This is a genomic window from Mycobacterium sp. NGS62 (assembly GCF_059812285.1).
Genome location: NZ_JCALCK010000001.1, coordinates 508162 through 623504, shown reverse-complemented (window position 1 = coordinate 623504; position 115343 = coordinate 508162). Strand labels below are relative to the sequence as shown.

Here is a 115343-nt window from a genome sequence, read left to right as displayed (position 1 = left end):
GCACTGGCTACTGCTCCGACGTGAAGTGCGGTGATGCGTGGATCTCGGGTTTGCGACGGGTTAGCAATCGTCGCCATGGTTTCTCCTGCTCACTCGACAACGTGACTCTGACCTGTCAAATACCCAGCATGTAATTTGCTCAAACTGTTACCCCGACGTTTCGCTGCCGAGACGGGGCGAACCAGGGCCAGGGCTTCAGCGATTCGGGGTCTCGGTAAATTTGGGCTTTATGTCGTCGAGGGGAATGTCATGAGCACACACGTCGAGCAGTTGGAATTTCAGGCCGAAGCACGCCAGCTGCTGGATTTGATGGTCCACTCCGTCTACTCCAACAAGGATGCGTTCCTGCGGGAGTTGATCTCGAACGCCTCCGATGCGTTGGACAAGCTGCGTCTGGAAGCGTTCCGGAACAAGGACCTCAACGTCGATACCTCCGATCTGCACATCGAGATCGACGCGAACAAACATGCCCGCACCCTGACTGTTCGCGACAACGGCATCGGGATGACGCGCGCGGAGGTCGTGGATCTGATCGGCACGCTGGCCAAATCGGGGACCGCGGAGCTACGTCAGCAGCTGCGGGAGGCCAAAAATGCGGATGCCTCCGAGGAGCTGATCGGCCAGTTCGGCATCGGGTTCTATTCGGTATTCATGGTCGCCGACAAGGTCGAGTTGCTGACACGCAAGGCCGGCGAGAGTGAGGCCACCAAATGGGAGTCGAGTGGCGAGGGCACCTACACCATCGAATCGGTCGACGATGCGCCGCAGGGCACGTCGGTGACCATGCACCTCAAGCCGGAAGATGCCGAGGACGAGCTGCACGACTACACCGCGGAATACACGATCAGAAGCCTGGTCAAGAAGTACTCCGACTTCATCGCCTGGCCCATCCGGATGCAGGTCGAGCGGACTACCCCGGCCACCGAGGAAGGTGGCGACGAGACCGTCACCATCGAAACGCAGACCCTCAACTCGATGAAGGCGCTGTGGGCCCGGCCGAAAGACGAGGTTTCCGAAGAGGAGTACAAGGAGTTCTACAAGCACATCGCGCACGCCTGGGATGACCCGCTCGAGGTCATCGCGATGCGGGCCGAAGGCACTTTCGAGTACCAAGCCTTGCTCTTCATCCCGTCGCACGCGCCGTTCGACCTTTTCAACCGCGACGCCAGTGTCGGTATCCAGCTGTACGTCAAGCGGGTGTTCATCATGGGCGATTGCGATCAGCTCATGCCGATGTATTTGCGCTTCGTCAAGGGTGTCGTCGACGCACAGGACATGTCGCTCAACGTTTCCCGCGAGATCCTGCAACAGGACCGCCAGATCAACGCGATCCGGCGTCGCCTGACCAAAAAGGTTCTCTCGACAATCAAAGAACTACAGGCTGAGCGGCCGGAGGACTACCGCACCTTCTGGACGCAGTTCGGCAGAGTCCTCAAAGAAGGCCTGATGTCGGACTTCGACAACCAGGACGCGCTGCTGCGCATCTGCTCGTTCGCCTCGACGCACAGCGACGAGGAACCCACCACGCTGGTCGAGTACATCGAGCGCATGAAAGATGGCCAGGAGCAGATCTTTTACGCCACCGGTGAGAACCGTGAGCAGCTGCTGAAGTCACCGCATCTCGAGGCATTCAGGGCCAAGGGCTACGAGGTGCTGTTGCTGACCGACCCGGTTGACGAGGTCTGGGTGGGGTCGGTGACCGAGTTCGACGGCAAAGCGCTGCAGTCGGTGGCCAAGGGCGAGGTGGACCTTGACTCCGAGGAGGACAAGGAGGCGCACAAGGCCGAGCGCGAGGAGCAGGAAAAGGATTTCGCCGACCTGCTGACGTGGTTGCAGGAGACTCTGGCCGATCATGTCAAGGAAGTGCGGCTCTCCAGCCGGCTGACCGAGTCGCCGGCCTGCCTGATCACCGACGCCTTTGGGATGACACCGGCGCTCGCGCGGATCTATCAGGCGTCCGGACAGGCGGTTCCGGTCGGGAAGCGAATTCTCGAACTGAACCCGGAGCATCCGCTCGTCACTGGCCTGCAGCAGGCCCACAAGGACCGCGCCGACGATCCCTCGGTGGCCGAGACCGCGGAATTGCTCTACGGCACCGCGCTTCTCGCTGAAGGCGGTGCACTCGAAGATCCCGCAAGATTCGCCGAGCTGCTTGCCCACCGGCTGGCCCGCACGGTGTGACGTCAGCCGGTGTCGGCGTGCCGGGCAAGGAAGCCCAGCACCGCGTCGGCGAAAACGTCGTTGCGGTCACCGGCGACCATGTGGCCGGCTCCGCGGACGTCGACGAACTCGACTTGCGGGAAGCGCGAAAGGAATTCGTCAGCGCGCTCCTGACTGACGAGGTCGCTCATCTGGCCGCGCACCAAAAGTGTCGGCACGCCGTCGCGCAGGATCGCGGCGACCGCGGTGTGCAGGCGATCGACGTCGGTGACTTCAATCGGGGGACGCGACGCGGTGCCGCTGATGAACTGCGGGTCCCAGTGCCAATACCAGCGATCGCCGCGGCGGCGCAGGTTGGTGGTCAGGCCCTCCAGGTCGGAGGGGCGCGGCCGATGGGGGTTGTATTCGGCGATCGCGTCGGCGACCTCGTCTAAGGAGTCGAAGCCCGATTCCATCCGGTCGGCCATGAAGTTGTGTATCCGCGTCGCCCCGGACGGATCCATGTGCGGCACGATGTCGACCAGAACGACGGCGCTGGCGATGCCGGGTGCGAGTTCGCCGGCCAGAAGCATTGTGGTGAGCCCGCCCAGGGAGGCGCCCACCAATACCGGTCGCGGGGGCAGCTGGCGCAGCACTTCTTGGACGTCGCCGGCGAAGCTGACGACGCGGTAGTCACCGTCGTCCGACCAGTCCGATTCGCCGTGGCCGCGAAGGTCGACAGTGACTGCCTGCCACCCTCGCTCCGCTACCGCGGCAGCGGCGCGGCCCCAGGAGCGGCGGGTCTGCCCGCCGCCGTGCAGGAACACCACGGCACGCGCCCGGGGATCGCCCTGGCGATCGGCAACGATGCGCACGCCACCGGGTCCGTGGGTCACGAAGGTTTCAGGTGCCACGGCATCCGGGGTCATCCTCGGATCGTAGGGCGCTGTTCAGGTCAAGCCGTATCGGCTACCCGGCTCCAGGGGCAATAATTCTCCGGTGGACGTTCGTGACGAGCTAGCGCGGTTGGTGGCGATTTCCGGCGATCGGATCGACGCTCTGGTCCGGGCCGTGTGTGCTCAGACGCTTGGTCTGCCGCCGCTGCCGGCCGAGGTTGTGGTGGACGGGCCGGAGTCGGAGACCGAGGTCGTGGTCGCGGAGTTCGCCGAGCAATTCAGCATCGACGTCTCGATGATTGACGCCGAGCAGCGCTCGCGGCTGTGGTCTGCGTTGGGAGACAAGGCGTTTAGCGTCGTGGTGCAGATGTATATCGCCGATTTCGTGCCTCGGGTGCGGGCCGGGTTGGAAGCGCTTGGTGTCGGCCAGGACTATCTGGGCTGGGTTGTGGGGCCGATGTCGTGGGATCACGCCAGCGATCCGTCCCATGCGGTGTTCGACGGCTTTTTGCCCGCAGTGGCGCGGCTGCGTGGGCTGGATGCGCTGACGTCAGAAATGGTCCGGCTGCGCGGGGCCGCGCAACATAACTGCCGGCTGTGCAAGTCGCTGCGCGAAACGACGGCGCTTGACGCCGGCGGATCCGAATCGCTGTACGACGACATCGAACACTTCGAAGCTTCCAGGTTGCTCACCGACCGGCAGAAGGCGGCGCTGCGGTATGCCGACGCGCTGATCTGGTCGCCGGGGCGCATCGACCGCAGTGTTGCCACCGCGGTTCGCCAGCACTTCTCCGACGCCGAGGCCGTCGAGATGACCTTCGACGTGATGCGCAATGCCAGCAATAAGGTCGCCGTATCCTTGGGGGCCGACGCACCACGAGTCGAGCAAGGCACCGAGCAGTATCTGATCGGCGCCGACGGTCAGACAGTGTTCAGCTGACGGCTCTTGCCCATGGCAACATGGTGCCGACGCGCCAGGGGGCGGTAGCTCAGTTGGTTAGAGCCGCGGACTCATAATCCGTTGGTCGCGGGTTCGAGCCCCGCCCGCCCCACCGTATTTTGCCTGGTCAGAGAGCTTTGTGCGCGCGTGGGAGGCGCGGTTAAGGCGCTCACCCCGGCGTCACCCCGGCGACTGGGCGGAGTGCTTACCATACGCGGCAGCGCTAGCTAACCTCGCGGCACGCGGACCGGGTGAGCGGGCATAGCGGTCGACCCGCTCGACGGACGGAGGCGTGCTGATCGCCATCGAAATGTCCAACGACCGTTGCACCTTGCGCCGCCTTGCTGCGCGACTACCTCGCCGAACACCCGCACCGGGACGAACCTGACGCCCCGCTGTGGCCCGCGATGGTGCTCATCCGGCCCCGGCCTACCGGAGTGCGGGCGACGCCCGGCGAGCCAGGAGCGGCCACGACGGGTGTGGAAGAGATTGCGCCGAGCACCACCGCGAAGTCCCGCGCCCCGCGGCAGGCCAACGCCCTGGCCGACCTATCGGTGGAAGACGCCGAGAAGCGATTGGTGCTCGACTGGGACCAGCCGCTCCGCCACACGACGTTCTACATTGCCGTCTACCGACCGGCGGTGCTGCGGGCCAATAGGCTTACGCCGACCACGAACGTAGACCCTGACCAGTCGTTCCATTCCTTACGCCACACCTACGCGAGCCTGTGCCTCGCGGCCGGCATCCGGCCCATCGACATCGCGGAGCTGATGGGGCACCGCGACGTCGAGACGACGCTGACCGTCTACGCCACCTGATCAACACCGACGACCACACCGGCAACATGGCGGCGCTGGGCGCGCTGGCGGCGCCGAAGCCGTTGCACGCGGGAAATGTTGTAGCGCTTCATGGTTAAGCGTTATCAGAACCATCCGAATCGCTCGGCAGTTGCAAGGACCTCGTAGGCGAACTGCCGGAGCAGCGCCAGGTGAGCATTCTTCGGGTACTGGGTGACGCCCTGTTCGAATGGCGGCGGGCCGTCATATGTGAGGTTGCCAGTGATTCCTAAAGACCAGTTGGCGTGCATCAGTTCCTCGTAGAACCGTTCTAGCTTGCGGTCGACGTGGGCCCCGCCGTCTTTGTTGGCGGCGTTCGTTATGAGCCGCCGACGTGAGACCGATGCCTTGGCTCTAACCGAATCTGAATCCCACCAAGTCGTAAACGGGATTTCGATCAGTTGGAGGTCCAGTCTCGGCACGAGCGAGCTCGGCGTTGCTGAATTTAGGTCGATCTTCACGGCTAGAAAATCCCTCCAGTCCGCGAGCTGAGTGGGGGGTGTGGTGAGCATGGTGCAGCTTTCCCGCATCCCGAGGTGGGTCAACAGGGAGATGCTGTTTGGCTTTCCAGTCTTCGGATGAAAGGTGTCGTGGAAAAGCACCCGCATCACGGCGGCCAGGCGAACGCCCTCATCCTCGTGCCCCTCGTCAAACAGCTTCGCGGTTCTTCCAAGGAACCCGAGTTGCTTACGTAGCTCGGCGCGAAAACGGGCGTTGGTCGCTTCATCCACGTCACCTGTCATGCGCCATATCGTCCACTGCCTGGCCGACATCTCCGGCCCCATGCGTCCGAACTGAGCTGTTAGGAGTTTGCGATCACCCAGTCGGTCCACTTCGCGATGAGATCGTTGATGAAGGCTCGGCCCTCATCGATCGTCATCGTTCGCGTCGGTGGTGTTGGACTCGTCGGGATCGCGTGGCGCGCGTCGTCCCCGCTGACGTCGGGGTTGTTCGCTGATTCCCTGAAGGCTTTCTTGTCACCCTCGGTTATCCACTGGAGCTGATTCACGAGAGCATTTGTGCCGCCGACCGCCTTGCGGATCGTCTCGTACACCTTCCAGAGGTCATCCCAGTTCCGGTCGCCGGCCATTAGCGTCAGCACCTTGGCGACTTGATCGTTCGACGCGGCGAGGGCGACGCGAGTTACAGCGGGTGGCTGCGGTGATGGCTTCACTGCGCCGTCCGGGCCGCGCACCTCCGCGCTAGCGGTCACACCCACTCGGAGCCGCAGAACTGCTGCGGCGGGTTGAATCACTTGGTCGCCGTTAGCCGTGGTGTAACGCCCGGCGTACGTCACGTCGTGAAAGTCCGGAATCTCCACCTTCGCCGCGCCGTTGATCCATCCGAGCAGAAGTTGAACTGTGGGGTAGACGCGGTTCACCTCGTGTGCCTGGTCGAGGCCCACCGCTGTCAGGTAGTAACGACCGTCCTCGTCATTGTCTGGGACGACCCGCACATCGCCATCTGAGAAAAGAGCAGCAAGGCGCTGGAGGTCGAGTTGCTCACCGGCGAGCCAGACCTTCAGTGGCATGCCTGGGATAGTAGAGCCGAGTACGGGACCGCTAGGGGACCGCTGCCGCGCGTCGGGCGTTCCGGGTGCATAGCCCTGCTCAAACGTAAAGCCGATGTCGGGAATCAAACCGCGTATTTCAGCTTGGGAACAACCCGTCAAGTTTCTGCTGGGCCGCGGAGATCGACGGGCACGGGTGCCGGTGCTCAAAGTGCTTCTGTAGGCGCTGTTCGAGCCCCGCGAGAGCTCCTCTCGTCATGACGTCCCCTGTCCCTAGCGCCATAGTCCGCGGATTGCCGAACACACCGTGCCGATGCTCCCGCCGCGGGAATCGGCGATCGCAAGCATTGTTTGGCCCGAACCGGGCCACCGGCAGCGCGCATGCTTCCTTAGATTCTCTATATGTATAGACGTTCGTGGCCCGGTCTGACCCAAAATTCCGTCGAATTGTATTGCCTTGCGGTCGAATCCGAAACGATGTACATTGACGTTGCCGAGCCCAGAGTGGGATTTGGCTCCAAACTTCAGATCGCTCACAGAGTCCAAAGAGGCCAGAGGCTAACCCTAATGAGGGTGAGCTCCTGGTCTCTTTTTTGTTGGGCGGGGCGAGGTTTGGGCTACCTGCAACACAGTAGAGGAGGTGAAATAGCATGACAGCACTAAACGAGCGGCGTACCTACCGACTCGGGCCGGGTGAAAGGTTTGAGTGGGCCCACCACAACGAACCGCCGCGGAGCCTGAGCGCCAACAAGGTAAACGGTTTATGGCTCGTTACAAAGATGGGTGCGTACGCAGACACCCCTGCGCTCACGGACAAATTAGTCGAGATGTTGCAGTACCACGATAGCGACGCCGGTCTGATCAATGTCCGGCTGAGTTTGTGGGCGCCCTGGTGACGGCCCAAAAAAGTTCCGGCGCAGTCGAAACCAAAAGGAGGTGGTCGCACAACTCATAAGGTGACCCGTTTCCGCCGTCGCCGCGTTCGCCCGACAAACGGGCGCGGCGGCGCGCGGTTCGGGTAAAGTCTAAGTACCGGCCCTTCCGGGGTCGGGTGACAGTAGACCGCTCGTGTTGCGCGCCCCTGCGCTCTTGCAGGTTGTGCGCTGCGCCTCCCGAGTCACGTTGTCCCGTCAGCGTTTATCGCAGGCGAGACCGAATGTTTGGAGGCGTCCGTGGATGACATGGATAAGCCCGTGCTCACCGAAAATGAGCTCTGGGAGTACCTGCATTGTGAGCAGGGCCTGCCGGTAACCCGTCGAAGCATAAAGCACGCGGTGCTCCGCAGGGAGATCGTTCCGACGCGGTTGGGAAACTGCAATTTCTTCTCGAGGCGCGATGGCCTGGATTGGATCGTGTCGCGGAAGCAAACCGGAACGTATCGAGCGAAGTCTGGTGCTGTCCAATAAAATCGCCGCCCCCGGATTTGGCGGGCCGGGGGCGACTACCCGAATCAGATGGCAAGAAACAGGCGACCCAATGAAGGGCATTACCGATGATACCTGAGCCGACCAACCGCCGAAAGGCGAAGCGGGACAGCTCAGACACGAACGGCCACAGATCCATTAACTACCGCGACCTAGCGCCCGTGTATCTGCGGCAAGGCTATCCGGCACCAATTCCGTTGCCGCAAGGGCGGAAATCGCCGCCGCCGAATGGCTTTACCGGGCATCACAACACACGGCCGCCGTCCGACGAGCAGATCGAAGAATGGCGGCGGGCGCGCGGCGACGATGGCATCGCATTCGTTTTGCAGGACGGACAGATCGTTATCGACGTTGACAACTACGCGAAGGGCGAGTGGCCGGCTGGCACTGGTGCGGCGACGATTGCCGAGCTTGCACAGCGGGCGGGGTGCGAACTGCCAATTGGACCGAAGCTGCGGAACAGGACAGACGGTAGCGAGAAGCGACCCTTTCGCGTGCCCCAGCGGCTGAAGTTCCGGAAGGGCCTGGGGCCGTGTGTAGATGTGGTTACGCCAACTCACCGTTACGTAAACGCTGGTATCAATCCCGACACCGGCAACCCCGAGCGGTGGTTCGACGCCGACGACAGGCCTTTGGACGAACCGCCTCCACCTGATACATGGCCAGATTTGCCGGAAGCGTGGCTGCCGTTGTGTATTCAGGGCTACCGCGACGGACCCACGTCGCTAGCGACCGAGGAACAGGCGCAAGCCTGGCTGGACGGGATGCCCGAAGGGCCGGTCGGGCCTCTGGTGCAGGAACAGCTCGATTACGCGCTGGCTGGTCTTCGCGGCTGCTGTCGCAATCCCAATCACGTTGCGCGGCACGACTGCTCGCAAGAACACATCCGCTGGCTGGTGGAGATGGGTGCAGCGGGGTTGACGGGAGTGCCTGGGGTTCTGGTGTTCCTGCGCGACCAGTTCATTGGTGCCGTAGGGCCAGATCGAAATGGCGGCGCAGATGAGGCCGCGGCTGAGTTCGACGGCATGGTGGCATGGGCCGCTAGGGTGTGCCGACCCGACGTGTTCTACGCGACGCGCGCAATGGATCGGAATATGGCCGCCCACGGTGAGCCGATCAGGCTGAACGACACGACCCCCGACGACGTACCTGAGCCGGCCAACGACAGCGGCGGACGTTACCGGTTGGTGTCAGCCCGCGAGCTGGCCGAGCCGGTGGAGCCGATGCGGTGGCTGGTGCGGGGAATCTGGCCCGAGCGGTCGGCGGGGGTGCTTGCGGGAGACAAGAAGTCGATGAAGACGTGGACCCTACAGACAATTGCGGTCGCGGTCGCGGCGGGCAGGTCGCTGTTCGAGAAGTACCACGTCACCTCGCCCGGGCCGGTGTTGTATCTGGCGGGTGAGGGCGGCCGCAGCACCTTTGCGAACCGACACCAGGTAATCGCGGCGCGCTACTACATCGACCCGGAAACGCTGCGCGATTTGCCGTTCGGCGCGGAGTTCGGAGTCGGTGCGCTCGACAATAGCGAGTTCACCGAAGCGGTCAAGCGACACCTGGACACGTTGCAACCGAAGCTAGTCATCCTGGATCCGCTGTACGCTTACCATCCCAGCGACGTGGAGGTCTCGAACCTGTACGCGCGCGGGCCGATGCTCGCAAACCTACGGGCGTTGATTGGTGACGAAGCGGCGCTGATTGTCGGCGACCACTTCAACAAGACCGCACCGGAGCGACTGGACCTAGACAACGTCGCTCAAGCCGGTATGGCGCAGTGGGCCGACTCGTGGATCCTGCAGAAGCACCGCGACGCACCGAATCTCGACGACGACAAGTACTGGCTGCAGGTCGAGACCGGGACGCGCCGAGGCGGTGGGAAACGCCTTGAGGTGGATTGGACATTAGATCGCGATAAGAGCGACCCGGACGTGATCGCGTGGACTGGCGTTGACTGGGAATGTCGACCGATGGACGTGAAGTCGCCAGGAGCGCGGGCCGACGACACGATGACCGCGATTCTGCAAGTCGTCGCGGACCACCCATTCGAGCTGACCGAAACGAGCGTGTTGAAACTGGTAGGCGGCAACCATGCGAAGAGGCGTGAAGCGTTCCAGAGCTTGAAGATAAACGGTGGCGTCGTGATCAAGAATTGCACCGCCGACGAAGGTGGCCGGTCAGTCAATCGTGACCGAGTAGGCCTGGGTCCGAACGCCGAGAGTCTGCGTCGGAAGCGTTTCCGGCGAGAAGACCTTCAAGACGGCTCGGAGGCGGCGAAGCCAACAGATACCGACGACGGTACGGGTTCGGAACGGGTTGCCGAATGATCGGTGAAAACTATCTGCTAGAAGCAAACTTTCAACCCGTACCGGTAGGGGTACGGGTTGTCCCTCGCGGCGGCCTAGGCCGGGCGGGGTACGGAATCGAACCCGTACCCGCCCCACGCCTATAGGTACGGGTTCGGTTGCCCCCCCTGGCGGAAGATCGAAGAAAAAAACCTATTAGTAGAGGACTTTTGTGACCTATGAGTAAAGGTTTGGGGTATGAAGGTCGCCTGCGCTACACGAATCGCTGTAGGGCGCATCGGCAGCGCGACGGAAAGCCCTGCGGGGCTTGGGCAATGCGGGGCACGACGGTTTGTCGTGTGCACGGCGGCATGGCGCCGCAAGTACGGGCTAAAGCAGCCGAAAGGCAGGCCGCCATGACTAACTACATCGCGAATGCGCTGATTGATGCCATGGACCGTGCAGGCGCCTTGCGCGACGGCCGTGGCCTACCCGCGCCGTGGGGTGAACGACTCCTCGTGGCTTTGGGAATTATTGACGGCCACTACCTGGAGCCTGAGCCGCCAGCAGCCACACCGCCGCGGGAGGCGCACGCGTACCGGCCTAGCGGCCCCGTAGACGCTGCCGAACATACCGACCGGCCAGAACCACCCGTCGACGAATCGGCAACACCTACGGCCCCGGTACGACCTCTACCGAGGTCGCTTAACCAAGACGAAGCGGCCGCGCTAATGCGGGCGTCTTGGCTGCGAAACAGCAAGGTCCGTCGAAGGCGCCGGGGGAGCCGCCTGCGGTAGGAGTCAGGCGCACACCCGCAAATCGGGGTCCAACTCCGAGGAGAATTTGCTATGGAAGATAAAGCCACAGATAGACCGATTATCAAGATGTGCTATCTGGCGTAGGCTCCGGTAAGGGCGCCGCGCAACCTAAAGGTTCAGCGGCCTACCTGGTCGCGAACCTGCGGCCGACACGCGGACGAGAGGAACGATGTGGAAAACGTCCAATACCCAGCCGATTGGCTCGCTCACGGCGGCCCACCCTTCGAGTCACTGGGCCTTCGCCGACTTCCCGCGCCGCTAAGCGACTATGCCGCGATAACGCTCATCCGCGACAACGGCATGTGGAAAGTCGTTGCAGGCGAGGAAAACACGGTGCTGGCCGAAGCCGACTACGAGAACATCATGGAGTACCTCGCGACTTACGCCTGGCACGTCGAACACGCCGAGCAACAGGCGGCGCGGTCATGAAACTGGTTGCCTATCTGCGAGTCTCGACCATCGAGCAAGCTGACAAGGGATATGGGCTCGATGTCCAGCGCGAGGCTATCCGCAAGGCCGCCAAGTCGCTGGACGCGAAGATTGTCACCTGGAGCGTCGACGAGGGCAAGAGCGGTGCCCTCGACGCTGCCAAGCGCCCCGGCCTACTCGACGCCCTGACGATCGTCCGCGACGGCAAAGCCAATGGGCTGATCGTGCGCGACCTCGACAGGCTTGCCCGCGCGGTGAGCGTGCAAGAGGCCGTGCTGGCGGAGGTCTGGGGCAAAGAGTCGTGCGCGGTGTTTACGTCCGTGCCGCCGCAGGAGGTCCCCCGCGATGATCCGGACGATCCCATGCGGACGGCCATGCGCCAAATGCGAGGAGTTTTCCACGAATTGGATCGCCGACTCATCGCTAAGCGGCTCCGTGACGGCCGAAATGCCAAGGCTGCGAAGGGCGGGCACGCCACAGGCTCGCCCCCATACGGTTGGCGGGTCGACAAGCCGAACCCCGAGAACCCGCACGGCGCACTGGTGGCCGAATCCGCCGAGCAAGCGGCCCTGGCTCGGATGAGAGCCCTGGCAGAGCAGGGCGCGTCAACGCGTGAGATCGCGCGCGTGCTCGCCGCTGAAGGTCACCCGACCAAGCGTGGCGGAGGGTGGACCAGTCCCGTGGTCGCGCGCATCTTGGCCCGCACGAGCAGACAGAACACCGCCGCATGAGGCGCCCGATAGGCAACATTCTGCGCGGCATCGTCTGCAGCTTCGTGCAGCCCAACTCCCCGTAAAGGAAGTCGTGACATGGCGTACATCCGCAGCTACGACACGACGCAGAAGCGTAAAGGCAAGACGGTAAAGCGCTATGAGGTGGTTTGGCGCGAGCCGGTGCGCGACCAGTTCGGCCTACCGGTGCCGGCGAACCCAGACCATCCGGACGGTCCAAAGCGGACGCGCTCGCGGCAGGAAAGCTACCTAACCCGCGAAGCCGCTGAGGCGCGCCGGGACGAGCTCAACGCCGCCAAACACACCAGCGGTACCGGTGTTCTGGCTGACGCAAAGAGAGCGGGGGAGTTGCCATTCGGGCACTACGCCCGTGCCTGGGTCGAGTCACAGAGAGTCAAGGCCGCCAGCGGCAAGGTGAAGGCGGATACAGTCGACGGCTATCAAGGCCGCCTAGCGGTGTATGCGCTGCCGGAGTTCGGCGGCAAGGCAATCGCGTCGATCACCCCGGCTCACTGCGAGCAGTTCTTGGCGGCGCTCGTAGCGCGGGGTATGTCGCCGGCCACGCTCAAGCACCATTGGTCGACGCTTCGCGCCGTTTTCGTCTATGCACAACGGCACAAAGCCATTACGTCGAACCCCGTTGACGGGGTGGACTACTCGGGTAACAGCGCCAAACGCCGCAACAAGCGGCACCACCCACTAAAAGCCGTCGAAGTCGCGGCCGTGTCAGCGAGCGTCGGCGAGCGGTACCCGGTGTACGAGTTGATGACGTTGTTCGTGGCGTACACCGGCCCGCGCGCCGAGGAGATTGCCGGGTTGGAGGTTGGCGATCTCGTCTTCACGCCGGGGCCGGACGGCGTGCGGGCGCGCATTGAGATCGACCGCGCCAAGAAGCGCAAAGGCGGCGTGTGGGTTTCGGACACCCTCAAGAGCGAGAATTCCCGGCGCACGGTCCCGTTACCGGGGTGGCTGGCCGCGCGGATGGAGAAGTACCTGCTCACCGAACACCCATCCGGCAACCCAAACTCGCCCGACTACGACCGCTACGCGCCTTTGTGGCCGAACCGTGCGCTCGGTGGTGCGCGACGGCGGGGGTGTCGGGCGGTTGCGCCGTTGGACTACTCGGAGCCGGTGGACCCCGGCGCGTTCTACAAGAACCTGCTGCGACCTGCCTTGGAGGCGGTGGGGCTACCGGCGAGCCGACCCGCCGCGAAAGATGCACCCGCCGTGCAGGGTGTGCGGCTCCACGACCTCCGGCATACGGCGGCAACGTTGTGGCTGTCCTCGGGCGTTCATTTCATGCAGGTGTCGAAGTGGTTGGGGCACAGCACTTACACGCTCACGCTCGATGTGTACGGCGACTGGATTCCGGAAGAGGATGGCGGTGCGGGGAACCCGCTGCCAGAACCAGCCACCGCCAAGGCCAAGGTTGCTGAGACGCCAAGCAACGTTGTGAGCCTGTTCGAGCGGACAGCCACCTAACATTGGTCGATAGCGTCGACTCGCGGCACACGAAATCCACGATTGTCACCTTGCACTGGGCCGGGCGCAGCAGTCAGAGCGGTGTCGTCGGGCAAGGATTGTGCGCCCTTCGATGCCTTCGTCGGCACTAGCGGGGATCGTCAGCCAGAGGTAGCCCCAGACGATCGCGCTCGGAATCGAGATCGCGGAGTAGATGCAGGCGGTAACGACATTGAGTAACAGCACATGTCGTTCGTTCAGGGCGGCGCCGGAGGGAAGTGCCCAGAACATCATTGCGGCAATCAACGCGGACGCCAGGATCGTCGGGATAATGGCGCCCGACACCAGCAGCGCCCGGGCGGCCCGGCCCGCCGGATGCTGCCTGCGGCGCACGCCCCGCCCCAGCTTCATGACGACGCGATTCCGAGCCGAATTCCGTGGGAAGCCACTCCTTTTGGGGCGTCCATCAGGAATCCATCGGTCGTCATTCGATCGCCAGCTCCAAGCTTTCCCGTCGACGCACCAGGATGCTGGGCAGCCACGGTCCGACATTGACCGCTTCGATCCAGGTGGTGCGCCGCAGCAGCATCCGGAACACGATTTGAGCCTCAAGACGTGCCAACGCGGCTCCTACACAGAAATGAACGCCTTTACCGAATGTCACATGGGTTTTGCCGCTACTGCGGTCAAGGCGGATTTCGTTTGGCGCCTCGAACTGCACCGGATCGCGGTTGGCTGCTCCCCACATCAGCAGGAGATGCGCGTTCGCCGGCACCTGGACTCCGCCGAGTGTGGTGTCGCGCCATACGTGGCGGTAGTGGCCTCGAAACGGTGGTTCATACCGCAGCGCCTCTTCGATGAAAACACCCAGCAATTCGGGATTCTCACGAACCTGCTGTTGAATCTCGGGGCGATCAGTGAGAATCCATGCCGCGCTGCCCAATAGCGAGGCAGTCGATTCGCCGGCTGCGCTGAACAGCGTGAGCATCATCCCGAGCGCCGCGGTCTGCGCCAGTTCGCCGGAGGCAAAGCGCGCGGCCAAGTCGCTGATGAGACCGGGTTGCGGGTTCTCGGTCGCTTTATCGAAATGTTCCATGACGTAACTGGACAATTCGAACGCCGCAGCCCCGGCCGCCTCGAGCTGGGCCGGAGTTACGATCCCGTCGAGCAGCGTGGTGGTGGCGTAGCCAAGCCGAATGAGATTGTCGACATCGTCATCGGGCAAACCCAGCAGCCTGGCGACCACCATCATGGGAAGCCGGTTCGCCATGGCACTCATCCACTCGATGTGTCCGTCGCGCAGATTTTCATCCCATAAGCGGTCGGCGGTCTGGGCGGCGAACCCTTCGATGATGCGAACGCGCTTGGCGGACAAGTGCGGTAGCAAAATTTTGCGGTGCATGGCATGCACTGGATCGTCGGCAGTGGCCAGCGCGTGCATTTCGGCCCCGGGCTCGCCCATGCAGAACGCGGCAACCGAACCGTCATCGTGATACACCATGGTCGCAGTGAGGTTGGAAGAAAAATCCTCCACCCGATTGACAGCGTCGATCACCGCATCCCAGCCGCAGACGGCATAGAACTCCGAATCACCGATGCGGTGCACCGGCGCCTCAGCACGCATGCGGTCATAAACCGGATAGGGATCCTGAAGAGTATCGGAACCGAAGAACTCGGCCGGATCTACGCGGGCCGCAGCGTTGTCTGATTGACCCGCACGAGCGGCCGTCGGCTTTCCGGTCACAGGAACGAGTTCTCCGCGCTCAAACCACGCTCAGGAACGGCGCCCAGCGCGAAGGTCTCGGCGTTGCCCAGCCCGATACCCCCGCCGACGGAATCCTCCACCCGCACAAGCAGATCCCTGAGCTGGTGTAACTCGCGAGCGTTCTTTGGGTGATCGCAGTCGGTCACGTGGCTGCCTTCCACTTTGAGGTCGCCCACCCATTGGCCGAGCACCCAGTCATTCCAGCCGTAGTATCCGGCGGTTCCGAGGTGAAAGCCGGTGGGGCCAGCGGCGGTGATAGTCAACGGTCGCTTGGTACCGTCGGTGTCGATCAGGGTGATCGTTCCGTGGGTGAAACGACGATTGTCGTCTTGAAAGTGCAGGTCCTGCTCAACGGACGCAAACCGCTGACAGGTGCCATCCTCGTTCTGCTGCTCTGCCTGGCAACGTATCTCGGTGAATCCGTCCCCGCGCTCCTCTTGATAAAAGACGAACAGGGAGTAAGCCGAACCATCGGAGCGCGTTAGTGTCATGGGCAGCCAGGTCATAAACATCTGCTTGATTTTCCGGCCGCCACGCGGCAAGCCCGGTATCGGCTTGCCAACGCCCGGCCGGAGTCCCCATGAGTGGTCCCGGATCGAGACCCATTTGTTGGCGTCGATCTCGGTTCTGACGCCTTCGACCTCCACCCAGCCGGACGCAACGCCGATCTGGTGGTAGCGCAACACATTGTGGGTGACGCGATACCCGTCCGGGCTCCGATCCGGCCATGGATCTTCCAGCGCCGCATCGAAACTGCCTCGCATCACCACGTCGAACGCGATGGGGGCGTGCTCGGTGCTATCGAGGCTTACTCGCACTGAGCGCAGGGGCTCCTCGACGCGGTAGTGAATCGGCCCCACGTGGGTGCCTGCCGGGTCCGACGACAACCGCCGCCCTGCCCGAACGGTCCACTGCTCCGTGCCACGGCACACGCCGGCAGCCCCATCGAACACGCCGCGATTGGTGTACTTGCCGATCCCGAGCACTACCTGCAGAGAGTTGTCTCGCGCATGCGCGATCGTCCAGATCTTTTCGGTCCACGACGGATCCGACTGGCTAACCGTGGCAAACGTGTCCACGATCTGATGGGTGAGGAGTTCGTCCTCGGGGACCAAACCGCCGTAGTTCGTTGACAGCAACGCGGTCACCTTTCTTCGATGTCTGAGGGCGCGGCGCCGAAGAACGATGTCATGTCAGTGCCCCGTTCGTATTCACGTATCCAGGTATCGACCCATCCTGGAAGTGGCTGATCGGCCGGATCATGGTTGGGCGTCTGCGACAGCACCAGCCGCCATACCATGTTTGTCAACTGACGTGTTGGCACGGCATGGAACAACGAGGACGGCCCGCTGCGCCGCGCACGCCGACGGTTGCCGCCCGGGATGCGGTATTTAAACTCACTGAGCAGCGGCGAGTTTGACATCAATTCCTGTGCCGAGGCACCGCGGTCCTCGAACGGAATGGTTTCGTCAAAGGTCCTGGCCACACGCGCGGACAGCGCGCCGATGTGGCGGAAGGTGCGGCGGACCTGCTTGACGCGATACCACGGATCAGGGTTGATGTGCCGGCACAAGGTGAGCCCAGAACTGCGGTGCTCGATCTCCTCGACGAAGTGCCACATCATCAGTGAGGCGACGCGCCGGTCTCCACCACCGAACAATGAATCACGGTTGTCGAGAATGACTTTGAAGAGCGGCGTGAATGTCGCCTCGAGATTGGCGATGTAGGCCGCGTGGAATTCTACGGGCTGCTCATCGATGAGTTCGTCATAGGCGTTGCAAGCATCCTCGTACACGCGTTCCAGGTCGGGGTAACGTGCCACGAGAGCCAGCATGTGCTTGCGATGCGCCGCCGCGTGTTGTGCCTCCTGCCGCAGGAACGCCTCGGCTTCGGCGGCGACATCGGGGTCCTCGTTCAGGCGGTCATGTGCTTTTCGGACCGCAGCGACGATGTAGCGCTCGAAGGGCACGGCAATGAATGTGAAGGCATTGCAGAACAGGCCGAAGTTCGGGTTGGCAGGCTGCCACATGAACGGCACGGTCGCGTCGAATTCCCACGGAATCTTGCGAACCACGAGTTTCGTCAGTGGTCGCCACCTCCCGATCGACGCGCCCATGCGCCCGCCGCTGGATGTCGCGATCGCGGCGTCCCGGGCCTTAACATTGGCATGCGCGATGTCTCATAAGCAATTTGCACAGCGAGGATAAACCGATAGTGCTAGTGTGACATTCGACTGCTGATATGTAAAGGAATCGATAGTGGTTTCTCGTCCGGTCACAGATGTCGAGCCGTCGACGAGACGACGGATCCTTGCGGCGACGTTCGTCGTGCTGGCCCGCGACGGACGCCGCAAGTTGCAGCTGTCAGACGTCGCCGCCGAAGCCAAGGTCTCGCGCCCGACGCTGTACCGGTACTTCGGCTCGAAGGAAGGGCTCCTCGAGGCGTTCGGCCTCTATGAGCAGGACAATTTCGACGCGGGTATTGCCGCCGCGGTGGCGGGCTTGAGCGGCGCCGACCGACTGGATGCCGCCCTGCAGTTCATCGTGGATTTCCAAAGCTCGTATTCACTGGGCTCGCTGGCCGACACGGAACCCGACCACGTGCTGTACCAGATGAAGCGCGTGCTGCCCATCATGCACGAGCGCATTACCCGCCTCATCCCCGGCGACAAAGGAGACGTCGCGGCTGCGGCAGTCGTGCGAATCGCAGTCTGCCACTACATGATTGGCGGCGGCAGTCCAGATCAGTTCCTGGCTGAGCTGCGTCATGCTGCTGGCCTCGACCCGACTCGAAGGCGGCTGCCACGGTCCGCCGTGGCAGCAGGCTAACCCTCGAGCCAGCCGGCGACCCTGGCCGCGACCAGCTCGGGCTGCTCAAGATGTAGGAAATGACCCACACCGTCGAAGATTTCGAATGCCGATCCGGAGGCGGGTAAATGGGCGGCGAGATCACCGAGAAGATCAGAACCGATCGCGCCGTCGTTGGCGCCGTGCAGGTACAGAGTCGGCACGGGTGGCGGCCGCATCGACGCTGACGCTTCGGTGTGCGCCTCCGGATCCGCGAATCGTGTGTTGAAGGACGCACGGTAGGGACAGATCACGCTGGCAATGTTGTCCTCCGTCACGTATCGACGCAGCTCAGCCACGTCGCCGCGCGAGTCGTACCCCGGCGACCAGTCCGCCCACAGCCCTTCCCAAAAGCCGGGCGCGATTAGCGCGGCCTCGGCGAGTCCGACTTGCTGGATAAGCCAGATGTAGAACGACCGCTTGATCTGGGCATAGGTGAACATGCCCGTCCCAAGAGCGGCGATCGGGGGAACCGCCAGCGCGACGAAGCGGCTGAACGCCGCAGGGGCGGTGGCGATGACTCCGTATCCGGCGTTCGCACCCCAGTCGTGACCGATGAGTACCGCCCGCTCATTTGCCCGGTACATCCGACGGACCTCGAGGAGATGGCGTACGTACGTCCCTACGCTGACGGGTTTCGACACCGGGGCGTCGTATCCGGGCAGCCATGGCGCCACCACCCGGTATCCGCGCGCGGCGAGAAAGGGGCCAAGGTGTCGCCAGGTGCTTGGCGTGTCCGGGAAGCCGTGAACAAGCATCGCAAGGGGTAAGCTCGCGTCCTCGATATCGCCGAACGTGAGTGGTTGGGGTCGGGTCACCTGCGGGAGCATATTACACTGACACCCACAGACGTAAACTTGCCTTCTTTTACATTCGGGGTGCTGTGTGTAATTCTAGTTGGCATGGCTGGCATCGCCCTTGCTCAACGCGACCTAGCCGAGACCCGCAGGCAACTCGAGTTGTGGTTCGAGCACAGGTTCGGTATCGAAACCGCAGTGTCGGAACTGCGCGCGGCAAATAGAGCCGCGGGATGGTCAAGCGAGAGCCTGTTGTTTGATGCGAAAGTAGGCGAACGCATAAGTGAGTACGTGGTGCGGATTCCGCCCACAGGCGGCGGCATCTTCCCCAACTACGACCTGGGTGCACAAACCCTTACCCAGAACTTGCTTCACGAGCATGGGATCGCGACGCCGTCGCCGATCCTTTATGAACCTGACAACTCATGGATCGGCTCCAAGTTTCTGGTGATGCCGCGGATCGTCGGTCACACGCCGTCAGATACCTCGTATGCGACGAGAGGGTGGCTGCACGACGCCGGCCCCGACGTGCAGCGGCGGGTTCACGACTCGTTCCTTACGACAATTGCGGATCTGCAGCAAGTTCCGATCACCGACGCAACCTGGCTGGAACGCCCCAGCGGTGTCGGCACCACCGCGGAACTTACCTGGTGGCGTGAGTACGTGAAATGGGGAACCGAGAACCAGGTTCCCGATATCATGGCCGAGGCGTTCGAGTGGCTCATGCACTACCAACCTGAGGAACCAGCCGAGCTGACGGTGTGCTGGGGCGACGCCCGGCTATCCAATGCGATCTTTGACGACACCGGCCAGATCGTCGGGGCCTTGGACTGGGAGCAGGCCTGCATATGCCCCGCCGAGACCGACTTCGCGTGGTGGCTAGCGACCCGTCGGCAAATGTTAGAGGTCAATGGCCTCGACATCGACCCTGAATTGCCAGGATTCGACACCCGCGCGGAGGTCATTCGACGGTTTGAGGTGATGATCGGCCGACCACTCGTCGATCTCGGCTGGTACGAGATCTTCGCCATGGTGCGGATGGGAAGTTGCATCCTGCGAACGCAAGTTCTGCTAAGGCAGATCGGCCAGGGAGACCACTTTCTCACCCGGGCGCCGATCCTTCCAGCGTGGACGATAGCGACCATCCGCAAATAGCTGGGTCGCCTGCTGCCGAAAATCCGAGCGGTCACATTGGTTCGGGCGTTCGAATCAGAACAGCAGCCCCGGGCGGACGCTGTCACGGTCCGGGCCACCGACTTGCCGCGGCTAGCTAACATCGCCTTGCACCCCTCGCCCCGGCTTTACCCCGGCGCCCAGGGGCGATGCTGGGCGTCTCCCGCGCCACGGTGTATCGCCATCTCGCCCAAAACGTCGCCTGACGCGGACTCGCTTGAGACACTGTCAATTACGACTCGCCGACCAATTCGCCTCGCATGCCGGCCAGTTCGACCCCACGGTCCCGAGATCAGGGGATCGCCAACGCGCGCTGCCATTGCGGAGGCCGAGCCAATCTAGAATCTGCCATCCGCGGGGTCGATTTCCGAAGTGCTGGTGGTCATTCGACGTTGACTCGAGATTCGGGGGCGTCGGGAACGGCCGCTGACCGGGTGCCCCCCGCATATGCGGCCACCGTGAATGCGATTGCGACCAGAAACGCCGCCCCGCCGAACGCGAGATTGCCGATTCGAAGGCCCGTGTCGGTGAAACCGTTCTGAGCGGCAAGGTAATCGGGCAGTGCCGCGGCCCAGAAAATCACACCGAATACGAGGTATACCCCGACACAAACAGCACCGAAGTGGTCGTGATCAACGCCTGCCGGTGCGAGCTCAGGGTTAGATCGGCGCGCCTGGTAGGCCCCGCGAAATGCATACGCGGTGATGGCCAAGCATCCGACGATCAGCGTCCAGAGCCACACCGAGCGCGCGGTCTCCAGGGACAGGCCGACGAGATCGAGCAGTGTGGGCACCATCGAGGATGCCATCATGACGGGCCACACCAGAACACTGACTACGACGATATCCCGGGCGATCTTCCTACCGGTGCGTGGTTGTTTGCGACTCACGAGCAGGGTGACGAATGCGATAGCAAATGGTACGGCGATCGAAAAAAGCTCGATGCTGGTGAACGGGATTGGGCCCATCGACGGATGCGACTGTGGCACTTGGTCGTTCCAGATCCACCAGCCCCACTGGGGCCCGACGGTGTCCACCACCTCGAACAGCACGAGGAAGCCGGTCGCTACGGAAGTGGCACCGATGAACGCGTTGTACTTCTTGAGCACTCCCGTTCGCTGTACGAGGATGAACGCCACATACCCGTAGACCGGGTACATCGCCACGATGTAGAGGGGCAGTCTGTTGTACAGGAACTGCACCGTGAACTGTCCGTGGGCGAAGGTCAGGCCCATGTACGCTTCAAGACCGAACCATTGCGGGAAGTACGTGATCGGTTCGATCAGCAGGAGCGCGAGCACCAGCGAACCCCACACCACAAGATTCATCGAGTCGCGTCGCTGGCGGTACCAGCGGATGGCGTGGACCAGGCAGGCGATCGCACCGGCCGTCAGCAGGAGTTCGACGATTGGCAGGGTCCAATTCTGCAAGTCAAATGGATTCGTCAGTGTCAAGAATGGGTTGCCGTCGCACTGCAGGTGCTTGAGCGGAGCCGTCAACCGCGCAAACGAATCGGTACAGGTTTCCATGGCGATGCCTCCTCGATCTGATAAGGCAAGCTACACCCGGGGCCAAACCATTGACCATACGCATAAGGGGGACTGTATGGTGAAGCGGTGAGTCAGCCCATGGTAGATAGTGCCAATATGGTCGGTCCGTCGGACGTCAACCGTCTGATCGGACTGCCATTCGATGCCTCGGATGACGCGATCCGCGCCGCGATCGACGAGGCGAGCGTGCCCGCGTTGCTGATGTCGATGGTGCACATGACCGGCGATATGAGCCTGCTCGACGAACTCCCGAGACCTTTCATGCTCATTGCGATGGACCTGCAGGGCGGTATGAGCGAGGCCGATAAGGAAACGGTGCGTGCACGGGCCTTCGATGTGGTGCGCGACTACCGCGACCGCGGCTGCCCGCCGCCGTTCGTCCCGGACGCTCGCCAGCTGCAGGCGATGCTTGACGTGGTGTCGGTCGGACAGGTCACCGGTGAATTCGTCGACTACGTGGCCGCGGATCTGCGCTTCAGCGATGCCGATCAGTCGGGTCCGAGGCTGGCATCCACACCGGCACAGCGCAGCGCCTTCCCCGTCGTCGTGATCGGCTGCGGGGAGGGCGGACTGCTCGCCGGAATCAAGCTCCAAGACGCGGGCATTCCCTTCACCATCATCGAGAAGCAGTCCGGCGTCGGTGGGACGTGGCTAGCCAATCGATACCCGGGGTGCCGGGTCGACATCGCCAACCAGTACTACTCGTACTCATTCGAACCCACCGACCACTGGACTCACCATTACTCCGAACAGCCCGAGATCCTCGAGTACCTCAACGACGTCGCCGATCGTTACGACATCCGCGCGAACACGCGGTTCGACACCGAAGTCGTGGCGGCGACCTGGGATGACGCCTCGGCGACCTGGCGAGTCGAGACGCGTGCGTCCGACGGCAGCCGCGACATGCTAGAAGCGCGCGGACTGATATGCGCAGTGGGCCAGTTCAGCAACTCTGTCATTCCAAACATAAAGGGCGCCAATACCTTCGGCGGACCCACCTTCCATACCGCGAACTGGCATGGCGATGTTGAGCTAACGGGTAAGCGAGTGGCCGTCATCGGCGCGGGCGCCAGTGGATTCCAACTCGTCCCCGCGATCGCGGAGCGCACCGAACACGTGAACGTTTACCAGCGCACTCCGCAATGGATGGCGCCCAACGTCAACTACCACGCCCCGGTCAGCGACGCCGCACGCTGGTCGATCCGTCATCTGCCCTACTACGGACGGTGGCTGCGGTTCGTGTCCTGGTGGCCGATCGCCGATGGCGCCGCGGACCGCGTGATCATGGACCCGGAATGGGATAACGGCGGGCTGTCCTGCAGTGCAGCCAATCACGAAGTGCGCGAACTGTTTATCGCGTGGATGCGTGCCTTTACTGATGACGAGGAGCTACTGGCGAAGATCACGCCGGACTATCCGCCCATGGGCAAGCGCACTTTGCAGGACAACGGTACGTGGCTCAAAACGCTGCAGCGTGACGACGTCGAATTGATCACCGACCCGATCGCAGAAGTGACAGCCGACGGTGTGAGAACGGCCGACGGTGTGCATCGGCCGGCGGACGTTTTGATCTGGGCCACCGGGTTCGACGTCAACCATCAACTCGGGCCGATCAATGTGTGCGGATTGGACGGTCTGGCGCTCAATGATGCGTGGGGCGAATCCGCGTATGCCTATCTCGGAGTGACGGTTCCGGGGTTTCCCAACTTCTACTGCATATATGGTCCTGGCACGAACGCGGTCAACGGCGCCAGCATCATCTACAACTCCGAGTGCCAGATGCGTTACATCATGGGGTGTATCGACATGGTGTTGGCCAGCGGCGCGAGGTCGGCGGTGCCGAGAAGCGACGTCTGTGACAACTACAACCGGCGTAACCAGGAACGGCTGAGGACGATGGTCTACACGCATCCGGCGATAAAGAGCAGCTACTACAAGAACTCCTCAGGCATGGTGCCGACATTGTTCGGTGGGCGCATTTTCGACATGTGGACGTGGACGAGGCAGACGAACCCCGACGATTACGAGCTGCGGCCCTAGGGGCTCGCGCGAAACCCTGCAAGAAAGGTGAGAACAGGTGACGGGACGTTTGGCAGGCAAAGTCGCCCTGGTCAGCGGCGGAGCACGGGGGATGGGAGCCTCGCACGCGCGGGCGCTGTCGGCCGAGGGCGCGAAGGTCGTGCTCGGCGACATCCTCGACCATGAAGGCGAATTGGTGGCGAAGGAGCTGGGGGAGGTCGCCCGGTATGTGCACCTCGACGTCACCCAAGAGATCGACTGGGAGTCAGCGGTCGTTACGGCGATCCGCGAGTTCGGTGGTGTCGACATCTTGGTGAACAACGCCGGAATTCTCAACGTCGGGACCATCGAAGAATACGACCTTGCCGAGTGGCAGCGGATCCTCGACATCAACCTGACCGGCGTCTTCCTCGGCATCCGCGCTGTCGTCAAGCCGATGAGGGAGGCCGGCCGCGGGTCCATCATCAACATCTCGTCCATCGAGGGCATGGCGGGCACGATCGCTTGCCACGGCTACACCGCCTCCAAGTTCGCCGTGCGCGGGCTGACCAAGTCCACAGCTTTGGAGCTCGGGCCCAGCGGAATTCGGGTGAACTCGATCCACCCGGGATTGATCAAGACGCCGATGACGGACTGGATTCCCGACGACATCTTCCAAACCGCCTTGGGCCGTGCCGCCGACCCGAAGGAAGTTTCGAACCTCGTCGTGTATCTGGCCAGCGACGAATCAAGCTACTCGACCGGTTCGGAGTTCGTCGTTGATGGCGGATGCACAGCGGGACTGGGCCACAAGGATTTTTCCGCAGTCGAGGTAGAGCAGCAGCCCGAGTGGGTCACGTAGTCATGTCCCTCCGGTGAACCGGCCAATGATTCGGTGACCATACAATATTGTGTAAGTGTATTGTGCAGGGAGCATCCGACAGTCAGGGGAGCCGACTCGATGAGTTATGACCTTGTCATCAAGAACGGCCGATTCTTCGACGGTTCGGGCGGCCCGTCCCTCATCGGGAATGTCGGCATCCAAGACGGTCACGTCGCGGCGGTCACCGACGAGGAGATCACCGGGATCGAGGAGATCGACGCGACCGGACAGTGGGTGATGCCGGGGCTGATCGACATTCACACCCACTACGACGTCGAGGTCCTCGACGGGCCCGGGCTGCCGGAATCGCTGCGCCACGGTGTCACCACCATCATGGTCGGCTCCTGTTCGATTTCGACGGTTCATGTCGGCGGCGTCGACGCCGGGGACCTCTTCGGCAGGGTGGAGGCCATCCCGCGCGAGTACGTCATCGGGGCGATCGACCAGCACAAGAACTGGTCGAACGCCGAGGAGTACATCGCGGCGATCGAGAACCGGCCACTCGGGCCTAACGTGACCGCGTTCATCGGGCACTCCGATATGCGGACTGCGATCATGGGCCTCGATCGCGCCACCAGCAAGGATGACCGGCCGACCAAGGCGGAGCAGGCGCAGATGGAACGCTGGCTCAGCGAGGCACTCGATGCAGGATTCGTCGGAATGTCGTCCCAGCAGCTGCTCTTCGACCGGCTCGACGGCGATGTCTGCCGATCGCGCACATTGCCGTCGACATACGTGAAGCGGCGGGAGATGCGTCGCCTGACTCGTTTGGTGCGCAAGCGTGGGCGAGTGTTGCAGAGCGGGCCGGACATCACGCATCCGCTCAAGATGGGTTCGCAGCTGCTGCGGTCGATCGGCGGCCTGAGGCGTCCGCTCAAAATCAGCTTCCTGGCCGCAGCCGATGCGAAATCCAACCCCCTCGGCTACCGGATCCTCAGTGTGGCGGCCCGCGTGATCAATGCTTTCGACGGCAACTTTCGCTGGCAACACCTCCCGGTGCCATTCGAGGTGTATGGCGATGGCATCGACCTGGTCATTTTCGAAGAGTTGGGCGCCGGTGCGGCAGCACTCCATCTGCGTGACGAAGTCGAGCGGAACGAACTGATGCGCGATGAAGCGTACCGGAGGCAGTTCCGCAAGGAGTATGACGACAAGTTCGCCCTCGGAGCCTGGCACCGCGACTTCTTCGACGCCGACGTCGTCGACTGTCCCGATCCGTCGCTCGTCGGGAAGACCTTCGGCCAGATCGGACTCGACCGCGGTATCCACCCCGTCGACGCCTTCCTGGATCTGGTCATCGAACACGGCCGCGCGCTGCGGTGGCGCACGGTCATCTCCAACCACCGGCCCCAGGTATTGAAGAAGCTTGCCGTCGATCCGGGAATTCAGGTCGGCTTTTCGGACGCCGGCGCGCATCTGCGCAACATGGCCTTCTACAACAGCGGGCTGTGCCTGTTGCGCCATGTCCATCAGGGCATCGAGGCGGGCGCGCCATTTATGACCTTGGAGCATGCGGTACATCGGCTCACCGGTGAACTCGCCGACTGGTATGGCCTGGATGCCGGACATCTCAACGTGGGCGACCGCGCGGATGTGGCCGTGATCGACCCCACGCACCTTGACGAATCCCTCGACACGTATGCCGAGGAGCGCGTCGACCAGTACGGCGGGCTGAGCCGAATGGTCAACCGCAACGACGAAACGGTGACCGCCGTCCTCGTCGGCGGTCGTACGGTGTTCCGGAAAGGCGTGGCGACCGATCTGGTCGGCAAGGTGCGTACGGGCAGCTTCTTGCGGGCGGGCTTTACGAAGGGAACGCCGGCCTCACGGATCGCGGTGGCTGCCGGTGGGTGACATCGACTACGGTGCGTTCGACCCCGAACTGAGGAAACTGGCCCGACTTCTGCCGAAGGGCTACGCGCTGCACAGGGGGCTGAAAGTTCCGCGGGCACTGATGAACGTTGCGGGCGCCGCAGGCAAGATTCGCGGGCTCAAACCAATACCCGTCAATCCGAACGTGTCGGTTCGCATCCACCGTCCCAGACGTACGACCGAAGCGGGCCCGGCAATGCTGTGGATCCATGGCGGCGGAACGCTGATGGGAACCGCTGCCCAGGAGGACCGGTTCTGCCGCAAGGTCTCCAACTTCACCGATATAACGGTGGTCGCCGTCGAGCACCGACTCGCACCTGAGCATCCCTATCCCACGCCGCTCGAGGATTGTTATGCGGCGCTGGTATGGCTTGCGCGTCAAGAGTGGGTCGATCCGAACCGGATCGCGGTCGGAGGCGTCAGCGCAGGTGGCGGGTTCACCGCCCGTGTCGCACAGCTTGCTTATGACCGCGGCGACGTGACGCTTGCCCTGCAGATGATGGTCTACCCGATGCTCGACGACCGCACCGGTGCCGTGTACCCCCAGGAGAAGCGCGTGATGTGGTCAGCCCAAGACAACCAGCTCGCGTGGCAGTGGTACCTGGGAGGCGCGGATCCGAACAAGGCCGCACCTGCTCGACGCGAGGATCTGTCGGGGCTTGCCCCGGCCTGGATTGGAGTGGGCACCCAGGACCTGTTTTACGCAGAATGCCGCGAGTACGCGCAGCGGCTCCGAGAAGCCGGGGTGCCGGTGCACGAGGAGATCGCCGAAGGAGCCTTCCACACGTTCGATCTCGTCGGCGCGAACGCCTCAGTGTCACAACACTTCTTTGCGAGCCAATGTCGCGCGCTTCGGACGGCGCTGGTCGATGTGACCAGCCGGAGATAGGAGACATCGTGCCGCGACAGGAATCGCTGGAGCTCACGCGACGGGTACTCAAACATTTCGAGAACGACACCCTCGACATCGTCGGCGATGTCTGGCGCGAGCCTCGGGAGGCCTTCGTATCTCCCGAACGCCACGACGCCGACGTGAAAATGATGCGCAACGTGCCCCACGTCATCGGATGGGCCGGCGAGGTTGCGGTGCCGGGTGCCTACACGACAAAGGACGTCGCGGGCGTTCCCGTGTTGGTGGTTCGCGGAAAGGACGGCATCCTGCGGGCTTTCATCAACGGCTGCGCACACCGCGGCGCGCAAGTCGCCAGCGACTGTGGTAAGACGCGGTTCTTCACGTGCCCGTACCACGGATGGTCCTACCGACTGGACGGGCGCCTCGCGGGAGTTCCGGCACGGGAGATGTTCTCCGGGGCCGACTTGGATGACCGCCGCCTGACGCCGCTGCCCGTGTCTGAAGAGGCCGGGTTGATCGTCGTCGGTTTGTCCGACGGGGTAAACGTCGGCAATTTCTTCGGAGAAGCCGCAGAACCGTTGGCGCAGTACGACTTCGCCACCAGGCACCACGCCGAGACGCGACGCTTGGTAGTGGCTACCAATTGGAAGCTGTCGATCGACGTCAACTTCGAGGGCTACCACTTCCCCTACGTCCACACCGACACCCTCGATCCGATCGCGTCGAACAACTCGGTGTGCGACGTCTACGGTCGCCACAACCGGTGGGCATTCCCGTTCCGCGACATCGTCAATTTCCGCGACATGCCCGAGATCGACTGGCCCGACCAGTTCTTCGGCACCGTGGTCTACGGTCTGTTCCCCAGCTGTGTGCTGATCGAAGCCCCGGCGTCCTATCAGATGCTGCGAAGCTATCCGGGCCGCCACCCCGGCGAAAGCGTCGTCATCGTGACCTACGGTTCACCGGACCCCGTCACCACCGACGAGCAGCGGGAGTGGTATCGCATGTCGATGGACGCGGTCTGTAATGTCTTGTTCAATCAGGACTTTCCGATGGCCGAAGCCTGCCAGCGCGGGTTGGACAGCGGAGTTGACCACGTCGTCTTCGGGCGCAATGAGCCGATGCTGCACCACCTGGCTTCCGAATGGCAGAAGGCAGTGACCGAGTCACCGGCCGTCGAGGCCGTCAAGTGACGGCGGTGCAGGCGATGACGCCGTACACCATTGCCGTACCGGAGGCCGAACTCGACGACCTGCAGCGCCGACTCGACGCCGCACGGTTTCCTGCCGAACTGCCGGGTAGCGGTTGGGATTACGGAACCGAGCAGGCGTTTCTGCGATCGGTCATCATGCGTTGGCGAGACGGATACGACTGGCGGGCGACCGAAGCAGAGCTCGACGGTTGGGGCTCATACGTCACCACAGCCTCCGGACAGCGTGTGCACCTGCTGCACGTCCCATCGAGCGATTCTGATGCGATTCCGTTGGCTCTGATCCACGGTTGGCCGGGGTCGATCGTGGAGTTCCTGGACGCGATTCCGTTGCTACGGGAGCGGTTTCACGTGGTGGTCGTCTCCATGCCAGGCTACGGCTTCTCCGGGCCGACCACTGAACGGGGGATAGACACGGCACGGGTTGGCGCCGCCGTCGCCGACGTGATGGCACAACTCGGGTATTCACGGTTCCTGGCGCAGGGCGGCGATTGGGGCGCACTTGTCGTGCGCCACTTGGGCGAGCACCACCCGCAGCGGGCCGTAGCGATCCACACCAACATGTTGTTCGCTCCGTTTGAAGGCGACCCTTTGGAAGCCACTGCGGGAGTCACCGAAGACGAACTGGCTGCGATGGTCGCGTCCGCCGAACGAATCGCCGACGGCACCGCGTATCTGGAGCTGCAGTCGACACGACCGCACTCGCTCGGATACGGCCTTGACGACTCACCACTGGGTCTTGCCGGATGGATCCTGGAGAAGTTTCACGCGTGGTGCGACACCTGCGGCGGAATGCCAATCCGCACCGACCGCCTGATCGACAACCTCATGCTGTATTGGCTCACCGGCACCGCGACCTCGGCGGCACGGCTGTACTGCGAGGCAAGACGCGCGGGTACCGGTGCGTTGAACGAATGGGAAGGCCGAGTCGACGTTCCGACGGGCTACGCGGTGTATCCGTACGAGCTGTTGCGGACGCCACGAGTGTGGGCGGAACGACGCTACAACCTGGTGCACTACAGCGTGCAGGACCACGGCGGTCACTTCGCCGCGTTCGAGCAGCCTGAACTATTCGCCGCCGACCTGAACGTTTACGGCGGAACGCTGCGGGAACTGGGCGTCTTTTGAGAAAGCAAAGCTCAGCTGTGGTCTGTGGCCATACGCTATTGACATAGCGTATGGTGTCAGCTACGTGATATCTCGGCCGAAGATTCGGAGCGCCGGATGAATCTGCTCATCTTCAATGACCCGTTTGATTTGTCATGGCAGGCGAACCTCTACGACGTGTTGATGCTGTCGATCTTCGTCACGGTTGTCGTCCATGCGATCGTCCAATGGCGACGTGGAACGCGGACGTGGATGTTCCTGCTGATCGCCTCGTTCGTCTACGGGCAAGTCATCGAATTGGGCGGTATGGCGACGCTGAACATGTATCAACAGGGCGACTTCGCGGTGATGCTCAACTACCCAGCGATACCGTTATTCGAAGGCACGACGGCGATGCCGTTCTACGTGACCATCTTCTACCCGGTGATCTTCGCGATCGGCTTCAAGGTCGTCGACGCGCTCGGAATCGCGTCACGAATCAAAGCCGCGATTACCGGCGGACTTTTCATGGTTCTGCTCGATGCCCCATACTCAATCGAGGGCGGCCTCCGTCACGTGGTGTGGTGGACATATGACCCCGATTTCAAACTGTTCGAGTTCTGGTTGGGTTGGCCGCTACTGGAGCTGACGTGGCAGGCGATATGGGGAGCGGCCTTCTACTACTTCATGTTGCGTCACATCCCACGCGTGGACGGGCCGGTCGAGGAACGTGTGGGGAATGGCCGGTTGCTGGCAGTGCAGGCACCGCTGGCCGCACTGTCGGCGATCGCGGTGGGCCTGGTTGCCATGTCCCCGATCACCATTACCAGCCTCCTCGGCATCCCGCAGTGGATCGTCGTGTCGCTCCTGATGATCGGCTATGTTGCGGTCGTCGTCCCCGCGATGCGCGGTGCAACCCCACCGCGGGGCTCCGTCGACCCATGGTTGATGGGGTGGGCGGTATGGTTTGCCGTCGCGTTCGGGGCGATGGTCATCGGCAATCTGGTCTACGAGAACGGGATGACCCTCTATCTCACCGTTCAGACCCTCGGCATCGTGGGGGTGCTGGCGCTCGCGACGTTCCCGCTCTGGGCGCCGGGACGCGCGACCGCAGATGCCAGACGAGAAACAGCCGCGGCGAGTCGAAGCTGACGGCGAAGCCCGCGGGTCGGCCAAGAAAGTCGACCTCGTAGATCGCCACACGTATTGATTAGTCTGTCTGCGCGACGTCGAACACCTACTACATCAACCGCGGAGCAATCGCGGTTCCCGCTCAGCGATTACCGCTTTGCGTAAGGAACTGATGATCATGCGCTTTGTGCTCGCCACCATGCGTCCGGCAGGCGCCCGTGCGCCATGATGACCGATCGGCCTTGGACGTGAACGGCGGCGTCGGAGACAGTCACAACGACGTCGTCCTCCGGCGTCCGAACGGTGGTCGTGCCGGTGTCGGCGGCCCCGTGATTCAGCGTGGCCAATCCGACAGCCATTGCGCCCGAAGCACTCACACACTGGGCCGGCTCGCCACCGCGAAAGGCCCACATGCGCACGGCGCCCTCGGTCGGTGTAGTGACGAGATCGACGGTCACGTCTTGCGCGGTCCCATAAAGTTCAACGTCAACTTTCGGATGGTCGTTGTCCACGTCGATCCAACCGGCCTCCGCAAGGTCCGGATCCACACAGACCAGGTGTGGCTCGCCGACATCGATGAGCAGCCCTCCTAGACGCCGATCCGCGACGATCGCTCTTCCTGTTCCGCGCACGGTCGCCCTGCGCATTTCAACGATTACATCGGCTGCCGTGCCGTCGACGGCCTGCGCTTCGACGATGTGAGCCCCGGTTGCGGTACCGATGACGAAGCGTCGTCTGCGTTCGAGCCCAAGTACCCAAAGATAGTGCGTGACCAAGCGCAGGCCGTCTCCGCAGGTCTTGGCGATCGAACCGTCGGGATGACGGTGGTCCATGAACCAGTCGTCAGTTGTCACACCACTGGGCAACTCGTCGAATACTCCCGCCTCGCGGGCGGATCCTGCGACAGTTACCCGCAGCACGCCGTCGGCGCCGAGGCCCCGGTGCCGATCGCACACCGCCGACAACGCTGCGCCATCCAACGGTATGGCGGCGGGAAGGTCGCGCAGCAGGATGAAGTCGTTCTGTGCCTCATGGCCTTTGGCGAAGTCCATCGGCTCGCGTCCGCCGCTGCAGAAGTCCCGGCTCGAGTCGCGTCAGGCGCCCACGCCGACGGTGTACCAATGTGCCGCGCTTTTCGGCTCTTCGTCGAACCGCTTGAACCAGCGCCCGGCAAGATCGGGTAGAACTTCTAACTCAGGGTCGTGGTTGGGGCCCTGAGCGATCACCAGACCCTTGAGCATCGCTAACATCTCGCGCTTGGGCACGCCTGCATACGTCGCCTGATCAGGTCGCTGTAGTTCCTTGGCTGCTTTCATGGAGTCGCGTAATGCCTTCACGGAGAATCCCTTCGGAAAGAGTCGCGCAAGCTCCCCGCCGTCTTCGGCGGGTACGTGCTTGCGGAACCCCTCGTGGGCGATGGCAAGGATGGTTCCAAGATGCTTGATGACCGATGGAATTGTCTTGGCCCGGAACCGGAAGTCGTTGCGAATCGCGTTGTACACGACCAGCGCCGAACTGCGGTGCTCGATCTCTTCGACGAAGTGCCACATGAATAATGACGCCACCCGCTCGTCGGCTGGCTCGAACAGTTTGTCGTCGTGGTCGAGGAACACCTTGAAGTACGGCGTGAAGGTCGCTTCGACCACCGCGGTGTAGGCCAGGCGCCAATCCAGCGGTTTTGTGGCCGTCAGCTCGTCATAGGACGCGATGATGTCATCGGCCACCTGCTGCAGACCTGGCCAGCGTCGGCACAGGGCGTTGATATGACGCACGTGGGCCGAGGAATGCTGCGCCTCCTGGCGCAGGTACAGATTGGCTTCCTCGATCGCGGCAGGATCGGTCATCAGCGGGATGGCCTCACGGGTGGCGTCGACCACGAACTTCTCGAACCCGGGTGCGAAAAATGAGATCAGATTGCATTGCATGGCGAACGCGGGACGCTCGGGCTGCCAGTTGAACGGGATGTCATCGCCGCCGAGGTCGAAACGAACGCGGCGGACTTTCAGGTTGGTCATCGAGAAGCCGTCCTCCCTGATCGCAACGTCGCCGGCGATCTTCTGATGACAATACACTATAAAAAATACGTATGCTCTGATTAGCCACCCAGATTTGCCAGGACATCCTCGCCGATCAGCCGTGATGCGCAGGCGCCGGCCTCGGCGAGACATCCGCGTCGGTCGGAGAATTGTCGCGGTTCTGCGTGCGCATGAGGTCGACGAAGCGGTAGCCGACGAATGCGGCAAAGAATCCCATTGTCCACAGGACGACGTTGGCGACCGTGGCGTTGTTGACGGGGTTGAAGTAGTTCTGCAGCGCCAGCACTCCCCAGAACACAATCGGGGCACCGTCGGACCACGCAAGTCGGCGTCGCGCGGCTTTCGCGAGCGAGTCCCGCCCGACCAGGGGAATCATCACGAAGGTGAACACGAGCATGGCCGCGACCACGTAGATCAGCCATCCGCCCGGTGCCGATGGGTCACCGAGGAACATGTCTGCGGCGGGTCGTTCCGCTGAGTGCCCGACCCAGCGGTACACGCCCCACTTCACGCAGAGTTCGTTGCACATCAGCATCATCCACGAGTGGACGAATCCGTACAGGACGCAACGCCATACGTTCTGCCACCACGTCATGGCGCGAGGCTCGACGACCACCCGCCCGTCCAAGGCGAGGTTGACCACGGCGTAGGTGGGCCACAGGATCACTGCCATCAAGATCGGCACCACGAGGGGCACGCTGCCCAGATGCACACTGAACACGGTGATATCGCCGTAGCGAAGGTCGCCCCAGATGAAGCCGCCGTTGCGAATGTTCGTCTCTTCGAATATCCACTCAACCGCCGATGCAACCGCGAAGAACGCGACGATGAGCCTCCAACCGAGGTGCTTCCACATGTGGCCCAGCAGCAGCACGCTCATTGTCAGCACCATCACGAGCATTGCGACGGGTGGCAGTAAATCTCCGCGGGTGGTGACCGACCAGGCGCTCAGTGCGACATAAACCGCGCATGAGGCGGCAATGATCTTGTCCAGCATGCTGTGGCATCCCCTTCCGTAGGCGACAGACCAGAGTTTGTCTCCTTGACGCGGCCGTCCCTGGAACGCGTCGCCGTCGAGCATACGTCTGTCTAGAAATGTATGGCCAGGGTCTTGACTCGGCGGCATGGGCCAGATAAAACAAACAAGTCTGTTGGTTTACTGGCTGAGGAGTGGCGAGTGTGGCAAGTACAGATCACGCGGTGGTGATCGGGGCCAGCGTCGGGGGTTTGTGCGCCGCGCGGGCGCTCCAGGGTCGATTCGGCAAGGTGACGATTCTGGAAGCCGACGTGCTACCCATCGAGCCGGCCGGTCGGCGGGGGACGCCACAGGCGTGGCACAACCACTTCTTGCTCGCTGCCGGTCGGCTAGCGATCGAGAGCCTCTTCCCCGGCTTCACCGACCGCTTGTTGGCGAACGGCGGTTGTGAAATCGATCCGGGTATGCAGGCGGCGAACTGTCTCATCAATGGGTGGGCCCCACGATCCCGAACCGCCATGCGGATGTACTTCGCTTCGCGGCCGATGATTGAACTGACAATCCGCGAGTTCGTCGCGGTTGACACGGACATCACGCTGATCCAGGGATCCCGCGTCACTGGTCTGCTGTCGGCCTCGGATACCGACGGCCCGGTGATCACCGGGGTCTCCTATCGCGACGCGGATGGGAGGGAGCGGGAACTCCTCGCCGATTTTGTTGTGGACGCTGCAGGGCGCGGAAGCAAGGCTGCCAGCTGGATGGCACAGTTCGGCCAGGACGTCGAGGAGATGACACTCGATGCAAAGGTCAGTTACTCGTCGCGCTGGTACCGATGGCCAAAGAATGATCTGCCCTGGTATCGGTTCTTGACCACGTTTCCGAACCCGGACCCTCGTGCGCCAGAGCAACACCAGTACTTGTGTTCGATCTTCCCGATAGAGAACAACTCCTTCATCGCGGTGATGGGATCGTGGGGACTGGATATGCCCAAAGACGTCGAGTCTTACGAAGCGGCGGCCGGCCAGACCCGAACGCGCGAATTCCCTCGGATTCTGCAGGCGTCAGAGCCGCTGTCCGACGTTCACCACACCCGATCAACGCGCAACGTATGGCGCCGGTTCGATCGCCTACGGCGGCCACCCCGTGGATTCATCGCGCTCGGAGACGCGGTGTGCGCGTTCAATCCTATTTATGCTCAAGGTATGTCGTGCGCCTCCACCGCCGCGGTCTATGTGCGCGACCTGTCCGAAACGCTCGATCCATGCTCTGCTGAGTTTCCGACGACGTTCTATGCGGAGCAGGCAAAGTTCCTCAAAGGTGCCTGGACGTTGGCACTGTCACGAGACGGCGGTTACGAGCAAGCGACAGGCACAGAGGCGCTACCCGACGGCATGCGCAAGCGGTTGCTGCGCAGGACTACTTGGCCGTTGTTCCACTTCGTTTCGCAGGCGTGCTGGGAGGACGACGCTGTGCAGTATCACTTCGATCGCGTCTACAACTTGCAGGAGACGGTGTTCGATCTGTTGAAGAATCCGAAGGTTCTGACCGGCCTGGTTCGCTATGCGGCGAAAGCGTCGCTCGGCCTCAGTAAGATTCCGTCCGCAGTCTCGCCCGAACTTCCGCCGCCCGATACCGACTACACGGAGCTTCGCGACAAAGTGATGGGTAAAACACCGGTACTGCAATGAAATACAGCAAGCCAGCATCGTGCAACCCGTATGAGTAGGAATTGACATGGCGCAGGCAGCGCAACAGCGCAGGGCACGCGATCGACACGTTCCGAGGGTTGGTCGCCCGCCGGGACGCAATGGCGAGGAGACCATCTGCCGACTGGTCGAGGCGGCAGTGGTCAACTTCGGCGACCGCGGGTACGCGGGTGCGCGCATGACGGAAATCGCGGCTGCGGCGGGTATCACCCATTCCTCGATCTACCAGTACTTCACCTCCAAGAAGGAGCTCTACCGGGCGGCGTTCGAAGCCGCGCATGCGGAATTGCTGCCCGAGTATGTCGCGGCGATTCAAAAAGCAGACACCCTCAAGGGGCAGATCGGGGCCATCTTCAAGGCGTCGACACTGGTACACGAACGGCATCCGGCGATCACACCTTTTCTCGCGTCAATTCCCGTCGAGCTACGCAGGCATCCCGAACTGCTGGCGTCGCTCCAGGCGGAGAGCAGCCCGATGATGACCGTTGTCCAGGAGATCTTCGACGGCGGCCGCAGACGCGGCGAAATCCCCTCGGGCGCAAGAGATGAGGATATGGTCGTCGCCTTCGTAGGCGCCGCGATGGGCCTCGGCCTCCTCAGCCACGGGATGCCGAACGGCCGCATGGGCGCGGCAGTAGAGATCCTGCTCGAAGCGTTCGACGGGCGCTTCTTTACGGCCTGACCGACGCCGTGCGCTGGAACCAGGAAGCGGACTTGCGTCGTGTGCGACTGGTCGGCGCGGGCGACAAACCGCTCATCGCGCTGGCGAGGCGCGGGTAGACGATGGCGGGGCCGATCCAGCGCGTCAGGAACTGACGCAGGGGTTCACCCTCACGCGGTGGGTGGCCCGGGTCGATCAGCATTGAGTGCAGGATGCGCATGCAGAACTCGGACAGTTGGTTGAGGTCTTCGTCATGGAATCCGTGCTGTTCCCAATTCACGTCGAACCTGTGCAGCATGGCCCGTCCGAAGGTCAGCGCCGTGTCAGAGGTGATCGACACGATGCCACCGCCGCGCTTAGGCCTGCTGAGAAGGAGTCCGATCTGGCTGTCGTGGCCGAGGGTTTCGATGGTGTATGAAATGCCCTCGACCATTGCCCTCACGGGATCGACTTCCCCTCGGAGGTGCTCGGCCAGACGGTCGAGAAAACCGTCGGCCGACCGCATCGCCGTGGCCACGATGAGAGCCTCGGTTCCGGGAAAGTAGCGGTAGACCGTCTGCCGTGTAACGCCCAGAGTGCGCGCGACATCGGCGAGTCTCATCGACGTGCCACGTTCCGCGATGATGTCCTCAGCCGCGTCGAGAATACGGTTGATCGCTTCCTCATCTGACGACGGCGTGTTACCGGACCATCCGTGACTGCGCACCGTTACCCGCCGCTCACGTGCAAGCCCCCGACCGCATGCGGTAATCATATCGGCCAGCGTGTCGTTGGTCGGGCGTCACACGCATGCCGTGGTTCCGGAATGGCCGATGGCGACGGGCCGGGATCGTCGCGTCCAACGTCCACGTCTCCTAGGCCAGCGCCACGCCGAGTTCTTCGGCGAACACCCTAATCATGTGTTGTACGGCAATCTCGTTGCGGCCGATGATCATGTGATCGTGCTGGCCCCTGCGCACGCCCTCGCCGCATTGGGGAAGCATGGCGAAGTCTTCGTCGCGCACCGCGGCGTGCACGGCGTCGTAAATCGTGTCGTAGACGCTGCGCATATCGTCGCTGGTCGCAGGTATGCGCGCCATCCAGGTGTGGCGTACCGTGCAGCGCGTCGGTGAACCGGCGGGCAGCATGTCGATGATCTCAACGCCGACATTGCTATTCGCGAGAATCAAGTTGGGATATATCCAGTAGATGACGCCCATGTTGTCCCGGACGTCCCACGACGCATTCGGGTCGTCCGCGAGGTTGGTTATCCAGGTAAAGGGAAATCCGATCCGATGGTGCTTGCCGTACTCGTCGTAGATAGCGGTGTTGGCCATGGCGTTCATCCCGATGAGTGATTCACCGTGCACGAACGGGAAGTGGTAGCCCTCGGCGAAAGCCTCGAGCGCGCCCTTCCACGAAACCTCCGATTCGAACTCCCGATGATCGTGATAGCCGAACGAGGGGTAGTCGATTTCGGCCAGTTGTGGGGCGAGCTCGCCCAGGTGTGCATCGACGTCGATCGTATCGCCCGCCGTCAACACTGCCCACACGAAGCCGTACCGTTCGTCTGAGGGAAGCTCAAGTAGTCCATAGTCAGCGAAGTCCATGCCGGTGAACCCGGATTTACCTGGCACGCTGGCCAGCTCGCCGTTGTTCTTGTACGTCCACGCGTGGTACGGGCACGTGAATCGGCTCGCGTTACCCGTGCCGCATGCTGGCATTGCGCCACGATGTCGACAGTAGTTGAGAAGGACGTGAGCACGACCGTGCCTGTCGCGCGTCACCAGCAATGAGTCACCGAGAATCGAACGGACCGCGTAGTCGTTCACCTCGGCGATCTGGGCACTGGGCAGAATCGCCAGCGGGGTGCGACGAAGGATCTGCGACTCTTCGATCTCGGTGAGCTTCGCGTCGTTGTAGTAGTGAAGCGGTACTCGCAAGACGTCATCGGCCATGACGGTGGTCTTGGCCACTGCCACCGCCAGTGCCCGCCGGGTGAGATCGTCGGTCAAGAACCGGGTACGGCGTTCAGGGTTGGTCACGTGGGCTGCCTCCAATCGACCATACAGCCATGATTAAATGTATGGTCAGGGAGACTGCGACGTCAAGCCGAAGCGACCGCGCCATTTAGATATTGCTGATTCAAGCTGACACAAACCGCATACCGACGTCGGATTGAGACGGTGTGCAGTAGAGCGGCCAGTCGCACGCCGCGTGTAATCGGGAGCTCTTGCGAGCGCAGTTGCGCTGTCAACCGCGGGGTTGGCTGGGCACAATATGGGCACACTCGGTGTCCATACAGGTCAATTCTGGTGAATCACAATCGATGTCATTCCGCAGCTCAGTGCCGGTTCGACTCACAGACCAGCACCCCGAAACGGGTTCGATTCCCGGCAGATCCACTTCCTCGACTTGAGAGGTTTTATTCGAATCTTTGTCGGCGGGCTCGGAGGCGACGACGGGTGCGGTCGTCACGGGAACGTGCGCTGGCCCAGCTAGCCCTCGTTCCACCGGAGTAGCAACGGCATTGCGGCGTGCCCGGCTAGCTGTACTGACCCGAGGGGTTAGGTACCCGCGTGGCGGGTGGTTGGCCGCCGAGTGCGGTGTGGCCGCGGTGGTGATTATAGGTGTGCAGCCAGAGGCTGAATTTGTTGCAAACGTTCGGCGTCGCTGCGGTAGAGCCGCGCGTAGGCCCATTCGTCGGCCAGGGTGCGGTGGAATCTCTCCAATTTGCCGTTGGTCTGGGACCGATAGGGCCGAGTCCGGCGATGCGTGACGTCCCCGAGCGCATCGCGAAGTGCGTGCGAACGATGGCATGAACCATTGTCGGTCAACACATTTCGGACCGTTATGCCACATTCGGAGAACCAGGAATTTGCCCGGACCCAGAACGCGGCGGCAGTCTCCTTGCGCTCGTCGCTAAGCAGCTCGCTGTAAGCCAAGCGCGAGTAGCCATCAATAGCGGTATGGAGAAAATGATGACCACCCAGCGGGTAGCCGCGCTTGCTGCGCCGGCCAGAACTTTGTCAGCCCACGAGTTGTGATTACCGGCAGTGCGCCCGAGCATGCGCCAGCCGCCACCAGCGGGGATCTTGCCCAGTTTCTTGACATCGATGTGCACGATGTCCCCGCACGCAGCCGGCTCCATCCGACGGACCACATGCCCGGTCGAGCCGTCCAACCAGCGCAGTTTGGCCAACCGATACCGCGTCAGCAACCGATGCACCGTGGACGGATGCAACCCCCACAGATAGGCGATGCGATGCGGTCCCCAGCGGCGCAGCACCCGAACCTTGATGATCCTGCGCTCGGTTCGCGTCGGCGTCTGATTGGGGCTCTGATGCGGGCGCGAGCTGCGATCAGCCATCCCACCGACTCCCTCGCGGCGGTAGCCACCCGCCCACCGACTCGCCGTTGTCGCCGACACCTGAAACCGTTCGGCGGCCCGGCGCAGCGGCCAACCTTCCTCGACGACACAACGGGCCAGCCTCAGGCGACCAGTTTCGGACAGCGGAGCATTATGGTGGACCACGAAGACCTCCTGGTGAGAAATGCGTTCCTAGACAGCTCGCACTTCAATCGGAGGTCTTCGTCATGTCACCACGCCACGCCGTCACCAACGTCCGTGGTCAGTACAGCTAGCTAACATGCCACGTCTGCCTCGCACCCCGGCGTCGCCCCGGCGCCCGGGGGCGATTCGCAGCCGTACTCAAGACGGACCGGAACCGTACTGAGAACGCGCAGATTCGTTGCTTTGCAGGCGATTTGATGCGCCAAAGCGAACTATTTCGCCTGGTCGCGCGAGCGCTGAAAAGGGACTCATAATCCGTTGGTCGCGGGTTCGAGCCCCGCCCGCCCCACTCTGAACATGTATTACCTCGGGTGATGCTTGACGTTTCGTCTTCGGCTGATGCCTGACAGTGTTTCGGCTGATTGTTGACAGTTACTTCGGCTGATCCTTGACACTCCCTGGATGAGGGAGTGAAGCGTGGCTGAGCAGAGGTATCAGGCCGTGATTGGTGATGATGGTCTGTCGATTTCGCAGGTCGCCGAGAAGGTTGTCGCGCCAGACGCTGCATGCGTGGCTGGCGCGCTATGAGGTCGAGGGATTAGAAGGGCTCAAGGATCGGTCGCATCGGCCGGCGCGGTGTCCGCCTTGTTTCACCGAGTTGCTGGCCCTCCTCAGCCAGTCCTCAAGGAGGTTTCCGTACCAAGGGGGGTCGATAATAGCTGCGTCACATGTCGGCAGCACTTCCAATTCCTCAACGCGCCGATTAACCACACGGGTGGATCCGAGCTTGAATCTTTGAGAGATCCATGGGCTTGGATCGATCAGCGTTGCACCAACAGCGATTTCTGCAATGCTGGGGGCGCCGATCAGCAGTGGTGAAGGACCGAGTCGTCTGGCCAACATCTCGGCAGTCTCTCGACTGGAATACCATTCAGCGTGAGCAGGCGATGGGTAAGGCTCCCGAAGGTGTTAGTAGCTATTCGAATCGGCAACGCGCGCTTTGGAAAATTGAGCAAGAAGCGTAGGAAACGCTCCCCGGGAACGACGACACGTTTCCACGAAGCTACTAGGGCCGTCGCGCTCAATAGGTTCCACGACGCTGTGAATGGAGTGCAGGTAGTCGATCGAATTCCAAAAGTCGTGCCGGAGCGGCAGTTCGTCGGTGAGCGGTCTGGTCAATATACTGAAATCCTTGTCCTAAGTTGCTGGTTGTGTAGCTGCTCCTGACTGGGTGATTGAACAACTGATGAAAGACCAAACAACACCGACGACGGCACCGCTAGAGCCAGACGACGTTTGTTGATCATATCGCGAGAGACTGCGCCGTCGAGCCCTGCCGGGCGCCAGCGCCGACGCTGCCAGTAGCGCGCCGCGCTGCGCCGAGATTCACGTTGATCCTTTGGGCTCGATCCGGTCGCCAAGGTCATCTTCGAACGCGGTGAACATGTCCGTGTTTAGCTCCTCTCCTGACTTTCCGTATACCTGGGGTGCTGGGCTCTTTCGATCTAACTTGACGCCCCGCTCGCGGTCCTTGGCGATTACGTTCATGTGATACACGACGCGCTCGAGGGCCGCGCTAGCGCGACGAGCTCCGAGTAGCCACAGCATGCTGTGCAGCGCTCGTACTCTCTGGGTCTGCTCATTGAACGCCTTTCGATCGGCATCGCTCCATTTGTCAAGCGGCGCACGGGTGTTGGCTCCGAGAAAGTCTTGTAATGAGCGCGTCAACGCGATCGCCTCAGCCATGCGCTCGACGAGCTGCGCCTCACGAGCTAAACGCGCATCGGAACCCCGGTCGTTCCTGGCTTCTCTCGCCGCGGCGCGAATCTGCCACCAGACGCCCGCGAGAGCCGCCAATGCGGCAATCGCGGCGATACACGCCGCGATGATCGTTGCCCATGACTGCGGAAGCCCCGTTTCGTGTGGTGACAACTTGTTGACGAGATCGGGTGGCACGTTCACTAAAACGGTCTGGGTCGGCGTAGGAGTGGGGAGCGGTCCTGGAGGAGTGGAAATCGGCAACGGTAAGAGAGTGGGTGTGGGAACTGGCACTGGCGTCGGCGTGATAGATGGCGACGGCGGCATGCAGCGGATGCTATCGGGCTGAGCCGGCGCCTGTGCCAAGGCCGCCGCGCCGCGGGGTAAATGGATGGACGCGGCGGCCGCCACCCCGAGCAGCGAGCAGCGACCACTGGGATGTGACCACGGTGCTTGCCCAAGTGCGAGCGGATACGCTCTACACCGACATCTTGCAGCCGAGGCGATCCCGGCGCTCTCACGGCTGACCTCCATCTCTGGACCGCCTCGAGGCCCACGTGGAGGGGTGGGGCGCGTGCGGAAGCCACTGCGCGTTTCGCCGTCTCGAGTAGGTTACCGCTGAGTCAGCCGCACGTGGCTGTCTGTCGGCGTCGATAAGCTCCCGGCATGTCTCAGTTGCCGATCGGGGCCACCGTTCTGACTTCCGGTGCCGCTGGTGCGTTCGTGACCGTGCTGGTGAACCGATTCCTCGTCGGTCCTCGCCCGGATCTGCGGCTGACGTCATCGACAGCACTGGTCGAGGACATGGAACGTGTGACGCGCAAAAACGAGGGGAACTTCACCGGGTTGGATTGGATGCCGCTGGGGTGGGTGCGCCTCACTAACCATGGTGACGGCACAGCGCACGACGTGCGACTGACCGGTGAACGGTGCCGGCCGCGCGTATGGATCGGGGACTCCGGCGTGAAGCCGTACGCCGGGCGGCCCGTCGAGGCCGAGTACCCGCTGTGGAGCAACATCGTCGCGGCGATCGAACCCGGCGAGTCGGTGAACGTGTGTGTCGTTGCGCGTCATGATCCATCGCAGGCAAAGCCAACTGTCACGGCGACGTGGCCGCGGCTGGCTGGCCGCCGATGGGCCGGAAGCCGTACCGTCAACTTCGACTTCGCCACCGCACGACAGGTGGAGCACGGCATGCCTGGACAGACGGGACTCGGCGAGGCGTGAGATGACCGACCCGAACAGCGCCGACACCGACCGCGACATACGCAGCGAACTGGAACGGGTGCTCGAGATCGGCTCACTTGTGCGCCAGCAGCCCGATCACCATGCCGAGCCCAACAGTGACCTTGCCGACGACGAAGCCCGCTTCCCTGACATCTGGGCTGCGACCGTAGCCCGCCGCGGGCTGCTTTACGCCGTCGAGAACGTCGAGGCCGCGTGCACCCTAGTACTCAATTCGCAGTGGACAACCCCGCAGTTCGCACTCCTGCGGGCAGCGTACGAGTCGGCCGGTGCCGCGGCCTGGCTGCTCGGGCCGCAGGACGTCAACACCCGGCTCGCCCGGCTCATCTGGCAGCACCGCGAGTCGTGGCGGTACTCGGAGAAGGCGTACAGCGGCACACCGATCGATGACGACGGCGAGCACCAGGAACGACAGCTGTGGGCCACCGACGCCGCGCACAAGCTAGGCATCAACCTGGCGACCGGGAAGGCGGGTGGATTCGAGAAGCTGATCGAGTCGATCGACGACCTGCCCGGGTACCCTGAGTCTCTACTCACCGCGTGGCGGATCTGCTCCGGTGTCAGTCACGCGAAGACATGGGCGCTGAGCACGGTGACCACCGAGGTGGACAGCAAGCCGCTGTACAAGCACGGACGGATGAGCGCGCGGGGACCCAACCCCGGTCTATTTCTTACAGACCTCGGCGTTGCGCGGCGGGTGGTGCAGCAAGCCTGGTGCCTGTACCGGATACGCACCACGGCGCGGCCTCACGAAATGACATTGAAGCTGGAGCTGAGGGACCGCGACGGGAACGTGGTGCCGGACGACCGGCGCTGAAGCCCAGGCTCGGTCTGGTTTATCAACTACAGCAAGGTGCGTTCCTGCAACCACTCATCGCGCCAGCGGTGAAACTCAACGGCGAACGTCGAGCAGCGTTCCAGCTCTGCGTGAACCTTCGCACGCTGCTTCTTCGAGGCGTGCTTCTCGACCGACGACCGCCCGCACAGCACCGCCAGCGTCTTCGGGTAGGTCTTCCACTTCAGCACCAGGCGCTTGCTCACGAACGTGAGCAACCCGGACGCAACCGCGCCTGAGTGCTCCGACTCCGGTTCCGACGGGGTGCGCCCGGAATGGATGACGCTGTTGCGGACATCGACGATGTGCTCGCGCCAGCGACCGACCGGACCATCCCCATCAACGTGCCAACTTCCGCCGAGACGGCCTGCATACAGCGACTTGACTCGGTGGGTGATCGAGCTCGCGTCGGCCCACACCTGCGCGGCTTGGGCTGGCGTTTGGCCTTCCTCCCAGAGCATCGCGGCCAAGGTGCTGTCGAGCATCAGCTCGCACGTGATGGCGAGGCTTAGGACCGACGCTCGGCGGTCACCCGCGGAGTGCTCGGCGTACGCGCGAGCGAAGTGATCGCGGATCAATGCGCTGATGCTGCCGCGAGTGAGTTGCCCGAAGATTCTGCCGGCCACGACCGGGTCGATTGACGGCCTTGACGCCAGCCGTGCGGGCAGGTGATCCAGCAGGATGGCGGTCTGCCCCGCATCGAAGCTGACCTGCCCGCCGTCACCGACCGCTCCGAACGCGGCAGGCACGATCGGGTTCAGCGACCGGTAGTGCAGCTCCGGAATTGGAGCCATGGAGACTATCCGCGACGAGCGCACCGCGTCGGCGATCAGCCAGTGCGCGAGCGTAAGCGGATCTACCTTGCCGTCGTGCGGCGGAGTGAGGGCCGCGGCGCGGCTCTTGACCGGGATCAGGACGACTACAGCCGAGCGCTTACGGCCGTGGGAGTCGCTGGGCGGTGGAGCAGGCTGCGGCTCTCCACCGGTGATGCGGGCCAGCGCAGCGGATGCAACCGTCGCATCTTCGATGACAGGATCAGTCCCGTCGGCGGCCACCGACCAAATCGTCAAGCAGCTGAACGGCAGCTGCATCCATTCGTCGTCGAAGTCGGCTGGTGCAGCCCCGCGGATTCGCAGGTAATCGGCGTCGACGCCGATCGGTATCGCCTGCGGTTCCAGCGGAAGTAAGTTTGGCAGCACGAACGAGAAGGCGACCACCCCCTCGAACCGCTGCGGGTTATCCCAGTCCGCATTAACCGGTGGTTCCGGTGCAGCGGCGCCGTCGGTCACGGTCGCAATCGTCGCATGGGTCGAGGAAACCACCAGCCACCCCAGTGGATACGTGAATAACATCGCGCGCAGCTACAGCGCGCCCGGTTTGGCCGTTCGTTGTCTTCGCGTTTGGTTGCCGTTTATTCGGCGAGAATGAGCGGGATTCGAGTGGAGTCGGTCGGTCGTCACAGGGCATCAGCGACAACGATATCGCCTGTGTTGCAAGAAGTTTCGAGACCGCATCGGGGTTTGCGCGGCCTGCAATTTGGTAATCCGTTGATCGCGGGTTCGAGCCCCGCCCGCCCACCTTAGTTCGCCTGGTCGATCGGTTAGCCGAGGACTTCGTCCGCCACCCCCCGGCTATTCACCGGCAGCTATTCGCGGTGCGCAGGCTCAATCCGGGTGTTCTGCCGGATCAGCGATCGCGTCTGATGCCGCCCGCTTGCGATACGCTCGTCGAGCCCAGGACATCGGTTGCTGCGAACGCTCTGTACGCCGCACCAGCTCGAGTTCGACATGGTCGGGTTCCTCCGTCCCGATTTCGATTCGGTCGCGGCTGCGGATGAACTCCAACACCAGTGCATCCGGATCGAGTAATTCGCGCTCCCACGCCTCGTAGTCATCCGGGTCCGCGACGCCCATCCTGTCGGCGGCATTGCTAAGCACCTCGCCCAGTTCGCCGTTCAGCAATTGGCGAAACGCGTCGGCGCCCTGCCGCGGATTGGCGATCATCCACGAGTGGTATGCGTCCGGCACCTTGTACAGGCTGGCGTCAGACTCGTTGGCGATGTCGCGCGCGTGTGGGAACGGCACAATCATGTCTTTTTCGGCGTGCACCACCATCGTGGGCATCCCCTCGTCGCGCATGGTGTGCAGCATCGCCGTGTAGTCACCGGACTCGATGATGGCTCTGATCGTCCGGACGGCCACGATTGGATAACGCAGGTTCGGCACCGCCGACGCCGCCAGCACGCGGACGTATCCGAGCTGCTCCCCGGGTGTGAGCTGCGTCGGGTCGCCCAGGGTGTCGCGGACCGCGGTGTATGCCGCTCCCAGCGCCTTGGTGGGGGACTTCACCAATTTTGGGATGTTCGTGTCGAACCGAGTTCCGGCCGCCGGGTCGAACAGCACCGCGGCGAGTACCCGCTCGGGCGCTCGTGCGGCCAGCTGGATCGTCATTCGCCCACCCATTGAATGGCCGACGAACAATGCTTGCCCAACGCCGAGGGCGTCCAACGCGCGCAACACCGAATCGGCGCGATCGGTGAAGCCGCAGGCGTCGCCGGGCAGTCGCCCAGTGTCGCCGTGACCGGCGGCATCGATGGCGACGACCAGAAATCCCATACCGGCGATCCGGCTGAGCATCCGTAGATATGCCTTATGGCTCAGCAGGAGCGCGTGCATGAATACCAACGGCACCCCGCTGCCACCGACTGAAAGTCCGATCCGGCGGCCGTCGTCGAGTTCCACGATGTGATGAGTCAGGCGGATGCGGCATGGTGAGATCTCCGTCATGGCCACGGCGGAATTCCCGGCTGGCCGGGAATTAAAACGGGATTGCAGAACAAAACACGCTGGTCGCTGCTAGGGGCGCACGCGATCGCCGAGTTTGAGAACCACCACCCGCGACCGAGCTGTCGAATTATTACAGTTGAACTCTGATTGACAGGAACACTGCACGCTAATCTCGCGTCCGGGGCGGGGTGCCGCATCTGCTTGGAGGGATTCACCACATGCGCTTCTTCAGCGTGCCCGTGCTCGTCACGGCAATCACCATCTTCGGCTCTTCCGGCATTGCCGCGGCTGCGCCGAAGGACTACTGCGCGGACCTCAAGGGCGCCAATACTGGCAGCACGTGCGAGATCCAGCTCTCCGACCCCGGGTACAGCGTCAACATCAGCATCCCGCTGGACTACCCCGACCAGCAGCCGATCGCCGACTACATCTCGAAGACGCGCGACGGATTCCTCAACGCGGCCAAGTCGGGTGCGCCCCGCGATACACCGTCTGAGCTGACCATCAAGCCGACGGAATACAGCTCGGCGCTCCCCCCGCGCGGCACGCAGACCGTCGTGTTCAAGGTCTACCAAAACGTCGGCGGCGCGCAGCCGCAGACGAAGTACAAGGCGTTCAACTGGGATCGGGGCTATCGCAAGGAGATCACCTGGACGGCCGCACCGGACGACAAACAAAATACGCCGTTGTGGCGGGTGGACGATCCGCTGAAGACCGTCGCGCCGATCGTCCAGGCTGAACTGCAGAAGCAGCTGGCACCACCGCCTGCCGCGCCGCCGGCGCAACCGGGACAGCCGGCGGCGGCCGAGCCGCCGGCACCGCCGCCGTTGCCGATCGCACCGGGCGCGCTGTACAACCCGGATAACTACCAGAATTTCGCGGTGGTCAACGACGGGGTGTACTTCTTCTTCGACCAGGGCGCGCTGCTGCCCGACTCAGCCGGGCCGTTGCAGGTGCTGGTGCCGCGATCGGCGATCGACCCGATGATCGCCTAAAGCGCAGCTGGCGCGTCGCCGAAGCAATCCGAGGAGTGAGGGCGGCCGCAGCACGGGTATTCGTCTGAGCACCATGACAGCAAGCACGGACGACATCGACCCTTGTGTGCGCGTTTACGGGACGCGCGTCCACAATCTGCGGGGTGTCGACGTCGCGGCGCCACGTGACGCGCTGGTCGCGTTCACCGGGATCTCCGGGTCCGGCAAATCGTCGCTGGCCTTCGGAACCATCTACGCCGAGGCCCAGCGCCGCTACTTCGAATCCGTCGCTCCCTACGCTCGTCGCTTGCTATTGCCAACCGGCGCACCAAAGGTGGATGACATCACCGGTCTGCCGCCTGCCGTCGCACTGCAGCAGCGCCGGGGGTCGGCGACGTCGCGGTCGACGGTCGGCACCGTCACGACCTTGTCGAACTTGCTGAGGATGCTGTTCTCCCGGGCCGGGACCTACCCGCGGGGGGCCACCGAACGACTGGACTCCGATGCGTTCTCCCCGAACACCGCGGTTGGGGCGTGCCCAGAATGCCACGGGCTAGGCCGAATCCATCGGGTGACCGAAGACACACTGGTACCAGACCCCTCGCTGACCATCCGCGAAGGTGCGGTTGCCGCATGGCCGGGCGCGTGGCAAGGCCAAAACCTCCGCGACATCCTCGTCACGCTGGGATACGACATCGACAAGCCGTGGCGGAAACTCCCTAAACGTCAACGCAATTGGATCCTGTTTACCGATGAGCAGCCGACAGTCGAAATCGATCCCGGCCAGCACCCGGTACAGGCCGATTATTACTACAACGGCACGTTCTCCAGCGCCGAACGCCACGTCCGCCACACGTTGGCCAACTCCCATAGCGCGATGATGCGTCGCCGCGTCCTGCAATTCGTCGACAGCGTCGAGTGCCCCGTATGCGACGGTTCCGGGCTGCGGCCGGAGGCGCTGAAGGTGACATTCGCCGGGCGCACCATCGCCGACTACACGGCGATGCCGCTGTCCGACCTTGCTGACACGTTGCGCCCGACGGCTTCTCGGACTGATGCCGCCGCCGCTTACGAGTCAACGAAATCCGGTGAGCTGACGGAAGTGGCGACCATGATCGCCGCCGACCTCGTCGCGCGCCTACAGGTACTCATCGATCTCGGCCTCGGCTACCTCACGCTAAGTCGCCGCACTCCGACGGTGTCACCCGGCGAACTGCAGCGGTTGCGGCTGGCCACTCAACTGCGCGCCGGCTTGTTCGGCGTGCTCTATGTGCTCGACGAGCCGTCGGCTGGCCTGCACCCCGCCGACGCCGAGCCGCTCCTCGAAGTGCTCGATCGCCTGCGGCGCGCGGGCAACTCGTTATTCGTGGTCGAGCACGACATGGACGTGGTACGCCGTGCCGACTGGATCGTCGACGTCGGACCTGGAGCCGGGGAGCTCGGCGGGGACGTGCTCTACAGCGGACCGGTGCCGGGTCTCGCCGACATCGAGGGGTCGGTCACTCGTCGGTACCTTTTCGACGAGGCCGGGCCGCCGTCTCGTCAACCGCGCACGCCGTCCGGGCAGCTACGGCTGCGCGGGATCTGCTTCCACAATTTGAGAGACCTCGACGTGGATCTGCCACTTGGGGTGTACACCGCGGTCACCGGAGTGTCCGGTTCAGGCAAGTCGACGCTCGTCGTCAAAGTCCTCGGCGATGTCGTGCACAGCCATCTCGGCACGGGACGAGCAGCCGAGCCGGCCGACTCCGATGACGACGAAACCGACACCGGGATAGTCGATCTCGATCACGACGCGAGCGCCGGTGTGACGGCAGCGGGGGTCGAGGAGATCAACCGGCTGGTATCAGTCGACCAGCGCCCAATCGGACGCACACCGCGCTCGACGCTGGCGACCTACACCGGCTTGTTCGACGCCGTCCGGCGCGAATTCGCCGCGACCCCAAAGGCGCGTCGCCGCGGTTGGACAGCGGGCAGGTTTTCGTTCAACGTGGCCGAAGGTCGCTGCCCCACCTGTCAGGGGGAGGGGTTCGTGTCAGTCGAATTGTTGTTTCTGCCAGGCACATACGCCACCTGCCCGGCGTGTCACGGAGCGCGTTACTCCGACGAGACACTCGAGGTGCGCTATCACGACCGTACGATCGCCGACGTGCTCGCGATGACCGTCGATGAGGCCTCGGAGTTTTTCGCCGACGTCGCCAGTGCAGCGCGGAGCCTGACCACGCTGCAAGAGGTAGGGCTGGGATATCTCCGTCTCGGACAGCCCGCGACCGAGCTGTCCGGCGGCGAGGCGCAGCGGATCAAGCTCGCCTCCGAACTGCAAAGACCCCGGCGAGGGCATACCCTCTACGTCCTCGACGAGCCGACTACCGGGCTTCACCCCGCTGATGTGGATCTGCTCGATCGGCAACTGCACCGATTAGTCGACGGGGGCAACACAGTGGTGGTGGCCGAACACGACATGCGGATGGTCGCAGGTGCGGACTGGGTGATCGACCTGGGACCGGGCGCCGGCAGCGACGGCGGTCGGATTGTTGCGGCGGGCCCACCTAAGAAGGTGGCACGTGCGAAACAGAGCCGCACGGCGCCGTATCTGGCAAAGCGGTTGACGCCGTCGATCGACCGCGGTTAGTTGACCTCGGGGCGCCGGTTGGTCTTGGCTTCCGCCTCAAGCCGTAGCTGGATAGCCCGCACCCTCGCCTCGTCGGCCAGAGCTTGTGCTTCGGCAGCTTCTGCCTCTGCCCACACCTCGGCAGCCCGAGCTTCGGCTTCCGCGGATTCGGCCTGCGCTCGCGCCTGGGCGGCCAAGGCTTCGGCTTCGGCGGCTTCTGCCCGCGCCCGCGCCCGCGCCCGCGCCTCGGCGACAAGGGCTTGGGCTTCAGCAGCTTCTGCTCGCGCCCGGGCCTCGGCGGCCAGCGCTTGTGCTTCGGCGGCTTCTGCCTGCTTTCGTGCGTGGGCGGCGAGAGACTGTGCTTCGGCGGCTTCTGCCTGTGCCCGCGCTTGGGCCGCCAAAGCCGCTGCTTCGGCGGTTTCTGCTTGCGCTCGCGCCTGGGCGGCTTGGGCTTCGGCTTCGGCGGCTTCTGCTCGCGCCTGCGCTCGCGCCCGTGCCTCCTCGGCCAGGGCTTGGGCCTCGGCCGCTTCGGCTTGCGCCCGGGCCTCGGCGGCCAGCGCCTCGGGTTCGGCCGCCAGGGCTTGGGCCTCGGCGGCTTCGGCTTGCGCCCGCGCCTGGGCGGCCAGGGCCTCGGCTTCGGCGGCCAGCGCTTCAGCAGCAGCGGCCAGGGCCTGGGCTTTGGCGGTTTCCGCGCGCGCCTGCGCCTCGGCGGCCACCGCTTCGGCTTGGGCGGCTTGTGCTTGGGCGGTGGCGGCCTCTGCCAGCGCGCGGGTCTCAGCGTCCAAATCCGGACGCGGCGGCTTTAACTCCGGCCGTGGCGGCATTGGCTGGACCTGCACCTTCGCTCGGTCAGCGCTCCATTGACGGTTGGCCTTCTGGGCACCGGCCGCGAGCGGCGCCGTTTGCGCAGCGACTCTCTGCTGGTCCACGAAGTAATAAACCACGACTAACCCGACGCCGGCCAGCAACAGCAGCGGCACGAACAGGGACGGGTGGGTGGCCACCCCGCCCAGGCCGACCATCGCCAGCGGTACCCCGAACACCACCCCGGCCCACTGATACCGATCAGCCTGGCCTATGACCATTCTCGAAGACCGCACGATCGCCTTCCTTCGCGGAGACGTTGGCATACAAAGCGTACTGTGACCGACGTCACGACGGTCAACCAAAACGTGTGTTTTTCAGCACAAAGTCGCGGGGCACAATCGTCGGGCGCCTGGCTCTGGGCTGTCAGGCGCCGGTTGACCCTCGATCAGCGGCAGCTCACGCTCGTGCGACGAGCCGCGAGACGATCGGCTCACCCGGTGTCAGGCGTGTCGACTGGAACTGCGCTTTGATGCCCTCGACCCAGCGCCGGCAGCGCTCGGTGAGCTTGTAGTCCTTGGTCTGCAGGTGTCCGCGGGTGACAAGCACGCCGAGCTCGGCGCCCTTGCAGCGCACGTCGCCCGGTGCCGCGATTCGCATGTAGAAGGCCTCGGACTCGTCAGTCAGCGAAGCCCAGTCGTTGGCGCTGCGTGCAAAGGAGACACGTCCGTCGTCGTGGAGGCGCCACACGCCGGTGCGTGGGGTCGCCGTCAACAGCTCGACATGCGGCGAGGTCTCCCAAATCATCAGCTGACCCCAGACATCGTCCCCGCCGTAGCCCCGTTCCCACCGCGCGTTGATCTCGTCGACGTCGACTTCATAGTCGACGTCCATGTACTCAAGCAGGTGGAAGAGGAACAGCGGCATGTCGGCGTACGCCTCGGTGGTCAAGTTCGTCATCGGGCTGACCCCGCTCAGCCGCGGGTTCACCTCGCCGAGGTACAACTCGTTCGAGTCGAGGTCGCGCAACAGATCCACCTCGAAGTAGCCGCGGTAACCCTCGCGATGCAGGCGGTTGCCCAACTTTCGCACCATGTCTCGGGCGGTGTGCGTCTGTTCCGGCGTCAGCGCCCCTCGCCAGACGTCGTTGCCGCACCAGCCGCCCTTGTACGGGGTCAGCTCCGAGTAACCGACGAGGCTCGTCATCGCGGGGCCGACCACGGTGCCGTGGCGAGTCACGGCGCCCTCGAGGCACACCTCGACATTGCGGATGCGCTTCATCACTTTGAGTTCCTGCCCGACCAGGACAGCGGCGTGACGGTCCCAGTCGCGCTGACTGCGCAGAAAGAACGTGGTGGTGCCGGCGTCGCCGTACGCGGCTTGGACGACGAGGTTGTCGCCCAACCCCGCACCCTGCGCGAGCGCCAGCAGTTCGTCGTAGGAGCCTGCCCGTCCGATGACATTAGGCACGCTCGCCACGCCCGCCTTCTGGGCTAGCCGTGTCATGACGATCTTGGAGCCCAGCCGATGGCGCAATTCCGCCGACGGCTGCATGACGTCGAGTCCCACCTCGTGTGCGAGGGCGTGGGTGCCCTCGTCAAGCATCACAAAGCAGGCTTTGCCGCCGGGTCCTCGGTGCGCGATGAAGTCGAGTGTCTCGGGGTCACGCAGCAGGTAGTTGCAGACGTCCTCCATGGAATCGAAATCCATGCGGTTGCGCCGCCGCGGCACGAACACGCGGGGATGTTCGCCCTCGAACGAGTCAAAGTACGTGAGGTAGAAGAAGTTTCGTATCCAGCGGTCGATACCGAGCAGGTTGAACGGGGTTGGCGAGATGAAATACAGCGGGACGGTGTTGGTGTGAAAGAACGCACGGACGTCGGAGATGCCGTGCAGTTGGCGGCGCGGCTCATGTACCTCCATTCCGCAAGTGTGCCCCTGCTCATCGTTCAGGGCGAGGGTGTTTCACGGACCTCGCTAGTTCTTGCTGAAGCCGACTGTGCACGCTCGATTGCGCTGCGAAATGGCGTGCCCGTAATAGGGAGGTGGGTGGCCGGCTCCGCCGTCACGTGCACAGGCACGACCGATGCGGCGGCCGGGCCGGCGCCAGTCCTCCGGCGCGGGCCCTCGAATTGATACCCGAAGTCGTATTCCGGCGGGCTCAGCACCTGGGGCGCTTCCGGTCCGCGGTCGAAGGGGCCGGAGGCGGCCTCCGGTAAGTCGATGCTCACGATTTGGCTCCCAAGTTCGCTGCCGGGGCCTAGATCCAACAGCGGCGGCGGCCATGTCGGGTTCGGCCGCTTGCGGGCGGTGCCGGTTGGGCCGCCCTTGCTGCCGGTGTCGTCGGCGGGGGGAATCGGCACGTTCGGTGGGCGCACGTTCTGGGCCGTGCCACCGCCGTCGGCGGACTCGGCGGTCGGCTGCGTTTCTGGCGCCTGCGGCGATACCGGTGTCGCCCCCGTCATCTGTTCGAGGTACTGCCGCCACGCTGCGAGATAGCTGAACAGTTGCTGCGCGTAGTCGGCCGGTGCGGGTGGCGTCGGTGCGACGGGGGCGGCGGTTGGTGGCGGCATGAACGGCATCGCGGACGGCATGAACTGTCCGCCCGGCGGCATGAACGGCACCATGGGCATCAGGAACGGCGCTGCCGGGAATGGCGGTGCGGCCGTCATGCCCGTCGTCCACTGCTCCAGCAGCTGCCGCCACGCCTGCAGATAGGCGAACAACTGCTGGGTGTAATCGCTTGTCGGCGTGAACATTTTTAACCTCCAGCGAGCGGGGGGACAGGGGACACGGGGGCACCCCATCCGGCCAGTACGTCCAGCGGATGGGGCAGCCCCTGTTGGCAAAATTTTGAGTCCAGCGTGCGCAGGGCGCGGGTGTCGGCGGGCTCGCGGTTTTCGATGTCGAAGATGTAGCAATAGTCACCGGCCGGTGTCGGCAGCCGAATCGGGCTCGACAGACCCTGATCGAGGAAGCCGAAGGGAAACTCCCAGCGCAGCGTGGTCTTCTCCCGGCGATCGACACCGGCCGACTCGACCCAGACGTAGTGGTCGAGGATGGCGTTGACGGCATGCCGTCCCGACTCGCACGCCGCCTCCATCGAAGTCAGCCGGGTGAACGTCTTGTTCCACGTGCCGGCGAAGACAACCGAATTGTTGTGCACCTGATAGCCGCCATGGCGGGCCTGCCAGACGTTGCGCTGCTGGAGGTCTTCGAGCCACCAGTCCTCGGGCGGCGCGCTGCTCCACGACGTTCCGTGCGGGTTCCACGGGTCGCTGCTGGGCCGGTTAGTCCAGTCCCCGACGATCGGAACGAGATACGGCGTCTCGTTCTGAACGGCGGGGCCCTGGCCCTGACCCTCACCGACCGCCATCACCAGGCCGCGGTCGAGCGCGTACCACGCGGGCCACGGCATGACCTCTTCGCCGAGAGCCTCGACGTTGCCCGTCAGCGCGGCAACGATTTGGCGCCACACCTCCGCGGCGATCTCATCGGGCGTGCAGTCGCGGGCCGTCTTGCCCAGGTGGCGGGACGGGGCGTTGAAATTCCCGATGTCGACCGACAGCACCGAGACGTGGCCGTCGCGGTCCAGAATCGGTTGTTTTTCCCATAAACCTTGCTGGTTGATCGATGACAGCGCCCAGTCGGTGTCGGCGTACAGCATGTGTCCGCGCAGCAGTTGGAATTCCGTGTCGAAGTAGTACTGGATGCCGCACAGCGTTTGGAACCGATCCCAGGGCACCCGGCCCAATTCGTCCATGGCGTAGGGATTGCGGCGTTGTCGCGGCCGCGTCGACGCGGGCTGCAGCGGTCCGTGGGGTGGGGGAGCGAAGGTGGTGAAGCCGTCCAGCCCCGCGGCGGTGCCGCCGGTTCCGCCCGCGCGCAACGCGGTGGTGATGTATTCGGCCGCCGGGGCGTCGACGGCGACGATCGTGTAGTCCGGCGTCGCGTGCGTACCGTCGGCGAACGTGATCTGCACGCGCGGCCTGAGGTGGGGCGGCTGAGTCGCGTCGAAGGCGGGCGGGTCGAGGCGGGTCGCGGCGTTGTGGACGAAGCGGACGCCGAGCGCGACGAGGTGGCGGTACCAGTGGTCGAACCACGCCTCGGTGGTGGGACCGTTGAGCACTCCGTCGGCCTTGTTGTCGGTGCGGTCCATGTTCAGGTACAGCTGCAGGTAGGTGCTGAGGTTGGTGCGCGCGTCGCCCCAGCGCGAGTCGAATGCGGCCAGAACCCTTGGCATTTGGCGCAGCAGCGCGTCGCACGGTGGCGTGTAAGAAAATTGGTTGGTTCCGGTCTTGCTGTCGTGTCCGACGAAGAAGTCGTAGGCGGACACGTTTTGCAGTTCCCGCGCCCGCCGCAGCGGACTGGTGACGAGGTAACGCAGCATCCTGCGCTGGAAGGTTGCGACGTCGCCGGCGGTCAGGCCCACCGTCGCGAGTTGACCCAGGATTCCGAGGAATTCGGCGCCGCTGCGGGGCAATTCGCGGGGAAAGACGAGGGACGGCTTGCCGTCGACCGTGACCCCCTGGGTGATCACGCGCCGGACGTTGTCATAGATGGTGCGCGAGGTCGGCGCCCAGTCGCCCGCGTGCGTGAGCTCGTAGACCGGGATGCGCTGGAACATGTCCCAAATGTGTAGGTAGTACGCGGGAAAGAAGCGGAAGCCGTGCTCGCCGGCAACGGCTCGCCCGGGGAGACGTGGCTGGCCCCGCCGGCCCGGGAATGGACGCAGCTCAGCGCGGCTGCCGTCTTGCGTGCCCACCGTCGAATATTGCGACGCCGCAAGGCCGCCGAGCTTGACGGGTGGGTACGTCCCGGCCGGCCCGGATCCCAGGCCGTTGCGCTCATCGCGTCGCGGCTCGTACACCGTGACGACGAAGCCGCGCTCCGCCAGTTCGTGGGCGGCGGTGAGGCCGGCGATCCCGGCGCCGAGGACCGCCACCGTGGGACGCCGTCCGCAGGACGCCGGTGTGCATACGCACTCGCTCATGGCGGCCCCGCCCGCAGCTCGGACAACAAGCCGGGCTGTGAGGGCGCCCGGACCGCGGCGTGGACGTACGCCAGCAACGAGGCGTGCGCACGCTGGACGTCGTCGAGCGCACCCAGCACGCTCACCGTGCCCGCCTCCACCGCCTCGCCAAGCCCCACCCCCGCATCGAGCAGGTCGAGGATTGTGCCCCGCGAGGTGACGATCCGGACGCCGGGCATGCCTGCGGCGCCGTCCGACACCCGAAGCCGGTCCCCGCCGCGCAGCGAAAAGACCTCGCCGTCGACATTCAGCTCAACCACCATCGGGCCGAGCTCGGCAACCAACAAGCGGTAACTGTCGGGCACCTCGCTCTCGAGATGCTCGACCGAGCGCCGCAACAACGACGAAACCCGGTCAGCCATGGAGGAACTCGAATACGCCCGTGCCGACGAAGTCGAGATGTTCGCCGTTGATCGTCCCGCTCGCCCGAGCGGTCCCATTGGTTTCGCACAGCACCGTCGATCGGTCGAGACTCACCTCACTCGGCTGCGCCAGCCGGGCATAGGACTGCGAACGGAACTCGGCCTGCACCCGGTCTGCCGCCCGCGTCGCGGTGATCTCGATCCGCTGCGGCACCCCGGGAACCTCGCCGTCCAGCAGCAGGCGCATCGGGGGCGGCAATGTGCAGTCGGCCGCGCGGCCGAGCGGGCCGTTTGACTGTGTCGTGACCGCGGCGTGCCGGAAGATGGCGGCGGGTTCGTCGTGATGCCACACGTAGAGCGACTGGGATAGGCAGCGCAGCCGGCTCCGGTCGGTTATCTGCACGAAAACCATCGACCACGGGTCCCGCTGTCCGCTGGGCAAAATGGTGCCCCACGTCCAGCCGAAATCCTCGCCCCACCAGAACCGGCCCCAGTTGTGGTCGTGATAGGCGAGGTCGTTTTCCATGCGGTGCTCGCGGCCGCCGATGCGTAGCCATCCGTCGGCCCGCAGCCTCGGTACGAAGAGCCAGCTGATCCGGCCGTCGCCCGCCGGTTCGTTGCGAACCACGAACGGCCGGCTCGCCGAGGTGAAGTGCAACTCGCCCCGAATACCCTTGTCGGGCAGGTCGACTACCACGCGGTAGCCCTCGGGCAAGACGATCATCCGGTTGTCGCCGACGGCCAGGTCGCCCAGATCGGCCGAGACGTTGAGGGCGCGGTCGTCGAACCGCTCGACGGCCCCGGTCCACTTGCCGTCGTGCGCGATCACAATGACCCGCGGCACCAGCCGGGCCGGGCCGGCGCCGCACGCCTCGTTGGTCAGGTTGAAGTTGATCAGGAGTCGCATGCCCCGCCCGTGGACCACGAAGTGGTGCCACTCCTTGAAACCCGTGGGGCGGGCGGTGGCCAGCACCGGGGCGCGGAGGAAGTCGCTGCGTGCGAGCACGGCGCTCATCGCAGCCACCGCAGCGTAGTCGTGGCCACGGGCGGCGGGCTAAGTTGTGCCGCAGCGGTATTGGCGAGTCGTTCGATCGCCGCGCCGACGCTGGCAAGCCCGAGCAGGGCGTGCACGAAGTCGTCCGGGTCGCGGGGACTCCCGGCGCGGCGGTCACCGTCGGCGGCCAGAGTGTGAACCACCTGGGCCAGCCCGGCCAGGCCAAGCAGGTAGCCGATGAAATCGGCGTTGTCGGCGAGCGCTTCGCGGGGATCGGTCAGCGTCATACGAACCCCTCGGGCCGCAGGCGATCCAGGACGGCATCATCGAGGCCGCCGCCGACGACGACATCGGCCAACAGTTCGGCCCAGGCGTCGGGGCCGGCGTTGGGCGCGGCGGGACCGTCGAGAACGTTGAGGCTCACCATCTCCCACACGCGCCGGAGGTTCTCCACCGCTTCCGCGGCGACCAACCCGTCGCGCAGCCGCGCCCCGCGGGGAGTTTTCGCGTAACGACGGCCCTCGGCGACGAGCAGGTCGTGCAGCCTCCGAGCGGCCGCGGGGTTGCCCAGGACCGCACGGCGCGTGCCAAGCAGTAGGTCGAACACGCTGCGCTCCGCGTCGCCGGCCTCGTCGGGCGGGTCCGGGTGCAATCCCGGCGTCTGCCGCTCGATCAGGTCGAGAGTGAGCTCGCGGATCCGCTCGAACTCGGCCAGCATGCCGAGCAGGGCTTCGGGGTTCATCGGGTCCGCCCGTGCACGTAGTCCACCAGATCGCAAAGCACGTCCCGGTGCCTGCTGCGCGGGAACCAGTCCAGACCTGCGAGCACTTTGGCCGCCTCCCGGGCATGCCGGGCGGCGACGTCACGGGCGTGCTGAAGCGACCCGACGCGGTGCATCAGTTCGTAGAGCCAGCGAATGTCGTTGAGGCTCTTGGGCTCCGAGGGGTGGTGGCCCTGCAGCCGAGCTTCGATCTCGGTCCGCCCGGACTGCGACAACTCGCCGCGCGCGGTCAGTCGATCCAGCAACTCGGTCAGGCCCAACTCACCGTCGGCGCTTGGGCGGCGCCGGGACAGAATCTGCACTGCGCGGTCACGCTCCGCCCCCTCGGCACACCGCAAGGCGTGCAACAGCATCAGCGTCCGCTTGCCCTCCCACAGGTCGCCGCCGATCTCCTTGCCGTACTCCTCGGGATCTGCGCGCAGGTTCAGCAGGTCGTCGGTGATCTGGAATGCCGCTCCGAGGTGCCGCCCGAGGGATTCCCACGGCGCCAACCGCTCTGGCTCGGCGCCGGCCGCGATCGCGCCCGCCTGCAGCGGCGTGATGAACGAATACCAGCTGGTCTTGAGCTCCACCATCTTCAGGTAATCGGCGTCGTCGAGCCGCCAGGCGTTGGACCGCACCCACTCGAGCTCGAGCGCTTGGCCGTCGACGGTCAAGCGGGTCATCTTGGCGACGGCCCGCAGGATGCGCAGCGCGGGCCCAAGCCCCACGCGCTCGACGTTGTCGAGCAGCGGCTGCAGCGACAGCGACAGCATGGCGTCGCCGACATTGACGGCGATCGGCACACCATGGTCGACATGCAGCGTGGGTTTGCCGCGCCGCCACCACGATTCGTCCTCGATGTCATCGTGGATGAGAAACGCGTTGTGGTAGAGCTCGAGCGTCGCGGCGGTCGGCAGTATCGCCTCGAGGTGGCCGCCGAGCCCGAGGCACGTCGCGATGCTCAGTGCCGGCCGCAGCGCCTTCCCGCCGCGCATCGGGTAGTCGAGGATCAGCTCGTAAAGGCCGTTCGACTCCCGCTCACCCGGCCCGTACAGCCGGTCGATCTCGCCGTCGCACGCGTCCTTGCACAGGGCGAGATACTCCTCGAGAGCGCCCGGCGCCACCGGGAGTGCGCGCGACTGAGGCAAGGTCGATGTCATTACGGGTTGAGGACGACGACGTATCCGCTCGGATCCTTGACCCTTAACACATAGCTGAGGCGGACTCTGAGTTGAATCATGTTGTTGGCGGCGTCGCCGACGACCTCCAGGCTGGGCGGGACGCTGACGGCGAGGTCCAATGCCTCCTCACCCGCGGAGGCCTCCGCCGCGCCTGCGGGCGCGATCCGCTGCCGCCGGCCGAGCAGATACGCCAAGGCCTTGGCCTTGGGCTTCTCCAGCGCCCCGACGCGTTGCAGCGAGCTGATATTCGCCGGACGCAACACGACATCGGTGCCGGGGTAGCCGTTGGTCGTGAGTTTAGTGAGTTTCTTGAGGCCGTCCGTGTTCGTGATGAGACACGACGGCGCACGGTACCCACCATTTTCGACGTCCGCCCGGGCCGCGATGAGCGCGTCGAGGATGTCCTGAGTCGAGTTGCCGCCGAGGGTCTCCGTCTTCGCGCCGGTACGAAGCGCCGGAAACACCGCGTCGTCGACCGCCGCCGCGAGCTTGACGGTGTTGGCGATCACGTTCGCGAGCAGGATGTCGGGCTTGGGCGCGATCACGTCGGCCAGCATCACCTGGAAGTCGATAGGTACCGACGTGAGGGTGAGGAATGCGGGCGCCGTCACGTTGTCGTTGGGCACCTGTGTCTGGCTGGGGTCGCCCGTGTCCCAGTGCGGGATCGCCTGCCAGGCAATGCTGGACTGCTCGAACGTCTCTTTGACGGTCTGGTTGGCAAGGGCCAACCGCTCACCGCTTAGGTACATGGCTGTGACCCTCCTGACTGTCGTGCAAATCATGGCAGACGAAATCGGTAATCGAATAGCACTTTGCCGCAGTTTTTGAAAGTGGAGTATTGGACTACTTGTTCAGGAGCGCTATCTCCTGACCAGGGGTCATCTCGCCGCGAGCCACCGCGTCGCAGTGCGCCAGGTGCAGTGTTGCTACGGGGTCGTCGGGCAACAACTCGCGGCATCGTTCGAAGGCGGCGCGCGCCCGGTCGACATCGCCGCCGTCGAATAGCGCGAAGGCCTCGTCGAAAGCGGGCTGCGCCGCACGCTTGGCGGTCCGCATAGAAGCCGAATCTTCGTTGTATACCTCGTAAATCGTCACCGGACGGCGCCGGTTGACCACCATGACGCGTTCCATGCGACGGATATCGAACTGTTCCGAACGATCGAGCCGACTATAGGTACGGTCGGAAATCAGCAGAGCGGAGCCGTAGCGTTTGTTGGTGCTTTCGATGCGGGCGGCCAAGTTCACCGCATCGCCGATAATGGTGAGCACCATGCGGTTAACCCCGCCTACCAGCCCGACGCCTACCGCGCCGGTGTTGATGCCGATGCCCGCCCGCAGCTCCTCGGAGCCCAGTGCCGTCCGCTCCCGGTTGTGCTCGCGCAGGGAACGCAGCATGGCCAACCCCGCCCGCACCGCGTCGGGCTCCGAGTCGAAGACGGCGACGATCTCGTCGCCACGCACGTCTTGGATCATGCCGTTGTAACTGATGATCGGAAGCTCGACTGCCCGCAGAAAACCCATCGCCAGGTTGCTCGCCTCCGCCACGTCCATGTCCTCGAGCATGGTCGTGTAGCCGCGGATATCGCTGATGAGCACCGTCATCTCGCGTTCGACCCGGTAGCCGGCGCGGACGCGACGAAGGTCGTCGATGTCGAGGATGCGCAGCAGTTCGTTGGGCACGAATTTCGATTGCACGTCCATGAGCGACTGCCGGTGCTCGTCGGCCGCCCGTAGCCGTTCCTCGAGCTGGAAGTTCCACAGGGGCGCGGCGGCCTGTTCGCAGAGGAAGGTGACTGCCTCCTCGTGGGCGGTGCCGAAGTTGGCGCCGGACTTATCTTGCTCGGCATAGATCACACCGATCGTGCTGTCGTGCAGGGTTATTGGGACGGCCAGGGTCGCCAGCCTGCGACGGTCGGCGGCGACGACTACGGGGGAGCCACCGTCGATCACGCGGCGCACGATGTCACTGTCATAGGCGACCTCGGTCCACGGCCCGTCCACGATCGAGATGTCGCCATGGTCACTGACGGCCCGGACCGTGGGGTTCTCCGCGGTACCGGTGATGAACAAGACGCGGGCTGCGCCAGTCGTGTCCGCGACGGAGCCCAGGATGATGTTGGCCAATCCGTCCCGGGTCCGCGCGCCCGACAACGCGCGCAGAAGCTGATGCGCGCCGACCGGGTCGATCCCAGCCGAACCCGTCTTGAGATCGCGTCGCAGTAGCCAGGAGTGTTCCCGCGCTAGCCAGTCCGCGCGCACCGCGAAACCCAGACTTAGCCAACGCTGATACGCCGACCGCAGCATGTGTTCGCGGAGCGTTTTTCGCCCGGTCTCGGCGTAAAGGGCGGCGGCCTCCTCATGGGCGCGCGCGCTAATCGTTGGGAGCCGGTTTTCCTCGGCAAGCTCAATCGCTTGGTGAAGGTAGCGATCTGCGTGGGCGTGTTGGCCGCGTGCTCGCGCCCAGGCTCCTCGGATCAGGGCATACGGTGCCGCGTAGTTTTCCGGAGCGCCCGTCGCCCACTTGCGGTGCAACACCAGCGTCTGGCGCACGAAGCGGGCAGTCGAGCGGTCCCGCGGCGCGCACTGGATCATGCTGAGGGCGCCAATCATGTAGACGAGTTGTGATGCCGCAATGCCGGCCAGACCGCCGAGATGCTCGATTGCCTCTGACGTGGCGGCGACCGCACCGGCGTGGTCGCCAGACCAGAAGTGCAGGCCCTGTTTCATGGCCGCGGCTACACCCATGGCCACCTCGTCGCCCTCACTGCGGGCCGCCGGCAGCACCTTTCGCTCGTCGTAACCGCTCTCGCCGGCAAGGAGAAAGGGGTCGGCGCTCCGGCCCATGAGGTTGAGGCAAAGCTGCTGCATGGCCTGGCACAGAGCGCTGTGCACGGGCTGGGAACGGATGTGGGGGATAAGGGAACTGGCGAGGGCATCGATCTCCGGGAGCGGGCGACCGGCCCAAAATGACTGGGAGAGCAGGGTCGCGACGAGGAGGCCGGCGTTTTCCTGGTCGCCCTGGTCGAGTGCGTCCTCGACGGCGTCGCGAAGTTCGCCCAAGCCGTCTTGAATGGGGTGGCGCCAGTGGTGGATGTAGTCCAGGTACATGAACACCGTCTGCGGCCTCGCCTGGCGGAATTCCGGGCGCTCTGCGAGCAGCATGCCGACCTCGCCGAAGCGCTGACTGCCCGCGTGGTCACCGAGCAGCACGAGCACAATCCCGTAGCCGGCAATGACCAGCGGTGAGGACGGCGTATGGCCGTGGGCCAACGTGAGATCGAATTGCTTTCGCACGAGCAAGGGCAAGAGGTTAGGCCGCACCAGAACCGCCATGTTGCACAGCTCGGCAAGAATCCGGTGCAGTGCAATGACGCACTCGTCGTCGCAGTGCCGCAGCCGAAGCAGCCGATCGTTGCTCCAGCGGCGCGTCGTCAGCCTCATCCGTACCAGCGCATTGCCCATCCGCGGCTTGCCGGCATTGGCGGGCACCTGTTCGCCGAGCTCGTCGAGCGCACGCAGCCCAATGTCGAGTGCCTCCTGGAGACGATTCTGTGCGACCCGCCCCTTCAGTCGGAGGTAGGCCAGGCGGGCGCGGTCTGCGGGCTCGTGCAGCACCTGCTCCGCCTCGTCGAGCAACACATAGAGCGCCGCCACGTCACCGACCAGCAGTGCGGCTTCCGCGGCATCGAGCTGCAGCTCGCGGGACAGGGCAAAGTGAGTGGCCCAACGCTGTTCGTCGAGCAGGTCCATGGCGTTGCGGCAGTATGCGAGCGCCAATGGGAACGAGGTCTGCGCCTTCGCTTTTAGCGCCGCGCGCCGCAGCACATCGACGAACTGAACGCGCTCGGCATCGTCGGGCAGCCCACGGCCGCCGATGCCGACGTGGCGCGCGGCCTCGAACAGCCGATCGTCGCCTCGCTCGACCAGCCGTCGACCAATCCGCAGGTGTGTTTCGCGTTGAGCGGCACCGGATAATCCGACGCGCGCTGCCTCCGCCACGCGATCGTGGCTGAAGCGGTACCAGGCGTCGCGACTGATCGCGTTGGCGATCCGCCTGCCGCCGCTGTCGACGGCCTCGAGCAGACGAAGCTCGAGGCACGCCCAGAGTGCCTGGGCCACCACGTCGGGCGGCTCCGCGGCCGCCGCCGTGGCGTCGTTGAGGTCGAACTCGCCGCCAATGCAGGCCAGCGAACTCAGCACAGCGCGATCGTTCGGACGCAGCTGGTCGAGGTAGCGGCCGAGGAATTCGGCTGCCGTGGCGGTGACCTCGATCGACGCAAGGACGCGCAGGTCCCAACTGGGACGGCCACCCGCGCCGACTGGAGTGAGCGCACCTTCGCGTTGTGCGCGGTACAGGAGCTGTCGAACCTGCAGCGGATTCCCGCCGGTCCGATGCTGGAACTCGGCGGCCACATCGCCGAGCTCCACGCCCCGGCCGGACACCGCGGCAAGTAGCTCCTCGACGTCCTCAGTGGAGAGTGGCCCGAGTTCAATGCTGCGCAGTGCCGCGGAACTGAGACCCGCTGCGCCCGCATCGAATTCACCCGCGCGGTGCGCACCCAGCACCAGCACATTGCGCAGCGACACCGTCAAGAGTTCGGATAGCAGCAGCAGCGTGTCGCGATCGGCCCACTGCAAATCGTCGATCGCCAGCACCACGGGTCGATAGGCTGCGGTATCGGACAACAATCGATTGACGGCACGGTGCAGCCGTCGGCGAGCGTCGGCCGCGTCGAGGTCTGTCGCCACCTGCGGGACCTCACCGAGCACCCGCGCCAGGTCGGGCACGAGCTCACCGAGGACGCCGGCGATCGAGGACATCCCGCCGACGATGTCCGCACGCCAACGGTCGCGTTCGGCCGGCCCGGTAGCTTCCATCGTGCGGACCAGCGAGCCGAACGCATCTCCCACCGCCGAGTATGGGGCCGGCGCCCCGTCCCGGCACCGCCCGTACGCAAACACGCAGTCGCGCCCGGACACCTCCGCGCCGAAGGCTTGAACGAGCGTCGACTTGCCGACCCCCGGCGCCCCGCTGAGCAGGACGCATTCCCCGCCGGCACGACCCGCCGCTTCCACTGCGGCTCGGAGTTCGCTGAACTCCTGTTGTCGGTCGACCACACGGCCGTCGAGGTCAAGCACCGGTGCCGTCATGTTGCCGAGCACACCAAGGCGGGCGCCGTCCGCCGGACGGCGCCGGAAGGGGATCGCAAGGTGAAGCGCATCTGCATCCTCGGTGTCCCGCTACCGGAATTGTCGAATCATCGTATGACCGGTACTCCGGCTGCGGGCAAAACAATGCAGATCCGGCCGACGCCCGTCATACAGTGGCACTAATGAGCGATGCCACCGGCACGACGCCGAACGACGGGTTCGAGTTCGTTGTCGCGGAAACCGGCGTCGAACTCGCGGTGCAACGGTCCGGCCAGGGCCCGACCGTTCTTCTGGTCGGTGGCCTGGGTATGCCGAGCATTACCTGGGAGCTTTGCGGGCTTCCCCAGTCCCTAATCGACGCGGGATTCCAGGTCATCGCATACAACGCCCGCGGAATGTCACCGTCCTCGGCGCCGGCCGCGCCGTATTCAGTGGCCGACCTGGCCGGCGACGCCGCCGCAGTACTCGACCATTTCCAGGTGCGGCAAGCCACTGTCGTCGGCTATTCGATGGGTTGTTATACGGCGCAGATGCTGCTGCGCAGCCGACCCGAGTTGGTGGGTGCGCTGGTCTTGTTCGCCGGACTTCAGCCGTCACCAATCGGCGCGATGGTGGGGGAGATGGAACTCGGCCTGATCGAGCGCTATGGCGAGGTGCCGCGTGAGGTATTGGTCTTCGAACAATTGTTGACCACCCTCCACTCGCCGATGCTGCAAGATCCGGCGACGGTTCAGGGCTGGAAGCAGGTGTTGTCGGCCGGCTACGACAGTGGGTGGGCCGGACCTGAAGGGTTCAAGGGTCAGCTGATGGCGTCGCAGCAATGGATCACCGGCGGCGAACCGGCCGCCGAACATCTCCGCGCGATCGACGTGCCCACGCTTGTCTTGGCGTTCGAACACGACCTGTTCTTTCCGCCGGCCCTGTGCGAGGCGACCGCTCGCCTGATCCCCGCCGCCGAATTCGCACAGATCGACGGCGCAGGCCACGGCGGCATCTTCACCGGGCCTGGCGACAGCGCCGCCCGGATCACCAAATTCTGCTGCGCGCACCGCGGTAGCTGATCACCCCGGCCCGCCGTCCCACTCGTGGTCGTGCATGAACGCCTCCGGGATGTTCACTCGATACCGGGCGGCCTCGGCAAGAATATTTCCCATCGCGAGCGGCAGCGCGAGGCTCGGCCCAGGATCGCGGCGCGCGAAGATGACCCCATCAGTACGTCGGTAGTCGCGCAGGAATCCGCGGAAAGTGTTGTCTTTCAGTGCTGATTTGCGCCAACCGTACATCAGCATCCCCGGACCCAGCATCTTGCTTGCGCCGGGCTCGGGCGCGATGATGTCTTCGTTGACGCCGAAAAATGCCCTGTCGACCCGTGTTTCGGGATCGAACAACAGAATGCCGCTGGTGGCTCGTGGATTACATTCGATGGCGAAGAGCTGTCCGCCTGGCGCCTCGATGAAATCCAAACCCATCTGGCCGGTGAAGTTGAACGCCTTGACGCATTCGCGCACCCACGCGGCGATGCCGTCGTGCTGGACAGACTCAAACGTCAGGCACGACGTGCCGTCGATCGCGTAGCGCACCGGATATGTAGCGTGCGCTTTGATCTGACCGTTGTGGCAGACCGAATACGAGCAATAGTTCGTGCCGTCGGCCCACGCCTGCGCGATCCATGTATTGCCCGCTTCGAAGTCCAGGCCGCGCGGCAGCTCCCCGGGGCGCACCTTGTAGATCTCCTGCGAGCCACGCGAGTAGACGGGTTTGAGCGCGAACGGCTGGTCGAAATCCAGCGCCTCTAGCTCTTCTTGGCTGCGGACTTGGGCAAAGTCGAGGGTGGGGATGCCCAGCGTTTTCAGTGCGGCCTGGAACTCGTATTTGTCCTCCAGTCGAGTCTCGAGTTCGAATTCGGAGAAGAACAACGTGCAGCCGTCCGGGAACAGGTCGGGGTGTCGCTTGATGGTGTTCGCCAGGATTTCGGTTCCCTCGTGGATCGGCACCACCAGGTCTACGCCCTGTTCGCGGACGATTTGGGCGATGGCTCGCGTCCACTCGACCGGTTCATAGGTCGGCCGTGGCGTGCGAAACGTCTGCTTGACCGACGAGGAGAATCTGGTGATCGGGAACGGCACCGAGTCCGAAATCAGCACATGGTGTCCGGCGGCTCCCATCACGCGGGCCAGGTGGAGTGCCAGAAACGACCGACCGAAAGTGATCAGCACCGTCTTTCCACCCGATGTGGACATAGAACCTCCCTTGGAACACCCGCGACACGGTAGCTCCACTCAACCTACGGGCGGGGATGCGACTTTGTCTGAGGGATCGAGGTCCGCGAACCGAGTGAGGGCGGCGTCAACGTCTGAATCGTCGAACATCTCGCAACGGTTGACCAGGTCACCGTCGACGGTAAGAATTGCGGTCTCTCGCCACTCGGCGCCGAAACCCTCGTGGGACGTCCCATATGCCGCGTGCGTGAACACGGTTCCGAGATCGCTCAGCCGGTGTATGGCCTCGATGTAAATCTTGATGTCCGGCGCGACGTCGAAAGTGGCACGGAGGTATTGAGGAAATTCGCCGGGTGCAAAAGCTCTACCGCGCCGATGGTCGATGTTCACCCAATCCGGCGTTGTCGTCGGTACCTCATGTCGGTTGATCGCCGCGTAGTCCCTAGTCACGACCGACCAGGTGCGCGAGTGGGGCGCCGCTTCGCCGGCGAGGTACCGACGATCGAGTTCTTCGAAGGCGGCGTCGATGTCGTCGGGTTCGAAGAAGACGTAGCCCGCGATCCGCTCGGCGGCGTCGATCTCGATGATGCCGAGCAGCTCGACGCCGAAGTCCCCATCGCGCGGGTCACTGTTCAACGAACAGATGCGAGTCAGGGCGAGGCGCGCTCCGCGGGTCGCAATGACGCTCAGGGTTACGTTCGCAAGGCCGTCGGCCAGGGCTCGCATGTTTGCCATCACGTCATCGCGGCCGTCCCAGAACCCGACATTCACCACGCGACGGCGATCGTCGACGAAACTGTCGTCGGCCAAGATTTTCGCTATCGCCGCCCAATTGTGGGCCGCAGAATTGGCAAACATGCGGTGATTTGCCCGGCTTGCCGCATTCTCCAAATGCCGCGCCTGTGTACGCAGTTCGTCGAAGCGGACGAGCGCGGCGTCGAGATCGGACTCATCGAAGGCTTCCACGCGGCTGTAGAGGTCGCCTTCGAGTACGCCAACAACTATTGCCCGCCACTCGGCGTCAAAGCCCTCCCGCGACGTCCCTCGCGTAGCCTGGGTGACGACCGCTCCCCGGTTGCTCAGCCGGTGCACCGACTCGATGTAGACATTGATGTCCGGCATGAGGTCCCACAGGCTATGAAGATATCCGGCCAGATGTTCTTGCTCGGTCGTTAAGACCGCTCGATGGTCGATGAAAACCGAATCCGGTGTCATGCCGGGAAGTTCACGCCGATTGGTCTCGTAATAGGACCGCGCAATGACCGACCATGTGTGTGAGTGGGCGGCTGCTTCGCCGGCAATGTACCGAGTGTCGAGTTCGTGGAATGCGCTATCGATGTCGTCGAGATCGAACATCAGGCACGCGGCGATCTGGTTTTCGGCGTTGATCTCGACGACGCCCAGCACATCGGTACGGAACGCCTCAGTCCGCGGGTCTCGGCCGGCGAAGCGGAACCGTCCAAGTGCCAGGTCATCTCCACGTGTCGCAATCACTGTCAACGTCACGTTCTTCGTCCCGACGTCAGCGACAGCGCGCCAATCGGCGATGATGACTTCCCGGCCGCGTCGTATTCCGACCCCCACGACCGGGCGACGGTCGTCCGTGAAACTGTCCTCGGCCAGCAGCTGGGGCATGGCGTCCCAGTCGCGGGCGGCGAAGCATCGCTGGAAACGTTCAACGACTTGGCTTGCCGCGTTTTCCAAACGCGGCGCCTGTGGGTGCAGCTCCTCGAAGTGGGCAAGGGCGGCGTCGAGGTCGGCCTCGTCGAAGACTTCGACGCGGCTGATCAGGTCACCTTCGACTGTAAGGAGTTCGATCATCCGCAACTCGGCGTCAAAGCCCTCTTGCGTAGTCATTTTCAGCACCAGGGTGAACACGGCGCCGAGTTCGCTCAGTCGATGCACTGCCTCGAAGTAGCCGCTGCAGGCCGAAGTGATGTCCCACACTGCACGCATAGATGCGGCCACATCGAGCCCCTCGCTCGATACGAGCGGTCGATGGTCGATGTAAACGTGATCCGGAGTCGTCGCGAAAAGCTCATGCCGGATGAATGCGGCAGGGATCCCTGCAATTACCGACCACGTGTGCGCGTGGGCGGCTGCTTCGCCCGCGAGGTACCGACGATCGAGTTCCGCGAAAGCGGCGTCGACGTCATCGAGGTCGAACGCGAGCTGCGCCGTGATCCGCTCGTCGGTGTCGATCTCGGCGATGATCAGCATGTCACTGCTGAACTCCCCCTGCCGTAGGTCGCGGGTCGGGGAACTGATACGAGTGAGGGCGAGGCGCGCCCCGCGGGTCGCGATAGCGGTCGGCGGCATGGGTGCCGCATCGGCCAGGGCTCGCAGATTTGCGATCACGACATCGCGACCGTCCCAGAACCCGGCGCCCGTCATGCGACGGCGGTCGTCGACGAAACTGTCGTCGGTCAGGATTTCGGTTATCGCTGCCCAGTTGCGGGCCCGGAAGTACGCAAAGTACCGGTCATTTGCTTGGCTTGCCGCGTTTTGTAGCTGCGGTGCCCGCGGCGTTAATTCATCGAAGCGCGCGAGCGCCGCCTCGAGATCCGCCTCGTCGAAGAGCTCACAGCGATTGATCAGTTCGCCGTCGACCCCGAAGAGATTGATCGTCCGCCACTCGGCCTCGAAGCCCTCCTGCGTGGTCCCTTTCAGCACCTGTGTCAAGACGGCGCCAAGCTTGCTCAGCCGGTGCACAGCCTCGATGTGGACACACAGATCCTGTTCGAGGTCTGCCCAAGCGGCAGAGATGTATGCGGTCATCTCGCCGGGCGCGAAAGTTGCCCCCCGCCGGTGGTCGATGTTGACCCATTCTGGCGTCGTTGCTAGGAGCCCCCGCGCGTTAAGGACGGCGTAAGCCCGTGTCAGGACGGCCCACGTCCGCGCGTTTGCCGCGGCCTCGCCGGCCGCGTATCTGGCATCGAGCTCGTCGAAAGCGGCGTCGAGGTCGTCGAGTTCGAGGAAGACGCCTGCCGTGATCCGATGGTCGGCGTCGATCTCGCTGAGGTAGAGCGCCTCGCTGCCGAACTCCCTGTCGCGCAGATCACGGTTCAAGTGGGTAAGAGCAAGACGCTCTCCACGCGTCGCGATGACGGTAGACGTCATGTTGGCTTCGAGCTCAGCGAGAGCACGCATGCTTTGGACGTGGACATCTCGGCCGCTTAGGACCCCGGCGTTGACGACCCGACGACGATCGTTGGTGGAGACATCGTCGGCTAGCAACTCGGCTATGGCGTCCCAGTCGCGGGCGGCGTAGGAGGTCCAGAAGCGTTGGTCCACTTGGCTTGCCGCGTTTTCCAGCCGTGGCTTCGACTGACGCAGCTCGTCGAGCCTCGCGTGCGCGGTGTCGAGGTCTGTCTCGTCGAAGACTTCAAGGCGGCTGAGCAAGTCGCCCTCGGCTGTAAGCAGGTTCAGCCCCCGCCACTCGGCATCGAAGCCGCTTTCCGAGGTCCCGTGCGCCGCCCAGGTGACGATCGCCCCGACATTGGTCAACCGGTGCACAGACTCGATATAGATCTTGAAGTCAGGCGCGACGTCCCACGCAGCGCGGAGGTACGGAATGGTTTCTCCTGGAGCATAAGCAATTCCGCGGCGGTGGTCGATGTTCACCCAGTCCGGTGTTGTCGGCGGCATCTCCTGGCGGTTGACCGCAGCGTAACCCCGCGTGATCGCCGACCACCTGTGCGCGTGCGGTGCCGCTTCGCCAGCGAGGTATCGAGCATCGAGTTCCTCGAAGGCGGCGTCAATGTCGTCAAGGTCGAACACGACGGCCGCAGCTATGCGTTCGTCGGCGTCGACCTCGACGATGCTAAGTGCATCGTTTTGGATCGCCTCTGGGTCGCGGCCCGACACGCGAACTCGTGTCAGGGCGAGACGCCCGCCGCGGGTTGCCAAGGCGCCCACCATCGTCATCGTGAAACCGACACCGACGGTCGCCTGCGCATCTTTGATGTTGGCATCTCGACCATGCAGGACCCCGGCGTTGACCACCCGCCGGCGATCGTCGACGAAGACGTTCTCGGTCGATATTGAAGCCACGGCCTGCCAGTCGTCGTTCGCAACGTACGAAAAAAGGCGCTCCCACACCCGCGTTGCGATGTTTTCCAGCCGCGGTGTCGGCCGGCTGAGTTGGTCGAATCTCGCGTGGGCGGCGTCGACGTCCACTTCGTCGAAGACCTCACAGCGGTTGAACAGGTCGCCGTCGATTGTGAATAGGATGACTTCCCGCCATTCGGCGTCGAAGCCCTCTCGCGAAGTTCCACGCACCACATGGGTGACGACAGCACCGAGGTTGCTCAGCCGATGCACGGTCTCGACGTAAACCCTGACATTGGGCGCGAGATTCCATGTGGCGTCCATGTATGCGGTCAATTCACCGGGTGCGAAAGCTCGCGCGCGCCGATGATCGATGTTCTCCCAGTCGGGCGCGGTGAATTCGTGTCGGTTGAACGCGGCGTAACCTCTCGTTACGACCGACCATGCGTGCGCATGAGCAGCGGCTTCGCCGGAGAGGTACCGGGCGTCGAGCTCGGCGAAGGCGGCGTCGATGTCGTCGGGGTCGAACACGATGCGTGCCAGTAACCGGCCGTCGGCATCTACCTCTACCACGTCGAGTAGATCGCTGCGGAATGCCTCGTAACCCTCAGCTCGACCACGACATGCGACGAGGCGCTCGCCACGGGTCGCAATGGGTTCTGTCGACACGGCCTTGATGACCTCGACGAGGCCAGAAACTTCGGCGATTAGGGCCTCTCGGCCCCGCCGGGGACCGGCATTCACGACATGACGACGGTCTTCGGTGGATACGTCGTTGGTCACGATCTCGGCTAAGGCATCCCAATCGCGGGCCGCAAAGCACACCTTGACGCGCTCGTATGTTTGGCTAGCCGTGTTTTCCAACCGCGATGCCGGCCGGTGCAGCTGTTCGAACTTCGCGAGCGCGGCGTCGAGGTCAGCTTCGCCGTATACCTCAGTGCGGTTGATCAATTCGCCATCGACCGTGAAAACCGCGATGCCGCGCCACTCGGCCTTCAAGCCCTCGTGCGAGGTTTCATGCGCTGCGTAAGTGACGACTGCTCCGATGTTGCTCAGCCGATGCACTTGTTCGACGTAGATATTGATGTCTTGCTCGACGTCCCACCCGGCTTGGATGTATGCGGTCACGTCGCCGGGCCCGAACGCTGTCTCCCGTCGGTGGTCGATGGTCACCCAGTCAGGCGTCGTCGCGGGGAGCTCGTGACGGTTGAGCGCGGCGTAGCTGTCCGCGACGAGCGACCAGGTGTGCGCATGGGCGGCAGTCTCACCAGCGAGGTAGCGCGCCTCGAGTTCAGCGAAGGCGGCGTTGATGTCGTCGCCGTCGAACGAGACGTTCGCCACGACTCGCCCATCTGAGTTGATTTCCCCGATGTCGAGTTGCTCGGCGCAGAAGGCCTCAGGATCTTGATCCCTGAATGAAAAGATACTGCGGGTGAGGACAAGACGCTCCCCGCGGGTCGCAATGACAGTCACGATGACGTTCGCGATCCCGAGGTCGGCGACAGCGCGCATGTTTGCAATAGCCGCGTCTCGACCGTGTCGGATCCCGGCGTTCACGACACTTCGGTGATCGTCGAGGTAATAGTCGTGGGCCAATAGCTCGGCCATGGCGTCCCACTCGTGGGCCGCGAAGTGCGCCAGAAAGCGCTCGCTCACTTGGCTTGCCGCATTTTCCAATCGTGGCGCAGGTCGACACAGTTCGTCAAAGCGGGCGAGCGCGGCGTCTAAGTCCGATTCGTCGAACATTTCGAAGCGGTCGATCAGGTCGCCTTTGACCGTTTCAACGCTGATCACTCGCCATTCGGCACGGAATCCGTCTTGCGAAGTCTCATGCGCTATGTGGGTGACAACAGCTCCGAGGCTCTGCAAGTGATGCACCGATTCGATGAAGACGGTCAGATTAGACGGAATATTCCACGCGGCGCTCAGCCATGCAGGTACTTCACCGGGCGCAATTGACGTCCCCCGCCGGTGGTCGATGTTCACCCAATCTGGGGTTGTCGGAGGCGATTCGCGTCGATTGAGCGATGCGGTGCTCCGCGCAATGGCCGACCATGTTCGCGAATGGGCGGATCCTTCGCCGGCGAGGTACCGGGCGTCGAGTTCTTCGAAGGCGGCGTCGATGTCATCGACGTCGAACACCACGACCGCTGCCATCCGTTCGTCGGCGTCGATCTCAACGACTGCCAGCATCTCGATACTGAAGGCGTCCTGCCGTTGGTCGAGTCCCGAGAACCGGTAATGACTTAGGACGAGACGCTGTCCGCGTGTCGCAGTGACCGTTGCTGTCACATTCTGGGATCCGACAGCGGCGTATGCATGCACGGTGAGTTCGGCATCTCGACCATGTAGGTTCCCTGCGTTCACGACTCGACGTCGATCTTCGATGGAAGTGCCGTCGGACAGCATCTCGGCCATTGCTTCCCAGTCGCGGGTGGCGAAGCATGCCTGAAAGCGCTTATCCACTCGGCTTGCCGCGTTTTCCAGCCGCTGTACCGGCCGGCTCAATTGCTCGAACCGTGCCAGCGCGGCATCGAGGTCAGCCTCGTCGAAGAGCTCACAGCGGCTGAGTGAGTCGCCTTCAACAATGAAGATGCATATCATCGGCCACTCGGCGTAAAGGCCCTCTTGTGAGATCCCATGTGCCGCATGGCAGACGACCGCACCGAAACTGTTCAACCGATGCACAGTCTCGATGTAGATCCTGCTGTCAGCCAAGTCGTCCCATGCGGCCTGGATATACGCGATGATGCCACCTGGTGGGACCGCTGCTCCGCGGCGGTGGTCGACGCTCGCCAAATCCTGTGTCACCGCGGGAACTTCGCGTTCGTTGACTGCCGCGTACGCGGCCGTGATCGCAGACCATGTCTGTGCATGGGCCGCCGCCTCACCGGCGAGGTAGCGGGCGTCGAGCTCCGTGATGGCGGCGTCGAAGTCGTCGAGGTCGAACGCGACGAGCGCCGTGATCCGCTCGTCGGTGTCGATCTCGACTATCTGTAAAAAATCGACGCGGAATGCCTCTGCTTCTTGGCCGCTTCGTGAGTAGCGGGCACGAGTGAGTGCGAGGCACGCTCCACGGGTTGCAACAGCGACTGACCTTGCATCCGTGACGTCGATGTCGGCAGCTGACCGGTAGTCTTCGATCGCAGCGTCCCGGCCGAGTCGGATCCCGACGCCCACCACCGAACGACGATCGTCGCCGCAATAGTCATCGTGAAGGAGCGCGGTTATCGCATCCCAGTCACGGTCCGCGAAGTACGCGTGGAGGCGCTCGTATATCCGCGTCGCGGCGTTCGCTAGCGGCGCTCGAGGACGTACCTCATCGGAACGAGCATGGATGGCGTCGAGCTCAGCGAGGGCGGCATCCATGTCTTCGAGGTCGAACCACACTTGCAGCGCGATTCGCCCCTGATCGTCGATGCCGTACAGCTGGAGAAATTCATCCCGTGGTGCCCCACGGCTCACGTCATCGGTGGTTAGCGCGACTCGATGGAGGGCCAGGCGCTCGCCGCGCACGGCGATAACGACACCGCTGAGCCGCAGAGTCCCCGTCTCAAGTTCGACCCTGGTCTGATGCATCACCTCTGCCGCCGCGAATTCGGTCTGCTTAAAGCCGACGATCTTACGGCGACTTTCGACAGAACCGTCGGGTGCGAACAGCTGCTCGAATTCGTCCCAGTCCCGACGGTCGATAGCCGCCTTCAGGCGTTCGCCTGTTCGGACTGCTGCGTTGTCGAACTCGACACTCGACGGTTCGGATGGTGCCGGCGCAGTAGGCGGCACGCGCTCTCCGAGAAGTAGCCGCGCCCTTTCAGCAAGTGCTGCAGCGCCTTTGCGCTCATACAGATCGACCGCACGGTCCGCGGCGGCTCGCACACCTGCAGCGTCGCCAGCAGCTCCCAAAACTGTTGCCAGCGTGAGGCAGGCGTCGCCGTGATCGACCAAGGCGTCGGTACGCTCTGCCAGGGCGACGGCAGCCTCAGCGACCCGTCGAGCCTCGTCATGATCACCCCGACGTGACAGTAACTGCGCTCGAAGCGTGCGCCAGGAGATCGACGCCTTCAGGGCGTGCCCGGCGAGACGCTCACTTTGCGAACACAATTCGTCGGCCTCGACATCTTGCCCGAGCGCGAGACACGCACGACCCAAAAGGGCCGCAGTCTCAGCCGTATCGGCATCGAGTCCCATGCGACGAAATCCGTTGTAGGCCTTGCGCAGGTACGGCTCGGCGGCAGCAGGATCGTCGACAACCAGCTCGACAATGCCAGCAAACTGCTCGACTTCGAGCAGGGCATGGCGCAGACCCAGCTCGGTGACCGTGCGCCGGGCGGAGTCGATCATTCGTCGAGCTGCTTCGGCGCGGCCGCGGAAGGCCTCCAGCACGGATTGGCATCGCGTCGACGTCGCCTCGACCGCAGGCGAGTCGGTGGTGATTCGCAGCAGCCGTACCACGTCCAGACACCGCCCGCCCGCACGCGGAACTGGGTTGGGGCCCCACAGTGCCGCGAGCGGCGCACCTGCCAGCACAGCGTTCACCCGGCGGTGTTCACGCGCACGCCGGGCCGCGGTAAGCGCTTTGTCCAGCGCGATTTCGCAGTCGCCGACTCTCCCCAGGCGGGCGAGGCACCCGGCGCGGACGGTGTGCGCCTGGGCTTCTCCGGCCGCGTCGCCCAACTCGGCCAATTTCTCGGCGGCCGCACCTACCGCGGTCGCTACCTCGTCCAATCGCTCGGGGTGAATCAGCATCGACAGCTGGCCGTCGAAGCACGTCGCCCATGCCGCCAACCGCGCGGAATCGACTGTCGCTTCTTGCAATTGCGCGACGGCACCCGCTGCTGATGCCACATCACCGGCGGCGAGCAGCGCCTCGCAACGCGCGATGAGTAGCTCGGCGGTCTGCTCGTCGCGGTCGGGCAACTCCTCGTCGATCTCCTCGAGAGCATGCAGCGCGTGATCGTAGAGGTCGGCGGCGCCCTCGTAGCCGAGCCGGGCCATCGCCTGGTCGGCGGCACGTCGGCAGTAGAGGACGGCCTTGGCCGCGTTTCCGGCCCACGCGCATTCGAAGTAGTGATGCGCGAGTTCAGCCAGCAGCTCGTCGTCGGCGCCGGGCTCGTTCTCCAGCGTCGTGGCGATGCGTTGGTGCAGCCGCATGCGGCGCACGGACGCCAGCTCGGCAAGCAGCGACTGCCGGACGATAGCGTGGTTGAACCGATATCGACCGCCGGGTTCTTCGATGACGATGCCAGCCTTGCAGGCCTCGTCGAAGGCATCGACGAGATCCTGGTCGACCACTCGCTCCACGAGGTCGAGCGCGAAGCGACTCCCGACGACCGCGGCCGCGGCGAGGGCCTTGTTCGTTTCCGCCGGAAGCCGGGATAGTCTGCGGCTCACGGCTTCACGGACACCCTGCGGCAAGGTGCTCGGATCCCACACGCCGCCACTTTCGTCCACATGGCGCAGCGCCTCGATAAGAAAGAACGGATTGCCGCCGGTGACAGACGCCAATGCTCGGGCAAGCTCTTCGTCGTCGTAGCCGGCTTCGGCGACGTATGCGCTCACATCGTCCTCGCCGAGGCCGCTGAGCTGTAGGCGGTGGGCGGTGCCGTCACGATGCAGGTCGGCGAGCATCGCGGCCAGGGGATGGGAGCGGTCTAGGTCGGTGCTGCGGTACGTCCCGACGATTTGGACGCGAGCCTGATCGCCAAAGCGCAGCAGATGCCGCAACAACAGCAGCGTGGGCTTGGCTGCCCAGTGCAGATCGTCGAGAATCAGGACGACCGGCGCGCTCGTGGAGGCGAGCTGCAACAGTGCGACGACCGCGTCGAAAAGCGCATACCGTTCGGTGTCCGGGTCCGCGCGGGTCGGCGCTGCCAGGTCGGGTACGACTTCGGTCAGCCCGGGCGCCAGTGGAAGCAGTGCCTCAACGCCCCGCAATCCCCGCAGTCGACTGGCGCCCAGGCACGGCATCAGCGAACGCAGGGCTTCGGCGAACGGTTGGTAGGGCGCGCCGAGATCCTCGTCGCAACGGCCGTACAGCACGACCGCTCCCTGTTGGTAGGCCTGTCGGGACCATTCGCCGGCAAGGCGAGTCTTTCCGACGCCGGGTTCACCGGCAATGAGCACCGCGCGCGTGCTCCCGGTAAGTGCGGTCTGCCACGCCGACAAAAGTCGTTCGAGTTCATGGCCACGTCCGACGAATGGCCCGGGGCCGGTCAATATCGCCGGGAGTAGGGGCCGCTCGATGGGGGTTTCGCCGGTCTCCTCGGGTGGCTCTGCGGTTTCCAGCCGGAGCTCGAACACGTGCTCGGGGCGCGCCAGGTTGCGCAGCTGGCGCATCCCGAGGTCGGCGAGCATAACGTCATCGGGCAGTGAGTCGATGACGAGTTCGGCGGTCGCACCCGAGCACAGGATCTGGCCGCCCACCGCCAGCGACCGCAGCCGCGCGGCACGGTTGACCGCCCGACCGAAATAGTCGCCGTCACGAAGCTCGACCTCGCCGGTGTGCAGCGCCACCCGAATACGCATGGGCTCTCGCAGTGCCCACGGCTCGTGGCTGATTGCGTCTTGCAGTTCGATGGCGGCGGCGGCCGCCGCCGATGGCCGCTCGAAGACCGAGAAGGTGGCGTCACCTTCGCCGCGCGTCTTGATCAGCCGTCCGCCGCGGGACGTGACGACCTGTTCGACGAGCTCGTCGTGCCGGGCCAGGGCCGCCGCCATGGCGTCGGCGTCGGCCTCCCAAGCGGCGGTTGAACCCTCGATATCCGTGAGCAGAAACGTGACGGCCCGCATCACCGATGGAAGCTGTTGTGCTACAGGGGTATCCAGTGCTGCATCTTGAGCGACGATAGCAGCCTCGAGCCGGCGAAGTTCCGGACCGGGGTCGACCCCGAGCTCCTCGGCCAGCAGCGACCGTGCCCGTTGGTACGCCCCCAGCGCTTCGCCCTGCCTGCCGGCACGGTAGAGGGCGAGCATCAGCTGGCCCCAGCGTCTTTCGCGCAGCGGAGCGTCGGCCACCGCGGCCTCGAGTTCGCCGGCGATCTCGGCGGCCCGGCCCGTCGCGAGCAGCGCATCGGCCCGGTCCTCGACTAGCGCGGCATGGCTCTCGATCCAGCGCGTCTTCTCGGACAGCCCCCGGTGGGAGTCGGGCAGTTCGGGGATTCCGCGCCAAAGGGTCAGCGCCTCCTCAAAGCGGACTACCGCTTGGCCCGTGTCGCCGGCGGCCGTAGCGTCGCGGCCCCGTTTGATGGCCAGTTTGTAACGCGAGGCGTCGACCTCGGTGGTGCTGAGGATCCAGCCCATTCCCTCCGTCAAAACGAAGCCGTCGCCCAGAGTGCGACGCAGGGCAGAGATGTGGGTTTGGAGAGCCTTGGGGGCGGTGCGCGGGGGATCGTCGCCCCAAAGAAGTTCAATCAGTGTTTCGGCGGCGACAACCGAGCCGCCGTGGAGCCCGAGCATCGTGAGGATGGCGCGCGGTTTCGCGCCCGGAATTGGGACGGGCGCACCGTCCTGCCGGACCTGGAGAGGTCCCAAAACCCCCAGTTCCACGGCTTGAAGCGTACTCATGGAACTGATCGTCGGTGGGGCGATTCAACACGCGGTCAAGGTCGAGTAAAGCCGTCGCGTTACCCGGGCAGTCGCACCTTTGAGCCGTAGCCGCAGCGGTCGATCACGTGTTCTCGTCGTCGGCGTACAGCAGTGCTTGCGTGACGTGATCATCCTCGAAACGGAATTCGTGGGCGGGTCGCCGCAATGGCTCGATGCTGCTATCCGGATGCACGATAACTCCGCCACCGGAGGGGATTCCGAGTCCGGCGGCCCCTCCCTCCAACAGATGAATCGTGCGCGACAGTCGCGCCCACTCGGCTCGCTCGTCGTGTGTGTCAATGACCAGGGGGACGAGCTTGAAGAACTCGCGCAGCTCGATTGTGGGGGATGTCGGGGTCTCGACGACTCCATAGCGTCCGAGCTGGACCGCGCCGGCTGAAACACCAAGCAGAACCGCCCCTTTGGCGTAACGGTCCAAGACTACGTCCTTCATGCCGGTTCTCTCGAATGTGTCCCAGCCGAGACGCACGTCGCCGCCGGCGAGGACGATCAACTGGGCGCGCTGCAGGAACGCGCGGTCCTCGGAGCCGAACGACGACATGATCATGCGACGGTCGGTGATTCCGATCGCATCCACCGCCGCCTCGAAGATGCCGTAAAACTCGGGACGATCCCCATTGGAGGCGCCGATATAGGCCGCGCTGAGTGGAGCGTCCCGAGCCAGCCCGTCAAGGGCAGATTCGAGGAGCAGTCGGTCCTGCCACTCCCAAAACAGCAGCTGACTGTCCGCCAGCAGATAGAGCGGTTGGAGTTGTGGCACGGGCTCAGTTATCGCACACAGTCAGAACCGGCCGTTGACCGGCGTTTGCCGCCTAACCCCCGTACGTGGGGCCCTGCACGCCGTCGCGGTATGTGGTGCATTGCTTCCCGGTGCAACACGTCTCGATGAGAGTGGGGGCGGCGCCCCAATGGGGTTGTACCTCCTGCGACGTATAGTCGCCGCCGGAACCCCTGCAGTTACCTTCGATATCCGTTTGCGCATGGGCAAGCGGTGCGGTGAGCATCACCGCACCCGCGATTGCAAAAGTGGCCACGGGCATGGCGCTGAATACACGACGTTTCATGTTCTCTCCATAGCTTCGCCTAGTTAGCGAGGTCATCGCTCAAGCCGTTGGCCGTGCGGTATTGACGCCGCCAGTTTAGCGGCTCTGCGCTCGACCTCGACCCAAAATGACGGACGCAGGGTTTGTGCCGGCAAGCTGCGAACCGTGGAGTCCGTTGCGTTACAGGGTGCTCAGTTGGTTGATTGTTTGGATTTCGGTGTCCCGGAAGGGCCGTGCGTCAGGTTGGACCAGGTCGTGAAACCAGACCTTCGGAACCGTCTTGTATGGATGATCCCAGGAATCCCAGGGAAAGTACGTCTGGGTCTTCCCGGCAAACAAACCCCAGTTGAGTGCACCTACGTTGTAGCGCTTCGCGATTGGCAAAACGCCCTCGACGGTGCTGCCGAGTGACCGGGCCAGGTACTCGGTGCAGAGGATCGGCCGGCCCAGCGGGGCAAGTTCGGCGATCCGGGCCTCGAAGCCGGCCGGCTTGTCGTAACAGTGGAATGTGACCACGTCGGAGTTGTCCAGTTGAATGTTGACGATTTCGCTGCGGCGCTGCGGATCTCCCCACTCACCGTCCCACACGCCGCTGGTGAGCGGCTGGCTTGGATCAACCGTTCGTGCCCATCCGAACGCCAGGGAGAGCAGATCGGCGACGCGCTCCTGCTTGTCTTTCCGCTCGACGTTGCGATACACCCTTGCGGGGTTGTCGGGCTCATTCCACAGGTCCCAACCCAGCACGCGATCATCGGTACGGAACTGGTTGAGCACTCCGGTGACGTAGTCGCGCAGCGTCCGGCGGTAATCGAGGTCATCGAGGTGTTCAGCGCCGGGGCTTTGCACCCAGCCGGAGTTGTGCACGCCAGGCCTCGGCGCGCGCTGCCGACCCGGTTTGGGGAAGGGATCCCAGCAGGAGTCGAAGAAGACAAAGAGTGGCTTGATGCGTCGACGCGCCGCGATGCCCACAAACTGCGCCAGACGTCGTTGGAAGCCTCGGGCGTCCTGGGCCCAGAGCTGATCGTGCAGGAAGACCCGGACCGTGTTGAGCCCGTGCGATTGAGCCCAACCCAGCTCGGTATCGATGCGCCGCGGGTCGAAGGTGTCGGCCTGAAACATCTCGAGCTGGTTGATCGCATTGGAGGTGATGTAGTTGGCGCCGACGCGCCACCCTTGTGCTTGATACCAGCGGTTGGCTCGGTCCGGCGACCAAGGAGTTGTCTCTGCGGCGGCGCGAGGCGTCCGGGTCAGCGCCGGCCCTGCCGCCACCAGCAGCGGCAGCTTCAGCACCGTTCGACGCCTCACAAAGTGACCATAGTTGCCCGGGTGAGGTGGGCGGACGTGTTGCTCGATCCGGGCTGCGGCTGACCTCCCGCGTCAAAGGCCGGCCGCGTTACAAGTCGCCCAGGTCGTCGGGCACATCGACGGCATACTTGCGGAGCACCTCCAGCGGGATCATGTCCAGAGTGCGTTCGTGGGTAGCGGCGAGCACCACCGGGGCCGCGTAGCCGTCCTGGTGGGCTCGAAGCCAGTTCAGCGCGGTGACACACCATCGGTCACCCGCAAGGAGCCCTGGGAACCGGTACTCAGGTCGCGGTGTCAGCAGGTCATTGCCGATGGAGCGTTGGTGCTTGAGGAACTCGGCGGTCACGACCGCGCAGATGGTGTGGACGCCGATGTCCTCTTGCCCAGTCGAACAACAGCCGTCGCGGTAGAAGCCGGTGACGGGGTCGGTACCGCACTGTTCCAACGGGCCGCCCAGCACGTTGCGATCAGGCATCGACTCTCAGCGCCCGAGCTTTTCGCGGACTGTATCGGTGAGAAAGCGCCTCGCCGATACCGGCCGAAACGAGCGGGCCGCGTCGGTCAGCGCGTCCCGGGAGTCCACCGGAAGTTCGATATCGGCGGCGGCCACGTTGAACTCGAGTTGCTCGACACTGGACGCGCCGGGGATGGCGACGACGCCCGGCAGGCTGATCAGCCAAGCCAGCGCCACCTGCGCCGGCTGGGCGTCGACTTCCGCGGCGACGGCACGCAATGTCTGCAGCAGCGGCTCGACGCGGCGAAGGTTTTCGGTGCCGAACAGCGGATTGATCGCGCGAACACCACCGGGCCGGTTGTCGACGCCGTACTTGCCGCCCAGCAGTCCCTGCGCCAGCGGACTGTAGGCGATGATGACCCGGTTCTCGCGCTCGGCGAACGGAACCAAGTTGTCGAGCGGGCGCGGATACGCCAGCGAGAAGTGCACCTGGTTGCTGATGACGGGTCGGCCGAGCGCAGCATCAGCCTTCTGCCATCGCGCTAGCGAATAGTTGGAGACACCGGCCGCGCCGATGTCGCCGCTGTCGAGCAAGTCACGCATCCCGGGCATGATCACGGAATCCGGCACCACCGGGTTGGGCTGATGGATTTGGTAGAGCGGGATGCGCTTCAACTGCAACCGCCGGGCGCTGGCGCGCTCGCGCTGCTTGACCACCGCCGGGAACGGCGCGACCGGCATGATCTTGCTGGCCACTGCAACCTCGGCGCGTTTGTCGCCGAGCGCTTCGCCAAGGATGCGCTCGCTTTTGCCGAACCCGTAGACCTCGGCGGTGTCGAACAGCGTGACCCCCAGGTCAAGTGCGCGCTGCACGATCTCATGGGCGGCCCCCGACGCGTACTGGTCGCCGTAACCCCATTCGCGTGAGCCGAACTGCCAGGTGCCCAGGCCGATCCGACTGACCCGGCCGATTCCGTCGACGTCCAGATACTTCATGCGCCCCACGGTACTGGGCTGACCTACTCCGCCCAACGCAATACCGAGTTCTTCAGTACCGGTGCCAGATACGCTGTGCCTGCATCAGGGTCGTTACAAGAAAGGGCGAATATGTCAAGGACAGTGGTGATCGGCGCATCGAGCGGTCTCGGGCGCTGCATTGGTGTCGGTCTCGCGCAGCGCGGCAACCACGTCGCACTGCTCGCCCGGCGTCGTGAGCGTCTCGAGGCTGCCGCAAAGGACGCCGGGTCGGACGCGATCGCCATCGAATGCGATGTCGCCGACGAGGCGTCCTGCCGTTCGGCCATCAACGATGCCGCCGACGCGCTGGGCGGCATCGACAACCTCATCTACACCCCGGCTGTGGGGCCGCTGGTGCGCATGGTCGATACCGACGCCGAAACCTGGCGGCGCGTCTTCGAAACCAATGTCATCGGTGCGGCGCTGGCGACGGCGACCGCGGTGCCGCACTTGACGGCATCCGCAGGCAAAGCGGTCTATCTGTCCTCTGATGCAGGCACTTTCGGCCCACCCTGGCCCGGCCTCGGCGCGTATGGCGTCAGCAAGGCTGCGCTCGAACGACTCGTCGACGCCTGGCGAGCCGAACATCCAGACATCGGCTTCACTACGTTGATCGTGGGGGAGTGCGCAGGCGGCGAGGGCGACGCGCAAACGGGAATGAACATCGGCTGGGATCCTGAGCTCGCCACGCAGGCCGTCCCGCTTTGGGTGTCGCGCGGTTGCATGCCCGGCAAGTTGATGCCCGTCGAAGACCTCATCGACGTCGTGCACACGATCCTGCGCGCCGACGCGTCGACATCGATGCCGGTCGTGGTTGCCAGAGGCGCGCCCGCCGGGGCGGCAGCGTTTCCGGGCGCCGGTTAGCCGCAACCGCGTAGACTGCCAATCTCATGGCCATTCGGCGCGCAGTTCTCCTCATTGCCGATATCAGCGGGTACACGAACTACATGAATTGGAACCGGCTGCATCTGGTCCACGCGCAGTTCACGGTAGCCACGCTGCTGGAGGCGGTCATCGACGCCGCCAAAGGCCTGAAGCTGGCGAAGCTGGAGGGCGACGCCGCGTTCTTCTGGGCACCAGATGGTGACGCCAAAGTGCTGGTGTGCGAGCGGCTGACGCGGATGCGCCAGTCGTTTTTCGCGCGGCGCGACAAGATCAAACGCGACCATAGCTGCGGGTGTGCGAGCTGCTCGCAGCTGGACAACCTGTCGCTGAAGTTCGTCGCCCATGAGGGCGAGGTCGCTGAGCAAAAGGTGAAGCGCCACGCCGAGCTCGCCGGGCTCGACGTCATCCTGGTGCATCGCATGCTGAAAAACCAAGTGCCAGTGGCGGAATACGTACTGATGACCGACGTGGTGGCGCAACGCCTCGACGAGCAGTTTCGCCAACTTTGCCTGCCGCTGATTCACGACTTCGAGGGCATCGGACAAACGTCCACCCACTACATCGACCTGGCCGCATCTGGTGCGCCAGTGGCGGTGGCCGAGCGCAGCACTTCCAGCCGGCTGGGAGCGAAGCTGAAGTTGGAGTTAAGCGCGCTGCCATTCATGTTGGGTATCAAGGAAGCCTGTGCGGACTTCCGTAATCTGGGCCGCGGCTCTGCGAACATGCCGAAAGTCTGAAGGAGGTCTCATGGCCGAACTACGTATCGAGCGCACGATCGCGGCGCCTCCGGAACGGGTCTTCGACTGGCTGGCCGACCCGGCCAGTTTGACCGCCGCCCCGCCAGTCCTTCGGGCGCAGTGGGAGAAAGGCTCGTCGGGACCTGCCGAGGGGGCGGTACGACGGGTGATCGGGTTGGGAACCTGGTTCCGCGAAGAGATCACCGCCTACGACCGGCCGCGGACCTACTCATATCTCATCCTCCGCTCCGTCCCACCGTTCGATCACGAGGGCGGCACACTGACGTTCACTCCGGAGGGCGGCGGCACCAAGGTCGTCTGGCTGACCCGCTACAGCCATCCGGCTTACGTGGGCGGCAAGTTGCTGGAACCGGTCAGCAGTCGGCTGCTGCAGTCGAGCTTTTCGGCGATTCTCGCCGGCTGCGCCAAAGCGCTGGAAGGATAGCGACGTCAGGCGCGTCGGTGTCAAGCGGCGATGACCGTGACGTCGTAGGCAGATAACTGGTCGTCCGCAGTGACGATTGCCAGATCGAGTAGCTGCGCCTGGGCGACGAGGACACGGTCGAACGGATCCCTATGGTGGTCGGGAAGCTCCGCGGTCCTCAGGACGTGGGCGTGGTCGACGGGCAGCGGTGAAGTTCCCGAACGCCGAAGGCGGTCAGGCACATAGGATGCCGGCGCTTCGGGCAACGGCAGCTTGCCCAGCCGATATTTGATCGCGATTTCCCATGCGCTGGCGGCAGAGAAAAAAATACTATTACGGCCGTCCCCAACGATTGCGCGCGTTTTGTCGCGCAGGCGGTCAGGGTCTGACTGCATCCAGAGCCAAACGTGCGTGTCGACGAGGTAGCGCTTCATCGCTGGAAGCTGTCGAGAACATCATTGGGCAACGGTGCGTCGAAATCGTCGGGCACGGTATAGACGCCCTCGTCTATGCCCAAACGACGGGCCTCCCGAGGGCGAAACGGCACAAGCTTTGCCACCGGCTCACCCGCGCGGGCAATCTCGATCTCCTGCCCGCTGTCGACGAGCCGCAACAGCTCCGACATGCGGGTTTTCGCCTCGTGAACACCGACCCTGATAGCAGGGGACTTAGTCATAGACTTAGTCTACCTCTGGCACACGAGGGTGCTGGCGCACGTGTGGTCGGCTCGGATCATCGAGATCGGTGATAGGAAAGCAACCATGACATCGACAGCCGATATAAGCGGCCAGGTCGTGGCGTTGGCCAAAGGGATGCGCGAGCTCGTCCGTGCCGAGGCTGCTGAATCCGAGCGGAACCGCACCCTGACCGCCCCGATCGTCGACGAGATGTGGGCCAGCGGCCTGATGTCGGCGTTCGGTCCAATCGCCGCCGGTGGTGTCGAACCGTCGTTTGCCGAGATGATCGAGACATGGATTGAAATGGCTTGGCAGGACGGCTCGTTCGGCTGGGTCGGCATCGCGAACCTGCCGTCGACGTTCGCGGCCGCAGCCTATCTCCCCGACGACGGTTTTGCCGAGGTGTTCACCGCGCACGACAACCGGGTCACGATGGGTGGCCAGTTCTTCCCCAACGGGCAGGGTGTCGCCGTCGACGGCGGGTACCGGTTGAGTGGGTCGTGGAATTTCGGCTCGGGCATTGGCCATTCGCAATACATCGCGGCGGGCTTCTTCCCGATGGACAACGGCGAAATGCGCTGGGTCAGCGACGGTATCCCCGACATGCAGGTGGCTGTCATTCCGCGCGAACACATCACGTTCAATGACGGCTGGCATGTGCAAGGGCTCAAGGGAACTGGATCCTATGACTACGGCGTGCAGGACGTGTTCGTGCCGCACAGCCGAACCTTTCCGTTGTTTCGCCGTGAGCCGTACCGGGGTTCCTCGCCGGCCACCCGGATGGGGCTGATGTCGGTGACCGCTGCCGGTCACGCGTCGTGGGCCCTCGGGGTGGCCAAGAGCATGCTCGACGACGTCACCGAATTGGCGGCTACGAAATACCGGATGAGCGACATGGGGGAGTCGTTGGCCAGTCGCCCGACCTTCCAGAAGGGCCTTGCCCACCATGTTGCGGCTTGGCGCGCGGCGCGACTGTTGGTACTTGATGCGTTCAGCACCGCCGAGACTGCCGTCGCCTCCGGTGAAGACCTGACGCCGGCCCTGCGGGCCGACATGCGGGTAGCCGCCGTCTACGCCACCGATACGGCCCGAGGCTGCGCCGAGTGGGCCCATCTGGTCGCCGGAACCACCGCGATCCGTGAGGGCAGCCGCCTGGAACGCGCTTTTCGTGATATTTACACCGGAACTCAGCACGCTTTCATCAGCGAAAAGGTGGCCATCGATGCGGCGCAGATCTGGCTCGGCATCATCGAGGATCAATTCGGCCTCTGACCAGCGGTGATAGACGACCCGGTGAAGTGGGTAGACAACCTGACCATGATGCGCGTCGGCGACGATGCAGAGCACAAGAGCGATGCGGGGGTACCTCCCGCTTGCGGGGGAGAGGAGCGGCGCCGATGACCCGTGCCGACGACCATTCCGAGGCGATCACGCTCGGCCTGCACGACGCCGCGCCGTCCCACTTGATGGACAAGATGACCGAGGACGTCGAGCTCGAATTAGGTTGGGGCCGACTTATATTCGGTCAGACCTTCGCCGATTTGGGCAAGCTGACCGAGGCGCTGCGATGGGAAGGGCCGGGGCGGCGGGACATTTGCATCTACCCGCGTGAGCCGCATGTGGTGGTCGCCGGGTCGCCGAGCGAGTTCTTCATCGATCCCAGCCACACCTATCGACTGCGCTTCAAGGACTCTGATCCCGAAGACATGACTTCGTCGCCGACCGGTCTGACGGTCCGCACGCTGAAGGAGCCCGACGACGCCGATGCGATGAACCGGGTTTATGTGCGCTGCGGAATGGTCCCGGCGCCAGTCGACACGATCTGGAGCAACCATCGGCAGGCTCCGGCGGTGATTTACCTGATTGCGGTGCGCGACGAGGACGGCGCGGTGGTGGGCACCGTGACCGGTGTCGACCACGAGTTGTTGTTCTCCGATCCCGAGCGGGGGTCCAGCATGTGGGCCCTGGCGGTGGATCCGGCTGCCGCGCTGCCCGGCGTCGGCGCAGCGCTGACTCAGGCGATGGCTGAGCACTTCCAAAGCGAGGGCCGTGCCTACCTGGACCTGTCCGTCGCGCACGACAACTCCGCGGCCATCGCCCTTTACGAGAAACTGGGTTTTCGTCGCATCCCGGTGATGGCGATCAAGCGGAAGAACGCGATCAACGAGCCGCTGTTCACTCTGTCGCCGGAGACGATCGACGACCTCAATCCATATGCGCGGATCATCGCCGACGAGGCGCTGCGCCGCGGAATCCGGGTGGAGATCCTGGACGCGGAGGTCGGCGAGATGCGGCTCACTCACGGTGGCCGCAGCGTGATCACCCGTGAGTCGCTGTCTGAATTCACCTCGGCGGTGGCCATGTGCCGGTGCGACGACAAGCGGTTGACCCGGCGCCTTGTCTCGCAGGCCGGCATAAGGGTGCCCCGCGGCCGCTTGGCCACCTTCGACGACGCCGACTACGCCTTCCTGACCGAAGTCCACGAGGTCGTCGTCAAACCCACGCGCGGCGAGCAGGGCAAGGGCATCACGGTCGGTATCACGGTCGACGACGGTCCCGACGGGCTTGCCGCCGCGTTGACCCGGGCGCGCGAGCAGCACCCCGAAGTGCTCATCGAGGAGCGAGTGGCCGGCGACGACCTGCGGTTGGTGGTCATCGACGGCAAAGTGGTGGCCGCCGCGTTGCGACAGCCCGCCGAGGTGATCGGCACGGGCGACCACAACGTGCGGGACTTGATCCAGGCCGAGAGCCGGCGACGCTCCCAGGCCAGCGACGGCGAGGCCAGCATCCCGCTCGACGAGGTCACCGAGGCCACGGTCGCCGACGCCGGTTGGACGCTGGATGACGTACTGCCCGAAGGCACGCGACTACGGGTTCGTCGCACCGCCAACGTGCATCAGGGCGGCACCATCTACGACGTCACCGCAAAGGTGCATCCGGAACTCTGTCGGGTAGCTGTCGCTGCGGCCGAGGCGATTGGCATCCCGGTGACCGGCATCGACCTCGTCGTCCCCGATGTCACCGGCGACGACTATGTCTTCATCGAAGCCAACGAGCGGCCAGGGCTGGCCAACCACGAGCCACAGCCGACCGCCGCGGCGTTTGTCGACTTCCTCTTTCCAGGTCAGCCGGCCCCGCCGCAGGCCTGGACCCCGGAAGAGTCGCAACCTGACCGTGACTGACACCGCGGTTCGGCCTCCGCCCGGCTCCCCGCAAATGGCGTTAGGCTGACGACACGCGAGTTCTGACCGGCGACGCAGGAGGGCGACCGCGACGCGGTGACCGGGAATGGGGAAGAGCAGATGCGTCATCTGACGGCCGCATTCGTCGTAGTAAGCCTTTGCCTTCTCACCGCCGGGTGCGGCGGCGGCGACGACCACGGCGCCAAATCGACGACAACCACCACCACATCGCGCATTCCTCGTCCCGTAGTCGAGCGTGAACTGGGCGCGTTGCTGCTCGCCCCCGAGCAAATCAACCCCGTGATGGGGGCGACCGAAATGAAAATCACCAGGAAACACGACACAATGTCCGACGACAGCGCAATCATGGAGCCCCGGGAGTGCTTGGCCGTCGACAGCGCGGCGCAGGCCCAGGTCTACGCCGACACCGGCTTCACGGCGATGCTCGATCAGGCATTCAACGACGGCGACAACTTCACCCACTATGCCGAGCAGGCGGTGGTGTTGTTCCCGATCGCCAAACAAGCCAACGCCTTCTTCGCCGCCTCCGCCAAGCAATGGCCGGAGTGCCACCAATACCGCCACGTCCAGTCCGGGACGAAATGGACTGCCGGGCCGATATCCAACGCCAACGGGGTCCTGAGTCTGATCGCCAGTCAGCAGGACCCCAGAGCCGGCGGCTGGGCGTGCGGGCGGGCGTTGGCGGTTCGAAACAACGTCATCGTCGACGTAAACACCTGCAGCCCCGACCCGCAGAACACGGCTGTCGACATCGCCAACCAGATCGCCGCCAGAGTTCCGAACCAGTAAGGACGTCGATCAGTCGGTGTCCGCGGGGTCGAGCAGCCGTACTTCCTCGAGGTCCATCGCCGACTGCAACTCGCGCAGGACGATGTCATCGATCCGGTTTTGATCCCGAAGCTCGGTGACAGCCCGGCGTTTGTGCTCGAGCACGCCGAGACGCACCCGTCGTATCAGGTCGTTCTGCTCGGCTGCGCCGCTGGTGGTCGGGTCGTCGGCGCTGGCCATGATGAGCGCGGCATTGTCTTCGTATTCCGTCTGCAGACGGTCCAGTAGTTCACCGCCGATGCCGATCTCATCGGCGACCACGGGCAACGCTTCGATCGCCACCTCGGCGCTGCGAGAGCGGGCCAGTTGCAATTCCTCAGCGTGCGTAGTGTCTTCGGGCATTCGCGCCCAGCGGACCACGAGGGGCAGCGTGCTGCCCTGGACCAAGACGGTCACCAGAATCACCACGGACACCACGAAGATGATCAGGTTGCGGTCCGGGAATGCGCCGCCGCTGTGCGTGGTCAGCGGAACGGCCAGCGCCGCGGCAAGCGACACGGCGCCACGGAATCCCGCCCAGCTGGACACCACGCGTTGACGCCAATTGGTCCGACGGGCGCGCTGCACCGCTCGCCGGTCGACGGTCCGGATTAACACAGTGGTGGCTTCGACCCAGACAATTCGGGTGGCGATCACGACGCCGGTGACGGCGAGGGCCAGTAACGCCGCGTGGCCCAGTCCGGCACCGACATTGACGATGCCATGCACCGCGCCCGGGATCTGAACGCCGACGAACACCCACAGCGAACCGTTGATCAGGAACGTCGCAATATCCCAAAACGCGAACGCCTGCAGGCGCGAGCGGGCCCGGATCACCCGCGGACCAACATAAGTGAGGACCAGGGCGGCCACCAGGACAGCGACCACACCGCTGCAGTGCATCGTTTCGGCGAGCAGGAACGCCGCGAACGGCGTCAGCACACTTAGCGCGCCTTCCTCGAGTGGCGCGTCGATTCTGCGGCGCAGCAAGGTCACCGCCACGCCGACCGCCAGCCCGGCGGCGATGCCGCCAAGATATGAGCCGGCAAAACGGCCGACCAGGGCAGCCGGACCGATCGCGGGGCTGCCGGTAGCGACGGCCACAGTCACGGCGAACAGCACCAGCGCAGTTCCGTCGTTGATGATGCTTTCGGCGCGCAGCACAGTCAGGGGGCGACGCGGCAGGTGCTTCGCCAGCCCGGCCACGGCCGCGGCATCGGTCGGCGAGAGCACGGCACCGAGCACCGCCGCCGCGTGCGACTCCATCCCGAGCGATCGTGCCGTCCACGACACCGCCACCGCGGTGGCGATCACCAAGCCGACACTGAACAAGACGATGACGCGCAGGTTCGCCCGGATCTCGCGAAAGCTGGTGTTCATGCTCTCCCAGTAGAGGATCGCCGGCAGGAACAACAGCAGCACGATCTCCCCGTCCAGGCGGGTCTCGCCGAACCGAGGGATCAGGCCCAGCAGAGCGCCGAGCAGGATGAGCAATACCGGCGGTCCAACGCGATAGCGCTTGCCCAGAACCGTTCCCACCACCACGGTGGCGACAAGCGCAACGACGACGACAAGTCCGAACACCAGGACATCTTCCGGTACGGGCCCGCCACTGGGGCGAGCGCCCTGCCGTGCTTACTTCTGCTGCAGCGACATCACCTTGTTGCTGTGGCCGGCAACGTAGACAGTGCCATTGCTGTCGACGGCCAAACCCCACGGAAAATCGAGACCGGTGAACGGCAGTTCGACTTGCGTCGTCGAGCCGACGGGAAGTTTCAGGGTCCGGTTGTTTTGGCTGTCGGTGACATAGACGGCGCCGTCGTTGTCCACTGTCACGCCGCCGGGTTCGTTGAGGCCCCGGAAGGGCAGTGTGGATTGACTGCTGGAACCAGCGGGCAGCGCCAGGATTTGGTCGTTACCGCCATCGGCGACGTAAATCGTTCCGTTGCTGTTCACCACTACGCCGGTCGGAGCGTTGAGGCCGGTGAACGGAAGCTCGGTCTGCCTGTCCGAACCAGCGGGCAGCGCCACCACCCGGTTCTTCGCAGTGTCGGTCACATAAACGGTCCGGCTGTTATCCACCGTCACACCGGTCGGATTGCCGAGATCAGTGAATGGCAGCTGGGTCTGGGCTGTCGAGCCCGCCGGTAGCACCACGACTCGCTTGTTGCCGGCGTCGGTGACGTAGACCGTTCCACTGTTGTCCGCAGTGACACCGGTTGGATAGTTGAGTCCGTCGAACGGCAGGACGGCCGGGGTGGTGGAGCCCGCCGCCAACGCCAGCACCCGATTGTGCAAAGTGTCGGCGACGTACACCGTCCCGCCGCTGTCGACCGACACACCTTGCGGCTCCCGCAGGCCGGTGAAGGGCAACGCCGTCTGCTGCGTGTCGCCGGCTTTGGAGCCGCCACCGCCCAGCACGACCATGCCCGCGATGAGCACAATGACGCCAAGTACGGCGGCGGTCGAGATGAGCACAGGTTTGCGGCGCCACCACGGCTGTGACGGCGACGGCGTCGCCTCGGGCAGGTGCGCAGGCACGGGCTGCGGCCGCGGCGTCGCGACGGCGTTGGGCAACCGGCGTTGGATCGTCGCGGGGCTGGCCACGGGCTGCGGTTTCGGGGTGTGTGGTCGGCCGCGGCCCTCCGGGCGGGCCTGCCGGTTTCCGCGAGGGGGAGGCGCCGGCTGGCTGCGAGCAGGCGCCGGCGGCGTGGTGACGGCGTCGTAGGCGGCCCGCGCCAATTGCACGGCGGTGCCGTATCGGTCATCGGGGTTCTTGGCCATGCCGGTGGCGATGACCGCATCGAATCCGCCGGGAAGCCCGGGGTCGGTGATCGAGGGCCGTGGCGGCGGCGCTGTCAGGTGGTTGGTGAGTTGTTGCTCCAGGCTGTCACCGGGGAACGGATGTGCCGCGGTCAAGCACTCGTACAGCACACAGGTCAACGCGTAGATATCCGAGCGCGCGTCGACGGGGCGGGCATCGAGTTGCCCGGCGCTGAACCGCTCCGGGGCCATGTAGTGGAAGGTCCCGATCACGTCGCCGGCTGTTGTCAAGCCCAGTTCGCCTGCCGCACGGGCGATTCCGAAATCGATCAGATAGGCAAAATCGTCGTCGTCGAGCAATATGTTGGACGGCTTGACATCTCGATGCAGCAACCCGACCTTGTGTGCGGCATGCAATGCCTTGGCGATCTGGTCGATGATGTACACCGCTCGCTCCGGTGCCACCGGACCTCGGCCCAAAAGCGACTGCAGGTCGCGACCCTCGATCAGCCGCATATCCACGAACAGCCGCCCGTCGATTTCCCCGTGGGTGTGGATCGGTATGACGTGCGGGCTGCTCAGTCGTGCGGCCGCATGGGCTTCCCGACGGAACCGCTGCTGGAACACCTCGTCGCGGGAAAAATCGGCGGGCAGGATCTTGATCGCGACAATCCGGTCGATCACCGTGTCATGGGCGCGCCAAACCTCGCCTTGGCCGCCTCGGCCCAGCAACTCGATCAGCCGGTACTTCCCGAACGAAGTCCCCTGCAACGGGCCCTCCCACAGCAACTTGTCAGCAACTTGGCAGCACCATAACGTGCCAGCAAGAACAGGCGCAGGTTTTTTGGTAGCTAAGCCCCAGCCGCTACCACCGGGTCAGCGTGAAGGGATAGCTGTCAGTTCCGCCCGGCCCGCCGCCGCAGCCCGTCTCGTAGCTGGACTGCACCGAACCGCTGAGCGTTACCGCGTCCCAGGAGTAGGTGTCATGTGACGGAAAGAAGGCGATTACGCATCGCACACCGTCGGGCACGTCGACGCTCATCGTGTAGCGGCCGTCGACGAGGTGGGCGTCCCCGTTGTAGGGCGCGGCCTGTCCGTTGGGCTGTGGGATCGCCTGCACATGCACGCAGCCGGCGGTACCGCATGGCCGGATGGCCCACAGCCAGTCATGGCCCGGATCTCGTGGCGTCTCAAGTGCATAGTTGCCGATCTGCATCTCGGCTCGAGATACCGGCGCGAGGGTCACCGCGATTGCGGTGAGCACTGCGCTGAGTGCCAACGTCTTCACGGACCACTCTCCGTTCGTCTCGCACGCAATTCGCCTGATACTAAGCGCTGATAGCAGCGGACTGCACCGAAGCGCGTCAAAAGCCATGTCCGCGAGTATCGCCTGACAAGCGGGTCAGTGCGAGCAGGCGGTGCGGGCGGGCTGGCCGGTGGCGGTCATATTGGTCACCACGTCGCCATCGACCAGGATCGCGCAGGTGATCGAGCCGGCGCCCTCGGCGCTGAGCACAAATACCTGGGTACTGAACGCGGTGAACTGCGTCGTCCACGGCAATGTCACATTTGCCTGCTGCTGCTGCCCGGTGTCGGTTTGGTATGAGATGTATTCGGCCACAGGGGAACTGCCACTTATTACGTAGCGGATTTTCTGCAGCTGCGGTACTGCGTTGGCCACGCCGACAGCACAGGTACCCATGGCTACGGTGAACGCGGCAAAGGTGGCGAACACAGTACGGCCCGTGAAACGCGTCATCTGGATGCCTCCGGTTCAGGGACGGTTACCGGCCTTATGGTGGCACTCAGGCGCCGGATATCCAGCGTTTTTTGCATCTTTTGCGGACGCCCAACCGCGTGGGCGCCGCTCAGGGCGAGCCGGACACGAGCAGAGAGGTGACAGATGTCAGAACGCAGTCCAAAACGGGTTGTGGTGTGGGGTACCGGGTTCATCGGCAAGATGGTGATTGCCGAGATCGTCAAGCACCCACAGTTCGAACTGGTGGGCGTGGGTGTCAGCAGTCCCGGGAAGGTGGGCCGCGACGTCGGCGACATCTGCGGGATGGCCGAGCCGGTCGGCATCACCGCCACCGACGACGCCGACGCGCTGATCGCGCTGCAGCCGGACGCGCTGGTGCACTACGGGCCGACCGCCGCGCACGCCGAGGCCAACATCGCTTTGCTGACCCGGTTTCTGCGCGCCGGCATCGACGTCTGCTCCACCGCGATGACGCCCTGGGTCTGGCCGACCATGCACCTCAATCCGCCCAACTGGATTCAGCCCATCACCGAGGCCTGCGAGCTGGGTGAGTCGTCGTGTTTCACCACGGGCATCGACCCTGGATTCGCCAACGACCTGTTCCCGATGACGCTGATGGGTCTGTGCTCGGAGGTGCACACCGTGCGGGCCTCCGAGTTGCTTGACTACACCAACTACACCGGCGACTACGAAAATGAGATGGGCATCGGCCGCGCGCCTGACTTTCGCCCGGTGCTGGAGAACCGCGACGTGCTGATCTTCGCCTGGGGCGCTACCGTCCCGATGATCGCGCACGCGGCCGGCATCATGCTCGACGAAATCACCACCACATGGGACAAGTGGGTGACCCCCACCGAGCGCAAGACCGCCAAGGGCATCATCGCGCCCGGCCACGTCGCGGCGGTCCGGTTCACCATCAACGGCATCTACCAGGGCAAGACGCGAATCCAACTCGAACACGTCAACCGCATCGGGCACGACGCCGCGCCGGACTGGCCGTCGGGCACCAAGGACGACGTCTACCGGGTGGACATCGAAGGAACGCCGAGCATCTTTCAGGAGACCGCCTTTCGGTTCACCGACGGATCCGGACGCGACGCGGCGACGGCGGGCTGTCTGGCGACGGGGATGCGCGCACTCAACGCGGTGCCGGCCGTCAACGAACTCTCCCCGGGCTGGGTCACCGCGCTCGACCTTCCGCTGATCGCCGGAGCCGGCACGATTCGCTGATCCGGGCTCTCTATAAATTGGGGGACGGTGCGCGTCGGCGCGCCGGCGGATATCGAGGGTGGCCATGGCAAACGGACAACAACCAGCGATAGGTCTGTCGGTGGGCGCCACCAACCTTGCGGCCGTGACCGCCAATCGAGCGGTGACCCGCAAGCCGGTGCTGACGCGGTATCGGCAGCGTCCACCCGAGGTGGGTGTGCCATCGGAGAACCCGAACCTAACCGAGCGCGGCCTGGTCATCACCGACTTCGTCGACCGGGTGGGCGATCCGGCCGCCATCGTGGCAGCTGACGGCTCCACGCACCGCAGCGAAACCGTACTCGCCGACAGCCTGCGGGCATTGGCCTACACCGCAACCGATGGTCGCGCCCTGCCCGAAACGATCGCCGTCGCCTATCCGGCGCATTGGCCGCCAGCGGCGGTGGACGCGTTGGGGGCTGCGCTGGGCCGGGTGCCCGAGTGGGCGGGCGGATTGACGCTGCTTCCGGATTACCTGGCCGCGCTGACCGCCCTGCAAGCGAACCCGGGGCTGCCGGGCCGCGGAATCATCGCGGTGTGCGATTTCGGCGGCAGCGGCACCAGCCTCACGCTGGTCGATGCCGCCAACGGCTACCAGCCGGTCGCGCCGACCGTGCGGCACACCGAGTTCTCCGGCGACGTGATCGACGAGGCGCTGCTCAGCCGCGTCTTGGCTGATCTGTCGGCGGCGGGTTCGCTCGACGCCTCGGAAACCTCGGAGATCGGGTCGATGACCCGGCTACGGGCTGCCTGCCGACACGCCAAAGAAGAACTGTCGTCGGCCGCAGCCACCACGCTGACCGCGGAGCTGCCCGGATATCGCGGCGACATCCAGCTCACCCGAACCGAACTCGACGACGCGATCCGTCGGCCGTTGGACGCGTTCGTCGCTGCGGTTCAGCGCGCCTTGCAGCGCAACGGAATCCGTGACGTGTCCGCGGTCGCCACGATCGGTGGCGGTGCGAGCATCCCGGCCATCACCACGACGCTGTCGGAACACCTACGCGCCCGGGTCATCACGGCGGCGCGGCCGCAGTTGGCCGCTGCCGTCGGCGTGGCGCTTCAGGCCATCCGAGGTCCTGGAGACACCGGTGCGACGGCGTTGGCGCCGGCTGTCACCGAAGCCGGACCGATCGCCGATGCCACCACGATGGCCGAAGCAGACCCGGGCCCGGGCCCAGAGCCGGCGCTGGCCTGGTCTGAAGCCGACGACGCCTCGGCCATCATGCCGCTTCTCACCGGCGAGTACCCGGCAGCGACCAGCAGCGCCCCCGCGACGTCCGCCCGGCCACAGCCAGCCGTCGACCACGCGGCCCGCCCCGCCGCTGCCAGCGCCGCCGCGGTGCCCTGGTATCGGCGGCCGGCGGTGGTGATCATCGGCACCGCCCTGGTGGTATTGGCCATCGGGGCCGCCATTCTGATCACGCTGCGCCACACGCCCAGCGCACCGACAACCCCGGCGCCGGGTGTCAGCACCACACCGGAATCGGCAAGCCCCGGATCCGGGACCGAAAGCTCCGCGTCATCAGAGGCACCGGGCAGTTCATCGGCGCCGTCGACAGAATCCAGCGCCCCGTCGTCGCCCTCGCCATCCACGACGACCCAGCCGCCGACTACGACTACTCAACCACCGACCACAACCACCCAGACGCCGACCACCACGCAGGCACCGACGACGACGCAGGCACCGACCACCACCCAGGCGCCGACGTCGTCGCAAGCCGCCGTGATCCCGCGAGTTCCCGGCTTCCCGCGGTTCTTGCCGCAGCCGCCGCCCCCGGCAGCTAGCTAGCTGTCCTCTTGAGGGGCGTCTTCTTTCGGCGCACCTTCTTTGGCGTCGTCGGCGAACTTCGGGTTGCCCTCGTCGTCAAGCCACTCGTTGACCGCGGTTCCGGTGATGGTCCCCTCTGATCCCGGCATCACGGCCGTCGGGCGCTGATCGTCATAGGACTTCATCATTTCGGCGGCTTTTTCTTTGTGCTCATCGGTGACGTCGGGTGCCTCGGTCATCTTCTGCTCTTGGTTATCGCCGCTGTCTTCGTCGACCTTTTCGGCACGGGTTTTTTCGTCGTCGTCTTTGCTCATCACCATTTCCATCCCGTTGGGCTCAGGGTGTTGGCCGACGGTTACCCGTTGCCCCGATGAATCCAAACCGGGCGCGTCAGTGCGACCGTCCGTGCTTGACCAGCACCACCGACGCGAGCGGCATCTGCATTTGCTCGGGGGTGGCGGAGAGTCGCGCCGCGACGGCGGCTTCAAGGTGCTCGACGAAATCGGCCGCCCGCGGGTCGTCGGTACCGCCGTCGAGCCACCCGGCCAGCGTCGGGAAAATCGCTGTCCGCGCGAACGTCGCCCATTGCCCGCCGTACGTCGCGGCATCATGGTCGACCTGGTATCGGGCCCAGAACCGGTCCTCGGCGTTGAACACTTCCAGATGCTCGATCGACATTCCCTCGAAGCGGCCCTTGGGCGCGAACGGCGCCCGAAAGTCCTTCTCGGTGCGAGCGAAAGTGGGGATGATCATGCGCCGCAGTTCCTCGTCGCGCAACAACCCGTCGCGGACCTGATCGCCCAGGCCCGCGACGATGGCGTGCACCAACGGCCGGTAGCCGAATTCGCCGTCGTCGCCGACGGCCATCGTCAGCACCACCAACCGTCCCCCGACGGCCAGCTCACGGCCCCGAAATGCCAGGAACGCCTGCCAGTCCTGGGCGGCCTGGTGTTCGTATGCCGCCCGGGCGGCGTCGTCGCTGCTGTAGGCGACCTGGACGTGGTCGTCGACACCGGTCGGGGAGCGGCTCAGCCACATCGTCGCCCAGGACGTCCAGCCCAGCGTGACGCTTTGGGTCGGCAGGAGCTGCCCGTAAAACGAGCGGCCGATGGCCGAGGCGAAGCTCGCCGAGTCCTTATGCAGGTAGCTGTCCGGATCTTCGGCGAGGGTACGAAACAGTGCGGTGAAGTCGTTGTCCGGCAGGTCGGTGTGGGTGACCTGCACGGCATGCTCGGGTCGGGTGCGACGGCGGATCGCTGCGATCGCTGCCGACATCGGCAACAGCGAATTGTGTCCGGTAGCCGCGCCGTAGTCGACGATGACGATCGGGTGCGGCGGTTTCGGCAGCGGTACCGCTTCGGCGGCTTGTTCGAACAGTGCGACGGCCGGCGCAAGGCCCGCGGCCCGCAGCCGCGACGACGGGGTGTAAGTCTCGCTCTCAATCGGCTCGGGGCGGACGACGATGCTGGATTCAGGCATTGGGATAACAGACCCCAGTGAGTTGTTCGGAGATTTCCCAGAGGCGTCGGCTGTCGGCGTCGTCGCGGGCACGGGCCGGGACCTTGGCGTTGATCACGCCGCCGCCGGCGGCCTCGTAGATGCCGCGCGGCCCGTAGAACCCGCCGCCTTCGGCGTCCTGGGCGGTGGCCGCATACAGCGCGGGCAGGATGCCTTCGTCGATTTCCTGCCAAAGAAACGGAGTCAGCCGCCACGACAGCTTGTAGAAGCGCTCCATCATCGACGGCTTGGCCCGGCCGTGGGAGGGACCACTGATCTGCAGGTTGGTCTTGGTCAACCCCGGGTGCGCCGCATTGGAGAGGATGCCCCAGCCGGCCTCGCGGCTGCGGCGGTCCAACTCCCGGGCGAACATCAGCACCGCCAGCTTGGATTGCCCGTAGGACCCCATCGGGGTGTAGGACCTCTCGAATTGCAGGTCGTCGAAGTGGATACGACCACGACGGGCGGCGAGGCTGCTCAGCGAGACGACCCGGGCTTGATTGGCCGCACGCAGTAGCGGCAGCAGGTGCCCGGTGAGCGCGAAGTGCCCGAGATGATTGCTGCCGAACTGTAATTCGAATCCATCGACGGTGGTGTCGCGCGTCGGCGGGGTCATCACACCGGCGTTGTTGATCAGGATGTCGATGGGACGCCCTTCGGAGTTGAGCTGCTCGCCCAGGGCGGCCACGCCGGCCAGCGACGACAAATCGAGCGCCTTGATGGTCAGCTTGGCATCCGGAACCGTGCGGCGGATCTCCGCGATGGCGGCCTCACCTTTGCCGCGGTTGCGGATCGCCATCACGACATCGGCACCGGCCGCCGAGAGCCGGCGGGCCAGCCCGAATCCCAGGCCGCTGTTGGACCCGGTGACGACGGCCAATTTTCCGGTCAGGTCGGGCACGGCGGCGACGAGGTTAGTGGCCATACCAAGCGACGCTAGTCCCCTTGGCCGCGTGCGTGCTCAGTGGCCGCGGGCCACCCAATCGTCGTAGTTGACGATCTCGTCGCCGACGGTCGTGGTGTCGCCGTGGCCGGTGTACACGACGGTGTCGCCGGGCAACGTGCCCAGCCGGCTCGAGATCGACTCCAGGATCGTCGGGAAGTCGGAGAATGAGCGGCCGGTCGCGCCCGGCCCGCCCTCGAACAACGTGTCGCCGCTGAACACCGCGCCCAAGTCCGGGGCATACCAGCACACCGAGCCGGGGGAGTGGCCCGGCGTGTGCAGTGCTCGCAGCTCCGTTCCGGCGACGCGCAGCGTATCGCTGTCGGAAACCGCACGAAAATCCTTGTCGGGGTGCGTCATCCGCCACAACATGTCGTCGGCGGGATGCAGCAGCACCGGCGCGTCGAGCGTTTGGCCCAACTCCGGAGCGACGGTCACGTGATCGTTGTGGCCATGCGTGCATACCACCGCCACGACGTTGCGCCCGGCGACGGAGTCGACGATTGGCGCTGCGGTGTGCGCTGCGTCGAAAACCACGACGTCGGAGTCGTCACCGACGACCCAGATGTTGTTGTCGACTTCCCAACTGCCACCGTCGAGTTCGAAGGTTCCGTGGGTGACCACGCGCTCGATCACAACATCACCACCGAGCGCAGCACCTTGCCGTCATGCATCTTGTGGAACGCCTCCTCGACGTCACCGAGGCCGACCCGCTCGGAGACGAACTTCTCCAGCGGCAGTCGGCCCTGCAAATACAGGTCGATCAGGGTGGGGAAGTCACGCTCGGGCAGGCAATCGCCATACCAGGACGACTTCAGCGCCCCGCCATGTGAGAAGAAGTCCACCAGCGGCATGTCGATGCGCATGTCAGGCGTCGGAACCCCCACCAGCACAACAGTTCCGGCGAGATCGCGCGCATAGAACGCTTGCTCCCACGTTTCCGGTCGACCGACGGCGTCGATCACCACGTTGGCGCCGAACCCGTCGGTGAGGTCCTGGACGGTTTTGACGACGTCGAGTTCGCGCGCGTTGACGGTGTGGGTCGCTCCGAAGCCGCGCGCCCAGCCCAGTTTGGTGTTGTCGGTGTCGACGGCGATGATCCGGCGTGCGCCGACCAGCGCCGCCCCGGCGATCGCGGCGTCACCGACGCCGCCGCAACCGATCACCGCAACGGTGTCGTCGCGGGTGACGGCTCCGGTGTTGATGGCCGCGCCCAGCCCGGCCATCACGCCGCAGCCCAGCAGGCCGGCCACCGCGGGGTCGGCCGCCGGATCGACTTTGGTGCACTGTCCTTGGTGCACCAGCGTTTTGTCGGCGAACGCCCCGATACCCAGCGCCGGTGTCAGTTCGGTGCCGTCGGTCAGCGTCATTTTTTGGTCGGCGTTGAACGTGTCGAAGCACAGGTGCGGTCGGCCGCGCTTGCAGGCGCGGCACTGGCCACAGACCGCACGCCAGTTGAGGATCACGAAGTCGCCCGGCGCCACGGCGGTCACGTCCGCTCCGACCGATTCGACGGTGCCTGCCGCCTCATGCCCGAGCAGGAACGGGTAGTCGTCGTTGATGCCGCCCTCGCGGTAGGTCAGGTCGGTGTGGCACACCCCACAGGCGGTCACGTCGACCACCACCTCGCCCGGGCCGGGGTCGGGGATGACGATGTCGACCAACTCGACCGGTTCGCCCTTCTTTCGTGAAACCACGCCGCGCACTGTCTGACTCATGGCGTCCAACCTAGGCGATCGCAAACTCGGCGGAGCCGAGTGCGGCGGGTCGCCGCCGACGAACCTAGCGGCGAGGGCAGCTGGTGCGGTGGATAGGCTCGGCCGCGATGGCTGCACTCGATGCGCTCGACGACTGGCCGGTCCCCACCGCCGTCGCCGCGGTCGTCGGCCGCTCCGGCACAGTGGCCACCCACGGCGACATCACTCGGCAATTCGAACTGGCATCGGTGACCAAGCCGCTGGTGGCCCGAGCCGCCCACATCGCCGTCGAAGAGGGCGTCGTCGACCTGGACACCGCGGCCGGCCCGCCCGGATCCACCGTGCGGCACCTGCTCGCCCATGCCTCCGGGTTGGCCATGCATTCCAACCAAACGCTGGCCAAGCCCGGCGCCCGCCGGATGTACTCCAACCAAGGGTTCACGGTGCTGGCCGAGACGGTGCAGCAGGCGTCGGGCATCGAGTTCGGCCAATACCTCACCGAAGCGGTCTTCGAGCCGCTGGGGATGACGGCTACCGCGCTGGACGGCGGCGCGCAGGCAGCCGGATTCGGCGTGAGATCGACGCTGGCGGATTTGGCAGTGTTCGCCGCTGATCTGTTGTGTCCGGCGCTTGTGTCGGCGCAGATGCACGCCGAGGCCACCGCGGTCCAGTTTCCGGGTCTGGACGGGGTGCTACCGGGATATGGCGTGCAGCGGCCCAACGACTGGGGGCTGGGTTTCGAGATCAAAAGCTCCAAAGCACCCCACTGGACGGGCGGCAAGAACTCGCCGCGAACCTACGGCCATTTTGGCCAGTCGGGCACGTTCATCTGGGCAGATCCGGAGGCTGCGCTGGCCCTGGTGGTCCTCACCGACCGGGATTTCGGGGAGTGGGCGCTACCGGTGTGGCCGTCGCTCTCCGACGCCGTGATATCGGAATACGCGGTGGACTAGCGCAACAGGGGTCTCACGAGGCACAATAGACACGCAAGCCACAAATTCATCTGCAGCATGCTCGTCGGATTCACCAGGCCGTTGGGGAAGACGTCCCTCGTGGAGCCGAAGGAGCAGCAAGATGCGTGCGTCGAACCAGTTCGCCGACGCGGCGACGGGCGTGGTGTACATCCACGCTTCGCCGGCCGCGGTGTGCCCGCATGTCGAGTGGGCGTTGACGTCGACTCTGGAAGCCAACGCGAACCTGACCTGGACGCCGCAACCGGCGATGCCCGGGCAACTTCGCGCGGTGACCAACTGGGTCGGCCCGGTGGGCACCGGCGCGCGGTTGGCCAATGCGCTGCGCTCCTGGTCGGTGCTGCGGTTCGAGGTCACCGAGGACGCCAGTCCCGGCGTCGACGGCCTGCGGTTCAGCCATACGCCGCAGTTAGGACTATGGAGCGGCGCGATGAGCGCCAACGGCGACGTGATGGTCGGGGAGATGCGGCTGCGCGCGATGATGGCCGCGGGCGCCGACGCGTTGGCTGCCGAGTTGGATTCGGCACTGGGCACCGCATGGGATGAGGCGCTCGAGGTCTACCGCGACGGCGGCGACGGCGCCGAGGTCTCCTGGCTCAGCCGGGGAGTGGGTTAGCCGGACGGCCCGCATCGTCGCCGCGCGCCGGCCGCAGGATCTGCAGCGCGCCGGCAACGGCGGCAATCTCTGCGGGCAACGCGCAGGCGAAGTCGCCGTCGGCGTAGGCGTTGATGCCCGGTGAGTCGACCTCGACGGACACGGCACGCGCCGTGGTCACCTCGTCGAGATTGACATGGGTGCCCTTGTAGACCGTGGGGAACAACCGGATCAGCCGGGCACGTGAGGCGGAGTGCACCATCGTGATGTCGAGTTTCCCGTCGGCGTGATCGGCGTCGGGGCAGATCATCATCCCGCCGCCGTAGCTGCGGGTATTGCCGAAAGCCGCCAGGGTGAGCTCGGTGACGATCTCCTCGCCGCCGTCGAACGCCAGCCGAAACGGCAGCAGCCGCAATTGCGAGAGCTCGGCGAGCATCGCCAGGTTGTAGCGCATCCGCCCCCGCGGCCAGCGCATCCGATTGGTCCGATCGCTCACCAGCGAGTCGAATCCGGTTGCCGCGACGGTGCCGAACCATTTGACGACGCCGCTGCGGGCGCGGATACGGCCCAGATCAACGGTTTCGGTGTGGCCGTCGGCGACGACGTCCGCGGCGGCCGCCGGATCCTTGGTGGGAATCCGGTATTCGCGGGCATGGTCATTGCCGGTTCCCGCCGGAACGATTCCGAGCGGAATGTCGGTGCCGGCCAAGGCCTGTAGCGCGTCGGCGATCACCCCGTCGCCGCCGACCACGACCAGCGCGTCGGTGCCGCGCTCGAGGGCCTCGCACAGCAAGCGACGGGCGTGTTCGGCGTCGGTGCCGACGATCCCGATGACGTCGACACCGCGCTGCTGAAGTCGCGCGGTCGCCTTTTCTGTGGCGTGCGGCGCGTTTCCGTGCCCCGACGCCGGATTGGTGAGCATCGTCACCCGGGCGATCTCCCGAGGGGGCGTCACGGAATCAGCTTGCCGGGGTTGAGGATTCCAGTAGGGTCAAGGGTTGACTTCACCGCCCGTAACACCTGCACACCCAGCTCACCCACTTCGTCGGCCATCCAGGGCCGGTGATCGGCACCGACGGCGTGGTGATGGGTGATCGTCCCGCCGGTCGCCACGATCGCATCGGATGCGGCGGTCTTGGCGGCGCGCCACTGCTCGAGCGGGTTGCCGCGTTGCCCGGCCACGACGGTGAAGTACAGCGAAGCGCCGGTGGCGTACACATGCGAAATGTGGCACAGCACCAGTGCCGGTGTGCCGGATTCTGCGAGCGCGCCGGTCAATGCGTCGGTGACGGCCGACTTGAGCGCGGGGATGTTCGACCAGGTGGTGGCCGTCTCGAGCGTCTCGCACAGCGCACCCGCCGCCAGCAGCGAATCGCGCAGATACGGCGCGCCGAAGCGGCCGTGTTCCCAGGCCCGCGCCGGCGCTTCGCCCAGCGATGTCCCGTCGTGTGCCTGTAGCACCGCCCGGGTTTCGGCGTGCCGGCTCTCGGCGTGCGCCGTTGTCCCCTCGAAAACGGTGATCGCCAGACATCCCCCGGTGATTTGCGATTCGCCGATGGACTCGGTGGTGGCGAGGTTGACGCCGGTCTCGGCTTCGTCGGAGAGCCGGATGACTGTCGGGCCGGTGCCGGCTTGGGTCACCGCACGCAGTGCCGCTGTGCCGGTGGCGAAGTCCGGGAACGACCACGCCTCGTAGCGAGTGGTTTCCGGCACCGGGTGAACGCGTACCCGAACCTGGGTGATGACGCCGAAGACGCCCTCCGAGCCGATCAGTAGTTGGCGTAGGTCCGGCCCGGCCGCCGATTGGGGGGCGCGGCCCAGGTTCAGCACGCCCGCCGGGGTGATCGCCCGCAGGCCGCGCACCATGTCGTCGAACCGCCCGTATCCTGCCGAGTCCTGGCCCGACGACCGCGTCGCGGCAAATCCGCCCAGGCTGGCGAATTCGAAGCTTTGTGGGAAATGTCCGAGTGAATAGCCGTGTTCGCCCAGCAGTCGTTCCGCCGCCGGGCCGGTGACTCCGGCGCCGAACTCGGCCTCGCCAGATACCTCGTCGAGGGCCAGCAGCTGGTCGAAGCGACGCAGATCCAGCGACACCACGGCGCTGAATTCGCCGCGGATCGGGTCAAGTCCACCGACCACACTCGTGCCGCCACCGAACGGGACGACGGCGATGCCGTGTTGCGAGCAGTACCGCAGGATCGCGCTAATCTCGTCGTCGCTACCCGGCAACAGCACCGCATCGGGTGCATCCTGCTCATCGGAGTCCTTGCGCCGCAACAGATCCAGCGTCGACTTCCCGCCGGCGTGCAGGAGTCGATCGTGGTGGTCGACGAGACAATAGTCGGCCCCCACAATGGCGGCCAGCGCGTCGCGGTCATCGTCGGTGAGAGCCGACGGGCGCAGCTGTACCTGGCCGGCCTGCGGTTCGTTGCCGCGCGCGTCGGTAACCCCGAGAGCCTGCTCGAGCAGTGACCGGATGCCATCGGAGAGGGGCTTGGCCGCAGCCGGGTCGCCCCAAGCGTTCCATTTCATCGGCGGGCGCAACGCGTCAGACATGCGTTACAGTATTACACATGCTGTCAATCAGTAACGCATCGGTGGCCGACCGGATATTGGCCGGCGCCGCCAGCTGCGTCCGCGATTTCGGTGTGGAACGGGTGACGCTGGCCGAGATTGCCCGCCGGGCCGGTGTGAGCCGGCCGACCGTGTATCGCCGCTGGCCTGACACCCAGTCGATCCTGGCGGACCTGCTCACCGCGCATATTGCGGCCACCCTCGACGGGGTACCGGCAGCCGGCGAGGGCCGCGAAGCGCTGGTACAGCGGGTGGTTGCGCTGGCCGACCGCCTGCGCGACGACGAGCTGGTCATGGCGGTGCTGCGTTCGGAACTGGCTATCACCTACTTGACCCAGCGGCTTGGCACCAGCCAGCAGGCGCTCATCGACATGCTGGCCGAAAACCTCACTGCGGCCCAACGTGACGGCAGTGTGCGTCCGGGCGACCCACGCCGCCTCGCCGCGATGGTGCTGCTGATCACCCAGTCGACAATCCAATCCGCCCAGATCGTGCAGCCTATCCTTGCGGCCGACGCGTTGGCCGGCGAGCTGCGCTACGCACTGAACGGATACCTGTCGTGATGTCAGTTGCGCTCAACGCCGCGCGCCGTACCGCCGAGCTGTCCGCCCTGGCCGACGGTGCGCCGCTGGATCTCGTCGTGATCGGCGGCGGCATCACCGGCACCGGTATCGCGCTGGACGCCGCCTCGCGCGGGTTGCGGGTGGCGTTGGTGGAGAAGCACGATTTCGCGTTCGGTACCAGCCGGTGGAGTTCGAAGCTGGTCCACGGGGGTCTGCGCTATCTGGCCACCGGAAACGTGGGCATTGCCCGGCGCAGCGCCATCGAGCGCGGAATCCTGATGACCCGCAATGCGCCGCACCTGGTTCGTGCCATGCCGCAACTGGTCCCGTTGCTGCCGTCGATGGGCCGCACAGAACGGGCGCTGGTGCGTGCCGGCTTCCTGGCCGGCGACGCGCTGCGCAAGCTGGCCGGCACCCCGGCATCGGTACTGCCGAGGTCGCAACGCATTACCGCGCAGCGCGTCATCGACATGGCGCTAACCGTGCGGCGCGACGGCCTCGACGGCGGCCTGCTCGCCTACGACGGTCAACTGATCGACGACGCCCGCCTGGTCACCGTGGTCGCGCGCACCGCAGCGCAGCACGGCGCCCGAATCCTCAACTATGTGGCCGCCTCCGAGGCCACCGGCGACTCGGTGCGGCTGACGGATCAGCGCACGGGCGATGCATTCGACGTATCGGCCCGTGCTGTCATCAACGCAACGGGGGTGTGGGCCGGCGAGATCGATGAGGCCTTGAAGCTGCGGCCCAGCCGCGGGACACACCTGGTCTTTGACGCCGAGGTCTTCGGCAATCCGACTGCGGCGCTGACCATTCCGATTCCCGGCGAACTCAACCGATTTGTGTTCGCGATGCCCGAACAGCTGGGCCGGGTCTACCTCGGGCTGACCGACGAAGATGCCCCCGGACCGATTCCCGATGTGCCGCAGCCGACGTCGGCTGAGATTGACTTTCTGCTGGAAACGGTCAACACCGCGCTGGAGACCACACTCGACGCCTCCGACGTCATCGGGGCCTACGCGGGACTGCGGCCGCTGATCGACACCGGAACCGGCCACACTGCCGACATCTCGCGCGATCATGCCGTCGTCGAATCACCGACAGGTGTCCTCAGCGTCATCGGCGGCAAGCTCACCGAATACCGCCACATGGCCCAGGACGTGCTCGATCGCGCCGTCGAGTTACGTGGGCTGACGGCCGGCGTGTGCCGAACCCGCAATTTGCCCCTGGTGGGTGCGCCGGCGAATCCCGGCTCGGCGGTGCCGCCGATGGCGGGTCTGCCGGAATCGCTGGTCTTGCGCTACGGGGCGGAAGCAGCCAACGTCATCGCCGCGGCGGACTGTGAGCGTCCCGCCGAACCGGTTGCCGAGGGCATCGACGTCCTCCGCGCGGAATTCGAATTCGCCATTACCCATGAGGGCGCACTCGACGTCGACGACATCGTCGATCGCCGGACCCGGATCGGATTGGTGGCGTCGGATCGCGAGCGGGTTGTCGGCGTGGCCGAGGAGTTTTTGTCGCGTTTCAGTTAGCGCCGAGCGTGCGGAATCCCGGCTTTCAGCTCGGCGTGTCGGCCGGGGACACGCACGCTCGCGCGAGTAGGGGGACACGCACGCTCGCGCGGATCGCCGAGATTTACAGCGGGATGTTTTTGTGGCGGCCGCGGCGGGCGGGGGCCTCGGCCAGCGCTTCGGTGATCTTGCTGCGGGTGTGCGCCGGGTCGATCTTCTCGTCGACCACGCCGATGTCGATGGCGCTGTCCACACCACCGGCGATGCGCTCGTGCTCGGCGGCCAGCTCGTCGTGCAGCGCCTCGCGCTCGTGGTCGGCCGCGGCCGCCAGCTTCTTCTTGTGCAGAATGCCCACCGCAGCCTTGGCGCCCATCACGGCGACCTCGGCGTCCGGCCAGGCGAACACCTTAGTGGCATTCAACGAACGCGAGTTCATCGCAATGTAGGCCCCGCCGTAGGTCTTTCGGGTGACCAGGGTGACCCGCGGAACGGTGGCTTCGCCGAACGCGTGCAGCAGTTTGGCACCGCGGCGCACCACGCCGCCCCACTCCTGCCCGACACCGGGCAGATATCCGGGAACGTCGACGATGACCACCAGCGGAATCCCGAACGCGTCACACAACCGCACGAAACGTGCTGCCTTTTCCGCGCTTTCGGAATTCAGGCAGCCACCCAACCGCAGCGGGTTGTTGGCCAGCACGCCAACCGTACGGCCCGACAGCCGACCCAGGCCCACCACCATCGACGGTGCCCACTTGGCCTGAAACTCGTCGAACGGCGCGTCGTCGTCGAGCAGCGCGGTCACGATGGGGTGCACGTCGTAGGCCCGGCGCGGCGACTCCGGCAGCAGCGCGTGCAGGTCGGTGTCTTCGGCTTCGGCCTTGGTGCGGTCGAAATGTCCCTGCTGACAGAACAATCCGACCAATCGGCGGCCGCGCTCGTAGGCGTCGAGCTCGTCGTCGGCGACGATGTGGCACACCCCGGACTTCTTGTGGTGGGTGTCCGGGCCGCCGAGTGCGGCCATGTCGACGTCCTCGCCGGTAACGCTGCGCACCACATCCGGGCCGGTGACGAACACCCGGCTGTCGGGAGCCATCACGATGACGTCGGTCAGCGCCGGTCCGTAGGCGGCGCCGCCGGCGGCGAAGCCGACCACTACGGAGATCTGCGGGATGTAGCCCGATGCCCGGATCATGGCCTCGAACACCATGCCGACCGCGTGCAGCGCGCGCACACCTTCGGCGAGTCGAGCACCGCCGGAGTGCCAGATGCCCACGATCGGGCTCTGCTCTTCGATGGCCGTGTCGTAGGCATTGACGATGTGGGTGCAGCCCTCGATGCCCATGGCGCCGCCCATCACGGTGCCGTCGGTGCAGAACGCGATGGTGCGCACTCCGTTGACGGTGCCTGCGGCGGCCAAGACTCCCGAGCGGTCCCGCTCGTGGAGCAATTCGACGCTGTCGTCGTCGAAGAACGTGGTCAGGCGCAGCAGCGGGTCGCGGGGATCGAGCGACTCGCCAACCGCCTCGGGGGCCATGATCGTCATCGCAGGTCTCCTCCTCGATGGGTGCTCGGTATCAGTACCGGCCGAACGCCAAAGCGACGTTGTGCCCGCCGAATCCGAACGAGTTGTTGATCGCGTACTTGTAGTCGCCTGGTCGCGGCTTGCCGGCCACCACATCCAGGTCGACCTCGGGGTCGAGGTTGACCAGGTTCAGCGTCGGCGGCACGATCTGATCGCGCAGCGCCAGCACCGTCAAAATCGACTCCACCGCACCGACGGCGCCGACCGAGTGGCCGAGCGCGGACTTGGGCGCGTACACCGCCGCGTTTGCGCCGTGGGGCCCCAGCGCGTTGTTGATGGCCTTGCTCTCGGCAATGTCACCGACCGAGGTGCCGGTGGCGTGGGCGTTGACATGGTCGATGTCGCTCGGTGCCAGGTCCGCAAGCTGGATCGCCCGCGTCATCGCATGGCCGGCGCGTTCGCCGTTGGGGTCCGGCGCGACCATGTGGAAACCGTCGGAGGTGACGCTGGCCCCCATCAGTCGGGCCAGGATGTTGGCGCCGCGCGCCTTGGCGTGCTCTTCGGTCTCGATGACCAGCAGTGCGCCGCCTTCACCGAACACGAAACCGTCGCGGTCCTTGTCGAAGGGGCGGCAGGCACCGGCCGGGTCGTCGTTGTTCTTCGACAGCACGATGCGCATTGAGGCGAATGCCGCGATCGGCACGGCCTCGATCCTGGTCTCGACACCACCGCAGATCGCCACGTCGGCCTCACCGAGCACGATCTGCTGCCAGGCACGGGCGATGCCCTCCGAACCGGACGCACACGCCGATACCGGCGCCATCACGCCCGCCTTGGCATGCCTTTCCAGCCCGACTGCCGCCGAAGCACCGTTGGGCATGTACATCTGCACGACCAAGGGGTTGAACGCCTTCATGCCGCGTGCGCGCATGTCGTCGTAGCCGAAGACCAGCTCCTCGGTGGATCCCATGCCGGTTCCGATGGACACCGCCAGCCGGGTGGTGTCCACCTCGGGCGCACCGGCGTTTTCCCACACCCGTCGACCCAGCACCGTGGCCATCTTCTGCAGGTAGCCCATCCGGCGGTTCTCGACGCGGTTCAACTGACTGTCGAATTCCTCGACGAGGTGTCCGCCGATACGCACCGGCAGGTCGTACTCCTCCACGAACGGGTCGTCGAGCTTACGGATGCCACTTTGACCGTCTAGCAGCATCTTCCACGTATTCTCCGCGTCGGATGCGAGGGCCGTGGTCATCGCAACACCGGTGACCACCACATTGGGGAACGCTTTCCCCGTAACGAGCTCTGTCATAGCTTTTAAGGCCCCCCGGCCGTTTCCTTTCCTACTTGTCCGGCTCCTTCTCGGGCCGTTGGCCCGCATCGTCGCCGGACGTCGTGCTTAGTAACGCCCGAAGGCGAGCGCCACGTTGTGCCCGCCGAACCCGAACGAGTTGTTGATGGCGTACTGGTACTCGCCATAGCGAGGCTCACCGGCGACCACATCCAGATCGATTTCAGGGTCCGGCGTCTCGTAATTCAGCGTTGGCGGGATGACGCCGTCCCGCAGCGACAGCACCGTCAACACCGACTCGAGCGCACCGACCGCACCGATGGAGTGGCCCAGTGCCGACTTCGGCGCGTACACCGCGGCGTGTTCACACCCGGCAGCCCGAATGGCGTTGGCTTCGGCGGTGTCACCGATCGGGGTGGCCGTGGCGTGCGCGTTGATGTGGTCGACGTCCTTGGGGGACAGGCCTGCCAACTCCAACGACCGTGCCATCGCCCTGCCGGCCCGCAGACCGTCGGCGGCGGGCGCCACCATGTGGAACGCGTCCGAGGTGATGCCGGCGCCCATCAGCCGGGCCAGCGGTTTGGCGCCGCGGGCCTTGGCGTGCTCTTCGGTCTCGATCACCATCAGCGCACCGGCCTCGCCGAACACGAACCCATCGCGGTTCTTGTCGAAGGGCCGCGACGCGCCTTCCGGGTCGTCGTTGCGGGTTGACATGGCGCGCATCATCGAGAACGCCGCGATCGGCAGCGCTTCGATGCCGCCTTCCACACCACCGCAGACGGCGATGTCGGCGTCACCCATGACGATCTGACGCCAGGCGTGGGCAATGGCCTCCGACCCCGACGAACAGGCCGACACCGGGGTCATCACCCCGGCGCGGGCGCCGAGCTGCAGACCGACCACCGCGGCGGCGCCGTTGGGCATGATCATCTGCACGGCCAGCGGCGACACCTTGCGGGGGCCGCCCTCGTTCATCAGGTCGTAGCTCTCGACGATCTTCTCGCCGCCACCCAACCCGGTGCCGACGACGACCGCGAAGCGGTCCGGATCGACCTCCGGGGAGCCGGCATTCTCCCAAATCCGGCCGCCGAGCAGCTTGGCCATCCGCTGGACGTACGACATGCGCCGCAGGTCCAGTCGCCCCATGTGGTCGTCGACAGGATCCTTGAGGTGGCCGCCGATCTTGACGGGCAGGTCCCATTTGGTGACGAACTCGTCCTCGAGGACGTGGATGCCGCTCTCGCCGGCCAACAAGGCCTTCCACGTGCTCTCAACGTCCGGCCCGACCGATGTCGTTGCCGTGACGGCGGTTACCACAACGCTGGGGTAACCGCCGTTAGCAGTGGAAGGCTTGGTCACTTGCTGTCGGCTTCCATCCTGGCGCGGACCGATTCGACGGTCTCGGGGTTCTCCGACTCGAGCTTGGCGCGCAGCGCCTGAGCGGCCTCGGGGTTCTCTTCCTCGAGCTTCTGGATGTAGTCGACGACGTCACCGACGGTACGCAGACCGGCGAGGTCCTCGTCGGGGATCTTGACGCCGTACTTGTCCTCGGTCTGCACGGCGATCTCGACCATCGACAGCGAGTCGATGTCCAGGTCGTCGACGAACGACTTCTCCGGCGTGATCTCGGACGGCTCGATGCCGGTCACCTCTTCGATGATTTCGGCGATTCCGGCGATGATTTCTTGCTGGCTGACAGCCACGGTGAGATTCCCTTCGTATTGGTTGTGTTACTGGTGATGAAACGTGCGATATGCGGTTGTACTGGCGGGGTTTACAGCTCCGGCTGCGTTACGCCTCGGCTAAGCCGTCCAGGTCTGCGGGGGACTTGACGGCACGCGTCGGGGTCCCACGAAGTTCGCGTTTGGCGATACCGGCCAAAGTGCCCGCGGGCGGGAACTCGACGATCGCCGTGACATCGTGCTGACGCAGCGTCTCGGTGCACAAATCCCAGCGCACCGGTCGGGTCAGTTGCGCGACGAGCTTCTCCATCGCGTCGGTTGCCGACGATACCGGTTTGCCGTCGCGGTTCGACAGCAATGTCGCGGTCGGCTCGGCCGGCGTGACCTTCGCCGCCGCTGCGGCATAACCCTCCAGGGCGGAGGCCATGAAGCCGGTGTGGAACGCCCCGGCCACACCGAGTGCGCGCACCCGCGCCTTGGCAGGCGGGTCCTCGGCGAGTTTGTCCAACGCAGTCAATCGACCGGCGGCGACGATCTGGCCGGCGGCGTTGCGGTTGGCAGCGACCAGGTCGAGCTGCTCGAGCCGGGTCAGAACCTCGGCCTCATCTCCACCGAGCACCGCGGACATGCCGGTCGGCTCGAGGGCGCATGCCTTGGCCATCTCGGCGCCGCGGGTGGCGGCCAGCGAGACGGCTTCGTCATCCGAGATCACGCCGGCGATCGCGTAGGCCGCAATCTCGCCGACCGAGTGGCCTGCCACGATGAGCTCGGTCTCGCCGAGTTCACCGCGCCGGCTCAGCTCCTGATGGGCGAGCAGCGTGGCCGCCACGACCAACGGCTGGGTCACCGCGGTGTCGGTGATCTCCTCGGCCGACGCGGTGGTGCCCAACTGGGCGAGGTCCAGACCACTGGCGGTCGACCAGGAGGCAATCTGGTCCGCGGCGCCGGGCAGCTCAAGCCACGGCGACAGCATTCCGGGAGTCTGCGATCCCTGTCCGGGGGCAAGTAACGCAATCACGTGTTTAAGAGAACACTGTGAAGACGATTTTGCGCGGTGTAAGAGATTATGAACCTTGTCTTAGGTTTTTGTCGGGACCCTACAAAACAGGCTCGGATGCGACGTGTTTGATATCGCGCCGCAACTTCGTCAGTCCACCCGGTGCGCCGCCGACGGTTCGACCAGGTCTTTTACCACCGGGGTGGTGACGGGCGTCACAGTGTTACTGGTGATGCTGTTGTGCTGCGCTTGATAGGCGAGATGCCCCACCGTAGCCGCTACCCGGAGTACATAGGCGTCCCTGGGCTGCGTGGGGTCCCGCCCGGTGAAGTCGCCGATGCGCCGAAGGCGGTAGCGCACCGTGTTTGGATGAACGAACAATGTGCGTGCGCAGGCTTCGATCGCGCCACCGCAATCCAGGTAAGCATCCAACGTCTCGGTGAGGGTGGGCCCGGCATCGGCGAGGGGCCGCATCACGTCGGTGTGCAAGGCCGCGATGGCCGACGCGTCGCCCATCAGCGCACGCTCGGGCAGCAGTTCCCGCGCCAGCACCGGGCGCGGCGCGCCGGTCCAGCCGGCTACCGCGTTCATCCCGGAGATCGCCTCGCTGGCGCTGTGATAGGCCGCAGTCAGCATCGGCGCCGTCGGTCCGATCACCACCGGACCGTCGGAGAACGCGTCCAGCAGATCGCCGAAGAACTTCTCGGTCGGGGTGAGCTGGCCCGACACGATCGCCACCAGCCACGTGCCGTGCACGTCGGTGAGCGCGGCGCGGCCGTGACGGGTGGCGATATCCCGGACATCTTGGCTGGCATGGTTTTCCCGTCCCGGCGCCGGTGTCCCCACTACTACTGTCGCCGGCGCGGTGGTGTCCCAATTCAGCGCGGCAGACCTGGACAGCAGCTCGGGGCCGGTGTCGCCGCGCACTACCGCGTCCACGACGCTGGCTTCCATCCGGCTGTCCCAGGTGCCGCGGGCTTCGGCCGCGTCCGCATACGCGGTGGCGGCGGTGAAGGCCAAGTCGCGGCTGTACTTCAGGATCCCGACCGTCAGCGCGGTGACCTGCTCTTCCGAGCGGGCCACCATCGGGACGACTTCCTCGAAGAACTCCATCGTGACCCGCACCATGTCGACGGTGTCGCGCAGCGCGATCCGGCGCGTCAACTCCTGGGGCACCAGCTCGAAAGCCTGCGCGGTGTAGCTGACGTTGCTGCGCGGATCGCCCATCCACTCGACGAAGTTCACCACGGCGGTCTGGACCACCAGCGCGACGCTGGCACGCTGGGAGGCCTCCAGGTCGGCGAAAAACGGCAACCGGTCGTGCATCGCCGAGACTGCCTCGGTGGCCAGCCGCCCGGAGTACTGCTTGAGCCGCCGTAGCAGCGACTCCGGCACAGTGTCGAGCAGCTCGAGCGTCGAGCGCGGCAGAACGAACTGCCCGATATCCTTGTCGGCCACCCCTAAAAGCTACGCCACTTTTCTGGATGTTTTCGCCAAGCGCGACCCCTGGGCCGGGGCCGAGCTAGCTGCTATGCGACGCCGGGATCCGAAGTCTGCGCCGGTGCGGCCTGCACGTCGTCGATCTTGTACTGGCGCGCCGCGGCGACCGGCACCGATGGATCGATCTCGCCGTCACGGGCCAGCGCCTCGAGGACCGCGACGACTTGCGACTCGGCATCGGTGTTGAAGTAGCGCCGCGCGGCGGGCCGGGTATCGGAGAAGCCGAACCCGTCGGTGCCCAGGGTGACATAGGTGCCCGGCACCCACGGCCGGATCTGCTCGGGCACCGCGCGCATCCAGTCCGACACCGCGACGACGGGGCCGGCCTTGTCGGCGAGAGCTTGGGACAACACCTGGGTCACATACGGCGTGCCGGCCGGACGGTCGGGGTGGCGCAGCCTTTCCTTGGCGATGACGATTCCGTCGCGGTTCAGCTCGCTCCAGCTGGTGACCGACCACACGTCGGCGGCGACATCCCACTCCGACGACAGCATCTCGGCGGCCGTGAGCGCCGACGGCATCGCCACCCCCGAGGCCAGGATGTGCGCGGCATTGGCGCGTCGTTCGGTGGCGGCCCGGTAGCGGTAAATGCCCCGCAGCAGGCCGTCGGGGTCGAAGTGCTCGGGCTCCGGCGGCTGCACATACGGCTCGTTGTAGATGGTGATGTAGAAGAAGACGTTCTCCGGGTTTTCGCCGAACATGCGGGCCAGGCCGCTTTCGATGATGTAGGCGACCTCATAGGCAAACGCGGGGTCATAGGACACCACGGCTGGGTTGGTGGCCGCCAGCAGCAACGAGTGGCCGTCGGCATGTTGTAATCCTTCGCCGGTCAACGTCGTACGCCCCGCGGTGGCGCCGAGCAGAAAGCCGCGGGCCATCTGGTCGCCGGCCGCCCACAGGCCGTCTCCGGTGCGCTGGAAACCGAACATCGAATAGAAGATGTAGATCGGGATCATCGGCTCGTTGTGCGTCGCATACGACGTGCCGACCGCGGTGAAGCAGGCCGCCGACCCCGCTTCGTTGATGCCCTCGTGGAGCATCTGCCCGGACTCGCTTTCTTTGTAGGCCAGCATCAGATCGGCGTCGACCGAGGTGTACAGCTGACCGTTGGGGTTGTAGATCTTCAGCGAGGGGAACCAGGAGTCCATCCCGAAGGTGCGCGCCTCATCCGGAATGATCGGGACTATCCGTCGACCGATTTCTTTGTCGCGCAAGATCTCCCGGAAGGTGCGCACAGTCGCCATGGTGGTGGCGACCTCCTGGCTGCCGGAGCCCTTCTTCAGCGATTTGTAGGTGTCGCGGCCAGGCAACGGCAGCGCCTTGGATTTGGTCCGGCGCTCGGGGATGAAGCCACCGAGGGTACGACGCCGGTCGAGCAGGTAGCGGATCTCCGGTGCGTCCGGCCCGGGGTGGTAGTACGGCGGCAGGTACGGGTCTTCCTCCAACTGCGCGTCGGAGACCGGAATCCGCATCTCGTCACGGAAGTCTTTGAGGTCTTCCAGCCGGAGCTTCTTCATCTGATGGGTGGCGTTGCGGCCGGCGAAGTAGCTGCCCAGGCTGTAGCCCTTGATGGTTTTGGCCAGGATCACGGTCGGCTGGCCCTTGTGTTCCATCGCGGCGCGGTAGGCGGCGTAGACCTTGCGGTAGTCGTGGCCCCCGCGCTTGAGGTTCCAGATCTCTTGGTCGGTCAGATTTTCCACCAACGCTTTGGTGCGCGGGTCGCGTGCGAAGAAGTGGTCGCGGACATAGCCGCCGTCGTTGGCCTTATAGGTCTGGTAGTCGCCGTCGGGCGTGACGTTCATCAGGTTGACCAACGCGCCGTCCCGGTCGGCGTGCAGCAGCGCGTCCCATTCGCGTCCCCACACCACTTTGATGACGTTCCAGCCGGCACCCCGGAAGAACGACTCCAATTCCTGGATGATCTTGCCGTTGCCGCGCACCGGGCCGTCGAGACGCTGCAGGTTGCAGTTGATCACGAAGGTGAGGTTGTCCAGACCATCTAGCGCGCCGATGTGCAGCAGGCCGCGGCTCTCGGG

At 64.8% G+C, this 115343-nt stretch carries 88 protein-coding genes, 1 tRNA gene and 3 pseudogenes (2 of these 92 only partly in view); 37 read left to right on the top strand and 55 right to left on the bottom strand.

Annotated features, from left to right (window positions below; all coding sequences use genetic code 11):
- Positions 1 to 77 carry the start of a hypothetical protein gene (locus AC5Y49_RS02960; protein ID WP_499884282.1) on the bottom strand. The gene continues 250 nt to the left of window position 1, outside the view, so only the first 77 of its 327 coding nucleotides appear in the window; its start codon is at positions 75 to 77; the stop codon falls past the left edge of the window.
- A gap of 172 nt (positions 78 to 249) precedes the next feature.
- On the opposite strand from AC5Y49_RS02960, the gene htpG reads away from it, so the two are divergent.
- Positions 250 to 2181: a molecular chaperone HtpG gene (gene htpG, locus AC5Y49_RS02955; protein WP_499884281.1), complete on the top strand. Its 1932-nt coding sequence runs from the start codon at positions 250 to 252 to the stop codon at positions 2179 to 2181.
- A 2-nt stretch (positions 2182 to 2183) separates the two neighbouring features.
- Here the strand turns inward: htpG and AC5Y49_RS02950 are convergent, their stop codons facing one another.
- The gene (locus AC5Y49_RS02950) at positions 2184 to 3068 is read right to left on the bottom strand and encodes an alpha/beta fold hydrolase (protein WP_499884280.1); all 885 of its coding nucleotides are present in this window, start codon (positions 3066 to 3068) and stop codon (positions 2184 to 2186) included.
- 70 nt (positions 3069 to 3138) lie between these two features.
- Between AC5Y49_RS02950 and AC5Y49_RS02945 the strand changes: the two genes are divergently transcribed.
- From AC5Y49_RS02945 to AC5Y49_RS02935, 3 genes are all read left to right on the top strand, one after another.
- Entirely contained in the window at positions 3139 to 3975 is an 837-nt protein-coding gene (locus AC5Y49_RS02945; protein WP_499884279.1) for a carboxymuconolactone decarboxylase family protein, read from the top strand.
- 38 nt (positions 3976 to 4013) lie between these two features.
- Positions 4014 to 4087: transfer RNA gene (locus AC5Y49_RS02940), tRNA-Ile, on the top strand.
- A 229-nt stretch (positions 4088 to 4316) separates the two neighbouring features.
- Positions 4317 to 4793, top strand: coding sequence for a tyrosine-type recombinase/integrase (locus AC5Y49_RS02935; RefSeq protein WP_226057894.1), 477 nt, complete (start codon positions 4317 to 4319; stop codon positions 4791 to 4793).
- A gap of 104 nt (positions 4794 to 4897) precedes the next feature.
- Here the strand turns inward: AC5Y49_RS02935 and AC5Y49_RS02930 are convergent, their stop codons facing one another.
- Complete coding sequence (locus AC5Y49_RS02930) at positions 4898 to 5554, bottom strand: hypothetical protein (RefSeq protein WP_141681816.1); 657 nt, start codon at positions 5552 to 5554, stop codon at positions 4898 to 4900.
- Between the two features lie 59 nt (positions 5555 to 5613).
- Positions 5614 to 6342, bottom strand: a complete 729-nt coding sequence (locus AC5Y49_RS02925; RefSeq protein ID WP_054585833.1) for a hypothetical protein — start codon at positions 6340 to 6342, stop codon at positions 5614 to 5616.
- 1471 nt (positions 6343 to 7813) lie between these two features.
- Here AC5Y49_RS02925 and AC5Y49_RS02920 point away from each other — a divergent pair.
- The 4 genes from AC5Y49_RS02920 (at position 7814) to AC5Y49_RS02905 (ending at position 13484) form a co-directional block, all read left to right on the top strand.
- Positions 7814 to 10066: an AAA family ATPase gene (locus AC5Y49_RS02920; protein ID WP_080691165.1), complete on the top strand. Its 2253-nt coding sequence runs from the start codon at positions 7814 to 7816 to the stop codon at positions 10064 to 10066.
- A gap of 947 nt (positions 10067 to 11013) precedes the next feature.
- Complete coding sequence (locus AC5Y49_RS02915; protein ID WP_042911380.1) at positions 11014 to 11271, top strand: hypothetical protein; 258 nt, start codon at positions 11014 to 11016, stop codon at positions 11269 to 11271.
- On the top strand, positions 11268 to 12002 hold the full coding sequence (locus AC5Y49_RS02910) for a recombinase family protein (RefSeq protein ID WP_042911381.1): 735 nt from the start codon (positions 11268 to 11270) through the stop codon (positions 12000 to 12002). The genes AC5Y49_RS02915 and AC5Y49_RS02910 overlap by 4 nt, the downstream gene beginning before the upstream one ends.
- A 78-nt stretch (positions 12003 to 12080) precedes the next feature.
- Positions 12081 to 13484 carry a tyrosine-type recombinase/integrase gene (locus tag AC5Y49_RS02905; protein WP_042911382.1) on the top strand — a complete coding sequence of 468 codons (1404 nt, stop codon included), beginning with the start codon at positions 12081 to 12083 and terminating at the stop codon, positions 13482 to 13484.
- Between the two features lie 45 nt (positions 13485 to 13529).
- On the opposite strand, the gene AC5Y49_RS02900 is transcribed toward AC5Y49_RS02905, so the two are convergent.
- From AC5Y49_RS02900 to AC5Y49_RS02885, 4 genes are all read right to left on the bottom strand, one after another.
- Positions 13530 to 13874 (bottom strand): hypothetical protein, encoded by a 345-nt coding sequence (locus AC5Y49_RS02900; RefSeq protein WP_042911384.1) that lies wholly within the window; start codon positions 13872 to 13874, stop codon positions 13530 to 13532.
- A 73-nt stretch (positions 13875 to 13947) separates the two neighbouring features.
- Positions 13948 to 15207, bottom strand: a complete 1260-nt coding sequence (locus AC5Y49_RS02895; protein WP_054585831.1) for a cytochrome P450 — start codon at positions 15205 to 15207, stop codon at positions 13948 to 13950.
- Complete coding sequence (locus AC5Y49_RS02890; protein WP_226057895.1) at positions 15204 to 16376, bottom strand: Rv3169 family protein; 1173 nt, start codon at positions 16374 to 16376, stop codon at positions 15204 to 15206. The genes AC5Y49_RS02895 and AC5Y49_RS02890 overlap by 4 nt, the downstream gene beginning before the upstream one ends.
- A complete protein-coding gene (locus AC5Y49_RS02885; protein WP_226057896.1) occupies positions 16373 to 17344 on the bottom strand; it encodes a metal-dependent hydrolase in 972 nt (323 codons plus the stop codon). The genes AC5Y49_RS02890 and AC5Y49_RS02885 overlap by 4 nt, the downstream gene beginning before the upstream one ends.
- A gap of 142 nt (positions 17345 to 17486) precedes the next feature.
- On the opposite strand from AC5Y49_RS02885, the gene AC5Y49_RS02880 reads away from it, so the two are divergent.
- Complete coding sequence (locus AC5Y49_RS02880; protein WP_042911385.1) at positions 17487 to 18056, top strand: TetR/AcrR family transcriptional regulator; 570 nt, start codon at positions 17487 to 17489, stop codon at positions 18054 to 18056.
- Here AC5Y49_RS02880 and AC5Y49_RS02875 read toward each other — a convergent pair.
- Positions 18053 to 18892, bottom strand: coding sequence for an alpha/beta fold hydrolase (locus tag AC5Y49_RS02875; protein WP_226057897.1), 840 nt, complete (start codon positions 18890 to 18892; stop codon positions 18053 to 18055). The genes AC5Y49_RS02880 and AC5Y49_RS02875 overlap by 4 nt on opposite strands.
- Before the next feature lie 177 nt (positions 18893 to 19069).
- On the opposite strand from AC5Y49_RS02875, the gene AC5Y49_RS02870 reads away from it, so the two are divergent.
- On the top strand, positions 19070 to 20026 hold the full coding sequence (locus AC5Y49_RS02870) for a phosphotransferase family protein (protein WP_499884278.1): 957 nt from the start codon (positions 19070 to 19072) through the stop codon (positions 20024 to 20026).
- A 400-nt stretch (positions 20027 to 20426) separates the two neighbouring features.
- Here AC5Y49_RS02870 and AC5Y49_RS02865 read toward each other — a convergent pair whose 3' ends face one another.
- Positions 20427 to 21572 (bottom strand): hypothetical protein, encoded by a 1146-nt coding sequence (locus AC5Y49_RS02865; RefSeq protein WP_042911388.1) that lies wholly within the window; start codon positions 21570 to 21572, stop codon positions 20427 to 20429.
- Between the two features lie 117 nt (positions 21573 to 21689).
- On the opposite strand from AC5Y49_RS02865, the gene AC5Y49_RS02860 reads away from it, so the two are divergent.
- From AC5Y49_RS02860 to AC5Y49_RS02830, 7 genes are all read left to right on the top strand, one after another.
- Positions 21690 to 23633: a flavin-containing monooxygenase gene (locus AC5Y49_RS02860; RefSeq protein WP_162839951.1), complete on the top strand. Its 1944-nt coding sequence runs from the start codon at positions 21690 to 21692 to the stop codon at positions 23631 to 23633.
- 37 nt (positions 23634 to 23670) lie between these two features.
- A complete protein-coding gene (locus tag AC5Y49_RS02855) occupies positions 23671 to 24453 on the top strand; it encodes an SDR family oxidoreductase (protein ID WP_042911389.1) in 783 nt (260 codons plus the stop codon).
- Between the two features lie 99 nt (positions 24454 to 24552).
- The gene (locus AC5Y49_RS02850; RefSeq protein WP_042911390.1) at positions 24553 to 26328 is read left to right on the top strand and encodes an N-acyl-D-amino-acid deacylase family protein; all 1776 of its coding nucleotides are present in this window, start codon (positions 24553 to 24555) and stop codon (positions 26326 to 26328) included.
- Positions 26321 to 27235 (top strand): alpha/beta hydrolase, encoded by a 915-nt coding sequence (locus AC5Y49_RS02845; protein WP_042911392.1) that lies wholly within the window; start codon positions 26321 to 26323, stop codon positions 27233 to 27235. The genes AC5Y49_RS02850 and AC5Y49_RS02845 overlap by 8 nt, the downstream gene beginning before the upstream one ends.
- Before the next feature lie 8 nt (positions 27236 to 27243).
- The gene (locus AC5Y49_RS02840; protein WP_042911393.1) at positions 27244 to 28392 is read left to right on the top strand and encodes an aromatic ring-hydroxylating oxygenase subunit alpha; all 1149 of its coding nucleotides are present in this window, start codon (positions 27244 to 27246) and stop codon (positions 28390 to 28392) included.
- A 14-nt stretch (positions 28393 to 28406) separates the two neighbouring features.
- On the top strand, positions 28407 to 29537 hold the full coding sequence (locus AC5Y49_RS02835; protein ID WP_042911407.1) for an epoxide hydrolase family protein: 1131 nt from the start codon (positions 28407 to 28409) through the stop codon (positions 29535 to 29537).
- A gap of 96 nt (positions 29538 to 29633) precedes the next feature.
- On the top strand, positions 29634 to 30647 hold the full coding sequence (locus AC5Y49_RS02830; RefSeq protein ID WP_054585830.1) for a hypothetical protein: 1014 nt from the start codon (positions 29634 to 29636) through the stop codon (positions 30645 to 30647).
- A 155-nt stretch (positions 30648 to 30802) separates the two neighbouring features.
- Here AC5Y49_RS02830 and dapF read toward each other — a convergent pair whose 3' ends face one another.
- The 3 genes from dapF to AC5Y49_RS02815 are packed head-to-tail and all read right to left on the bottom strand — an operon-like array spanning position 30803 to position 33659.
- Entirely contained in the window at positions 30803 to 31678 is an 876-nt protein-coding gene (gene dapF / locus AC5Y49_RS02825) for a diaminopimelate epimerase (RefSeq protein WP_042911413.1), read from the bottom strand.
- Positions 31679 to 31720: 42 nt separating this feature from the next.
- Positions 31721 to 32794, bottom strand: coding sequence for a metal-dependent hydrolase (locus AC5Y49_RS02820; protein WP_232527303.1), 1074 nt, complete (start codon positions 32792 to 32794; stop codon positions 31721 to 31723).
- The gene (locus tag AC5Y49_RS02815; protein ID WP_051445867.1) at positions 32757 to 33659 is read right to left on the bottom strand and encodes a hypothetical protein; all 903 of its coding nucleotides are present in this window, start codon (positions 33657 to 33659) and stop codon (positions 32757 to 32759) included. Before AC5Y49_RS02815 ends, AC5Y49_RS02820 begins: the two co-directional genes overlap by 38 nt.
- A 203-nt stretch (positions 33660 to 33862) precedes the next feature.
- Here AC5Y49_RS02815 and AC5Y49_RS02810 point away from each other — a divergent pair, with 203 nt between their 5' ends.
- Positions 33863 to 35326 (top strand): FAD-dependent oxidoreductase, encoded by a 1464-nt coding sequence (locus AC5Y49_RS02810; protein ID WP_051445868.1) that lies wholly within the window; start codon positions 33863 to 33865, stop codon positions 35324 to 35326.
- A gap of 46 nt (positions 35327 to 35372) precedes the next feature.
- Positions 35373 to 36026 (top strand): TetR/AcrR family transcriptional regulator, encoded by a 654-nt coding sequence (locus AC5Y49_RS02805; protein WP_072501267.1) that lies wholly within the window; start codon positions 35373 to 35375, stop codon positions 36024 to 36026.
- Here AC5Y49_RS02805 and AC5Y49_RS02800 read toward each other — a convergent pair.
- From AC5Y49_RS02800 to AC5Y49_RS02790, 3 genes and pseudogenes are all read right to left on the bottom strand, one after another.
- Positions 36016 to 36711 carry a TetR/AcrR family transcriptional regulator gene (locus tag AC5Y49_RS02800; protein WP_042911415.1) on the bottom strand — a complete coding sequence of 232 codons (696 nt, stop codon included), beginning with the start codon at positions 36709 to 36711 and terminating at the stop codon, positions 36016 to 36018. The genes AC5Y49_RS02805 and AC5Y49_RS02800 overlap by 11 nt on opposite strands.
- Positions 36712 to 36859: 148 nt before the next feature.
- A complete protein-coding gene (locus AC5Y49_RS02795; RefSeq protein ID WP_051445869.1) occupies positions 36860 to 38029 on the bottom strand; it encodes an aromatic ring-hydroxylating oxygenase subunit alpha in 1170 nt (389 codons plus the stop codon).
- Between the two features lie 500 nt (positions 38030 to 38529).
- Positions 38530 to 39519, bottom strand: a pseudogene (locus tag AC5Y49_RS02790) (IS481 family transposase).
- 456 nt (positions 39520 to 39975) lie between these two features.
- Here AC5Y49_RS02790 and AC5Y49_RS02785 point away from each other — a divergent pair.
- Positions 39976 to 40204 (top strand): annotated as a pseudogene (locus AC5Y49_RS02785) (leucine zipper domain-containing protein); the annotation flags it as partial.
- A gap of 680 nt (positions 40205 to 40884) precedes the next feature.
- On the opposite strand, the gene AC5Y49_RS02780 reads toward AC5Y49_RS02785, so the two are convergent.
- Positions 40885 to 41460, bottom strand: a complete 576-nt coding sequence (locus AC5Y49_RS02780) for a hypothetical protein (RefSeq protein ID WP_499884277.1) — start codon at positions 41458 to 41460, stop codon at positions 40885 to 40887.
- 462 nt (positions 41461 to 41922) lie between these two features.
- On the opposite strand from AC5Y49_RS02780, the gene AC5Y49_RS02775 reads away from it, so the two are divergent.
- Both AC5Y49_RS02775 and AC5Y49_RS02770 read left to right on the top strand, forming a co-directional pair.
- A complete protein-coding gene (locus tag AC5Y49_RS02775) occupies positions 41923 to 42483 on the top strand; it encodes a hypothetical protein (protein WP_499884276.1) in 561 nt (186 codons plus the stop codon).
- Between the two features lies 1 nt (position 42484).
- Positions 42485 to 43318 carry a hypothetical protein gene (locus tag AC5Y49_RS02770; protein WP_499884275.1) on the top strand — a complete coding sequence of 278 codons (834 nt, stop codon included), beginning with the start codon at positions 42485 to 42487 and terminating at the stop codon, positions 43316 to 43318.
- A gap of 26 nt (positions 43319 to 43344) precedes the next feature.
- Here AC5Y49_RS02770 and AC5Y49_RS02765 read toward each other — a convergent pair whose 3' ends face one another.
- Together AC5Y49_RS02765 and AC5Y49_RS02760 are read right to left on the bottom strand one after the other, a co-directional pair.
- A complete protein-coding gene (locus AC5Y49_RS02765) occupies positions 43345 to 44688 on the bottom strand; it encodes a hypothetical protein (RefSeq protein WP_499884274.1) in 1344 nt (447 codons plus the stop codon).
- Positions 44689 to 45000: 312 nt separating this feature from the next.
- On the bottom strand, positions 45001 to 46122 hold the full coding sequence (locus AC5Y49_RS02760; protein ID WP_499884273.1) for an alpha/beta fold hydrolase: 1122 nt from the start codon (positions 46120 to 46122) through the stop codon (positions 45001 to 45003).
- A gap of 218 nt (positions 46123 to 46340) precedes the next feature.
- Between AC5Y49_RS02760 and AC5Y49_RS02755 the strand changes: the two genes are divergently transcribed.
- Both AC5Y49_RS02755 and AC5Y49_RS02750 read left to right on the top strand, forming a co-directional pair.
- The gene (locus AC5Y49_RS02755; protein WP_499884272.1) at positions 46341 to 47117 is read left to right on the top strand and encodes an RsiV family protein; all 777 of its coding nucleotides are present in this window, start codon (positions 46341 to 46343) and stop codon (positions 47115 to 47117) included.
- A gap of 73 nt (positions 47118 to 47190) precedes the next feature.
- Entirely contained in the window at positions 47191 to 49728 is a 2538-nt protein-coding gene (locus AC5Y49_RS02750; protein ID WP_499884271.1) for an excinuclease ABC subunit UvrA, read from the top strand.
- Here AC5Y49_RS02750 and AC5Y49_RS02745 read toward each other — a convergent pair.
- From AC5Y49_RS02745 to AC5Y49_RS02700, 10 genes and pseudogenes are all read right to left on the bottom strand, one after another.
- A complete protein-coding gene (locus AC5Y49_RS02745) occupies positions 49725 to 50807 on the bottom strand; it encodes a hypothetical protein (RefSeq protein WP_499884270.1) in 1083 nt (360 codons plus the stop codon). The genes AC5Y49_RS02750 and AC5Y49_RS02745 overlap by 4 nt on opposite strands.
- A gap of 163 nt (positions 50808 to 50970) precedes the next feature.
- The gene (locus AC5Y49_RS02740) at positions 50971 to 52434 is read right to left on the bottom strand and encodes a biotin carboxylase (protein WP_499884269.1); all 1464 of its coding nucleotides are present in this window, start codon (positions 52432 to 52434) and stop codon (positions 50971 to 50973) included.
- A 26-nt stretch (positions 52435 to 52460) separates the two neighbouring features.
- Positions 52461 to 55504, bottom strand: a pseudogene (locus AC5Y49_RS02735) (FAD-dependent oxidoreductase).
- Positions 55501 to 55905 (bottom strand): SCP-2 sterol transfer family protein, encoded by a 405-nt coding sequence (locus tag AC5Y49_RS02730; RefSeq protein WP_499884268.1) that lies wholly within the window; start codon positions 55903 to 55905, stop codon positions 55501 to 55503. The pseudogene AC5Y49_RS02735 and the gene AC5Y49_RS02730 overlap by 4 nt, the downstream one beginning before the upstream one ends.
- Positions 55898 to 56920 (bottom strand): hypothetical protein, encoded by a 1023-nt coding sequence (locus tag AC5Y49_RS02725; protein WP_499884267.1) that lies wholly within the window; start codon positions 56918 to 56920, stop codon positions 55898 to 55900. The genes AC5Y49_RS02730 and AC5Y49_RS02725 overlap by 8 nt, the downstream gene beginning before the upstream one ends.
- The gene (locus AC5Y49_RS02720) at positions 56917 to 57186 is read right to left on the bottom strand and encodes a hypothetical protein (RefSeq protein ID WP_499884266.1); all 270 of its coding nucleotides are present in this window, start codon (positions 57184 to 57186) and stop codon (positions 56917 to 56919) included. Before AC5Y49_RS02720 ends, AC5Y49_RS02725 begins: the two co-directional genes overlap by 4 nt.
- Entirely contained in the window at positions 57183 to 57641 is a 459-nt protein-coding gene (locus tag AC5Y49_RS02715; protein WP_499884265.1) for a hypothetical protein, read from the bottom strand. Before AC5Y49_RS02715 ends, AC5Y49_RS02720 begins: the two co-directional genes overlap by 4 nt.
- The gene (locus AC5Y49_RS02710; protein ID WP_499884264.1) at positions 57638 to 58822 is read right to left on the bottom strand and encodes a polyprenyl synthetase family protein; all 1185 of its coding nucleotides are present in this window, start codon (positions 58820 to 58822) and stop codon (positions 57638 to 57640) included. Before AC5Y49_RS02710 ends, AC5Y49_RS02715 begins: the two co-directional genes overlap by 4 nt.
- A complete protein-coding gene (locus tag AC5Y49_RS02705) occupies positions 58822 to 59571 on the bottom strand; it encodes a hypothetical protein (RefSeq protein WP_499884263.1) in 750 nt (249 codons plus the stop codon). Before AC5Y49_RS02705 ends, AC5Y49_RS02710 begins: the two co-directional genes overlap by 1 nt.
- Before the next feature lie 115 nt (positions 59572 to 59686).
- Positions 59687 to 63982, bottom strand: a complete 4296-nt coding sequence (locus AC5Y49_RS02700) for an AAA family ATPase (protein WP_499884634.1) — start codon at positions 63980 to 63982, stop codon at positions 59687 to 59689.
- A gap of 194 nt (positions 63983 to 64176) precedes the next feature.
- Here AC5Y49_RS02700 and AC5Y49_RS02695 point away from each other — a divergent pair, with 194 nt between their 5' ends.
- Positions 64177 to 65055 (top strand): alpha/beta fold hydrolase, encoded by an 879-nt coding sequence (locus AC5Y49_RS02695; protein WP_499884262.1) that lies wholly within the window; start codon positions 64177 to 64179, stop codon positions 65053 to 65055.
- On the opposite strand, the gene AC5Y49_RS02690 is transcribed toward AC5Y49_RS02695, so the two are convergent.
- The 6 genes from AC5Y49_RS02690 to AC5Y49_RS02665 form a co-directional block, all read right to left on the bottom strand.
- The gene (locus AC5Y49_RS02690; protein WP_499884261.1) at positions 65056 to 66234 is read right to left on the bottom strand and encodes an ATP-grasp domain-containing protein; all 1179 of its coding nucleotides are present in this window, start codon (positions 66232 to 66234) and stop codon (positions 65056 to 65058) included.
- Between the two features lie 39 nt (positions 66235 to 66273).
- Positions 66274 to 77826 carry a BTAD domain-containing putative transcriptional regulator gene (locus AC5Y49_RS02685; protein WP_499884260.1) on the bottom strand — a complete coding sequence of 3851 codons (11553 nt, stop codon included), beginning with the start codon at positions 77824 to 77826 and terminating at the stop codon, positions 66274 to 66276.
- A gap of 103 nt (positions 77827 to 77929) precedes the next feature.
- Complete coding sequence (locus AC5Y49_RS02680) at positions 77930 to 78628, bottom strand: Type 1 glutamine amidotransferase-like domain-containing protein (RefSeq protein WP_499884259.1); 699 nt, start codon at positions 78626 to 78628, stop codon at positions 77930 to 77932.
- A gap of 463 nt (positions 78629 to 79091) precedes the next feature.
- Positions 79092 to 80216 carry a glycoside hydrolase 5 family protein gene (locus tag AC5Y49_RS02675; RefSeq protein ID WP_499884258.1) on the bottom strand — a complete coding sequence of 375 codons (1125 nt, stop codon included), beginning with the start codon at positions 80214 to 80216 and terminating at the stop codon, positions 79092 to 79094.
- A gap of 88 nt (positions 80217 to 80304) precedes the next feature.
- The gene (locus AC5Y49_RS02670) at positions 80305 to 80691 is read right to left on the bottom strand and encodes a DUF2237 family protein (RefSeq protein WP_499884257.1); all 387 of its coding nucleotides are present in this window, start codon (positions 80689 to 80691) and stop codon (positions 80305 to 80307) included.
- Between the two features lie 6 nt (positions 80692 to 80697).
- Positions 80698 to 81666 carry an aldo/keto reductase gene (locus AC5Y49_RS02665; RefSeq protein ID WP_499884256.1) on the bottom strand — a complete coding sequence of 323 codons (969 nt, stop codon included), beginning with the start codon at positions 81664 to 81666 and terminating at the stop codon, positions 80698 to 80700.
- A 123-nt stretch (positions 81667 to 81789) separates the two neighbouring features.
- Here AC5Y49_RS02665 and AC5Y49_RS02660 point away from each other — a divergent pair, with 123 nt between their 5' ends.
- Genes AC5Y49_RS02660 through AC5Y49_RS02650 form a run of 3 tightly spaced genes read left to right on the top strand, consistent with a single transcriptional unit; the run spans position 81790 to position 83754 of the window.
- Positions 81790 to 82551 (top strand): SDR family oxidoreductase, encoded by a 762-nt coding sequence (locus AC5Y49_RS02660; RefSeq protein ID WP_499884633.1) that lies wholly within the window; start codon positions 81790 to 81792, stop codon positions 82549 to 82551.
- Positions 82552 to 82577: 26 nt separating this feature from the next.
- The gene (locus AC5Y49_RS02655) at positions 82578 to 83309 is read left to right on the top strand and encodes a DUF2652 domain-containing protein (RefSeq protein ID WP_499884255.1); all 732 of its coding nucleotides are present in this window, start codon (positions 82578 to 82580) and stop codon (positions 83307 to 83309) included.
- A 10-nt stretch (positions 83310 to 83319) separates the two neighbouring features.
- On the top strand, positions 83320 to 83754 hold the full coding sequence (locus AC5Y49_RS02650; protein WP_499884254.1) for an SRPBCC family protein: 435 nt from the start codon (positions 83320 to 83322) through the stop codon (positions 83752 to 83754).
- Positions 83755 to 83774: 20 nt separating this feature from the next.
- On the opposite strand, the gene AC5Y49_RS02645 is transcribed toward AC5Y49_RS02650, so the two are convergent.
- Together AC5Y49_RS02645 and AC5Y49_RS02640 are read right to left on the bottom strand one after the other, a co-directional pair.
- Positions 83775 to 84167, bottom strand: a complete 393-nt coding sequence (locus AC5Y49_RS02645) for a type II toxin-antitoxin system VapC family toxin (protein WP_499884253.1) — start codon at positions 84165 to 84167, stop codon at positions 83775 to 83777.
- Complete coding sequence (locus AC5Y49_RS02640; RefSeq protein WP_499884252.1) at positions 84164 to 84409, bottom strand: type II toxin-antitoxin system Phd/YefM family antitoxin; 246 nt, start codon at positions 84407 to 84409, stop codon at positions 84164 to 84166. The genes AC5Y49_RS02645 and AC5Y49_RS02640 overlap by 4 nt, the downstream gene beginning before the upstream one ends.
- An 85-nt stretch (positions 84410 to 84494) precedes the next feature.
- Between AC5Y49_RS02640 and AC5Y49_RS02635 the strand changes: the two genes are divergently transcribed.
- The 3 genes from AC5Y49_RS02635 (at position 84495) to AC5Y49_RS02625 (ending at position 88402) form a co-directional block, all read left to right on the top strand.
- Positions 84495 to 85682: an acyl-CoA dehydrogenase family protein gene (locus AC5Y49_RS02635; protein ID WP_499884251.1), complete on the top strand. Its 1188-nt coding sequence runs from the start codon at positions 84495 to 84497 to the stop codon at positions 85680 to 85682.
- Positions 85683 to 85807: 125 nt separating this feature from the next.
- Positions 85808 to 87592: an N-acetylglutaminylglutamine synthetase gene (gene ngg, locus AC5Y49_RS02630; protein ID WP_499884250.1), complete on the top strand. Its 1785-nt coding sequence runs from the start codon at positions 85808 to 85810 to the stop codon at positions 87590 to 87592.
- A gap of 120 nt (positions 87593 to 87712) precedes the next feature.
- Entirely contained in the window at positions 87713 to 88402 is a 690-nt protein-coding gene (locus AC5Y49_RS02625; RefSeq protein WP_499884249.1) for a sensor domain-containing protein, read from the top strand.
- Positions 88403 to 88411: 9 nt separating this feature from the next.
- Here AC5Y49_RS02625 and AC5Y49_RS02620 read toward each other — a convergent pair whose 3' ends face one another.
- From AC5Y49_RS02620 to AC5Y49_RS02605, 4 genes are all read right to left on the bottom strand, one after another.
- Positions 88412 to 90004 carry a Na+/H+ antiporter gene (locus AC5Y49_RS02620; RefSeq protein ID WP_499884248.1) on the bottom strand — a complete coding sequence of 531 codons (1593 nt, stop codon included), beginning with the start codon at positions 90002 to 90004 and terminating at the stop codon, positions 88412 to 88414.
- 51 nt (positions 90005 to 90055) lie between these two features.
- On the bottom strand, positions 90056 to 91954 hold the full coding sequence (locus AC5Y49_RS02615) for a serine/threonine-protein kinase PknD (RefSeq protein ID WP_499884247.1): 1899 nt from the start codon (positions 91952 to 91954) through the stop codon (positions 90056 to 90058).
- Positions 91955 to 92048: 94 nt separating this feature from the next.
- Positions 92049 to 92399 carry a hypothetical protein gene (locus AC5Y49_RS02610; RefSeq protein WP_499884632.1) on the bottom strand — a complete coding sequence of 117 codons (351 nt, stop codon included), beginning with the start codon at positions 92397 to 92399 and terminating at the stop codon, positions 92049 to 92051.
- Positions 92400 to 92585: 186 nt separating this feature from the next.
- On the bottom strand, positions 92586 to 92942 hold the full coding sequence (locus tag AC5Y49_RS02605; RefSeq protein ID WP_499884246.1) for an MmpS family transport accessory protein: 357 nt from the start codon (positions 92940 to 92942) through the stop codon (positions 92586 to 92588).
- A 144-nt stretch (positions 92943 to 93086) separates the two neighbouring features.
- Between AC5Y49_RS02605 and AC5Y49_RS02600 the strand changes: the two genes are divergently transcribed.
- Together AC5Y49_RS02600 and AC5Y49_RS02595 are read left to right on the top strand one after the other, a co-directional pair.
- A complete protein-coding gene (locus tag AC5Y49_RS02600; protein WP_499884245.1) occupies positions 93087 to 94172 on the top strand; it encodes an NAD(P)H-dependent amine dehydrogenase family protein in 1086 nt (361 codons plus the stop codon).
- Between the two features lie 64 nt (positions 94173 to 94236).
- The gene (locus AC5Y49_RS02595; RefSeq protein WP_499884244.1) at positions 94237 to 95982 is read left to right on the top strand and encodes an Hsp70 family protein; all 1746 of its coding nucleotides are present in this window, start codon (positions 94237 to 94239) and stop codon (positions 95980 to 95982) included.
- Here AC5Y49_RS02595 and AC5Y49_RS02590 read toward each other — a convergent pair.
- The 5 genes from AC5Y49_RS02590 to AC5Y49_RS02570 all read right to left on the bottom strand — a co-directional run bounded on the left by AC5Y49_RS02590 (position 95979) and on the right by AC5Y49_RS02570 (position 100119).
- A complete protein-coding gene (locus AC5Y49_RS02590; protein WP_499884243.1) occupies positions 95979 to 96275 on the bottom strand; it encodes a hypothetical protein in 297 nt (98 codons plus the stop codon). The genes AC5Y49_RS02595 and AC5Y49_RS02590 overlap by 4 nt on opposite strands.
- 76 nt (positions 96276 to 96351) lie before the next feature.
- A complete protein-coding gene (locus tag AC5Y49_RS02585) occupies positions 96352 to 97440 on the bottom strand; it encodes a class I SAM-dependent methyltransferase (RefSeq protein ID WP_499884242.1) in 1089 nt (362 codons plus the stop codon).
- On the bottom strand, positions 97433 to 98383 hold the full coding sequence (locus AC5Y49_RS02580; protein WP_499884241.1) for an SDR family oxidoreductase: 951 nt from the start codon (positions 98381 to 98383) through the stop codon (positions 97433 to 97435). Before AC5Y49_RS02580 ends, AC5Y49_RS02585 begins: the two co-directional genes overlap by 8 nt.
- 36 nt (positions 98384 to 98419) lie before the next feature.
- Complete coding sequence (locus AC5Y49_RS02575) at positions 98420 to 99037, bottom strand: MBL fold metallo-hydrolase (RefSeq protein ID WP_499884240.1); 618 nt, start codon at positions 99035 to 99037, stop codon at positions 98420 to 98422.
- On the bottom strand, positions 99034 to 100119 hold the full coding sequence (locus AC5Y49_RS02570) for an S-(hydroxymethyl)mycothiol dehydrogenase (protein ID WP_499884239.1): 1086 nt from the start codon (positions 100117 to 100119) through the stop codon (positions 99034 to 99036). Before AC5Y49_RS02570 ends, AC5Y49_RS02575 begins: the two co-directional genes overlap by 4 nt.
- Before the next feature lie 107 nt (positions 100120 to 100226).
- Between AC5Y49_RS02570 and AC5Y49_RS02565 the strand changes: the two genes are divergently transcribed.
- On the top strand, positions 100227 to 101051 hold the full coding sequence (locus AC5Y49_RS02565) for a serine hydrolase domain-containing protein (RefSeq protein ID WP_499884238.1): 825 nt from the start codon (positions 100227 to 100229) through the stop codon (positions 101049 to 101051).
- A gap of 121 nt (positions 101052 to 101172) precedes the next feature.
- Complete coding sequence (locus tag AC5Y49_RS02560; RefSeq protein ID WP_499884237.1) at positions 101173 to 101685, top strand: DUF3145 domain-containing protein; 513 nt, start codon at positions 101173 to 101175, stop codon at positions 101683 to 101685.
- On the opposite strand, the gene AC5Y49_RS02555 is transcribed toward AC5Y49_RS02560, so the two are convergent.
- Both AC5Y49_RS02555 and AC5Y49_RS02550 read right to left on the bottom strand, forming a co-directional pair.
- Positions 101666 to 102619, bottom strand: a complete 954-nt coding sequence (locus AC5Y49_RS02555; RefSeq protein WP_499884236.1) for a diacylglycerol kinase — start codon at positions 102617 to 102619, stop codon at positions 101666 to 101668. The genes AC5Y49_RS02560 and AC5Y49_RS02555 overlap by 20 nt on opposite strands.
- Positions 102616 to 104196 (bottom strand): FAD-binding oxidoreductase, encoded by a 1581-nt coding sequence (locus AC5Y49_RS02550; protein ID WP_499884631.1) that lies wholly within the window; start codon positions 104194 to 104196, stop codon positions 102616 to 102618. The genes AC5Y49_RS02555 and AC5Y49_RS02550 overlap by 4 nt, the downstream gene beginning before the upstream one ends.
- A gap of 41 nt (positions 104197 to 104237) precedes the next feature.
- Between AC5Y49_RS02550 and AC5Y49_RS02545 the strand changes: the two genes are divergently transcribed.
- Both AC5Y49_RS02545 and AC5Y49_RS02540 read left to right on the top strand, forming a co-directional pair.
- Positions 104238 to 104801 carry a TetR/AcrR family transcriptional regulator gene (locus AC5Y49_RS02545; RefSeq protein WP_499884235.1) on the top strand — a complete coding sequence of 188 codons (564 nt, stop codon included), beginning with the start codon at positions 104238 to 104240 and terminating at the stop codon, positions 104799 to 104801.
- A complete protein-coding gene (locus AC5Y49_RS02540) occupies positions 104801 to 106333 on the top strand; it encodes a glycerol-3-phosphate dehydrogenase/oxidase (protein ID WP_499884630.1) in 1533 nt (510 codons plus the stop codon). The genes AC5Y49_RS02545 and AC5Y49_RS02540 overlap by 1 nt, the downstream gene beginning before the upstream one ends.
- 103 nt (positions 106334 to 106436) lie before the next feature.
- On the opposite strand, the gene AC5Y49_RS02535 is transcribed toward AC5Y49_RS02540, so the two are convergent.
- The 7 genes from AC5Y49_RS02535 to aceE form a co-directional block, all read right to left on the bottom strand.
- A complete protein-coding gene (locus AC5Y49_RS02535; protein WP_065014642.1) occupies positions 106437 to 107858 on the bottom strand; it encodes an acyl-CoA carboxylase subunit beta in 1422 nt (473 codons plus the stop codon).
- Between the two features lie 31 nt (positions 107859 to 107889).
- The gene (gene kasB / locus AC5Y49_RS02530; protein WP_499884234.1) at positions 107890 to 109149 is read right to left on the bottom strand and encodes a 3-oxoacyl-ACP synthase KasB; all 1260 of its coding nucleotides are present in this window, start codon (positions 109147 to 109149) and stop codon (positions 107890 to 107892) included.
- Positions 109150 to 109236: 87 nt separating this feature from the next.
- Entirely contained in the window at positions 109237 to 110487 is a 1251-nt protein-coding gene (kasA, locus tag AC5Y49_RS02525) for a 3-oxoacyl-ACP synthase KasA (RefSeq protein WP_499884233.1), read from the bottom strand.
- On the bottom strand, positions 110484 to 110831 hold the full coding sequence (gene acpM, locus AC5Y49_RS02520; RefSeq protein ID WP_499884232.1) for a meromycolate extension acyl carrier protein AcpM: 348 nt from the start codon (positions 110829 to 110831) through the stop codon (positions 110484 to 110486). Before acpM ends, kasA begins: the two co-directional genes overlap by 4 nt.
- 88 nt (positions 110832 to 110919) lie before the next feature.
- Positions 110920 to 111828 carry an ACP S-malonyltransferase gene (locus AC5Y49_RS02515; RefSeq protein ID WP_499884231.1) on the bottom strand — a complete coding sequence of 303 codons (909 nt, stop codon included), beginning with the start codon at positions 111826 to 111828 and terminating at the stop codon, positions 110920 to 110922.
- Between the two features lie 129 nt (positions 111829 to 111957).
- Positions 111958 to 113265 (bottom strand): PucR family transcriptional regulator, encoded by a 1308-nt coding sequence (locus AC5Y49_RS02510; RefSeq protein WP_499884230.1) that lies wholly within the window; start codon positions 113263 to 113265, stop codon positions 111958 to 111960.
- Between the two features lie 71 nt (positions 113266 to 113336).
- Positions 113337 to 115343, bottom strand: the 3' portion of a protein-coding gene (gene aceE, locus AC5Y49_RS02505) for a pyruvate dehydrogenase (acetyl-transferring), homodimeric type (RefSeq protein WP_499884229.1). It continues 795 nt past the right edge of the window; the window shows 2007 of its 2802 coding nt (coding positions 796-2802); its start codon lies off the right edge, out of view; it ends in the stop codon at positions 113337 to 113339.

What these genes read in the sequence shown, in the direction of transcription:
- AC5Y49_RS02755 (WP_499884272.1), top strand. Translation starts at nt 46,341, where the DNA reads ATGCGCTTCTTCAGCGTGCCCGTGCTCGTCACGGCAATCACCATCTTC.
- AC5Y49_RS02910 (WP_042911381.1), top strand. Translation starts at nt 11,268, where the DNA reads ATGAAACTGGTTGCCTATCTGCGAGTCTCGACCATCGAGCAAGCTGAC.
- AC5Y49_RS02760 (WP_499884273.1), bottom strand. Translation starts at nt 46,122, where the DNA reads ATGACGGAGATCTCACCATGCCGCATCCGCCTGACTCATCACATCGTG.
- AC5Y49_RS02570 (WP_499884239.1), bottom strand. Translation starts at nt 100,119, where the DNA reads ATGAGTCAGACAGTGCGCGGCGTGGTTTCACGAAAGAAGGGCGAACCG.
- AC5Y49_RS02645 (WP_499884253.1), bottom strand. Translation starts at nt 84,167, where the DNA reads ATGAAGCGCTACCTCGTCGACACGCACGTTTGGCTCTGGATGCAGTCA.
- AC5Y49_RS02665 (WP_499884256.1), bottom strand. Translation starts at nt 81,666, where the DNA reads ATGAAGTATCTGGACGTCGACGGAATCGGCCGGGTCAGTCGGATCGGC.
- AC5Y49_RS02905 (WP_042911382.1), top strand. Translation starts at nt 12,081, where the DNA reads ATGGCGTACATCCGCAGCTACGACACGACGCAGAAGCGTAAAGGCAAG.
- AC5Y49_RS02695 (WP_499884262.1), top strand. Translation starts at nt 64,177, where the DNA reads ATGAGCGATGCCACCGGCACGACGCCGAACGACGGGTTCGAGTTCGTT.
- AC5Y49_RS02740 (WP_499884269.1), bottom strand. Translation starts at nt 52,434, where the DNA reads ATGGAGGTACATGAGCCGCGCCGCCAACTGCACGGCATCTCCGACGTC.
- AC5Y49_RS02590 (WP_499884243.1), bottom strand. Translation starts at nt 96,275, where the DNA reads ATGAGCAAAGACGACGACGAAAAAACCCGTGCCGAAAAGGTCGACGAA.
- AC5Y49_RS02920 (WP_080691165.1), top strand. Translation starts at nt 7,814, where the DNA reads ATGATACCTGAGCCGACCAACCGCCGAAAGGCGAAGCGGGACAGCTCA.
- AC5Y49_RS02865 (WP_042911388.1), bottom strand. Translation starts at nt 21,572, where the DNA reads ATGGAAACCTGTACCGATTCGTTTGCGCGGTTGACGGCTCCGCTCAAG.
- AC5Y49_RS02820 (WP_232527303.1), bottom strand. Translation starts at nt 32,794, where the DNA reads ATGTCTCGCCGAGGCCGGCGCCTGCGCATCACGGCTGATCGGCGAGGA.
- htpG (WP_499884281.1), top strand. Translation starts at nt 250, where the DNA reads ATGAGCACACACGTCGAGCAGTTGGAATTTCAGGCCGAAGCACGCCAG.
- AC5Y49_RS02610 (WP_499884632.1), bottom strand. Translation starts at nt 92,399, where the DNA reads ATGCAGATCGGCAACTATGCACTTGAGACGCCACGAGATCCGGGCCAT.
- AC5Y49_RS02635 (WP_499884251.1), top strand. Translation starts at nt 84,495, where the DNA reads ATGACATCGACAGCCGATATAAGCGGCCAGGTCGTGGCGTTGGCCAAA.
- AC5Y49_RS02725 (WP_499884267.1), bottom strand. Translation starts at nt 56,920, where the DNA reads ATGAGCGCCGTGCTCGCACGCAGCGACTTCCTCCGCGCCCCGGTGCTG.
- AC5Y49_RS02535 (WP_065014642.1), bottom strand. Translation starts at nt 107,858, where the DNA reads ATGACGATCATGGCCCCCGAGGCGGTTGGCGAGTCGCTCGATCCCCGC.
- AC5Y49_RS02830 (WP_054585830.1), top strand. Translation starts at nt 29,634, where the DNA reads ATGAATCTGCTCATCTTCAATGACCCGTTTGATTTGTCATGGCAGGCG.
- AC5Y49_RS02815 (WP_051445867.1), bottom strand. Translation starts at nt 33,659, where the DNA reads ATGCTGGACAAGATCATTGCCGCCTCATGCGCGGTTTATGTCGCACTG.
- dapF (WP_042911413.1), bottom strand. Translation starts at nt 31,678, where the DNA reads ATGGACTTCGCCAAAGGCCATGAGGCACAGAACGACTTCATCCTGCTG.
- AC5Y49_RS02805 (WP_072501267.1), top strand. Translation starts at nt 35,373, where the DNA reads ATGGCGCAGGCAGCGCAACAGCGCAGGGCACGCGATCGACACGTTCCG.
- AC5Y49_RS02580 (WP_499884241.1), bottom strand. Translation starts at nt 98,383, where the DNA reads ATGGCCACTAACCTCGTCGCCGCCGTGCCCGACCTGACCGGAAAATTG.
- AC5Y49_RS02850 (WP_042911390.1), top strand. Translation starts at nt 24,553, where the DNA reads ATGAGTTATGACCTTGTCATCAAGAACGGCCGATTCTTCGACGGTTCG.
- AC5Y49_RS02540 (WP_499884630.1), top strand. Translation starts at nt 104,801, where the DNA reads ATGTCAGTTGCGCTCAACGCCGCGCGCCGTACCGCCGAGCTGTCCGCC.
- AC5Y49_RS02710 (WP_499884264.1), bottom strand. Translation starts at nt 58,822, where the DNA reads ATGACATCGACCTTGCCTCAGTCGCGCGCACTCCCGGTGGCGCCGGGC.
- AC5Y49_RS02690 (WP_499884261.1), bottom strand. Translation starts at nt 66,234, where the DNA reads ATGTCCACATCGGGTGGAAAGACGGTGCTGATCACTTTCGGTCGGTCG.
- ngg (WP_499884250.1), top strand. Translation starts at nt 85,808, where the DNA reads ATGACCCGTGCCGACGACCATTCCGAGGCGATCACGCTCGGCCTGCAC.
- AC5Y49_RS02715 (WP_499884265.1), bottom strand. Translation starts at nt 57,641, where the DNA reads ATGAACCCCGAAGCCCTGCTCGGCATGCTGGCCGAGTTCGAGCGGATC.
- AC5Y49_RS02930 (WP_141681816.1), bottom strand. Translation starts at nt 5,554, where the DNA reads ATGACAGGTGACGTGGATGAAGCGACCAACGCCCGTTTTCGCGCCGAG.
- AC5Y49_RS02685 (WP_499884260.1), bottom strand. Translation starts at nt 77,826, where the DNA reads ATGAGTACGCTTCAAGCCGTGGAACTGGGGGTTTTGGGACCTCTCCAG.
- AC5Y49_RS02565 (WP_499884238.1), top strand. Translation starts at nt 100,227, where the DNA reads ATGGCTGCACTCGATGCGCTCGACGACTGGCCGGTCCCCACCGCCGTC.
- AC5Y49_RS02595 (WP_499884244.1), top strand. Translation starts at nt 94,237, where the DNA reads ATGGCAAACGGACAACAACCAGCGATAGGTCTGTCGGTGGGCGCCACC.
- AC5Y49_RS02885 (WP_226057896.1), bottom strand. Translation starts at nt 17,344, where the DNA reads ATGGGCGCGTCGATCGGGAGGTGGCGACCACTGACGAAACTCGTGGTT.
- AC5Y49_RS02650 (WP_499884254.1), top strand. Translation starts at nt 83,320, where the DNA reads ATGGCCGAACTACGTATCGAGCGCACGATCGCGGCGCCTCCGGAACGG.
- AC5Y49_RS02835 (WP_042911407.1), top strand. Translation starts at nt 28,407, where the DNA reads ATGACGCCGTACACCATTGCCGTACCGGAGGCCGAACTCGACGACCTG.
- AC5Y49_RS02900 (WP_042911384.1), bottom strand. Translation starts at nt 13,874, where the DNA reads ATGAAGCTGGGGCGGGGCGTGCGCCGCAGGCAGCATCCGGCGGGCCGG.
- AC5Y49_RS02655 (WP_499884255.1), top strand. Translation starts at nt 82,578, where the DNA reads ATGGCCATTCGGCGCGCAGTTCTCCTCATTGCCGATATCAGCGGGTAC.
- AC5Y49_RS02560 (WP_499884237.1), top strand. Translation starts at nt 101,173, where the DNA reads ATGCGTGCGTCGAACCAGTTCGCCGACGCGGCGACGGGCGTGGTGTAC.
- AC5Y49_RS02605 (WP_499884246.1), bottom strand. Translation starts at nt 92,942, where the DNA reads ATGACGCGTTTCACGGGCCGTACTGTGTTCGCCACCTTTGCCGCGTTC.
- AC5Y49_RS02545 (WP_499884235.1), top strand. Translation starts at nt 104,238, where the DNA reads ATGCTGTCAATCAGTAACGCATCGGTGGCCGACCGGATATTGGCCGGC.
- AC5Y49_RS02950 (WP_499884280.1), bottom strand. Translation starts at nt 3,068, where the DNA reads ATGACCCCGGATGCCGTGGCACCTGAAACCTTCGTGACCCACGGACCC.
- kasB (WP_499884234.1), bottom strand. Translation starts at nt 109,149, where the DNA reads ATGACAGAGCTCGTTACGGGGAAAGCGTTCCCCAATGTGGTGGTCACC.
- AC5Y49_RS02765 (WP_499884274.1), bottom strand. Translation starts at nt 44,688, where the DNA reads ATGTTATTCACGTATCCACTGGGGTGGCTGGTGGTTTCCTCGACCCAT.
- AC5Y49_RS02730 (WP_499884268.1), bottom strand. Translation starts at nt 55,905, where the DNA reads ATGGCTGACCGGGTTTCGTCGTTGTTGCGGCGCTCGGTCGAGCATCTC.
- AC5Y49_RS02585 (WP_499884242.1), bottom strand. Translation starts at nt 97,440, where the DNA reads ATGCCTGAATCCAGCATCGTCGTCCGCCCCGAGCCGATTGAGAGCGAG.
- AC5Y49_RS02925 (WP_054585833.1), bottom strand. Translation starts at nt 6,342, where the DNA reads ATGCCACTGAAGGTCTGGCTCGCCGGTGAGCAACTCGACCTCCAGCGC.
- AC5Y49_RS02750 (WP_499884271.1), top strand. Translation starts at nt 47,191, where the DNA reads ATGACAGCAAGCACGGACGACATCGACCCTTGTGTGCGCGTTTACGGG.
- AC5Y49_RS02550 (WP_499884631.1), bottom strand. Translation starts at nt 104,196, where the DNA reads ATGAAATGGAACGCTTGGGGCGACCCGGCTGCGGCCAAGCCCCTCTCC.
- AC5Y49_RS02640 (WP_499884252.1), bottom strand. Translation starts at nt 84,409, where the DNA reads ATGACTAAGTCCCCTGCTATCAGGGTCGGTGTTCACGAGGCGAAAACC.
- AC5Y49_RS02600 (WP_499884245.1), top strand. Translation starts at nt 93,087, where the DNA reads ATGTCAGAACGCAGTCCAAAACGGGTTGTGGTGTGGGGTACCGGGTTC.
- AC5Y49_RS02625 (WP_499884249.1), top strand. Translation starts at nt 87,713, where the DNA reads ATGCGTCATCTGACGGCCGCATTCGTCGTAGTAAGCCTTTGCCTTCTC.
- AC5Y49_RS02670 (WP_499884257.1), bottom strand. Translation starts at nt 80,691, where the DNA reads ATGCCTGATCGCAACGTGCTGGGCGGCCCGTTGGAACAGTGCGGTACC.
- AC5Y49_RS02720 (WP_499884266.1), bottom strand. Translation starts at nt 57,186, where the DNA reads ATGACGCTGACCGATCCCCGCGAAGCGCTCGCCGACAACGCCGATTTC.
- AC5Y49_RS02770 (WP_499884275.1), top strand. Translation starts at nt 42,485, where the DNA reads ATGACCGACCCGAACAGCGCCGACACCGACCGCGACATACGCAGCGAA.
- AC5Y49_RS02860 (WP_162839951.1), top strand. Translation starts at nt 21,690, where the DNA reads ATGGTCGGTCCGTCGGACGTCAACCGTCTGATCGGACTGCCATTCGAT.
- AC5Y49_RS02775 (WP_499884276.1), top strand. Translation starts at nt 41,923, where the DNA reads ATGTCTCAGTTGCCGATCGGGGCCACCGTTCTGACTTCCGGTGCCGCT.